This is a genomic window from Streptomyces sp. NPDC002306 (assembly GCF_053593435.1).
The window spans coordinates 173,015-288,357 of sequence record NZ_JBSFCK010000004.1 but is presented as its reverse complement, the minus strand read 5'-3'; the positions used below and the strand labels follow the sequence as shown (position 1 = coordinate 288,357).

Below are 115,343 nucleotides of genomic sequence, written 5' to 3'. Positions count from 1 at the left end.
CGGTGTCGACCTGCGCACCAAGCGCGGCCACCACCACAACGAACTGTCCCGGCACCGCTACGACGCCGTCCTCTACCGCGAGGGCGCCGAGCCCTTCGACCTCACCGACGCCCCGGAGCTGGCCTGGTCCCGCGAAGACCTCCGGGCCCGGCTGCGCGAGGAACGGCCGCCGCTGCTGCGTGTCACCTCGGTGCCCGACGCCCGCACCGCCGGCGAACTGGCCGCCCAGCGCGCGCTGGACGAGGGCCGGCCCGTCGGCGTGGAGGGCGGCACAGCCGACCGGACCGGTCGGCCGGACGTGCCCGGCGGGGGAGCGGACCCGGAGGAGCTGCACGCGCTCGGCGCCTCGCTCGGGTACCGCGTCCACACCACCTGGTCGCGCGAACTCGGCCACTACGAAGCCGTGTTCAGCCGCGCCGACCAGGAGCCCCGGGTGACCGCCGGTCTCTACCGGACCGGCGGCGGCGAACCCCCGTACGCCAACTCCCCGACGGCCGCCCGTGACGCGGACGCGCTGGTCCGCCGGGTACGCGAGGACCTCAAGACCCGGCTGCCCGACTACATGGTCCCGGCCGCCTTCGTCACCCTCGACCGGCTGCCCATGAACGACAACGGCAAGCTGGACGTCCGCGCACTGCCCGACGCCGAACCGGCCGTGGCGCTCGGCACCGGCCGGGGCCCGCGCACCCCCCAGGAAGAGGTGCTCTGCCGACTCTTCGCCGAGGTGCTGGGGCTGCCGGAGGCCGGTGCCGAGGACGGCTTCTTCGACCTGGGCGGACACTCCCTGCTCGCCACCCGGCTGATCAGCCGGGCCCGTACCGAACTGGGCGCCGAACTGGCGATCCGCGACCTCTTCGAGGCTCCCACCCCCGAACTGCTCGCGGCCCGCGCCGACGGCGGACGACCCGCCCGCCCCGCTGTGACCCCCTTCGGCGACCGGCCCGAGCGCATCCCGCTCTCCGCCGCCCAGCGCCGGCTGTGGCTGGTGGAGCGGATCACCGGCGGCGGGGTCGCCTACAACTTCCCGCTGGTCTTCCGGCTGAGCGGCGCACTGGACCCGGTCGCGCTGCGCACGGCCCTGCACGACGTCGTCGCGCGCCACGAGTCGCTGCGCACGGTCTTCGCGGAACAGGACGGTGAGCCCTACCAGCGCATCCTCCCCGTGCACGAGGCGGAGGTCCCGTTCACGGTGACCGACCGGACACGGGCGGAACTGCCCGCGCTGATCGAGGCCGCCCAGCGCCACCCGTTCGACCTGGCGCGTGAACTCCCCCTGCGTGTCGACGTGTTCCGGCTGGCGGCGGACGACTGGGTGGTGGCCCTGGTCCTGCATCACATCGTCACCGACGAGTGGTCCGACCGGCCGTTCCTGGCCGACCTGGACGCGGCGTACGCGGCCCGGATCTCCGGCACCGAGCCGGACCGCGCGCCGCTGCCCGTGCAGTACGCCGACTACACCCTCTGGCAGGCCCAACTCCTCGAACAGGTCGGCGAACAGCAGCTCGCCCACTGGACCGAGACCCTGCGCGGCCTGCCCGAGGAACTGGCGCTGCCCCTGGACCGGCCGCGTCCCGCTGTGCCCACCGGACAGGGCGCCGTCCTGCGCCGGGAGCTACCGGCCGAGGTGGGAGCGGCGCTGCGCGAGCTGTCCGGGGCGACCGGGACCAGCATGTTCATGCTGTTCCAGGCCGCCACGGCCGCGCTGCTGCACCGCCTCGGCGCGGGCGACGACATCCCGCTCGGCGCGCCCATCGCGGGCCGCACGGACAGCGCCCTCGACGAACTGGTCGGCTTCTTCGTCAACACCCTGGTGCTGCGCACCGACCTGTCGGGAGCGGACCTCACGTTCCGCGAGCTCCTGAGCCGGGTCAGGGAGTCCGACCTGGTGGCCTTCGAGCACCAGGACCTGCCCTTCGACGCGGTCGTCGAGGCGGTCAACCCGGCGCGCACGGCGGGCCGCAACCCCCTCTTCCAGGTCATGCTGGGCTACCACTACCGCCCCGACGGCGACCCGGACCTGCTGGGCCTGCCCACCGAGTGGTTCGACATGGACACCGGCCAGGCCAAGTTCGACCTCGACTTCACCTTCGTCGACCAGGGCGTCGGAGGCCGCGTCTCCCTGCTTCTGGAGTACGCCACCGACCTGCTGGACCCGGAGTCCGCCGCGCTCGTGGTCGAGCGGCTCCTGCTGCTGCTGCGGCGGGCCGCCGACGCCCCGGACCTGCCGCTCGCCGCCCTCGACCTGCTCACGGAGGCCGAGCGCGCGGCGGCCACCGGCGCCTGGAACGACACCGCCCACCCGGTGCAGACCCGGACGGTGCCCGAGCTCCTCGCCGCCACGGCCGCCACGCACCCGCGACGCACCGCCCTGGTCACCGCCGCCGGGAGCCTGACCTTCGCCGAACTGTCCGCCCGCGTCGACACCATCGCCGCCCTCCTGCTCGGACACGGCGCGGGCGAGGGCACGGTGGTGGCCCTGGCCCTGCCCCGGCAGGAGATGGTTCCCGCCCTGCTCGGCGTGCTCCGCGCGGGCGCCGCCTATCTGCCCCTCGACCTCGATCTTCCGGCCCAGCGCCTGGAGTTCATGCTCGCCGACGCGACACCGGTCTGCCTGCTCACCACCACCACGGCGGCCGGCCGGCTGCCCGCGTCGGCCGGCCTCGAACCGCTGCTCCTCGACGGACCGCTGCCGGCCCGGGACCGCCTGCCGTCGCGTACGTACCACCCCGAGGCCGCCGCCTACACCATCTACACCTCCGGCTCCACCGGCACCCCCAAGGGAGTGATCGGCACCCACCGCGGCCTGAGCAACCTCTTCGGCTCCCATCTGCGGGATCTGATCGGACCCGCCGTCGCGGACGCCGGGCGACCCGTCCTGCGCGCCGTCCACACCACCTCGTTCAGCTTCGACGGGTCCTGGGACCCGCTGCTGTGGCTGCTCGCCGGACACGAACTGCACATCGCCGACGAGGCCACCATGCTCGACCCGGCCGCGCTGCTCGCCCTCCTGGCCGACCGCGGCATCGACTACGTCGACCTCACCCCCACCTACCTGGGCGAACTCACCCACCACGGATTCCTCGCCCCCGGCGGCCCGGTCCCCGCCGTGATCACGGTGGGCGGCGAAGCCATCCCCGCCGCACTGTGGCAGCGGCTGACCGACCTGCCCGGCACGGCCGCGCACGACCTGTACGGGCCCACCGAGTGCGCCGTCGACGCGTACGGCCGGCACGACGGTGACACCGGACGCCCCGCCTGGGCCGCGCCCGTCGACAACATCCGCGTCCACGTCCTCGACGACCGGCTGCGGCCCACCCCCGTCGGCGTGCCCGGCGAGCTGTACCTCGCGGGCGAGGGACTGGCCCGCGGCTACCTGGGCCGCCCCGCGCTCACCGCCGAACGCTTCGTCGCCGACCCGTTCGGCGCCCCCGGCGAGCGCATGTACCGCACCGGCGACCTCGCCCGGCGCCGCGCCGACGGCACCCTGCACCTCCTCGGCCGCGCCGACGAACAGGTGAAACTGCGCGGCTTCCGCGTCGAACTCGGCGAGATCGAGGCCGCCGTCACCGCGCACCCGTCGGTCGCCACCGCGGCCGTCGTCGTGCGCGAGGACACCCCCGGCACACGCCGGCTCGTCGCGTACGCGGTTTCCGCCGGGTCCGCCACGATCGACCCGGCGTCGCTGCGGGCCCATCTCGCGGCCACGCTGCCCGAGCACATGCTGCCCGCCGCCTTCGTACCGCTCGACGCGCTGCCCCGCACGATCAACGGGAAGCTGGACCGCGCCGCGCTGCCCGCACCGGACCGGGCGGCCACCCCCGGCGGCCGCCCGCCGCGCACCCTCCACGAGGAGGTGCTGTGCGAGCAGTTCGCCGCCGTCCTGGGCGTCGACCGCGTCGGTGTCGACGACGACTTCTTCGCCCTCGGCGGCCACTCGCTGCTCGCGATGCGCCTGGTCAGCCGTATCCGTACCGCCCTGGACGCCGAGGTGACCCTGCGCGCGGTCTTCGACGCGCCGACCGTGGCCCGGCTCGCGGCCCGCCTGGGCGAGGCCCGCACGGCCGCCCGCCCCGCACTCACCGCCGACCGGACCCGGCCCGCCCGGCTGCCCCTGTCCTCCGCCCAGCGCCGGCTGTGGTTGCTCCACCAGGTCGAGGGACCCACCCCCGTCTACAACATTCCCGCCGCCTGGCGGCTCACCGGCACGCTCGACCGCGCCGCGCTGGAGGCCGCGGTGGGCGACCTGCTCACCCGGCACGCCACCCTGCGCACGGTCTTCCCCGCGGACGCCGACGGCCTGCCGTACCAGCACGTCCTGGCACCGGAGCAGGCCCGGGTCACGATCGCCACCGAACCCGCCGAGCGGCTGGCCGAGGCCGCCGCGCACGGCTTCGACCTGGCGAGCGAGATCCCCCTGCGGGTCACCCTGTTCGAGACCGGCCGCCCCGACGAACACATCCTGCTGCTCCTGCTCCACCACATCGCCACCGACGAGTGGTCCGACCGGCCGCTCCTCGCCGACCTGGGCACCGCCTACGCGGCCCGCGCGGCCGGCCGCGCCCCCGACTGGCGACCGCTGCCCGCGACCTACGCCGACTACACCCTGTGGCAGGACGAACTGCTGGCGGGGCGCGCCGACGAACTGCTCGCCCACTGGACCGAACGACTGCGCGGCCTCCCCGAGGAACTCACGCTGCCCACCGACCGGCCGCGTCCGCGCGAGTCCGGCCACGCGGGCGGCACCGTCGGCTTCACCGTCACCCCGGACCTGGAGAGAGCGCTGCGCGACCTGGCCCGCGACGAGGGCGCCAGCATGTTCATGGTGGCCCAGGCCGCCGTGGCCGCGCTGCTGCACCGGCTCGGCGCGGGCGACGACATCCCCCTCGGGGCGCCGGTCTCCGGACGCGGTGACGAGGGACTGGAGGACCTGGTCGGCTTCTTCGTCAACTCGCTGGTCCTGCGCACCGACCTGTCCGGCACCCCCGGCTTCACCGAACTCCTGCGCCGGGTCCGCGAGAGCGACCTCGCGGCCTACGACCACCAGGACCTGCCCTTCGAGCGGCTGGTCGAGGCCCTCAACCCGGAGCGCTCCCTCGCCCGCCACCCGCTGTTCCAGGTGATGGTCGTCCACCTCGGCGACCCCGGCGCCACCCCCGACCTCCCGGGCCTGACGGCACGGCGCGAGCCGCTCGGACAGCGCGGCGCCAAGTTCGACCTGAGCTTCGACTTCATCGAGCAGGGCGAAGGGCAGGGCATCCAGGGCTGGATCGAGTACAGCGCCGACCTCTTCGACCACGGCACGGCACAGCTGCTCGCCCGCCGGCTGGTGCGGCTGCTGGAACAGGTGGCGGGCGATCCGGCCCGCCCGGTGCGCGATCTCGACGTACTGGACGAGCCCGAGCGGCAGCTGGTCGTCGAGCGGTGGAACGACACCGCCCACGACGTGGTGCCGACCACGCTGCCGGAGCTGTTCCGGGCGCAGGTGGCGCGCACCCCCGACGCACCCGCCCTGGTCTTCGGCGAACAGTGGCTGACCTACGCGGAGTTGGACGAGCGGGTCGAGCACACGGCCCGGGTGCTGGCGGGCCTGGGCGCGGGCCCGGAGCGCACGGTGGCCGTCGCGCTGCCCCGCTCGACGGACCTCGTCGTCGCCCTGCTCGCGGTGCAGCGCGCCGGCGCCGCCTATCTGCCGCTGGACGCCGACTATCCGCCGGAACGCCTCGCGTCCATGCTGGCGGACGCCCAGCCGGTGTGTGTCGTCGAGGACGCGCTGCCGTCAGGCCCGGAGGACGAACCGCCCACCTCCTACGACCCGTCGAGCCCCGCCTACGTCATCTACACGTCGGGTTCGACCGGACGTCCCAAGGGTGTGGTGGTGCCGCACGAGGGCATCGTCAACCGGCTGCTGTGGATGCAGGACACGTACGGACTGGGCGCCGGGGAACGAGTGTTGCAGAAGACGCCGTCCAGCTTCGACGTGTCGGTGTGGGAGTTCTTCTGGCCGCTGATCACCGGGGCGACCCTGGTGATCGCCCGCCCCGAGGGGCACCGGGATCCGGCCTATCTGGCCGCGCTGATCCGGGAACAGGGCATCACCACGGCACACTTCGTCCCGTCGATGCTGCGCGCCTTCCTGGACGAGCCCTCGGCCGCGCGCTGCACCGAGCTGCGCCGCGTGCTGTGCAGCGGCGAGGCCCTGCCCGCCGACCTCGCGAGCCGCTTCCACGCGCTGCTGCCGGCCGAACTGCACAACCTGTACGGGCCGACGGAGGCGTCCGTCGACGTCACGGCGATCCGGGTGACGCCCGGCGTGGACACCGTCCCGATCGGCCGCCCGGTGTGGAACACCCGGCTGTACGTCCTGGACGGCGCGCTGCGGCCGGTTCCCCCGGGGGTGGCGGGAGAGCTCTACCTCGCGGGCGTCCAGCTCGCCCGGGGATACCTCGACCGGCCCGGGTTGTCGGCCGAGAGGTTCGTGGCGGACCCGTACGGCGCTCCCGGCTCACGGATGTACCGCACCGGCGACCTCGCCCGGTGGACCGGCGCCGGTGTGGTCGAGTATCTCGGCCGGACCGACGACCAGGTCAAGATCCGCGGCTTCCGCGTCGAACCCGGCGAGATCGAAACCGTCCTCGCCCGGCACGGGACGGTGGCCCACGTCTGCGTCGTCGCCCGCGCACAGCGGCTCGTCGCGTACGTCGTCCCCGCCCCCGGCGCGATGCCCGAGGCCGCCGCGCTGCGCGCCCACGCGGCGGCCGCACTGCCCGGACACATGGTCCCGGCCGCCTTCGTCACGCTCGACGCGCTGCCGCTCACCCCGAACGGCAAGCTCGACCGCAAGGCCCTGCCCGCCCCCGACTTCGCCGCCGAGACCACCGGCACCCTGCCCCGCACCGCGCGCGAGGAGGTGCTGTGCGGCCTGATCGCGGCCGTCCTGGGCCTGGAACGGGTCGGCGTCGAGGACGACTTCTTCACCCTCGGCGGCGACAGCATCGTCGCGATGCAACTCGTCGCCCGCACGCGGGCGGCCGGACTGGCGGTCAGCCCCCGCGACGTCTTCCGGCACAAGACGGCGGCCGGACTGGCGGCCGTCGCCGGTGACCTGGACGCACGCGCCGACACCTCGCCCGGCGCCGACCTGTTCGGCGCGCCGACCGACGAGGAGCGCGCCGAGCTCGCCGGCCTCGGCGCCGTCGACGTCCTGCCGCTGTCGCCGCTCCAGGCGGGACTGCTGTTCCACGCCTCGTTCGACTCCGGCGCCGACGGCCCGGACGTCTACACCGTGCAGGTGTCCTACGACCTCGACGGCCCGCTCGACAGCGGGCGGCTGCGCCGGGCCGGTCAGGCGCTGCTCGACCGGCACGGCAACCTCCGGGCCGCCTTCCGCTATCTCGCCTCGGGCCGGCCGGTCGCCGTGGTGCCGCGTACGGCCGTGCTGCCCTGGCGGCACGTCGACCTCTCGGACCTGGACGACACGGCCCGGGAAGAGCGGTGGACCCGCTGTCTGACCCAGGAACGGCGCCGGTTCGATCCGGCCGAGCCGCCGCTGCTGCGTCTGATGCTGGTCAAGGTCGGACCGGAACGGCACCGGCTGGTCCTCTCCCACCAGCACCTGCTGCTGGACGGCTGGTCGGTGCCGCGGCTGACCCGGGAGCTGTCCGAGCTGTACGCGGGCAGGGAACTCCCCGCCCCGGCGCCGTACCGCGACTACCTGGCCTGGCTCGGCCGCCAGGACGCCGAGGCCTCCGCCGCCGCCTGGGCGGGCGCGCTGGACGGCCTGGCGGAGCCCACGCACCTCGTGCCCGCCGACCCGGGCCGGACTCCGGCGGTGCCCGCGACCCGCACCACGCTGCTGACCCCGCTCCTCACCGAGGCGCTGACGGCCCTCGCGCGTGCGCGCGGCCTGACCGTCAACACCCTGGTCCAGGGCGCCTGGAGCATCGTGCTCGCCCGGCTCACCGGCCGCACCGACGTCGTCTTCGGCGCGACCGTCTCCGGACGGCCGCCGGAGCTGGACGGGGTCGAGTCGATGATCGGCCTGTTCATCAACACCGTGCCCGTACGCGTCCGGGTCGACGACCGGGAACCGCTGTCGGCGTTCCTCGACCGCCTCCAGGACGAGCAGTCCCAGCTGATCGCGCACCAGCATGTCGGACTGTCCGACATCCAACGGCAGGCCGGCCTGGGCGAGTTGTTCGACACGCTGATCGTGTTCGAGTCCTACCCCGACGCGGGCGGACCCGGCCTCGGAGCCGACGACGGGCTGCGCACCGAGGTGCGCGACCACCAGGACTCGACGCACTACCCGTTCACCTGGGCCGTCGAGCCCGCCGAGCGGCTGACGCTCACCGCCGAGTACCGCGAGGACCTGTTCGACCAGGACATGGTCGAGCGGATCTCCGCCGCGATGGTCCGGCTCTTCGAGGCGATGACCGCCGACGCCGGACAGCCGCTCGGCCGGGTCGACCTGCTCACCGCCGAGGACCGGCACACCGTCCTGGAGACCTGGAACGACACCGCCCTGCCCGCCGCCCCCGGCGCGCCGACGACCGTTCCGGCGCTCTTCGAGGCCCAGGTCGCCGAGGCCCCGGACGCGGTCGCCGTGGTCGCGGGACCCGTCGTCTGGACCTTCGCCGAGCTGAACGAGCGCGCCAACCGGCTCGCCGGGCTGCTCGTCGGGCATGGCGCGGGGCCCGAGACCGTCGTCGCCCTGTCGCTGCCGCGCACGGCGGACTTCATGCCGGCGATCCTCGCCGTGCTGAAGGCGGGTGCGGCCTATCTGCCCATCGACGCCGACCTGCCCGCCGAGCGCGTCCTCGCCATGCTCGACGACGCCCGGCCCCGGCTCGTCGTCACCACCGGGGCGCTCGCCGCGGACCTGCCCGACAGCGACGTACCGCGCCTGCTCCTGGACACCGACGAGACGGCCGTACGGCTGGCCGCCCAGCCCGCCGGGAACCCGGCCGCCGGACCCGACCCGTCCCACCCCGCGTACGTCATCTACACCTCCGGCTCCACCGGCCGCCCCAAGGGCGTGGTGGTCTGCCACCGCAGCGTGGTCAACCTCTTCCACAGCCACCGGCGCACGCTGCACGACCTCGCCAAGGAGACCACCGGAAGGCGCCGGCTGCGGGTCGGGCACGCCTGGTCCTTCTCCTTCGACGCCTCCTGGCAGCCACAGTTGTGGCTGCTCGACGGGCACGCCCTGCACATCCTGGACGACGAGACCCGGCGCGACCCGGAACTGACCGCCGAGGCGATCCGGCGCCAGGGGCTGGACTTCATCGAGGTCACGCCGTCCTTCCTGGCCCAGATGGCCGACACCGGCCTGATCAAGGACGGCAGCTGCCCGCTGGCGGTGGTCGGCGTCGGCGGCGAGGCCGTACCGGACGCCCTGTGGAGCGAACTGGCCGCGCTGGAGTCCACCGCCGCGTTCAACCTCTACGGCCCCACCGAGGCCACCGTCGACGCCCTGGCCGCCCGCGTCGGGGAGAGCGACCGCCCGCTGGTCGGCCGCCCGGTCGGCAACACCCGCGCCTACGTCCTGGACGCGGCCCTGCGGCCCGTACCGCCGGGCGTGACGGGCGAGTTGTACCTCGCGGGCGAGGGGCTGGCCCGCGGCTACCTCGGCCGGCCCGACCTCACCGCCGAGCGGTTCGTCGCCGACCCCTACGGCGCTCCCGGCACCCGCATGTACCGCACCGGCGACCTGGCCCGCTGGAGCGCGGACGGGCGGCTCGACTACCTCGGGCGCGCCGACGACCAGGTCAAGATCCGCGGCTTCCGGATCGAACTCGCCGAGATCGAGGCGGCGTTGGACCGGCACGAAGGGGTCGGCCAGGTCGTGGTGGTGGCGCGTGAGGACCGGCCCCGGCTCAAGCAGCTGGCCGCCTACGTCGTGCCCGCCGACCGGGCTCCGGCCCCGGACCCCGCCGAACTGCGCGCCTTCGTGGCCGCCGCGCTGCCGGACTACATGGTCCCGGCCGCCGTACTGGTCCTGGCGGAGCTGCCGCTGCTGCCCAACGGAAAGCTCGACCGCAAGGCGCTGCCGGTACCGGAGTTCACCCTCGCGGTGGGCGGCCGCGAGCCCGTCGGCGACCTGGAACGGGCGCTGTGCGCGCACTTCGCCGACGTGCTCGGCCTGCCCGAGATCGGCGCCGACGACGACTTCTTCACGCTCGGCGGCGACAGCATCGTCGCCATGCAGCTGGTCAGCCGGGCACGTGCCGCCGGACTGCGGGTCACCCCGCGCCAGGTCTTCCAGCACCGCACGGTCGCCGCCCTGGCCGCCGTCGCCGTCCAGCTGGACCCGGCCACGGGCGGCCCGACGCACGACGACGGCTCGGGGACCGTGCCGCTGACGCCGATCATGCACGCGCTGCGGGAGCTGGGCGGCCCGATCGCGGCCTACCACCAGGTCGCCTTCGTCCAGACGCCCGCGGCTCTCGACCCGGCCGGACTGCACGCCGTGCTCCAGGCGGTCACGGACCGGCACGATCTGCTGCGGGCGCGTCTGGCCCGGACCGGCCCCGCCGAGGGATGGTCGCTCCAGGTGCCCCCGCCGGGCCAGGTGGACGCGGCGTCCTGGCTGGTGCGGGTGGATGTGGCGGGCGCCGACGAGCCCGCGTTGCGGGCGGCGGTCGCCGAGCACGCCCGCGCCGCGCAGGACCGGCTCGACCCCGACGCCGGTCGGATGGTGCAGGGCGTCTGGTTCGACGCCGGCCGGGACGCGCCGGGGCGGCTGCTCCTGCTGGTCCACCACCTGGTCGTCGACGGTGTCTCCTGGCGCGTCCTGCTGCCCGACCTCGCCGCCGCCTGGCAGGACGTCGCCGCCGGCCGGCCCCCGGCCCTGGCCCCGGTCGACCTCTCGTTCCGCCGCTGGTCGCGCCTGCTCGCCGAGCGGGCCCAGGAACCGGCCCGCGAGGACGAACTGCCGCTGTGGACGGCGATCCTGGCCGACGCGCCCCCGCTCCCGGTGACCCGGCCGCTCGACCCGCGGCTCGACGTCACCGCCACCTCGCGCAGCCTGTCCCTGACCCTGCCCGCGGACCACACGGCGCCGCTGCTCAGCCGGGTGCCGAGCGCGTTCGGCGCGACCGTCAACGACGTGCTGCTGACCGCGCTGGCGCTGGCCGTCGCCGACTGGCGCGGACGGCGCACGGAGGGCGGCGAGGGCGGCGCGGTACTCGTGGACCTGGAGGGCCACGGCCGCGAGGAGGAACTCGCGGGCAACGCCGACCTGTCCCGCACGGTCGGCTGGTTCACCAGCGTCGTGCCGGTCCGGCTCGACCCCGGCGCCGTCGACCTGGCCGACGCCTTCGCGGGCGGACCCGCGCTCGACGAGGCGCTGGCACGCGTGCGGGAACACCTGGCCGCCCTCCCGACCGCGGGCGTCGGCCACGGTCTGCTGCGCCACCTCAACCCGGTCACCGGGCCCCGCCTCGCCCGGCTGGACAGCCCCCAGATCGAGTTCAACTACATGGGCCGCTTCGGGGTCCCCGAGGCCACCGACTGGTCGTACGCCCCCGAGGACGACGCCGCGGACCTGGACGGCGATCCGGACATGCCCCTGTCCCACGCCCTGACCGTGAACTCCCTCACCGAGGACCTCCCCGGAGGTCCCCGCCTCACCGCCCACTGGACCTTCGCCCCCGGAGTGCTTCCCGAGGAGTCGGTCCAGGACCTCGCGCAGACCTGGTTCCGCGCACTGCGGGCCCTCGTCGACCGGGCCGGGTCCACCCCGCGTCCGCACTGAGCCCGACCGATCCCGTCCACCCATCCAGAAAACGGAGCGGAACACCTGATGACGAACCCCTTCGAGAACCCCGACAGCCTCTACACCGTGCTCGTCAACGACGAGGGCCAGCACAGCCTGTGGCCCGACTTCGTCGACGTGCCGGCCGGCTGGGCCGTCGTGCACGGCCCCGCCGCGCGGCAGGACTGCCTGGAGCACATCGAGACCAACTGGACCGACATGCGCCCCAAGAGCCTGGTCGAGCGCATGGAACGGACGGGCTGACCCGCGCGATGCTGTGCACGAGACTGACCAACGCGCGCTTCGTCACCATGGACCCGGACCGTCCCGTCGCCCACGACCTCGGCATCTGGCAGGGCCGGATCGTGGGCCTGGACGAGGAGGCGACGTCCCTGCCCGCCCGCAGGGTGGTGGACCTGGAGGGCGCCACGGTGCTGCCCGGGTTCGTCGACGCGCACGTGCACCTGGCCTGGACCGGGTTCAAGGCGGCGAGGCCGAGCATCGCCGCGTGCGCCACCGTCGAGGAGGTGCTCGCGGTGGTGGCCGGGGCGGCGGCACGGACGCCCGACGGCGGCTGGGTGGACCTCGCGGGGTACGACCAGCGGGCGCTGGGCCGCCATCTGACCGCCGCCGAGCTGGACAAGGTGAGCGACGGGCGCAAGGTGTTCCTGATGCACGACTCCGGACACGGCTGCATGGTCAACACCGCCGTCCTGGAACTGCTGCCCGCCGGCATCGAGCACCGGAGCGGCTTCCTCGCCGAGGGCGCCATGGGCGTGGCGCGGGCGCTGCGGCTGCCGCACTCCCAGCAGGACCTGGCGCACGCGATCGGGCGGGCCGCCCGGGCCTGTCTCGCGGAGGGGGTGACGGCCTGCGCCGAGGCCGGCATCGGCGGTGCGCTGTTCGGCCACAGCCCGGTCGAGCTGGGCGCCTACCAACTAGCCCGGGAGCAAGGACAGTTGCCGCTACGGGTGCAGCTGATGGTGGCCGCCGACCGGCTGCGTCCGGTCGGCGCGCACCGGGCCGACGGCATTCCCCGCGCCCTCGCTCTCGGGCTGCGCACCGGGATCGGCGACGCGTGGCTGTCCGTGGGCGCGCTGAAGGTCTACACCGACGGCGGCATGATGGCCCGTACCGCCGCACTGAGCGGTCCCTACGAGGGGCTCGACCACGCCGGCCGGCTACAGGACGACCCCGAGGCGCTCACGGAGACGATCGTCGACGGCCATCTCGCCGGATGGCAGCTCGCCGTGCACGCCATCGGCGACCGCGCGGTCGATGTCGCCCTGGACGCGCTGGAGCGGGCCCAGCGCCTCCGGCCCCGTCCGGACGCACGGCATCGCGTCGAGCACGCGGGTCTCGTACGGCCCGACCAGCTGGACCGCTTCGCCCGGCTCGGGGTGCTCGCCGTGGTCCAGCCGAGCTTCCTGCGGTACTTCGGCGACGACTACGCCGCGATCATGGGTGCGGAGCGGGCGCCGTGGCTGTACCGGGGGAGGGGGTTCCTGGAGCACGGCATCACCCTGGTGGGCAGTTCCGACCGGCCGGTCACGGACGGATCCCCGCTACGGGCCGTCCAGTTCATGGTCGAGCGTACCTCCGCGTCGGGCCAGGTGATCGGGCCGGACGAGGGCATCACGGTCGACGCGGCCCTGCGCGCGTACACCGTGGCAGGAGCCTTCGCCTGTCACTGGGAGGACAACGTCGGCAGCCTCACGCCGGGCAAGCGCGCCGATCTGGTCGTCCTGGGAGACGACCCGAGGAGCGTCGAGACGTCGCGCATCGGTGACATCGAGGTGGTCGCGACGTACGTCGACGGCCGCAGGACCGACGACGAGGAGCCGGCGTTCGGGGCGGGCGTTCCGGCGAGGTGACGGGCGGGCCGGCCGTGGCGGGTGACCGTGACGCTCTCACAGGTGCCGCGCGCCACTGCCGTGCAGCAGCTCGCGCAGCAGCTGGTTGGTGGTGCACACGACGCCGGTGCGGGCCACCCAGCGCAGCGCCATGGAGTGGTCCTCGGCGCTGAAGTCGGCGACGGCGTCCGCGACCACGAAGGGCTGGATGTCGTGCATGAAGGCGTCCGCGGCGGTCAGCAGGATGCCGAGATGGGCCCGCACCCCGCACAGGATCAGCTGGTCCCGGCCCGCGGAGCGCAGCAGCCTGCCGAGATGACTGCGCAGGAAGGCGTTGTGGCGGAGGTTGACGAGCAGGTGTTCACCGGCGCGCGGGGTGAGCTCGGCGACGATGCCGGCGGCGTCGGGTTCGGGGCCGATCCCGGGTCCCCAGATGTCGGTCATCAGGCCCCGTCTGTCCGGGCGCTGGGCGGCCGGCTCGGCGCTGAAGACGACCGGAATGCCGAGGGTGTTCGCGAGTTCGCGCAGGGTGGTGATGTTGTCGATGAGCTCGTCGGTCCGGGGACGACACGACGGTGCCCCCGCCGCGCGTTCCGCGGCGGGGGCACCGTCCTGCTGACGAGCGGTCAGGGCTGTGCGGTGAGCGTGAAACTCTGCGCGGACGAGCCGTCGCAGGCGCGCTGGGTGAGCTGCACACTGTTCGTCGCCGCGCTCGCGGCGGTCAGGCACTTCCCGCTGTGCCGGGCCGTGAAGTGGTAGCGCCCGGTGCTCTCCTTGACGGGCAGCCACTGCTGGTTCTGCCCGCCGCCGTAACTCCACAGCTGCAGCGGTGCGTTGTCGGCGGTCGAGACATTGGTGACATCGATGACCTGTTGCGGGTTGCCGCGGATGCCCGCCTGCCGGTAGCCGCCGTCGGTCGAACGGAACTGGAACTGCTGCGCCTGCGTGCCGTTGCAGGCGTACTGCTGGATCGCGGTCCCGTTCGCCGTGGCGGCCGAACGGGCGTCCACACAGGTGCCGTTGCCGGCGTTGGTCAGCGAGTACCAGGCGGTCTCGGAGATCGAGTCCGTCGGCGGGGTCGTGTTGTCGGCCCCGCCCAGCGACTTCAGCCCGTCCAGCAGGAACCGGTTCTGGGTCTCACTCGCGAACGTCGACGACAGTCGCGTGTTCGTCGTGTAGTTCATCGCGTTGTGGCCGAAGTTCGCGTACAGCATCTTGTACTTCGTGTTGGTCCACAGGATCGGGTAGTAGCCGCTGTACCAGGTCTGGTTGGGATCCGTGCCCAGCGGGAAGCTGCTCGAGTCGACGGACGCCAGGATCTTGATGTCGGGGTTCTGCCGCAGGTCGTTGGACCAGCTGTACCACTCGCTGACCGCCGAGGTGAACGTGGCGGGCAGGTTCTTGGTCGCGGGCTGCGTCCGGTCCTCCACCTTCAGGACCGCGGTCGTCGGACCCCAGGTGTTGGACCGGAAGTTGCCGCTGCCGAGGAACTGGTTGTGGTACCACGGCCACTCCGCCGCGTTGGTGGTGAAGGCCGACACATGGAAGCCCATCCAGGCGCCGCCGCCCCGCATGTAGGCCTCGAAACCGCTGCGCTGGGCCGAGGTCTGCGGCAGGTCGTCCAGGAACAGCACGACCTGGTAGGCGTTGACGCCACCGTTGCTGAGCAGGTCCCAGTTGGTGCTGGCCGTGTAGGTGAAGCCGTTCGCCGCGGCCTGCCGCGGGAACCAGTCGTTCGCCTCCTTGTCGAAGTCGATGTGCGCCGCGTCCCAGGTGCCGCTGTAGAGCGCCAGCACCTTGAACGGCGCCGCCGCCGAACTCGCCCGGGCGGCGGGCGGTGCGGCCAGGGTGAGCAGCGTGGCCAGCAGCAGGAAGACCCGCAGGGCCGCGCGTGTCGTTCCGGATCGGTTCGTGTACATCGGCTGGTCCGTCCTCTCCGCGCGGATCACGGGTAGCTGACGAGGTTGGCGACGTTGGTGGCGGAGTTGGACGGGCCGCCCCGGTCGTTGACGACGTGCCGGATCGTGCCCGTGCCGCCGAGCGAGACCGTCACCATGTCCCTGAACCTCACGTTCGCGTTGTTCGGCGCCTCGATGGCGCGCTCGGCCGCGACACCGGGGTTGACGTTGAAGTAGCAGTAGCTGCCGAAGCCGTACACCTGATGGCTGGTCACGGAGTTCGCCACCTTGTAGGCCGCGTAACCCTGCGTCGAACCGTTCATCCAGGCCGCCTGGTTGGGCGGGTCGTACGGCATCTCGTTCTGGTAGAAGTACGTGCGCCCGCCGTTGCCGTTCCAGAGGGTCTGGTACTTCTGGTAGTGCTCGACGAACAGGCCGTACATCGTCACGTCGTCACCGTTGACGACGAGTCCCGTGTCGGCGGTGTTGCTGTTCCAGCCCACACCGCTGCCGTGGTCGGCGCGCCACAGCCACAGATGGTCGCCGATGACGTCGTCACTGTTGATCGTCAGGCTGGTGGTGGCCTTGCCGACACCCGCGCCGCCGATACGGAAGAACACGTCGTGCAGCGAGCTGGGGTCGGCGCTGTGGTCGGCGGAGGAGCCGCTCGGCCCCATCTCCATGAGCTGCGCGGAGTTGGTGGTCCCGGCGTCGATGAGCAGACCCGCGAGCTGGATGCCGTCCACGTCCGCGACGGTCATCGCGGTGATGCCGTTGTCGGGGATGAGCGTCGCGAGACCCAGACCCAGGACGACGGTGTCGGCCCTGGTGACCCGCAGTGTCTGGTCGAGGTGGTAGACCCCGGGCGTCACCAGGAGGTTCTTGCCCTGGGCCAGCGCGTCGTTCATCTGGGCTGCCGTCGCGCCCGGCTTCACGACGAAGAAGTCGGACAGGGGCAGGGACGCGCCGGCCGGGGTTCCCGCGCTCCACGTGGTGCCGCTGCTGTTGGTACGCGCCGAGGGCACGAACACCTTCCAGGCGCCGGCCGAGTCGACGTAGAGGAAGGGCTTCTCACGGGTGACCGGCGCCTGCGCCACCGTGGTGTACGGCGGGCTCGGGAAGGTGTTCGCCGGGGCGTTCTTGGACCCCACGAAGACCATGTTCCAGTTGGAACCGGTCCAGCTGCCCCACTCGGTGTTGCGCGACAGCCACTGCTGCTGCGAACCCGAGTTGACCTGACCGTCGATCTTCGTGTCGGCCATGTAGCCGCCACTCGACCAACCGCCGTCGTCCAGGGCGAGGTTGCCGCGCAGGTGCATGCGCCGGTACGGAGCCGCCTGCGACACCGCCCAGCGGTCCGAACCGCCTGTCGGCGTCACCGACAGGTTCTCCGCCGACCGCCAGAAGTTCTGCGTGGCGTTGCCCTGGAACCAGTCGGCCTCGGCGTGCACCGAGCCGCGGATGGTGACGTCGTCGGGGGAGAGGCCGAGGCCCGCGACCTGCGTGTAGAAGCCGACGTTCGCGTTGGCGTCGTAGGTGCCCGGCTTGAACAGGAAGGCCTTGCGAGCGGTGCCGAACTGGTTGGTCTCCTGCTGCGAGAACGCCGCGTTGAGGCTGCTCTGGATCGTCGCGGCGGGTGTCGACGGATCGAAGACGGTGACGTTCGGGCCGAGGTCCGGGGTCCCGGGCGGCGGCGTCGCGTCGACGGGATTGACACGGAAGGACTGGGCGGCCGTGCCGTTGCACGTGTACTGCTGGAGCTGCACGCTGTCCGCGGTCGAGGCGCTCGGCACATCGAGGCACTTGCCGCTGTTGCGGTTGACGAAGTGGTACGCGCCGTCGGCCTGCGCCACCGCCTGCCACTGCTGGTTGGTGCCACCGCCGTACGCCCACAGCTGCACCAGGGCGCTGTCCGCCGTCGACACGTCGGTGACGTCCCACGCCTTGGTGGCGTCGGCCCGGTTGTCGACCTGCGCGTATCCGCCGGACGTGGCCGCGAACTGCCACTGCTGGGCCTGGCTGCTGTTGCACGCGTACTGCTGGACCGCGGTGCCGTTCGCCGTCGAGGCGGCCCGGGCGTCGACGCACTTGCCGCTGCCCGCGTTGACGACGGTGGCCCAGCCGGTGGGCAGCGCGGCGGCCTGGGCGGCCGCCTTGTCCTGCGGGACCGCGTCGGCCTGCGCGGCGAACGCCACGCCGGACGCCGTGCTCGCCACGAGGGCGAACGCGGTCAGTGCTTTGGGTATCCGATGTCTGCCGGACTGTCCTGGGAATCGGGACATGGGGATTCTCCTGCGCTGGTGGGGGGTTGGGGGAAGGTCAGCCGGTGTACTGCGCGAAGACGCGCGTGTAGTCCCAGTTCTGCTGGCCCACTCCGGAGCAGGAGTCGGCCACGCCTCCCGTGCAGGGGCGGTCACGGTTGACCGACCAGAACGTCAGCCGTGCCAGGTGGTGCTGTTGCGCGTAACCGAGGATGGTCCGGAAGTCGGCCACGGTGACGGTCTCGTTCTGGTCGGTGATGCCGTTCATGGAGGAGATGCCCATGCCCCGGTACGCCTGGTCGTCGCTGTAGCCGTAGGCGTTCCTCAGCGCGGTCTTGAGGCCCTCCGCGGCCCGCAGGGTGAGCGTGCCCATGTTCTGGCCCGCGCCGCCGAAGTCGAACGGCATGATCGTCCAGCTGTCCACGCTCAGGCCGGACGCCGCGGCGCGGTTGATCAGGCTCGTGTCGGGGCCGTTCGTCCCGGTGCCTATGGTGACGAACACCTTGATGCCCGGGTTGTTGGCCTTGACCGTCTTGAGCGCGTCCACGGTGCGCTGCTGCACGGTCGGGTTGCTGTACGCGTCGGCCTCGATGTCGATGTCGATCGCCTTGAGCGCGTAGGCGTTGATGACCTTCTGGTACGCGGTCGCCAGCTCCCCGGCGCTGGAACAGGAACTCTCCAGCTTGTTGCCGCTGTAGCCACCGAACGACGGAATGATGTCGCCGCCGTTCGCCCGCACGGTGTTGACCGTCTGCTGGTCGACACCGCCGGTCAGCGGACGGCCGCCGTCCCACTGCGGGTTGCAGTAGCCGTTGCTGAGCACGAAGGCGAGCGTGAACCACTTGACGCCGGTGGCGTTCATGACGGTGGTGGGGCTCGGCGGGGCGCCCCAGCCGTTGTAGAGGTACGGGGCGACGGCCATCGGCCCGGTCGGTGTCGGGTTGCCGCCGGTGGGGGCGGTCCACTTCTGGTTGGCGGCGCCGGTACAGGTCCAGATCTGGATGGGGGTGGCGTTCGCCGAGGTGTTGCCGGTGACGTCGGCGCACTTGCCGGACTGCGGATTGACGAGATCGCGGGCGGCGGAGACCGTCCACTTCTGGTTGGCGCCGCCGGAGCAGTCCCACAGCTGGAGCTTGGCCCCGTTCGCGGTCGAATTGCCGGTGACGTCGAGGCACTTGCCGAGGGCCCGGATCGTGCCGTCGGTACCGACCGTCCACTGTTGGGCGGCGGTGCCGTTGCAGTCGTAGAGCTGTACGGCCGTGCCGTTGGCGGAGCTCGCGCCGGCCACGTCGAGGCACTTGCCGGCGAGGCCGGTGATCGTGCCGGTGGCGGCGGAGGCGGGGACGGCGCTCAGGGCACCCGCCGAGAGGGCGAGCAGTGCGGTCGTGAGGGTTCCGCGCAACACGGCGGAACGCGCGAAGGAAGGTCTGGTCATCAAGGGGATCACAGCCTTTCGTCCGAGGCTGATGGTGGGGGAGTGTTCACGTACATGAACGGTGAGTGCATTCATGGAACCGTGGCGATCGGGAACCTAAAGGTCTGCACCAAAGTCGTCAAGAGATGAAGCAAAGGAGGCTCTGAATTGGGTTGCTTTCACGAGGAGTTGAAGGCGCGAAGGGTGGCGAAGGGGTGGCGTCCCTGTTCAGCGTCTTGCCGTGGCCTCCGCCACCTGCTCTACTCCCGGTGATCCGGAACATGCGTTCGTCACTCGACCGCACGCGCGCTCCGCACGGCACGGCACAAGACCGAGGACGGGAACGGCGTGGAACCACTGGCTGGGCATGAGGACGTACGGGGCGCTCTGCCCCAGGGGCTCGGTACGGCCATCCGCGAAACCGCCGACGAGATCGCCGCGCTGTTGCGCAGGGGCGCCGACATGGACCGCGCGGTCCCCCGATCGGAGTGGAACGTCGGAGAGGCGGCGGCGCATCTGGCGCAGGCCAACGAACTGATGGCGGAGATCGCCGCCGGACACCCGCGGGGTCACGGGGACGGCACGCCCGGGAGCCTCGCCGCGGCCAACGAGCGCGCGCTCGCCGAGTTCGACGAGCGCGCGGCGGGTCCGCTCGCCGCGATGATCGTGGCCCAGGCCGACGCCTGTCTGAAGGCGCTGGAAGAGGGCGCCCCGGACGAGACGGTCGATACCCCGCTGGGCACGATGAGCCGGCGCGTTCTCGGCTCCTATCTCCTCACGCACATGCTCGGCCACGGTTACGACCTCGCCCGCGCGCTGGGCCGCCCCCACATGATCGACCGTGCCCGGGTCGAGCTGACGCTGCCGTTCATGACCATGGTCATGCCCCGGGTGACCGACCCCGCGCGCACGGCCGGACTGACGGCCCGCTATGCCATCCGGCTGTGGGGCGGCGCCCGGTTCGGCGTGACGCTGTCCGGCGGCGAGGTGTCCGTCGGCTCACAGACCCCGCCCCGCCCGGACTGCACCATCCTCATCGAACCGGTCACCTTCCTGCTGATGGCGCTCGGCCGCTGCGACCAGGCGAGCGCCATCGCCCGCGGCCGGATCCTCGTCTGGGGCCGCAAGCCGTGGCTGGCCCCGCGCTTCCCGGGACTGTTCACGGCGCCCTGAGCCGACGGGGTCGCGGCCCGGAGGACCACCCCGCCCAAGACGTCGCCACGGACGAGGTGGCGGTGATGCGGAGGCGGAACGACGGCCGGTACCACCGGGCCGACCTGAGGGGCCGACGCCGGCACCGCGCGAGCCGCCCGCCGGTCGACGGACGCCGTGCGGCAGGATGGGGCCATGAGCGTCGTGAAGATCAACGTACTGAGCGTTCCGGCCGAGCAGCGGGAGACGCTGGAGAAGCGCTTCGCCTCCCGCGCGCACGCCGTCGAGAGCTCCGACGGGTTCGAGTGGTTCGAACTCCTGCGCCCGGTCGAAGGCACCGACAGCTACCTCGTCTACACGCGGTGGCGGGACGAAGAGTCCTTCCAGGCATGGATGGAGGGCCCGATGAAGGCCGCCCACCAGGGCGGCGCCGCGGAGAGCGGCGAGCGCCCGAAGCCGGCCGCGAGCGGGTCCACGCTGTGGTCCTTCGAGGTCGTCCAGCAGGCCGCGCCCAAGACGGCCTAGAACGGGCCGGGCTCGCCGCGGGCTTCGGTTCTCGCGGCGGCCCGGTTGTCAGTGGTGATCGATAAGGTCGGCGCACCTGATCAGCTGAGGAGCGCCGACCATGAGATCTCCGGCCGAACTGGACAGCGTTCCGTGGCACACCCTGACGCATGCCTACGGATCCGCCGAGGACGTCCCCGATCTGATCAGGGCGTTGTACGAGGAGGACGAGGACACGGTCGAGGAGGCTCTCCGCGAGCTCTTCGGCACCATCCACCATCAGGGCACGATCTACCCGGCCTCCGCGCCCGCCGTCCCCTTCCTCGCCCACGCCGTGCGGCACGCCCCGGGCCGGCGCGACGAGTTGCTGATGCTGCTCGCCGTGCTCGCCGACCACGACCCGGACGACGTCGACTCGCCGCACTGGCCGGGCAGTCCGGTCGCCGCCGTGTGCGCCGAACTCTGCCGGGTGCTCCCGGAGTTGCTGCCCTGCATCGAGGACGACGAGCGCGGGGTGCGCCGGGCGGCGCTCCGGGTGGTCGCGGCCGTGGCCGAGCTCCTGCCCGCCGGGCTCCGCGCTCGCGCGCTGGCTCGGGTCGACGAGGTCTACGCCACCGATCCCGTCGCGGTGGTCCGGGCGGACGCCGTTGTCGTCCTGGCCCGGTTCGGCCGGGAGCAACTGCCGCTGGACAGCCCGTGGGCCGAGGTCAGGCTGGCGGCGGCCGTGCTCGCCGCCGAGGCGTCCGGGCCTCCGTACCCGGCCGAACTGGTGGAGATCATCGCCGAGGACGGCGCCGACCCCGACGCCGGGGACGACCACTTCCCCTGGGCGGGCACCACCACCCCGGACGGACACCTCACCCACCTGCTCACCCAGGATCCGGACGCCGCCCTCGGCGTGGCCGCCAGTTGGATCGCGGTGGGAGACCTCGGCTCGCGCGGATCCTGGCTGGTCCGGGAGATCGCCGAGACCTGGCGCGACCGGGAGCCCGAGGTCCTGGACCTCCTGTTCGCCGCCCTGCCCGAGCAGCGGGACGCCCGCGCCGCCGCCCACGTCCTGCGCACCATCGGCACCTGGATCGGGCATCTGCCGCAGCCGCGCGCCGAGTTCGGGGACACGCTGCACCGCTACGCCGTCAGCGGCGAGGAGACCGCGGAGCCCGCGCTCCTCGCCCTGGTCCGCTGCCGTGACCCCCGCTCCCTGGAACTGGTGTCGCGCCGTCCCGAAGCCCGCACGCTCGGAGCGGCGGCCCGGTCCTTCCCGGAAGCGGCCGACCGGCTGATGCCCGTGATCCGCCGTGAGCTGGCGGCGGGCGCGACCGGGAACGAGGCCATCGCCCTGGTCGAGGCCCTGCTGACGGCCCGCTACGACTGGACCCGGCTGGCGGCCGCCGAGGCCCACCACAGCATCACCGGGTCACCGGACCGCGCCGTCCCGGTCCTCGCCGAACTGGTCGGACCCAGCCCGGTCGGCCTCGGAGCGCTGAAGGCGCTGGCCGCCATCGGCGAGGTCCCCGAGGAACTCCGCCCCGCCCTGCGCTCCTGCGCCTTCTCCCCGCTGCGCCTGCTCGGCGAACAGGTCCTCTCCGCTCCGGGCCGGCACCCGGACGAGGAACTCCGCGCGCTGGCCTGGCGGTTGCTCGCCGCGCGGTAGCGAGTCCGTCGGGGCGCCCATGGAGACCCGATCGTTCGAGTGGCCTGGTCGTCGAGCGGGTCACCGGGCTGTGCGTCGCCGGGCCACGGTGGGCCGGGCGCGGGTGGGGTTCCGGCCCGCGGTGGGCACGGAACCCCGTGGTGCGATCGCGCCGGTCAGTAGGTGTGCAGGGTCAGCCCGTAGCGGTTGAGGATCTCGTTGACCGGCTGGAACCAGGTCTCGCCGCCGCTGGAGCAGTTGCCCCAGCCGCCGGAAGTGACCCCTTGCGCCTGGTCGCCGCTGATGAACGAGCCGCCGGAGTCGCCGGGTTCGGCGCAGACGCTGGTCTTCGTCATCTGGCGCACCGCGCCCTGGCTGTAGTTGACGGTCTCGTTCTTGGCCAGCACCGTGCCGCAGTGCCAATGCGTCGTCGACCCCGAACGGCAGACGGAGGCGCCCACCGGCGCTTCGGCCGAGCCGCGCACCAGTTGGTCGGGCACCGTGCCCCAGCCGAGCACGACCGGCACCGTCCACCAGCCGCTGCCCACGCTGACCCAGGCGTAGTCGTTGTCCGGGAACGAGGACCCCTGGAACGTGCCGATGTACGAGCGGTCCCAGCCGCTGACGCCCGCGCCGGGTTGGCCGCAGTGCCCGGCGGTGACGAACCCGCCGTAGACGGAGAAGCCGATGGAGCAGCGGACGTTGCCCGTGTAGTACGGGTCGCCGCCGACCGTGCCGGCGGCGAAGGTCCGCGGGGCCGTGGCGGAGGCCTCGACGGTGACGGGGCCGGCGTTCCGGGCCCGCGACAGGAAGCGCTGGACATCGTTGTCAGCGCGCTTGTTCCGGACCACGGTCACGACGACCGTGTTCGCCACCGGGTCGACGTGCCAGCTGCTCACCCCTGACGGGGCGGGGAGCCGGTCGATGCGTGCCTTCGTCGCGTCCAGCCGCCGCGCGGTGTGCTCGACGGTACGGACGCGGGCCCCCGCGGCGAGGATCTCCTCGCGGGTGCCCCGTGACGCGTCCGAGGTGACGGCCACGGTCAGCCGACCGCTGGCGGCGTCGAACCAGGAGCCTCCGTACGCGGCGCCCGCCGTGCGGCGCACCTCGGACTGGAGTCCGGCGGCGGTCCGCTCGGCCGTCAGGCGTGCCTGCGCCTGGTCCTCGGTCAGCCCGAACTCCTGCCGCATGGCGTCGAGCAGTCCGGCGGAGGCGGAGGGCTCGGCGGCCCGGGAGTCCGCTGTGGGGGTGGCGGCGGAGGCGGGGAGCGTGCCGGCTCCGCCGAGTCCCGCCAGCGTCAGGAGTGCGGCCAGCCCGATGTGCTTGAACCTGGTGCGTCTCATGGGAGTTGCCCTTCGTCGTTCCAGAGAGTGGGGGTGGAACAGCCGATGCCTGAGAGCGCTCTCATCTGTGGCGCGGCAGAGCCTAGTCCGCTCTGGAAGTCAGGTCCATGCCAATGCGGGGCCGATTTCCGCGGGCGCTCCGGGCCGGTGGAGCGGGCGTGGGGTCCGTGCCGCGTGCCACGGGTCGCGTGCCGCGTGCCGTGCGTCGCGTGCCACGAGTCGCGCGCGGAGTGCGGAATGGCGAGTGCGGCGATTCGTGAGTCGCGCTCCGGATCCGTACTGCCGGGGGTGGAGCGCGCGCGGTTCGGCGCAGGCTCGCGCTCACCCGCCGGACGCCGTCGACGGCGGCGAACTCGGCGACCGGGGGCGCGCGTCGGGCGAGAGGGTCGTGGGAGCCGCCCCCCCCGCGCCGACGCTCGCGGTGGCCGCGACCAGGGCGCCGATCGGTTTCGTTCCGTCGTCGGGGGAGGGGATGCCGGCCGGCGTCGGATGCCTGATGACCCTGGGGTCGGCGGGGTCGCGACGGCGATCACGGTGTCGGCCCACCGAAGGCCGACCGGCTGAGGATCGCGTCGCGTGCGACCGTCGCGAGCGGCCGTCCGGCGGGGCGACGAGGGCGACTCGCATGCAGGCGCTGCCGCCCCGGTGCGCGACGATGAAGAAGCGTGATGCCTGTCGACTGTCGATCGAAATCGATCGATAGTCAATGGGGAGATCCTTTGCGGAGTGGCGCTCCGGGGAGGGCCTCACGGGCCGGGACGCGGCCTGGGACACGAGCCGTGACGCGGGCTGGGGACAGGGGCCGGGACAGGGGCTCGGACAGAGGCCGGGGCCCGCCGCCCTCGGTGGCGGACCCGGGGGCGACTCGTACGGCGAAGGTCGGCGATGGCTCGTAAATTGGAGGAGTGGACATCCCGGCAGCCGAGAAGACGGAGGCGGCCACAGAAGAGGTTGATTACCGCGCCCTGTTCGCCGCCACACCCAGCCCCTACCTGGTGCTCACGCCGGAGCTGGTGATCGTCGGCGTCAACGAGGCGTACTGCCGGGCGACCCTGCGCACCCGTGACGACCTGATCGGCCGGTATCTGTTCGACGCCTTCCCGGACAACCCGGACGACCCGGAGGCGGACGGCGTGCGGAACCTGTCGGTCTCACTGGAGCGCGTGCTGACCACGAAACAGCCGGACGCGATGGCGGCGCAACGCTACGACATCCCCCTCGTGGCCCGGCCCGGACAGTTCGAGGAACGCTGGTGGTCACCGATCAACACGCCCGTGTTCGGACCTGACCAGAGACTGTCGTGGATCATCCACCGGGTGGAGGACGTGACCGCCTTCGTGCAGGGCCGCCGCCGGCGCGGCCGGCAGTCGGCCGGCTTCTCCAGCGAGCAGGAGGCCATGGAGGCCGAACTGTACGTCCGCACCAAGGAGCTGCAACGGCTGAACGAGGAGCTGCGCCGCGCCCATGCCCGCGAGCGTCAGGTGGCGATCGCCTTGCAGGAGGCGATGCTCCACTCCCCGGACCTGACCCGGCACCGGGACGTCGCGGTGCGCTACCTGCCCGCCATCGGCTCGCTGAACGTGTGCGGAGACTGGTACGACACCGTGGACCTGGCGAACGGCCGGTTCACCGTCGCGGTCGGTGACGTGGTCGGTCATGGCCTGGAGGCCGCCACGATCATGGGCATGCTCCGCAGTGCCCTCTCCGCGGCCAGCCGCGCGGTCGCCGGGCCCGCACAGGCCCTGGAGGTGCTCGGGCTGTACGCCCGTTCCGTGGAGGGAGCCTTGGCCGCCACGGCGGTGACCGCGCTGGTCGACACCCGGTCCCGCCTGATCATCTACTCCAGTGCCGGGCATCCCCCGCCGGTGCTCATGCAGCCGGACGGCGTCTGCGAACTGCTCGACCAGGCCACCGATCCGCCGCTCGGCGCCCGGCCCGAACACGTTCCGCGCCCCCAGGCGGGTACCGCCTACCGGTCAGGAGCCACGCTCGTCCTGTACACCGACGGGCTCATCGAGCGCCATGACGAGGACATCGACGTCGGTCTGACCCGCCTCACCGACACCCTCACGGAGCACTGCGCGGGGCTGGACCCGGAACAGCTCGCGGACACCCTGCTGGCCCGCCTGGAGGTCAGCCACGGGGCGCGGGACGACATCGCCCTTGTGGTCGTGGGCCTTTGACCGGTGGGACGTACCCGGGCGGAGGGCCGATGGCAGGTCCGGTCCGGTGGGTCGGGTCGACAGGGCGAAGCCGGCAGGACGAGGCCGCCAGGACGAAGCCGGCAGGTCGAAGCCGACAGGACTAGGCCGGCACAACCGGGCCGTCAGGTAAATCCGATGGTCAGGTCGCATGGGCAAGTCCGCCCGGGCGAGGCTGAATTCGCCTGCTCTAAAGGATGAATGACCCGGATGGCATGGCGTGTCGCGGACGTCGGCCCAGCACCCTTCGACTCCAGGGCAGTGCGGCGGAGCGGACGGCAGGGGGCGGATGTGGCAGGGCGGCAGCGGCTGACGTCGTGGGGGGACCGGGCACGCTACGTGTTCGACAGCACACTGGCCCGCAGTACGGGCGCGTTGCTGGGCTGGCTGACCGTCTGCTGTCTGGCGATCGTCGTGCCCGTCAGCGCCCTGCTGGTCTGGACGGACCCGCACGCCCCGCGGTCGCTGTCGGGCCGGCTCACGGTCGTGTGGCGCACCAGCGCGGAGACCCTGCGCCTGGGCGGGGTGTCGGGTGCGCCGCTGCGGATGCTGTTGTCCGCGCTGCTCGGCGCGATCGCGCTGCTGTGCGTGTCGACCCTGGTGGGTGTGATCACCACGGGACTCGGGGACCGGCTCACGGAGCTGCGACGGGGGCGTTCGACGGTGCTGGAGCGGGACCACGCCGTCGTGCTCGGCTGGTCGGACCAGGTGTTCACGGTGGTCTGTGAACTGATCGCAGCCCGGGCCGGCCGGGGGCGGGGCGTGGTCGCCGTGCTGGCCGACCGGGACACGGCCGAGATGGAGGAGGCGCTCAGGGCCTCGCTGAGCATCACCGGCAGGGCCAGGCTGGTGTGCCGTACCGGAGCCCCGGCGGACCCCCGGGCCCTCGCGCTGGTCGCGCCGACGACGGCCGGCTCGGTGCTGGTGCTGCCCACCGACGACACCGACGCGGACCTCCAGGTCCTGCGGGTCCTGCTGGCGCTGCGGACGCTGGTCGCCCCGCACGCGGCACCGACGGTGGTGGCCGCGGTGCGCGACGCGCGCTATCTCCCGACCGCGCGGCTGGCGGCCGGGCCCCGGGGCACGGTCCTGGAGACCGATCTGACCACGGCACGGCTGCTCGTGCAGGCGGCCCGGCGACCCGGGCTGCCGGCGGCACTGCGCGATCTCCTGGACTTCGCGGGGGCCGAGTTCCATGTGCGGGACGCGGGGGACCTGGCGGGGCTGACCTTCAAGGAGGTCGCGCTGCGCTTCGAGGAGTCCTGCGTCGTCGGTCTGCTGTCGGCCGACGGGCTGCCCCTGCTCACGCCGGGGCCGGAGACGGTCCTCGGCTCCACGGACCGGCTGGTCGTCGTCGCCCACGACGACACGGTCCCCCTGCCCGTCGACTGCCGGAAGCACGTCGACCCCGTGGTCGTCGCCGCCCCCGGACCGCGGCCCGACAGCCCGTCACGGATGCTGCTGCTGGGCTGGAACCGCCGTGCGCCGATGGTCGTCGAGACCCTGCGCCGGACCGTCCGGCCCGGATCCGTCCTCGACGTGCTGGCCGGTCCCGGTGCCGGTCCCGGTGCGGGCCCCGCTGCCGGTCCCGGTCCCGCGCCGACGCCGTCCGTCGGCGTCATCGCCCCCGGGCGGCTCGACGTCGTGTGGCACGCCGGGGACCCGGTGCGTCCCGAGGCGCTGCGCGCTCTCGACCTGTTCGGGTACGACAGCGTCATCGTGCTGGGGCCGGACGCGGGCGCCGGTCCCGAGCTGCCCGACGACCGGACCCTGCTGACCCTGCTGGTCCTGCGGTCGCTGGAGGAGGAGGCGGGCCGCGCGCTGCCGGTACTGGCCGAACTGTGCGACCACCGCAGCCGGGCCCTGGCCCCCTTGGGCCCGGCGGCCGACGCGGTGGTACGGGGAGAGCTCACCGGTCTGCTGATGGCGCAGATCTCCCACCACCCGTCGCTGGCCGCGGTGTTCGAAGAGATCTTCGTCGCCCGGGGCGGAGCGCTCGCCCTGCGTCCGGCCGCGGACTACGTGCTGCCCGGCAGTGAGACGTCCTTCGCGACGGTCGTGGCGGCGGCGCTGGAGCGCGGCCAGTGCGCGATCGGCTACCGCGCGCACGGTCCGGACACCGCGCGCCGCGACGACGGCTTCCGGCTCTGTCCCCGTAAGGCCGACCGGCGTGTGTGGAGCGCCGAGGACGAGGTACTCGTCCTGACCTCGACCCCCGACGGGCGTGACGTCCCGGGCGGAGAGGACAGCGGGCTGCCCGGGATGCGCCGGGAACTCGAAGGCGGCGGCTCGCCGACCGGTGTGCCGCTGGGGTGACCCGGGCCGGCGACCGCTCCCGGTGCGCGGCATGGCAGCCGACGGAGGGCGGGAGTGCCACCGCGCGCGGCTCTCACCGGGCCGCGGCGGACCACAGGACGTGTCCCCTGGGGCGCGTCACCCGGCTGGTACGCTGCCCGACGGCGTCCGGGGCCTCGCTGACCAGCATGTCCACGTGCCGATCACCTTTTCACCGGCCATCGCCTACGGGGCTGCGGGGCCACCCGCCGTCCCCGCACCGACTCCGCCGCACGGCGACCCATGGGAGCGTGGTGACATGGACGCCAAGTCCGAGAAGCGCGACCTCGGCACCCGGCCCGGACCGGTCCCGTTCGCGCCGGGCTCCCTCCTCTGGGACACGGTCGGCGACGTGCGGACCCTGCTCTCCCTGCCGGCCGCGCTGGTCCTCCAGGTCGCGCATCCCGCGGTCGGCGCCGGTGTGGACGACCACTCGGTGTTCCGTACCGACCCCTGGGGCCGCGCCCGACGCTCCCTGGAGTCCCTGCAACTGTGGGTCTACGGCGGTGAGGACGCGGTCGAGGAGGGCCGCAGACTCCGCCGGCTGCACAGCGCCATCAGCGGCACCGACACCCGTGGCCGCGCCTACCACGCGCTGACGCCCACCCATTACGCCTGGGTGCACGCCACCGCCTACCCGGTCATGCTGCGGGCCGCGCGGTATCTGTCCGACCCGCTCGACGAGCGCGACGAGCGCCGGCTCTACGACGAGTTGCTCCAGCTCGGCGACATCCTCGGCATCAACCGCCGGGACATGCCGCGAACCCCTGAGGCCTACTGGCCCTATTTCGAGACCGTGGTCCGCGAGGAACTGGAGAACACGGTCGTCGTGACGGAGCTTCTCGACCCGCGCCGGCCGATCCCGCTCCCGTCCGGCGCGCCCGCGCTGCTGCGTGGGCTCTGGCCGGTGCTCCGCCCGGCCCTGGCGCGGCTGCATGTCTTCGTGACGACCGGCTTGCTCCCGCCCGCCGTCCGCGAACAGCTCGGCCTGGCCTGGACGCCCCGCGACGAACGCCGGCTGCGGCGATTCGGCGCCGTCGTACGCCGTGTCGTCCCGCTGCTGCCGGAGCGTCTGCGTTATCTGCCCGTCGCCCGCGCGGCCCGCCGCTCCGCGGCCGGTTGACCGGCCGACGCCGACGCGACACCCGGCCTCGCCCTGGTGCACGGCAAGGCGTCGCGGACCCGGACCGTCGTCGGGGAAGTGTGGAAGACGGTCGCCGGTCATGACCCGCGCCGGATCGCCGCGGTGCTCACCGGGGACGCCGGGCGCCTCACACCGCCGGCGCCTCATGGCACCGAGCGGCTCACGACGCCGGGCGCCACGACCGCGACCGCGCCGGGCGTGCCCGGTCGTCCGGTCGGCGGGACGCTGACCGAGCGAGGTGACCGGCGACGGCCCGTCCTGGACGTCGTGTCCGGGACGGGCGCCGTCGGCACGGCCGGGGTGCGGCGGCCGTACGGACCCCGGGGCAGTGCTCAGGCCTCGGTGTCGTCCTCCGGAGCCAGCAGGACCGCCGCGCGGCTCGCGTGCGCGACGGCGTCGCTGACCCGCGGGTTGAACAACGCCTCGATGGATCCCCGGTGATGAGGGCTCAGGACGACGAGGTCGGCGCCGAACTCCACGGCCGCCTCGGAGATGGTCGCGGCGATCTGCGTGGTCAGTCCCTTGGCGAGAGCCGCCTCGGCCTTGACGCCCTTGTCGCTCAGGACGGCCAGGGCCTCGTCGACGATGGCCTTCGCCTCGGCGTCGTCCTCGAGCGGGACGACGGCGGCGAGCGTCGCGGCGGAGGCCACGACGTGCAGGACCCGGACCTCGGCGTCCGTCAGCCGGGCCAGATCGCCGGCCGCGCGTACTGCGGAGAGCCGGGAGGGGCTGGGATCGACGGCGACCAGGATGCGCTGGAACATGGGCTCTTCTTTCCCGTTCTGGAAAAAGCGAGGATCTTCACGGTGATCGGTGACGCCGGAGAACCGGTGTCCCAGTGATCAACGTCAGGCGCGGCCCCGGTCTTCCCGAGATCCGCGCCCTGATCGTTCCGTCCGCCCGCACGCCTGCTCCGTGCCCTGCCCGTGGGTGCCGGGACGGGCCCGTCCGGCGGGGCGAACGCCGACCCGGGCCAGGCCGTGGGCCGTTGCGTAAGGCCCCGGCGTCACCCGGACGTTCGGCCGGCCCTGGATTCCGCGCGGTCGGGGTGAGCGGGGGCGCGCCTGCCCGGCGGCCGCGTCCGCGGCCCGGAGTCGGCGGTCACGCGGCCTGACGGGCCTCGTGCTTCCAGAAGCCGGAGAAGAAGATGCGGTCCTTCGGCAGCCCCGCCTGGTGCAGATGCCGGCGGCCCTCGGTGGCCAGCGTCGACTCGCCGACGACGAAGGCGTATCCGGCCGCGTCGACCCGGGTGTGGCGGAGGAGTTCGCCGAGTGCGGCGGTGCCGGGCACGGACGTGGGGTCCTCGCGGACGATCCAGGTCACGCTCACTCCGGGCGGGGCGTCGACGACGCGCCGGTCGCCGGCGGTGGGCACTTCCTGGATGACTCGGCCCACGGTGTCACGCGGCAGGGAGCGCAGAATGTTGGTGGTCGCCGGCAGACCGGTCTCGTCGGCCACGACGAGCACCTCGGACGCGTCGGGCGGGCAGTCGAACAGCAGGCCCTGATCCAGCAGGGCGAGCGCGTCCCCGGGGCGGGCCCGGCAGGCCCAGACGGCCGCTCCGCCCTCGACCTCGCCGGTGGGTCCGCGGTGGACGACGAAGTCGATGTCCATCTCGGCGGCCTCGGGGCGGAAGTCGGCCACGGTGTAGTTCGCGCAGTGGGGCCGTTCCCGCTCGGGGATCGCAAGGTAGGGCTGCCACCAGCGGGACCCGGTGAACTCGGGCAGGCGCAGGCGCTGTTGGTGGGGAAGTCGCAGGAACAGGCGGAACCAGTGGTCGTAGCCCTGCCACGGGAACTCGGAGAGCTCCGGACCGGTGACGGTCACGCGGTGCAGCGAGGGGGAGACACGCTCGGTGCGCACGACCTCGGCGCGGAACATCCTGGGGTGTTGCGGCATCAGCCTGTGGATCTTCGCCATGAAGGAAGGTTAGCCTAACTTTAGTTCGACTCTCCGCGAGCTCCCTCTGATGGCTGGAAGTGTAGTTAGGTTAGGCTAACCTTCGTTCGTGAGTTCTGGTTCTGGTGAAGCAACAAGCGATCCCTCCCGTCGGCGCGGCCACGCGCTGACCGCACGGGACGTGACCGTGTCGTACGACGGAACGGACGTCGTGCACGGCGCGGCGATCACGCTCCGGCCCGCGCAGGTGACGGCCCTGGTGGGTCCGAACGGCAGCGGCAAGTCCACCCTGCTGCGCACCCTGGCCCGCCTCCAGCGGGCCCGCGCCGCCACCCTCACCCTGGGCACCGGCGACGGCGGCACGGCCGACGGACTCGCCCTGACCGCCCGGGCGTTCGCGCGCCGCGTGGCGCTGCTGACCCAGGGGCGCCCCACGCCGAGCGGTCTGACGGTGCGGGACGTCGTGGAGTTCGGCCGCTTCCCGTACCGCGGACGCTGGGGCGGAGCGGACCCCGACGGCGCGGCGGCCGTGCGCCGCGCACTGGCCATGACCGACCTCGAAGACCTCGCCGAACGCGGAGCCGAACACCTCTCGGGCGGTCAGCTCCAGCGGGTATGGCTCGCCGGCTGCCTCGCCCAGGACACCGGCGTCCTCCTCCTCGACGAACCCACGACCTATCTCGACCTCCGCTACCAGGTCGAACTGCTCGACCTCGTACGCGACCTCGCGGACGACCACGGCATCGCGGTCGGCGTCGTCCTGCACGACCTGGACCAGGCGGCCGCCGTCGCCGACCGGATCGCCCTGTTGCACGAGGGGCGCATCGTCGCCGACGGAACGCCCGAAGACGTCCTGACCGCCGAACGCCTGACCGACACGTACGGCATCCGCATCGACGTCGACACCGACCCCCGCACCGGCCGGCTGCGCACCCGCGCGATCGGCCGTCATCACGCACGTACCGAAAGGCTCAGCACCACCTCATGAGACGCCCCCTCCTCGCCCTCGCCGCCGCGTCCGCCGTCGTCGCCCTGGCCGGTTGCGGTACGACCGAGCCCGCCGCCACGTCCGAGCCGAACTCGAAGAGCATCACCCTGACCGATGCCGGCGGTGTGAAGGTCACGCTCGACGGGCCCGCCAAGAAGGTCGTCGGCACCGAGTGGAACGTCGTCGAGAGCCTCGTCTCGCTCGGCGTCGACCCGGTCGGCGTCGCCGACGTCAAGGGTTACCGGACCTGGGACACCGCGGCTCCGCTGACGAACACGCCCAAGGACATCGGTACCCGTGGCGAGCCCAGCATGGACACCATCGCCTCGCTCTCCCCGGACCTGATCGTCGCCACCACCGACCTGCCCGCCGCCGCCGTCAAGCAGCTGCGGAAGATCGCCCCCGTCCTGGAGGTCCGCTCCGCCAAGGCCGCCGACCAGATCGGGCAGATGGAGCAGAACCTCGACCTCATCGCCGAGGCGACCGGCACCACCGGCGAGGCGACGAAGGTGAAGAAGGCCTACGACGCCAAGGTCGCCGACGGCCGCAAGGCCCTCGCCGACGCCGGACTGGCCGGTCACGAGATCGCCTTCGCCGACGGGTGGGTCGCCTCCAACCAGGTCTCCGTACGCCCCTACACCGGCGGTTCGCTGATCGGCGACGTCAACGAGGCGATAGGCCTGAAGAACGCCTGGACCGTCAAGGGCGACGAGAGCTACGGCCTGGCCACCACCGACGTCGAGGGCCTGACGAGCCTGGGCGACGTCGAGTTCGCCTACATCGGCAGCGACAGCGAGTCCAGCGACCCCTTCGCGGACGACCTCGCGAAGAACGCGGTCTGGAAGGGACTGCCGTTCGTGAAGAAGGACAAGGTGCACCGGCTGCCCGACGGCATCTGGATGTTCGGCGGCCCGCGGTCGATGGAGGCGTACATCGACGCCGTCGTCGACGCCCTGACGAAGTAGCGCGCCATGGCCGTCACCGCAACCGTTCCCACCACCGGCTCACCGGCCGTCGCCGGCCGGACGGCCGCGATCGCGGTGACGGCCGCGCTCGTGCTCCTGGTCGCCGCCCTCGCGGTCGCCGACATCACCCAGGGCACGGCCGCCGTCGGCCCGTCCGAGGTGTGGAAGGCCCTCACCGGCAGTGCCGATCCCGGCGACGCGTCCGTCGTGATCGCCTCACGTCTGCCCCGCATGAGCGCCGGAGTCCTCGTCGGCGCCGCGCTCGGCATGGCGGGCGCGGCCCTCCAGGCCGTCAGCCGCAACGTGCTCGCCGCCCCCGACACCCTCGCCGTGAACGCCGGTTCCTACTTCGCCCTGGGACTGCTCACCGTCACCGGCGCCTCGCTTCCGCTGCTCGCCTCCTCCGGCGTGGCGTTCCTCGGCGGACTCGCCGCCGCGGCCGTCGTGTTGTCCCTGTCCGGCCTGGGCGCGGGGACCGTACGTCTCGTCCTCGCCGGGAGCGCCCTGACGCTCGGACTGTTCTCCGTCACCGAGGGACTGCTCCTGCTGTTCCCCGAGCGGACGCGGGGGCTCTACCAGTGGAGCCAGGGCAGCATCGGCCAGAACGGCTTCGACGGCGTGGCCCAGATGGCCCCCGTCGCGCTCGCCGGAGTCGTCGGGCTGCTGCTGGTGGCCCGGCGCGTGGACGCCCTGGCCCTCGGCGACGAAGCCGCCCGCGGACTCGGCGTCCCGGTCCGGGCCACCCGCGTCACGGTCGTGGTGCTCGCCTCCCTGCTGTCGGCGGCGGCGGTCACCCTCGCCGGACCCATCGGATTCGTCGGTCTGTGCGCACCGGCCCTGATACGGCCGCTCGGCCGCCGCGTCCGGCCGCTGGTGCGTCTCCGGCCGAGCCTGCCCGTGGCCGGACTGACCGGTGCCGGGCTGGTGCTCGGCGCGGACGTCCTGCTGCGTGCGACGGTGTCGGCGCAGTCGGCGGTGGCCGTGCCCACCGGCGTCGTCACCAGCATCCTCGGCGCCGTGTTCCTGGTCGCCATGGCCCTGCGGGTACGGGACACCACGACCGCGGGACCACCGGACCGGCTGCGCATCCCGACCCGGGCGGTGTTCCTGCTGACCGTGGCGGTACTCGTCGTCGTCCTGGTCGCGGTGGCCGTCGCCGCGGTGCTGCTGGGCGACACCAAGCTCCTGCTGGGCGATGTGGCGAACTGGGCCCAGGGCAGGGCCGGGCAGTCCGTCTCCTTCGTCCTGGACACCCGGGTGCCCCGCGTGCTGACGGCACTGCTCGCCGGTGCGGCGCTGGCCCTGTCCGGCACCCTGGTGCAGGCCGTCACCCGCAACCCGCTCGCCGAACCCGGCATCCTCGGGGTCTCCGGCGGCGCGGCGCTCGGCGCGGTCCTGTGCGTGACGTCGGTCCCGGCGGCCGGTTCCTGGGGCGTGGCCGGCGCGGCCTTCGCGGGTGCGGCGGTCACCGCCGCCGTCGTGTTCGGCCTGGCGGCACGCGGCGGGTTCGGACACCAGCGCCTGGTGCTCGCGGGCGTCGGCGTCTCCTCCGCGACGACCGCGCTCATCAGTCTGTTCATCGTCCTCACGGACCCGTTCAACGCCACGAAGGCGCTCACCTGGCTGTCCGGGTCCACCTACGGACGGACACCGCCCGACACGCTGCCGGTGGCGGGCGCCCTCCTGCTGGGCGTCGTGGTGGCCGTGGTGCGGCGCGCCGAACTCGACCTGGTGTCCCTCGACGACGACACGCCCGCGCTGCTCGGCCTGCGGCTGCCGCCCGCCCGGCTCGGCTTCCTGGCTCTCGGCGTGCTGCTGAGCGCCACGGCCGTGGCCGCCGCGGGCACGATCGGCTTCGTGGGCCTGGTCGCCCCGCACGCGGCGCGCGCCCTCGTCGGCCGCCGCCATGTACGGGTCGTACCGGTGGCGATCCTGCTGGGCGCCGTCCTCGTGTGCGCCGCCGACGTGCTGGGCCGCACCGTGATCGCGCCCGCCCAACTCGGCGCCGGACTGGTGACGGCGGTCATCGGCACGCCCTATTTCCTGTACCTGCTGGTCCGCACCCGGCGCTAGCCGCGCCGGCCGGGCGCGACGGCGTGTGCCTCGTTCCGGGGCGGCCGTCGGTCCGGCGAGGAGTGTCGCGATACGGATGTCGGGCAGTTCGTGCGTGCCCCGTCACGGCCCGCGGGGCCTCGAGCGGGTCAGCCGGCCTGGCCGCGCAGCCAGGCGCCGACGCCGCTGAGCGCGCCCGCCTTGTAGTCGGACTCCACGTCCCTCGCCAGGTCGGCGACGGTGACCGCCCCGAGGGCCGCACGGCGCGCGGTCTCGGCGGTGGCCATGGCGCGCGAGATCGCGCACGGCGTCACGCACGCCTCGGCCGGAGTGGCCAGCGGGCCGCGTCGGCGAATCTCCGTGCACACGAAGGCGGGGCTCGGGCCGTCCACGGCGTCCACCACGTCCAGGACGGTGATCCGGTCGGGCGACCGGGTGAGTGCGTAGCCCCCCGACTTGCCCTGCGTCGAATGGATCAGCCCGGCACGGGAGAGGGCCTGGAGCTGCTTGGCGAGGTAGGTGGGTGAGACGTCGTGCAGTTCGGCGAGCCGGGCGGCCGGCACCGGCTCACTCACCGACGTCAGGACGACACAGCAGTGCAGCGCCCACTCGACTCCGCCCGACATCTTCACGCCTCTCACCTTACCCAGCAGCTTGACTCGGACACTTTCTATCCGAGTATTATCCCGGACAGAAAGTGTCCGAGTTTGTGTTCGGCGCGCGCCGGTCGGGTGAGTTGCGCGAACATACGGTGTAAACGGGACGAAAGGAACAGCCATGAAGATCGCGGTTGTCGGCGGTACGGGACTGATCGGCTCGCAGGTGGTCGGCCGTCTGAAGGAGCAGGGGCACGAGGTGACGGCGCTCTCGCTGTCGACGGGGGTGAACGTCCTCACCGGAGCGGGTCTGGACGAGGCGCTGGCCGGCGCGGAGGTGGTCGTCAACCTGACGAACTCGCCCACGTTCGACGAGGCCTCGCTCGCGTTCTTCCAGACGTCGATGGACAACCTGCTGGAGGCGAGCCGCGCGGCGGACGTCGGGCACGTGGTCATCCTCTCCATCGTCGGTGTGGACGGCGTGCCCGAGCTGGACTACTACCGGGCGAAGACCCTCCAGGAGGACCTGCTCAAGGCCGGAGGCCTGCCGTACTCCGTCGTACGGGCCACCCAGTTCATGGAGTTCGTCGACGCGGTCATGTCCTGGACCACCGAAGGCGACACCGTCCGGCTGCCGAGCACCCCCTTGCAGCCGATCGCCGCCGCCGACGTCGCGGCCGCTGTCGCCGACGTCGCCGCGGGCGCCCCCCTCAACGGCACCCTGAACGTCGGTGGCCCCGATGTCTTCACCCTCGAAGAGCTGGGGCGCGTCACCATCGAGATCAAGGGCGACGGACGCCAGGTCGTCGTCGACGACACCGCCGGGATGTTCGCCGTACCCAAGGGCGACGTCCTGACCACGCCCGAGGGCTCCCGTATCGCTCCCACGCACTACCGCGACTGGCTCGCGTCCTGATCCGACCGGGCACCGGGTCCGGTGCAGGCGGACCTTGGCGGGTCACCGGCTCCTGCCCGGCGGCCCGCCACTCGTGTCGCAGCCCCGCTCCACGATCGCACCCTCCGACAAGGGGCGCGCAATGGCGAAGGCCGTGACGGAGCCCGAGGGTTGTCCCATAACTGCTGGTCACGGGTGACATGATCTTGCTGTGGCTGGTGTGATCACGGTGTCGGAGCCGTCGTGGACAGCCCCCCTCTCCGGGCTGGGCCCGCGTCAGTTCGGCAGGCTGATCAGCGCGTTGCGGCGTGAGGGCGCGGATCGGTCCGCATGGGCCGGCACTGCTGCCTGCCGCTGGAGGACCGAGTGCTCGTGGTCGCCGCGTACTGGCGGACGAACCTGACCTTGCGCCAACTGGCCCCATTGTTCGGGGTGTCGAAGCCGGGCGCCGACCGCATTGTCGACCATCTCGGGCCGCTTCTCGCGCTCCGGCAGTGCAAGCGGCTTCGGAAGGACGCCGTGCTGATCGCAGACGGGACCCTGGTCCCCAGCCGCGACCACGCATCGCCGGGCAGTCGGAGACTGGCCGGTACTCCACCAGCCACCAGGTCGTCATGGACAACGGCACCCGGCTCGTCGTTGTGGTCTGCCGGGCAGCGGCCGGCAGACCACAACAACTGCAAGGCGTGGGGCTGCCCGGGACTGCCCGGCGCAAAGGACGCCTTCGGCAGGACGACCGTGACCACTGATCGCGGCCACCGGGGTGCCGGCCCGGCTATTTCGCCCGGCGCGAGCGCGGCCACACCGAACTCCCGGACCGGAAGAGGAACACAACGCTTCCCATCCCAAGGTCCGCGCCCGCGTCGAGCATGGATCCGCCCGAATGAAGGGCTAGGAGATCCTTCGACTACCGTTTGCTCGGAATCGCCCGCCTGCACAACCTCGCCCTCGCCGAATAACGGGAGTCAGGCAGGTCATCCAGCACGCCGGAGATCATTTACGGACAACCGCTTATGAGTAGACGTGCCCACTGAAGCGAACTTGACACGTGTGGTCATTCCGGATCGGCGATCAGTTCGCCCAATTGAATGAAGTATTCAGCTGAGTTCCAATTCCCATAAATGCACACCAAATATTGGCGTTCGGAGTATCTGTATATCTCGCGACGAGTAACTTTAGTGATGCCGGGACTGTATGTACTTATGACTGCCTGGAGCTCCTTGAGGGCTTCCGCCTCATTTCCTTCGATATCCGAAACCTTGCGCATCGCGGGCGGTGGGTCAAACGTGTGTGCGGTGATTATCCACTTGGGCATGTTGGCCTTTCCTTGAGCGGGGAGGCTGGCAAATTGAGCGCATCCGAGGCGGCCGCCCAGGCTTCAGGGTGCGAGACGGGCAACAGTCGAAACTGCTGTACGTGCGTACTGTCGTAAGGGGCGGCAGCGGACTTCAGGGGAGTATCCCAGCCAAGCGTCTCGCGTAGGGACTGCTCTGGTGCCCTCGCCGCTCCGCCCGCCGTCGTAGAACCGGGGGCGCGGGCACGACGGCTGGGGCGACGCCCGGGGTCAGGCGGTGCTCGCGTACAGCTCTCGCAGTGGCTGTGCCGAGTCCGTACCGGAGTGGCCGAACGGCGCGTCGAAGCTCCAGACCATGAAGAGCAGGAAGACCACCAGGGCGCTGAACGCGGTGGCCAGCATCAGCTCGCGGGCGGAGCGGCGGATCTGGAGGGCGTAGAGCAGCCCGAGCGTGACGATCGCACCGGCGATCAGGCCGAACCAGACCACGCCGGGCAGCGTGGTGCCGGCGCTGTCGAGACGCTGGTGACGCGCGTCGTCGGCGGTGGCGACCTGGTCGAGCAGCGGTTGGTAGGCCTGGGCCTGCAGTTCGTCGGAGGGCCGGTGATGGGCGATGTCGCTGCGGATCCGGGCCAGCAGCTCGCCGCCGGTGGCATCGAGCGCCCTGTCGTCCTCCATGGCCGGCCACTCGGTGGTGACGGCGTGCCGGGCGTAGGCGTCGATGTGCTCCTGGACCTGGGTGTGGAAGGCGGCCGGGTAGACGTCCAGGCGCTGGTCGATCTCGTACAGCGCCTGGGCCTCGCGCTGGACGGTCCCCTCCGCGGCGCCGCGCGCCTCCCAGACGCCCGCGATCGCCAGGCCGAGGACGATGGCGTAGACGACGCCGACCATCATCACCATGTACTCCAGGACGTCCGGAGTCTGTGAGGTGTCCTCGTCGTCCGCGACGCGGCGATGGCGCATCACGGTGGCGGCGATGACGAAGGCGCAGACCAGCGCGCAGGCCAGGGTGTAGATCAGCCATTCCGGCACAGCAGGACTCCAGGACGAACGGGCGAACGGACGGGCGAACGGACGGGCAGAGGGCGAACGGGCGAGACGTGCGGCGGCCAGGGAACGGCTCAGCGGCTGCCGCGGCGGCGGGAGCCCGGGCGCAGTGCTGCGGCGGCCAGGATGGCCGGGGTGGTGACCACGAGCGTGGTCATCGTCGTGGACATGCGGGCCACCGCCGGACGCGCGGAGCGGCCGCCGTAGTGGAAGCGGGGGACCCACGTGAAGGCGGCGGTCCGCGGTACGGCGCGTGGTGCGCGGGATGGGGCCGCGGCGGCCTCCCGCGCGGGTACCGGCCGTTCGGCGGGCGTGGGCAGCGGGGCCGCCGACGGGACCGGAGCCGGCCGGCCGCGCACGCCGGAGGGTGCCGTCGCGAGCGGAGCGGGCCTGGCCGGGGACGCGACAGGGGGCGCGGCCGGCGGCCGCCACGCCTGCGGTGTCTCCCGCGGCGCGGCGGCGTCGGGCTCGGCCCAGTCGTCGGCCGCGCACACCAGCAGGTGTGCCGTGGCGGGGCCGGCCTCGACGGCGACGGCCGCTCCGGTCGGGCACGGCAGGGGGCAGAACGCGGCAGCGGCGCCCAGGCCGAGTGTGATCCAGCCGCTCACCAGTGGTGTTCCTCTCTGCTGATGGTCCGTCGAAGTCCGCTCACGGCTGCTCCGACGGTCCGCGCGCCTCGGTCCGCGGCACGGCCGGGCGGCGGACGCCGGCGCCGGCCTCGCGGCAGGGTGCGGCGCCGGGAGTAACGATCATGCTCGTCCCGGGGTCACGGCCCGGTGCGGATCTCCCGCGGGACGCGCGGGGCGGCGGTCGCGAGGGGCGGCCCTGGGACACGGCGGCACCGGTTCCGTACGGATGACGGAACCGGTCCTGTACGGATGACGAACCGGTCGGGCGTGGCCTCACCGGCTCCTGGAACGGGACGGTCCCACGAGGAGGACGCGTTCGATGGACTCGTAGCGCTCACGTTCCCGGGCGGCCGCGGCTCTGCCGGACAGGAGGGTGCCGAGCAGACCGCAGAGGAAGCCCACGGGCACGGAGACGAGAGCCGTGGTCGTGAAGGGGAACCAGTTGAAGTCGACCTCGGGGAAGGCCGATCGGGGGGATCCCGAGACGAGGTTGGTGCCGGTGATGAGGACGAGGACGCTGAGGGTGCCGCCGATGAGTGTGCACAGAAGGCCGGCCCGCGTGTAGCGCCGCCAGAAGAGGCTGTAGACGAGCGCGGGCGCGATGGCCGAGGCGCCCAGGCAGAAGGAGAGGGTGGCGAGCGGCTGAAGGCTGCGGTGCTGCGCGGTCACGGCGAGCAGGATCACGGGGATGCCCACGGCGAGGGCGGCCAGGCGGGCCAGGGTCGTCTCGCGCAGGGGGGACATGCCCGGGCGGGCGGCGACGTCGTGGGCCAGGGAGTTGGCGCAGGCCAGCGTCATGCTGGCCACGGAGGCCAGCAGCGTCAGGAAGATCGCCGTGGTCACGGTGGCGAACAGCAGACTCTCCGCGCGGGAGAGGTGCAGCCCGAACGCGGCTCGTGAGCCGAGGAGGTAGGCGGTGTTCCCGCGAGCATCCGCGCTGACGATGCCGGTGCGGCCGATGAGAGCCGTGGCGCCGACGCCGATGACGGTGATGACGGCGATGAAGAGGGCGACCGTCGAGACCGCCCAGGACATCGCTCGGCGTACCTGGCGCGCGTTGCCCGCGGTGTACATTCGCATGGTGACGTGCGGCAGGCAGGCGCCGCCCAGCACGATGGCGCACTGGGTGCTGACCATGTCGAGGCCGCGGTGCGGGCCGTCCGCGAACTGCAGGCCGTAGCGCAGGAAGCCGTCGCCGGTCCCGCTGTTTCGGGCGGCGGTCCGGAACAGGTTCTGCGGACTCCACCCGAAGGTGTGCAGGATCAGCCCGGAGATGACCAGCCCGGACCCGAGAAGGATGACCGTCTTGAGGATCTGGATCAGGGCCGTGCCCCGCATCCCCCCGATGGCGGCGTAACCGATCATCAGGGTTCCCGCCCCGACGACGCAGCCCGTCCGCATCGCGCTGTCGGAGAAGCCGAGGACGAACGCCAGCAACTGGCCCACGCCCGCGAGCTGTACGACCATCATCGGCACCAGCGCGGCCAGGGTGACGGCGCACGCGGTGATACGTACCGCACGGCCGGGCAGCCGGCGGCCGAGCACGTCGCCCATGGTGAACCGGCCGGTGTGATGCAGGGGTTCGGCCAGCAGGAACATCAGCAGCAGCAGGGACAGCAGGGTGCTCAGCGCCAGGACGACACCGTCGTAGCCGCACAGCGCGATGACACCGCCGATGGTGAGGACGGTGGCGGCGGAGATGTAGTCACCGGCGATGGCCAGGCCGTTGCGCAGGGGGGACAGGTACCGGTACCCGGTGTAGAACTCGTCGAGGTCGTCACGGTCGGGACCCGTGAGCACGCACAGCAGGAGCGTGAGACTCACGACGCTGCAGAACGCCACGAGGGACCAGGACTGCGCGGAGCCGTCGAAGTCCGTCACGGCTGCTGCTCCCCGTCGGCGCGGTAGGTCTGCCGGTGCACACGGCGGGCCAGGGGGTCCACGTACCGGCGTGCGGTGTACTCGTAGAGGATCACGGCCAGCCAGGTGACGGGGAGTTGTACCAGTGCCAGGACAAGACCGAGGGGAAGACCGCCGGGGGCGGGGCGGGTCATGATCGAGGGGGCTTCGACGGTGAGGGTGAGGAACGCGGCGAAGTAGCCGAGCGCGGCGAACGTGGCGACGCGCCGCTGCCAGCGACAGGCCCGGCGCAGGAGACGGAAGTCGCGGTGCCGGCTGGTCCACGAACGGGGCCGGACCGCCGGTGGGTCGCCGTCCCGCGCGGTCAGCGGGTCCGGGGCCCAGGCCGGGAAGGCGTGCCGTCCGGGCCGGTGCTGAGCCGGGTGTAACTCCGAGCTGTCGAAGGACATCCCAAGGTCTCCTGCCGGGTCGTGGGCCCCACGAGACGCGGACCGCGAGAACGTGGGGGGAGCGGTTCGGGTCTCCGCACGCTATGCGGGTGTCGGACCGTGCGCGCGGACTTCCGTCGAACTCCCTGGTGGGGGCCGCTCAGGCGTTCTGACCTCGGATGTTGTACGTGTGATGGGTGTGGCGGGGGCATACGGCAGTGCTCTGCGGGCCACGGCGGAGTCGAACCAATTCGCGCGGACGGCGCGGCACCGGAGGGTGCCGCGCCGCGCTGTGCCGTGGGGGTCTGGGAGTGCCGCGCCGCGCTGTGCGTCGGGGTCTCAGGGTGCCGGGACCTCGTCTACGAAGGTGGTTCCCGCCCCGCGGTAGGCGTTCACCTTGGCCGACACCTGGGCCGGGCTGAGCACCTGGTCCTTGACGTGGAGGACGTAGTCGACCTGTTCGTCGTAGGCGCGCGGTGTCGTCGAGGTCTGGCCGGCCAGGTCGATCAGCCACTGGTTGAAGTTGATCGACATGGGACGCTCGGGCAGGTACTGGGCGTCATGGGTCCCGAACAACTGTCCGTCGATGTAGTACTTGATGGCGGTGTTGTCGATCGTGAGGACCAGGTCGTGCCATCCGGCGTAACTCCGCCGGCTCTCGGTGTGCTGGTTGACCGCCTGCCAGGGGTCGGGGTTGTAGGTCTCCCAGGACGTGGTGTACAGGATGTCGCCGGCCTCGCCCCAGCCGCCGTTGGGCAGGTACTCGAAGTCGTACTCGGCGTAGTCGTCCGCCATCGGGGCCTTGAGGTCGTTGATGGTGAAGAAGGTCTGCACGAGGTGGTCGCCATCGGGTCCGGACCGGGGGGTGTCGGCGAACTTCACCCGGGCCGCGTAGGTGCCGTTCTTGAACTTCGTGCTCCGGGAGACGACTTCGGTCTGGACCGTGGACGCGGCGGTGCCCGCGGTGGAGGTCTGCAGGTTCATCACCGAGTTGCCGGCGGTGCTGGAGAAGGTGACCTTCGACGGGTCCCAGGTGGCGCCCGGCACCCCCGGACCACCGGAGTTGGAACGGACGTTCCAGCCGTGGGACGTGAGCGCGGGGTCGGTGTACGAGGTGTAGGTGAAGTCGTCGAACAGCGTCGCGCCGCCACCGGGCGGGTCGGTCGGGTCCGGCGGGTCGGTCGGGTCCGTGGGGGTGTTGCCCTCCGGGGGCGTGCCCCAGACGGTGGCTCCGGCGAGCTGCGCGGTGACCTTCGTCCAGTCGGCGTACGCGGTGGTGGACGCGTTGAAGGAGTAGTCGTCCGCCTGGTTCAGGGGCTGCCAGCTCGCCTGGTAGAAGCGCAGTTGGAGGTCGCCGGTGTCGGTGCCGGCGCTCAGGGTGCCGGCCGACGAGGTGAAGCCGATCTCCAGGTAACGGTCCGCGGTCGCGGTGGGACGGCTCAGGGTGCCGAACGTGCCGGTGACGTTGGCGCATCCCCTGACCGCCCAGGAACAGGCGAAGCGGTACGAGGCGCTCGGCGAGTCGGCCTTGAAGTAGTAGCGGATCCTGACCTGGCTCAACTGGACTGTCGTCGAACCGGTGTTGCGGACCTTGAACCAGGGCTCGCTCTGGTCCGCGGTGGCCCCGGTGGCACTGGTGCGGTACTGGACCGCGAGGGCGTCACCGGCGGCGGACGCGGTCATCGGGACGGCGGCCAGGGCGGAACCGGCCAGGAGCGCCGACAGGGCCAGGGCCACGCGGCGGCGGCCGACGAGAGGACGGGTGCTCATCAGGATTCCTTTCGGGTGGGGGGCTCCCGATTGGCATGGGAGGAGTGGGGGAGTGCGCTGCGCGAGACCTCGGCGGCGGTGGGCGGAGTGCGCGGACGGCGTGCGCGGGTCCGGGAGGCCGGGACGGACGCGCTTTACCAGTTGACCCACTGCCGGTTTACCAGTTGGTGTTGCCTGAAGGTGGCATAGACCAATCGAGGCGTCAAGACCCGCCGCAGGTAAGGGAATTGACCGACCGTCTCGCGACGTGACCGATGCCCGGACCACCGCCCGACCGGTTGAATGTGCTTTACCAGAGGACCAGTTAGGGTCAGACGCGTACCAGCGTCTCGTCCCGCCGACGAACGAGAGCCCGCATGGAGATCGACTCCGCCGCCACCCGCGCGGTACTCAAACGCGAGAGGGTTCGCGAGGCGATCCTCGAACTCATCGACGAGCGCGGCCCCGGCGACGCCATCCCCTCCGAACGAGCCCTCTGCGCCCGGCTCGGCGTGTCCCGCCCCACCCTGCGGGCCGGGATCGACCAGCTCGTCGTGGCGGGACTCCTCGTACGGGAGCACGGCCGGGGGATGTTCGTCGCCGCCGAGAAGATCACCCAGGAACTGGTGTCGGACCGGCGCAGCTTCAGTCTCCCGCGGGCCGCCGGCACCTGGACCAGCCGGCTCCTCGAACTCAGCACGCTGCCGGCCGGCGCCCGCGTCGGCCGCAAGCTGCGTCTCTCGCCGGCTGCCCCGATCCGCTACGCCGCCCGGCTGCGCCTCGTCGACGGCGCTCCCATGGCCATCGAGTACCTGCACGTGCCCGCGGACCTGGTGACGGACCTGACCAGCGACGAACTGGAGAACGGCGACCTGTACGAGCACCTGGGCGAACGGCACCGCGTCCAGGTCAGCGAGGCCGTCCAGTCGATCGAGCCCACTGTGGTGACCCGGGCCGAGGCGGAACTCCTGGCCGTGCCGGAGCTGTCACCGGCGCTCCTCTTCGAGCGGCTCACCTACGACACCGAGAACCGGCCGGTGGAATACGTCCACTCGCTCTACCGCGGCGACCGCTATCGCATCGTGTCCCGGCTGACACTCGGCCCGCGCACCGGAGCCCGCCCCGCACCGCAGGACGGCCACCATCCCGGCATCCCGCCGGGAGACCTGATGCCGGGCGCACCGGTCACGTTCTCCACCCGGGGCGTGGTGCAGGGCGACGCCTGACGCACCGACCGACCGCGCGTGGTGCGAGGAGGGTCGTGTCGTCGCCGACGGCGGTCCGCTCGTCGTGATCTCGTACGCCGCCGGCCGAGTGGTTCGTGAAGAATCCTGTCCCCGCCGCATCCGAACGCGTGGTTCGCCCGGAAGTCCCCCGTGATGGCGAACACTTCACCGGACGGGCACCACGCCTGCCTTCCGGGCTCTCACGGAAGGCGAGCGATGAGCGAGGAGGAGGGGCTCTCGACGCTGGGAGGCTCCGACGCGGTCGTACACACCCGGGCCGAGCGGGAGTTGGCCGTCTCGCACTGGCTCGTGTGTGCCGCGGACGATCTGCGGGCGGCCCAGGAGCAGTGGGAGGACCAGGGCGTCGCCCTGTTGCGCTGCGGAGGACTCTTCTCCGCCGTGCGCATCCCGGCGGCGATCGTCTTCGCGGCCGCCGGCACGGACGACCGCGACGGCGTCGACGCGTTCCTGGCCGACGCGCTGCACGGCGGTCCCGTCTTCGTCGACACCATCAGCGGCTGCTACTACTGCCTGGTGCCGGCGAGTGCCCAGCGGTGGTGGACGAGCGTCGACGCGGCCTGCCTCGGCCGCGAGTCCTACCTCGGCGTGCCGAACCCCTGCCTCGACGCTTCCAGCGCCGGCGCCCGCTCCTATTGGTGCGTGCCGATGGACGGTCCCGGCGACTTGTGCGTGGCGGCCACGGTACACAAACTCGTGCTCCTCGGACGGCACCGCAGGATTCGGGGAGACGTGATCCAGGGGGTCGCGTGGAACGGGTTACCCGCAGGGGGCGAGACGGCCGACGACGACTAGACGGCCGACGACGGCACAACGGCTCGACGCGGCCCGCGGGCGACTCCCGGCCGTGCCCGCCTCACCCCGCCGCACCCGCCTCCGTGCACCCCCGTCAGGTGTCGCGTCGCCGAGGGGTGGACGCGGCGAGGGCGCGGAACGCCTGCCACTGGACCCCGTTTCGACGAGGCGGAGGCGGGCTACGCCGAGGCCGACGGTCTGCTGCGACGCGCCGGGGCGCACCACGCCACGGGGCCGCGCACGCTGGGCCTGATCACCATCCGGCCGGCCCAGCGACAGACCGCCGACATCGAGGCCGTCGTCCGCGACCGGTGACCGACCACCTCTACGGGCTGGAGTTGGACTACCGCTGCGAACTCGCCGTCCTGCACCGGGACATGGACGCCGCGGCCGCGCTGGTCCAACACCTCCTGCCCGTACGGGAGCAGCTCGCCGGCGCGGCCTGCGCGAGCCGCCCCCTCGCCCACGGCCTCGGCGACCTGTACCGGCTCGTCGGCGCGGAACAGGCCGCGGCCGAGCACTACGCGCCGGCCGAACGGATCGCGCGCGCCTGGGACTCGCCGCATCTGGTGGCTGGCGCGCGCCGGGCGGCCGCGGACCTGGCGGCGACCCGCGCCCGACGCCGGACCGTCGTGACGTAGACGTAGACGTAGACGTAGACGGAGGCGGACGGACGTGGAGGTGGGCGGATGCAGTGGGACGTGGACGTAGGCGCGACCGGCGCGTGGGCGAAGGGGTCGGTCTGGGTGGCGGGTGCGTGAGGTGGTCGGGTGGCGACGCGGCCCGTGGGCCTGAAAGCGCGACGGGCTCAGCTGCGTACCCTGTCCCCGTGTCAGCCTCCCGTCTGCGGCGCGTCGCCGTTCTCGTGCTCGAAGGGGCGAAGCCGCTCGATGTGGGCATCCCCGCGCAGGTGTTCACCACGCGCGCGAGCATGCCGTACGAGGTGCGGCTGTGCGGTGCGGCACCCGGCCTCGTGACCGGCGGCGACGGCCTCTCGTACCACGTCGCCCACGGCCTCGACACGCTCGCCTGGGCCGACATCGTCTTCCTCCCCGGCTACCGCTTCCCCGACCGCGACGATCCGCCGCGGACCGTCATCGACGCGCTGATCGCCGCCCACAGCCGGGGCGCACGGCTCGCCGCCATCTCGACGGGTGCCTTCGCGCTGGCCGCCACGGGCCTGCTCGACGACAGGCGCGCCACGACGCACTGGCACTACACCCGGGCGCTGGCGGCGAAGCATCCGCTGGTTCGGGTCGACGAGAACGTGCTGTTCGTCGACGAGGGCAGCGTGCTGACCTCGGCGGGCGCCGCCTCCGGCATCGATCTGTGCCTGCACATCCTGCGCGGCGACCTCGGGGTGGCCGCGTCGAACCACGCGGCCCGGCGCCTGGTCGCGGCCCCCTACCGCAGCGGCGGTCAGGCGCAGTACGTGCCGCGCAGCGTGCCCGAACCGCTCGGCGAACGGTTCGCCGCCACCCGCGAGTGGGCGCTGCACCGGCTCGACGAGCCCCTCACCCTCGACGTCCTGGCCCGGCAGGCGGCGGTCTCGCCACGCACGTTCTCGCGGCGCTTCGTCGAGGAGACGGGGTACACGCCGATGCAGTGGGTCATGCGTGCCCGCATCGACAGGGCCCGCGAACTGCTGGAACGTTCGGAGCGCGGCGTGGAGCGGATCGCCGCGGACGTCGGTCTCGGTACCGGCGCGAATCTGCGACTGCACTTCCACCGCATCCTCGGCACCACACCGAGCGAGTACCGGCGCACCTTCGCCCAGGGCGAGTAGCCCCGCCGGTCCGATCCTGGCGCCTGGCGCGATCCTTTTGAACCATGGCGATCTCGCCACTGTCCCCGCCCCGTGCCGCGAGCGAGCCTGGTGGCGAACGGAAGGGACACCATTCATGACTCGCATCGCCATCAACGGATTCGGCCGTATCGGACGCAACGTGCTGCGCGCGCTGCTCGAACGCGACAGCTCACTGGAGATCGTCGCCGTCAACGACCTCACGGAGCCCACCACCCTCGCGCGGTTGCTCGCCTACGACTCCACGGCCGGCCGGCTCGGCCGCCCGGTCACCGCCGACGGGGACGCGCTGGTCGTGGACGGCCGCCGTATCACCGTGCTCGCCGAGCGTGAACCCGCCCAGCTGCCGTGGGCCGAACTCGGTGTCGACCTCGTCCTGGAGGCGACCGGACGCTTCACGTCGGCGAAGGCGGCCCGCGCCCACCTCGACGCGGGCGCCAAGAGGGTCCTCGTCAGCGCCCCGTCGGACGGCGCCGACGTCACGCTCGCCTTCGGCGTCAACACCGACAGCTACGACCCGGCCGTGCACACGATCGTCTCGAACGCCTCGTGCACGACCAACGCGCTCGCGCCGCTGGCCGCGGTGCTCGACGAGCTCGCCGGGATCGAGCACGGCTTCATGACGACGGTGCACGCCTACACCCAGGAGCAGAACCTCCAGGACGGGCCGCACCGTGACCCCCGCCGGGCCCGGGCCGCCGGCGTCAACATCGTGCCGACCACGACGGGCGCCGCGAAGGCCATCGGCCTGGTCCTGCCGAACCTGGAGGGCAAGCTGTCGGGCGACTCGATCCGGGTACCGGTTCCGGTGGGCTCGATCGTCGAGCTCAACACCACCGTCGCCCGGGACGTGACGCGCGAGGACGTCCTTGCGGCCTACCGGACTGCCGCGGAGGGGCCGCTGGCCGGCATCCTGGAGTACTCCGACTTCCCGCTCGTGTCCTCCGACATCACGGGCAACCCGGCCTCGTCGATCTTCGACTCGGCCCTCACCAGGGTCGACGGCCGGCACGTGAAGGTGGTCGCCTGGTACGACAACGAGTGGGGCTTCTCGAACCGCGTGATCGACACGCTCGAACTCCTCGCCGCCGGCTGACCTGTCGGCCTCCTCGGTCCCACGGCCGCGTGGCGGTGGGACCGGCATTTCCACCACCGCCACCACGGCCGACTCCGACCGCGCAAGTCCGACCGCCCCGCACCGGCCGCGCGCGGGGCCGACACCGGCGGCGGGTCCGCAGGATGATGGAGGGTGGAGGGCGGGACGAAACCGTCCCCCCCGCTCGGGGATCCGTCGAGCCCGACGGTACGGATCCGTCCCGGCTCGGAGTCCGTCCCGCCGCGGGACGTGCCCGAGACAGGAGGTCGCGCGCATGCTGTTCCGACAGCTGGAGTACTTCGTGGCGGTGGCCCGGGAGAAGCACTTCGCCCGGGCCGCGGAGGCCTGCTATGTGTCGCAACCTGCCCTGTCGGCCGCCATCGCCAAGCTGGAGCGGGAGCTGAACGTCACCCTGATCAACCGCGGCCACACCTACCAGGGCCTGACCCCCGAGGGTGAGCGGCTGGTGGTGTGGGCCAAGCGGATCCTGGCCGAGCACGACGCGTTCAAGGCCGAGGTGGCCGCGGTCCAGTCGGGCGTCACCGGCACACTGCGGCTCGGGACCGCGCCCACCGCGTCGACCACCGCGGCCCTGCCCGTGGCCGCCCTGTGCGCGCTGCACCCGCTGGCCAGGGTGCAGATCAGCACCCGGCTGCCGACGGCGGAGCTGGCCCGGCAGCTGCGCGAATTCGAGCTGGACGCGGCGATCGCCCCCTTCCCGGCGGAGGAGCGGGAGGGGCTGGAGACGGTGCCGCTGTACGAGGAGCACTACCTGCTGCTCGCCACCGGCGACCGGCTGACCTCCGACTCCGACACGATGACGTGGGCGGAGGCGGCACAGCTGCCGCTCGCGCTGCTGCCGCAGGACATGCAGATCCGGCAGGTCATCGACGACGCGTTCGCCGCCGCCGATGTGGTGCCGCACGCCCAGGTGGAAGCGGACTCCGTCGCCTCCCTCTACGCGCACGTGGGCGCCGGAGGGTGGGCGAGCATCGTGCCGCACACCTGGCTGCGCGCGATGCCGGTGATCGGCCGGATGAGAGCGGTACGGCTGGTCGATCCGGAGGCGAGCGCGCAGATGCTGGTGGGGATCAGCGCGGTGGCTCCAGGATCGCGCGTCGCCCGGGCGTTCGTGGAGGTGGCGACGGGCCTGTCGCTGGACGAGTTCTTCGGCCAGCCGCTGCCCACCGAGCACCCCGTCGGCTGACGCGGGCCGCACCGAGGGACGCCCCGCGTATGTGACGTGCCGATGTGTTCCGGTGTCGCGAGCAGGGCGGCACACCGTGTCACGTCCCTTGATAGCCGTCGTTTATCGGTCGGTCGCCGACAAGCCTTGGACGCGGTGGCGGCTGCCGTTCGACAGTGGGCGAGAAGGGTTCAGAACGGCATATATCCCCCAAAGGACTCCGTCGTGACCGCTTTTTCCCCACCGCGCAACCCGATCACCGCCCTGTCCTGCCGCGCCCGTCCGGCGGCGGCCCGGGCTTCCCGTCCGGAACGCGGCCGTGCCGGTGGTCCGCGAGGCGCGGACCGCCGTACCCGTGCTTCGCGCCTCGCGGCTGTCGACGCGGGTGACCCCGGGCGGGCCGTCGTCGCGGTGCTCGTGGGCTGTGTCGCGCTGATCGTGGCCAAGGAGCTGGAGACCACGGGCAGCGGACTCGTCAGGTGGTCCGACTACGCGGTTCTCACGCCATCGGACGCCGCGTCCCTGCTGCGGATGTGGCACGCCCCGCTCGTGGTCGCCCTCGCCGCGTCGGCAGTGGGGTTGTCGTGCTGTGCCGCCTCTGTGGCGGGCCGGGTCCGCGCGCACCGGGACAGGCAGCTGAGGCGGCTCGGGACCGCCGGGGACCGGCTGGCACTGCTGACCACGGCGAGCGAACGGGTGGGCACCACCCTGGAGATGACGCGGACCGCCGGGGAGCTGGCGGAGGCCGCCGTCCCCCGGTTCGCCGACGCCGTCACGGTCGACCTCTTCGACGCCGTTCTGGACGGCGCGGAACCCCCGGCCGGGCCTTTCACGGGCGCGGTCACCCTGCGCCGCGCCGCCCAGCGGCCCGTCCGTTCGCAGACGGCTCCCGCCGAGGCGCCGCGGACGAGGGACAGCGACGCCGGGGAGGCCGCGGAGAGGCACGACCGTGACGACCACCCTCGGGTGACGCTGCCGGCTCGGTGGCTGGGGACGGCCCGGCCCGGCGGGGCCGGGTACCCGGACGACGCCGACACGCAGGCCCGGCCGGCACGGGGCCGGTCCACGGCGTCGTACACCCACCACGGTCCCCGGGCGGCGATCCTCGCCCCGCTGTGCGCCCAGGGGGTCACCCTCGGCGTGGTGACGTTCCTGCGGGACCGGTGCCGCGCGCCGTACGACAGCGACGATCTCGTCGTCGCCGGAGCGTTCGCCGAGCGGGCCGCGGTGTCCCTGGACAACGCCCGGCGCCACAAGCGGGAGCACGAAACCGCGCTGCGTATGCGCGGCGGCCTGTGCCCCGGGCGGCTGCCCGAGCCGGCGGCGGTGGAGGTGGCCGGCCGCCATCTGCGCGCGGGCTCCCGGGCAGCCGTCGGCGGTGACTGGTTCGACGTGATCCCGCTCTCCGGCGCCCGGGTCGCGCTCGTCGTCGGCGAGGTGGCGGGCGACGGCCTCCACGCCTCGGCGACCATGACCCGGCTGCGCGCCGCCGTCCGCACCCTGTCCCACATCGACCTGCCCCCCGACGAGCTCCTCACCCACCTCGACGACGTGTTCGTCGGCACGCTCTCCGCCGACGGCGCGAACCGGGCGCCCACCGAAGCGGCCGACACCGCGGGCGAGGCGAGCGCCACCTGCCTGTACGCGGTCTACGATCCGATCGCCGGCCGCCTGACACTGGCCAGCGCCGGTCACCGACCGCCCGTCCTGGTGGCGGCCGACGGCGGCGCGCGGACCGTCGAACTGCCCGTCGGGCCCGCCCTGGGCGGGGGACACCTCCCCTTCGAGGCCACGGAGACGGACGTTCCGCGGGGGAGCCTGCTGGCCCTCTACACCGACGGTCTCGTCCGGTCCCGCCCGCGCGGTCCCGACGGCGGACCGCGGGAACTGCTGACGGCTCTGGCCGGTCCGGCCCGCGAGGAGCTCACCGCCGACGAGTACTGCGCCTCCGTCCTCGACACCCTGGGCGACGGCCGGCCCGAGGCCGACGCGGCCCTGCTCGTCGCCCGTACCCGCGTCCTGGACACGGATCACGTGGCCGTATGGGAACTCCCCCCGGAATCCGCCGCCGTGGCCGACGCCCGTGCGCGGGTGGCGGACCGCCTGGCCTCCTGGGGACTGGAGGACGCGATCTTCACCACCGAGCTGGTCGTCAGCGAACTGGTGACCAACGCGATCCGCTACGCGACCCCGCCGGTCCGGCTCCAGCTCATCCGGGAGAACGACAGCCTGATCTGCGAGGTCTCGGACGGCAGTTCCACCGCGCCTCACGCGCGGCGCGCGAGGATCATGGACGAGGGCGGCCGAGGGCTGCTGATCGTCGCTCAGCTCGTCGACCGCTGGGGCACCCGCCACGGCCGCGACGGCAAGACGATCTGGGCGCAGCAGGCCGTGAAGGGCGGCACGGGAGCCGCCGTGGCCGGGTGACGCCCCTTCGGCCGGCCCGTGTCGCCAGGGTGCCCTGATGGGGGGAACGAAGGGTGTCAGGGCGACGTGACGCAGTGCCCGCTGTGGTCGGTGGAGGAGTGCGGGTTGGCGGCCGGGCCCTCGGTGCTCAGCAGGACGACCACCGAGGTCGGGCCGAGCCCCAGGTCCGCCCGGCGCGCCTCGGCGTCCATGCCGGTGAGCGCCGCGCGCAGCCCGGCGAGCGCGGCGGCCCCGCAGGGACCCGAGGACACCCCCAGAGCCGCCAGGCGGGCGGCGGCGTGGCAGCCGTCGGTGTCGGAGACGGCGATCGCCGCGTCCAGCCCGCCGTGCAGGTAGGGCCAGGCGATGCTGGACGGAGTGCCGCAGTTCAGCCCGGCCATGACGGTGTCCCCGGTGATCACGGTGACGGGTTCGCCGAGCAGGACGCTCCGCAGGACGCAGGCGGCGGTCTCGGGTTCCACCGACAGCAGCGCCGGAGCCCGGCCCGACGGTCTGCTGCGGTAGTGGGTGACCACGGCCTGGGCCAGCGACCCCACACCCACCGGTATGGAGACGAGGTCCGGCCCCTCGACGACTCCCACGTCCGCCAGTTGCTCGTCGATCTCGGCGCAGAGGGTGGAGTAGCCCTCGACGATCCATCCCGGGATGCGCTCGTAGCCCGCCCAAGCGGTGTCCTGAATCAGGACGGCGTCCGGTTCGGCGGCCGCCTCGGCCGCACGGCGTACGGCCTCGTCGTAGGGCCCCGCGACCACGGTGACCTCGGTCCGCTCGGCGACGATGGCCGCCACGGCCCGCGGATGCACACCCCTCGGTACGAACACGTGGGCGCGCTGCCCCGCCAGCCGCGCCACGCGGGCCACCGCACGGCCGTGGTTGCCGTCGGTGGCGGTCACCAGGGTGACGGGGCCCGGCACTTCGCCGTTCACGGCCAGCTCGGCCAGGGCGCGATGCACCGCCCAGGACGCGCCCAGCGCCTTGAACGCGGGCAGTCCCAGACGGTACGACTCGTCCTTGACGAAGACTCGGCCCACTCCCAACTCAGCGGCCAGCGGCGGTAGTTCCGTCAGAGGAGTGGGGGAGTAGTCGGTCAGTGAGCTGTGGAAGGCCCGTACCTCGGCAGGCGCGGACGCACATCGCCAGGCGCGGGCGTGCGGCCGCACGGACCACGGCGGCGCGGCGGGGCCGGGTGCGGGGGTCTCGAACACCTGACCAGGGTCCGACGGCCTCCCGCGATCGGTCCAGCGGACGATTCCCGCCTGAACTCATCCAATTCCCACCCTGACCGTCTCATCCCACGTGACCTGTACGTCGTCGGCCGCCCGGTCCGTCACAACTGGAGCGGCAGATGGCGGGGGCCGCGCAGCATGGCGTTCTGCCGGTAGGGGGGCGGGTCCTGGACGAGCTGTGCCGTGCCGAGGTGGGGGATCAGCGCGCCGAGCGCTGCCTCGGCTTCGATCCGGGCGAGCGGCGCGCCGAAGCACAGATGGATACCGCTGCCGAATCCGACGTGCTGGTTGTCCGGGCGGGTGGGATCGAACCGGTCGGGTTCGTTGAACCGCATGGGGTCGCGGCTGCCCGAGGCCAGCGCGAGGATGACGGACGTGCCGCCGGGGATCGTGGTGCCGGCGACGTCGATGTCGACGAGCGGAACCCTCTCCCGCATGTGGACCGGGGGCTCGTAGCGCAGCAGTTCCTCCACCGCCTGGGGCAGCAGGCCCGGGTCGTCACGCAGGCGGTCCAGCTGGTCGGGCCGGCGCAGCAGGGTGAGGACGCCGTTGGCGATCAGGTTGACCGTGGTCTCGTGTCCGGCGATGAACAACAAGATGGTGGTGACCGCCAGTTCCTCCTCGGTGAGGCGCATGGCGGGGTCCGGTTCGTTGATGAAGTCGGAGAGCATGTCGCCGGTGGGCCGGCCACGGCGCTGTTCGGCGAGCTGGACCAGGTAGGTGCCCATCTCCTGCCGCGCCTGGCCGGCCGCCTGGTCCCGTTCGGTGGTGTCACCCTCGGGTCCGATGTCGGCGGACGCGACGAGCGTGTCGGTCCAGGCCTGGAACAACTGCTCGTCCTTGTCCGGGATGCCAAGCAGGCGGCAGATCACGGTCACGGGCAGGGGGTAGGCGAAGTCGTCGACGACGTCGATCTGCCTGCCCTCCTGGAACACTTCCGCCAGTTCCTTCGTCAGCTGGGCGATCTCGCCGCGCATCGAGTCGACCCGGCCGGGGCTGTGCGGCGGGCCGAACGGCCGCATGGCCGAGTTGCGCAGCCGGTGGTGCTCGGGGTCGTCGAGCCGCAGGAACGGCGGCTGTCGCGTCACCTCGTACGGAGCGGGAGCGGTGCGCGAGCGCGGATCGGCGCTCATCCGGGGATCGTGCAGCAGCGCGACGATCTCGTGGTAGGTGCCGATCAGGTAGCTGCCGTCCGCCTGCCGCACCGCGGGCCCCGCCTCGCGGAGTTCGGCGTACAGCGGGTACGGGTCGGGGCGGTTCGCGTAGTCGGTGATCCGGGCCAGCAGGGTGTCGGAGGCCATGGTGGCTCCTCGTCGTGGGGCGGGACGTGGGTCAGCCGGGCTGCACCAGCGTCAGCCGGCGGTCCGGCAGGTGACCGGTGAGCGCCACGGTGGGGCCGTGCGACAGCCCCTTCGGATCCGGTACGTCGGACGGGATCGGGATGACGGCCGCGAGCGCGCGGTCCGCCGCGCCGGGCGGGGGCGGGAACGGCGCGGCCGTCTCGATCAGGTGCGTGTAGTACTCGAGCGCCTTGGCCATGTCGACGGTGACCGCCGCGGTGACCCGCCCCTGGTAGCCGTAGACCATCGCCAGACGGCGTTCCTCCAGCGAGCCCTGGGCGATGACCACATGGTCGGAGTAGGTGGGCACGCCCACCGACTTGATGTTGAACCCGAACTGGCTCGACCAGAACGTGGGGAGCGTCAGGTGCGGGCGCCGCAGGGGCCCTGGATTGACCATGTTGTGCGCCGCGACCTCGGCCTGCGCGACCGCGTTGCCCCAGTGCTCCAGGGACAGCATCTGGTACCCGAACAGCGGGTGCGGGAACCGTGAGACGTCACCGGCCACGAAGACGTCGTCGGTGACGATGCCGTACATGTCGAAGGCCCGGCAGCCGGCGTCGCAGGCGATGCCGCGCGGGTCGGCCGCCAGCCCGGACCGCGCCAGCCACTCGACGTTGCGCACCGCCCCCAGCGCCACGACGCACACGTCCGCGTCGACGCGGCTGCCGTCGGACAGGTCCGCACCGGTGAACCGGCCGCTCCGGTCGGCGCGCAGGGCGACGACCGTCACCCCGCAGCGCAGGTCCACGCCATGGTTGCGCTGCATGGCGGCGGCGAGTTTCGACAGGGTCCCGCCGAGCGCGCCCACCAGGGGCGCGGGGCCGCGTTCGGCGACGGTGACCTCAAGTCCCCGTTCCCGGCAGGCCGAGGCGATCTCCGAGCCGGTGAAGCCACCGCCGATCACCAGCACCCGGCTCGGCCCTGCGGCCAGCCGCTCGGACAGGCCCGCGGCCTCGTCGCGGGTGCGCAGGGTGAACACCCCGTCCAGGGCCGCTTCCTGCGGGTGGGGCCAGGGCCGTGCCCGGGTCCCGGTCGCGATCAGCAGGCGGTCGAACGGCAGTGACTCGCCGTCGTCCAGCAGTACCCGCTTGCCGAGCGTGTCCAGGCCGACGGCGCGTACCCCGAGCCGCCACTCGGCGTCCGGGTCCCGGCGTGTCGGCAGCGCCGTGGAGTCCGCGGGTACCTTGCCGAGCAGCACCTGCTTGGACAGCGGGGGCCGGTCGTAGGGCGGATAGGGTTCGTCGCCCACGACGGTCAGCGAGCCGCGGAAACCTTCCTCGCGGAGCGATTCCGCGGCCCGCAGGCCGGCCAGCGAGGCGCCGACGACGACGATGCGGCCGTCCAGCAGATCACCGGGCACGCGCGGTCACCCCCTCGCCGATCAGGATGGCCTGGACCGGGCACGCGGCCGCGGCCTGACGCACGCGTTCGTCCTGGCCGTTCGGGACGGCCGGGGCGTAGAGCAACCCCTCCTGGCCGTGCAGCTCGAACACCTCTGGAGCGAGGAAGACGCACTGCGCGTAGCCCTGGCAGCGCGTGAGATCCACAACGACCTGCATGGCCAGTCACTCCCTGAGTCGTACCGGCGTCCCCCTCTCCTTTCTACGCCGGTGCGGCACCGGACGCTCGTTCACGCCGTCAGGCCACCGGTACGGCCGGGTCGGCCACGAGATCGGCGTCGCCGCCCCTGACGGCGTCGCGGACACCGGCGGTCGCCTCGTGCGGCACTCCGAGGGGGACCGAGCTGACCTCGGAGAGGCGGGCGAACTGCTCAGGGGTGAGCCGGACATCCAGGGCGCCCAGGTAGTCGTCGAGCTGGGTGAGACTGCGCGGGCCGATGATCGGGGTGAAGGAGGTCGACGCCCGAGCCCCGCGCTCCCGGAGCCAGGCGACCGACACCTGGGCGGGCGTCGCGCCGGTCTCCTCGGCGATTGCCAGGACGGCGTCGACGACCGCGGTCTTCTGGTCGGTGCTCTCCGTGTGCACGAGCGTCTTCAGATCGGACAGCCGTCCGTCGGTGCCGCGGCGGTACTTGCCGGTCAGGAGTCCGCCGCCGAGCGGTGACCACAGCGCGGCGCCGAGCCCGAGGCTCTCGGCCATCGGCAGCAGCTCGCGGTCGCCGGTCCTCTCGACGAGGCTGTACTCGATCTGGATCCCGGCGACGGGTGCCCAGTTCTTCAGGTCCGCGAGGGTCGCGGCCCGCGAGACGCGCCAGGCCGGGAAGTTCGACAGGCCGACGTGCAGGATCTTGCCGGACCGCACCAGGTCGTCAAGCCCGCGCAGGATCTCCTCCATCGGCGTGAGGTCGTCGGGGAAGTGCACCCAGTACAGGTCGACGTAGTCGGTGCCGAGGCGCTTGAGGCTCGCCTCCAGTGAGGCGACCATGTTCTTCCGGCTGTTGCCCGTACTGGAGACGCCGGGCCGCGGGCCGGCCCCGTTGGTGAACTTGGTGGCCAGGACGAAGTGGTCCCGGTCCGCGGCGATGAACTTGCCCACCAGCTCCTCCGACTCGCCGAACTGGTAGGTGTCGGCGGTGTCGACGAAGGTTCCGCCGGCCTCGGCGAACCGGTCGAACATCCGGCGCGACTCGTCCGGGTCGGCGCCGGCGCCCCAGCCGGTGCCGAAGTTCCCGGTGCCGAGCGCGTACGCGGATACGCGCAGTCCTGTCCGTCGTCCGAAGGTGGTGTAACGCATGGGATCTCCTTGGTGCCGATCGCGCATCGACGTTCGTGGGGGGAGGGGAGAGGGGGCGTCGGTATCGGCGCGTTTCGACGGACGGGTGTCGTGGCGTCGTCGCGAACCGCCCGCGGCCGGATGGGGCGACATCCCGGACCGCTAAAGTAAGACAATCGGTCTACTTAAGGGTCCACCGTAGCGGGTCGTCCGGCCTATGTAAAACGATCGGTATCCTAGAGCGGTGACCGAACCTGACCCCGTACGTCGACGTCGTGGGCGTGGCGCCCGGGAGCGGATCCTCGCGGCGGCGGCCGAGCTGTTCACGGCGCAGGGGATCAACGCGACCGGCATGGACCAGCTCTCGACCGTCGCCGGCGTGTCGAAACGCACCCTCTACGTGCACTTCCCCAGCAAGGACGAGCTGGTCCAGGCGTATCTCCGGTCGCTGGAGGGCGACCTGCTGCCCGTTCTCACGCCTGCTGGCCGACCGGCGCCGGACCCTCGCGAGCGGCTCCTCGCGATCTTCGACGGACAGCCGCCCGACCCGAGCGCTCCGCTTCGGGGCTGTCCGTTCCTGAACGTCAGTGTCGAGATGCCCGACCCCGACCACCCCGCCCACCGGCTGGCCGCGGAGTACAAGCGGGAGTTCGCCCGCCGCCTCGCGGCCGTCGCACGGCAGGCCGGGATCCCCGGCCCGGAAACCCTCGGCGAACAGCTCGCGCTGCTGTTCGACGGTGCGGCGGCCCGGGGTACGGCACTCGACAGCGCGCACACCGGCCCGTGCGCGCGCTCCATCGCGGAGACACTGATCGACGCGGCCCTCGCCCGACGCGGGCCCGGTACCGCCCCATGAGCGCGACACCGGGCTGACCCCGAAGGCAGGCCCTAGACCAGCGGGTGGGCCGACGCGAAGGATCCGTTGTGGTGGACGAGCGGCCTGGCCTCCTCCACGAGGGCGCCCGAGTCGATCTCGCCGACGACCAGGAGGTGGTCACCGACGGTCTGACGGAGCGTGACGCGGGCCGAGAGCCAGGCCGTCACCCCGTCGAGGATCGGCAGACCGTCCTGCTGAGGGTGCCACGCGACACCGGCGAAGCGGTCCACACCGCTGCGGGCGAACCGGCCGGCGAGACCCGCGTTGGGGGTGCCGAGGACATGGACGGCGAAGCGGTCCGCGCGGCGCGCGGCCGGGGTGCTGGACGCTTCGAGGCCGACGCAGAACGACACCAGGGCCGGCCGCAGGGAGACGGAGGTGAAGGAGGTCGCGGTGAAGCCGACGGGACCCGGGAAGGTGATCACCGTGACGCCGGCCGCGTGACGGCGCAGGGTATCGCGGAGGACGCCCGCACCGTCGGGGGCCGGGCGGGAGGGTGCCGGGTTCCGCTGGAGGGGAGCGGTCATGCCCTGTCCTTTCGAGAGCTTCTCGGCTGCTTCGAGCGGTGGAACCGGCTCACCAGGCACTCGACTCCACCGCGACGGCGGGTACCAGCGAGGTGCGCAGCGCTTCCAGGAACGTCACGACCTCGGCCGCCACCGAGCGGTGCTGCAGGTCGTTGAGGACGTCGTGGTGCGCGTCGCGGACCACCGCCAGACGGGAGCGGGGCAGTGACTTCGCGGTGGCGGCCAGGGCGTCGTGGTCCGCGAGCGGGTCCGCGTCGCCGGCCAGGATCAGGGTGGGGACCGTGATCGCACCGCGGTACGCCGCGTCGAGCAGCGCACCCGGCACGGCGACGTCGAGCGCACCGCGCTCGGCCCGGGAGTCGTCGGTCAGGACACCGCGGTGGGCCGGGCAGGAGGTGCGGATGTCGAGCTCGTCGTCCCACGAGCCGCCGGTGGCCGCGGACCGTCCCGGAAGCCCCGCGAGCACGACCGCGTCCGGCTGCCGGACGGCCGACGACCGCCCGACGAGCGCCGCGACGGCCGCGGCGCCGGTGTCGGCACCGATGAACACCACGGGGCCCACGACCGCGTCCCCGCTCACGGCGCCCCGCACGGCGGCGGTGAGCTGGTCGCCGAACCGGGCCAACGAACCGGTCACGTCGTCGGCGTCGATCCGCGGGGCGTCGACGACCCGGACACGGTAGGCGTCGGCGGCCAGCCGCTTGCCGAATCGGGCGTAGGCCGCCCGGCTCTCTCCGCGCCCCGGCACCACGACGACCGTGCCGCGGGTACGGAGCCCCTCGGGGCCGAAGTGGTCGGTGTACTCGGTCATGTCAGGCTCCTGCGGGTGCGGGTGCGGGTGCGGGTGCGGGTGCGGGTGCGGGGTGGCGTCCGCGTTCGGTGGCGGGCTGCCAGCCCAGGGCGGGCGCCACTTCCGTCGCGATGAGCTCCAGGGCCCGGATCGCGGCGTCGTGGTCGGGGACGGCGGGGTTGAACTGCGTGATGAGATCGGTCGCCACGGGCAGGACCTTCTCCCGGCCGAGCGCGGCGATCACGTCGTCGGGATGACCGTGGAACGAGTGGAAGCGGCGCAGTGCCTCGTCCACGTCCAGACCCTTCGGGAAGGCGCCGTTCTTCGCCATCCGGTGCGCCGCCCCGAGGACGTCGTCGCCGATCTGCCGGAGGGCCGTCCGCGTGTCCCTGGCCGGGAACACGAACCGCGACAGCCCGATACGTGGGCGGCGCGGCGCGTCCCAGGAGGCGAGGAACGCGTCCGCCCAGGGACGTTGGACCTCGTCGGTCGCGGCGTCGTGACCGTACGCCGCACGGTTGAGCAGCAGGTTCGACCCTCGGCCGGCGGCGTGCCGCGCGCCGGCCGCGCTGAAGACGCCCTGCCAGATCCGGTCGGTGAAGTCGCCGGCCGTCGGCTGGATGCGGAATCCCGGCGTTCGTACCTCCTCGCCGGCCAGGGCCTGGCGCAACACCGCGAGGTGCTCGGTGGTCAGCTCGCGTCTACGGGAGACGTCCTGGCCGAACGCCGCGTACTCCACCTCGCTCCCGCCACTGCCCACGCCGATCTCGACGCGGCCGCCGCTGAGGGTGTCGACGACGGCGATGTCCTCGGCGAGGCGGACCGGGTCCTCCAGCGGCAGGATCGTGATCGCGGTGCCGAGCCGGATCCGGGTGGTCCGCGCGGCGGCGTGGGCGAGGAACGTCCACGGGGAGGAGAGGCCGCCCCCGCCGAGGGAGACATGGTGCTGGGCCACCCAGCCGGTGTCGAAGCCGAGTTCGTCGGCCGCGACGAAGAGTTCCTGGGCGTTGCGGTACGTCCGGGCCAGGTCGGGGCCCCGGCCCTGGACATGGGTGAGGAAGCCGAGTCGGAAGCGTGGGATCGGTGCGGTGGTCATGCGATCACTGCCTTTCAGGGTTCACACGGTCCCGCCGTGCCCGCCGCGACGAGGGCGTCCCGTCCACGCGGTCGGCGCCGCCATGAGGATCGACGTGTCCGTGCCGGGTCCGGCCCTCAGTCGCTCACGAGCTGGGGCCTGCGGGTGTGACGGTTGGCCGGGACCGGCAGCCCGAGGTTGCCGCGCAGGGTGTCGGCCTCGTACTCGGTCCTGAACAGACCGCGCCGCTGGAGGAGCGGCACGACACCGTCGACGAAGAGTCCCAGGTCGTCGTTGTTGCGGAAGGCGAGGTTGATGCCGTCGAAGGTGCCGGCGTCGAACCACTCCTCGATGGTGTCGGCGACCGTCTTCGGCGACCCGACGAACGGCGAACGGCGGAAGTCACCGACAGAGTCGGCCACTTGCCGGAGCGTCAGTCCCTCGGCCTTGGCGCGCTCGATGAGCTTGGCCGCGCCGGTCCGGCCGCCCTTCTCGGCAAGGTGCGCGACATCCGGGAACGGGGCGTCCAGGTCGTGCACGCTGAAGTCGTACGCGCCGAAGGACCGGCCGAGGAGCGCGAGGTTGCGGCCGAAGTCGTTGTCCTCCTCGAAGATCTCCCGCTCGCGCCGCCTGGCCGCCTCGTCGGTGGCAGCGACCACCGGCCCGCCGTGGATGAAGATCTTGATGTGCTCGGGGTCGCGTCCGTAGGCCGCGGTGCGCTTCTTGATGTCGGTGTAGTACTCCCGCGCCTGCTGGAGTGAGCCGCCCGGCGCGTAGATGCCCTCGGCGACCTGCGCGGCGAGGTCACGGCCCTCCTCGGAGACCCCCGCCTGGAAGATCACCGGCTGGCCCTGTGCCGAGCGGGACAGGTTGAGCGGGCCGGCGACCTTGAAGTGTTCGCCGTCGTGCCGGAGTTCGTGCAGCTTCGCCGGGTCGAGGAAGACGTTCCGCGCCACGTCGGCCGGGAACGCGTCGTCCTCGTAGGAGTCCCACAGCCCGCGGGCCACCTGGACGAACTCCAGCGCGCGGCCGTAGCGGGTGGTGTAGTCGAGGTGTTCGTCGAGCCCGAAGTTCCTGGACGTGCCGGTGTCGAAGCTCGTGACCACGTTCCAGCCGGCGCGTCCACCGCTGATGTGGTCCAGGGAGGCGAAGCGCCGGGCGAGGTTGAACGGCGAGTTGTACGTCGAACTCGCCGTGCCGACCAGGCCGATGTGCCGGGTGTGGGTGGCGACCGCCGACAGCAGCGTGAGCGGCTCCAGCCGGTTGAGATAGTGCGCCGGGTAGGTGGCGTTGATGAACTGGCTGTCGACGATGAACAGGGCGTCGAAGAGCGCGTGTTCGGCGGCCTGGGCCTGCGCGATGTAGTAGTTGATGTCGATGCTGGCGTTCTTCGCGACGCGCGGGTCCTTCCACAGGCCGTGCTGGCCGGGGCCGCCGACGCCGTAGGGGTGCAGCGCGAGGTGGATCCTGCGGGACATGTGAGTTCCTTTCGAGGGGTTCAGGGGGTTCAGGGGGTTCAGGGGGTTCAGGGGGTTCAGGGGGTTCAGGGGGTTCGACGGGTTCGCGAGGCCGAGGCGCTTCGGAGGGGTGTGGTGACCTCAGGCGTCCAACAGCGCGCGCAGCGCCTCGCGTTCGGTCCGGTCGGCCGAAGCGCCGCGCAGCGTGGGCGCGGAGCTGACGAGCAGTCGGGTGTAGGCGTGCCGGGGCCGGGTGATGACGTCGCGTGCGGCGCCGACCTCGACGAGTTCGCCCTCGTAGAGCACCGCGATGCGATCGGCGATGCCGGCGACGGATCCGAGGTCGTGCGAGATGAAGACGAGGGCCACACCGGCGGCGCGGAGTTCCTTGAGGATCCGCAGGATCTGGACCCGGTTGGCCGAGTCCAGCGCGCTGACCGGCTCGTCGAGGATGACCAGTCGCGGCTCGGTGACCAGCGCCCGGGCCACCGCGACCCGCTGCCGCTGCCCGCCGGAGAGCTCCCCGGGCAGCCGGTCGAACAGTTCGTCGGTGAGGTGCACGCGGGCGAGGAACGCGCGGGCCCGGCCGGTGGCCTCCTCTCGTGGGACGCCCTGGACGAGCAACGGCTCGGTCAGGGACTCCGCCACGGTGAGGTCCGGGTCGAGGCTGCGCAGCGGGTCCTGGAAGACGTACTGCACCGTGCCGCGGCGGCGCAGGGCGCGCCACTGCCGCCGGCCGTGGTCGCTGACATCCTCGTCGCCGATGACGATCCGGCCCGCCGAGGCCCGTACCAGGCCCAGCACGGTACGGGCGAAGGTGGACTTGCCCGACCCGGTCTCGCCGATGATCCCGACCGTCTCGCCGGGCGCGACGCTCAGCGAGACGCCGTGCAGCGCGCGGCGGCGCCGTCGGCGGGGGCCGTAGTGCACATCCAGCCCGGTGACGTCCAGGACGGTACGCGCGGGAGCGGTGGTGTCCTGAGGGAACTCGGTGGTCACGACGCGTCCTCCCGCGAGGTGCGGAACTTCTCCAGGCCGTACTGTTCGTGCTCGGCGATGAGCAGCCGGGTGTACTCGTGACGCGGGTGCTGGAGCACCTGCCGCGTCGGACCGTGCTCCACGACCTCGCCCCGGCGCATGACGAGGACCTCGTCGCAGAGTTGCGCGACGACGGCCAGGTCGTGCGAGACGACCACGAGGGCCAGTCCGGCCCGCTCGCGCAGTTCGGCGAGCAGGTCGAGGATCTCGGCCTGCACGGTGACGTCGAGCGCCGTCGTCGCCTCGTCGGCGATGAGGATCTTCGGGTCGGCGGCGATCGCCGCCGCGATCAGGACGCGTTGGAGCATGCCGCCCGAGAGCTCATGGGTGTACTGGCGGTAGACCAGTTCCGGGTCGCGCAGTCGCATGGCCTGGAGCAACTCGACGGCGCGGTGCCGGGCTTCGCGGCGCTTCAGCCCCTTCTTGACCTGGATGACCTCGGTCAGTTGGCGGCCCACGCGGATCGAGGGGTTGAGGTAGGAGGCCGGGTCCTGGAAGACCGCGCTGATCGTGGCGCCCCGTAGAGCCGTCCACTGCTGAGGTGTCAGCGTCGCGATGTCGGTGCCGGTGATCTCGATCGAGCCGCCGGTGACCTCGAAGTGCGACGGCAGGATGCCCAGGGCGGCCCGGCAGGTGAGGGTCTTGCCGCTGCCGGACTCACCGACGATGCCGACCGTTTTGCCCGGGGTGAGTTCGAAGCTCACCCCGTGGACGATCTCCCGGTCGCCGGCGTGGTCGGTGACGCGGACCCCCCGCAGGGACAACACCGGTGAGGAGGTCGCCGAGGAAGCGGGGGGCGCGGTGGTCGCACCGGTGGGCGCGGGGGCCGAGTCGGCCGGGTCGGTGGCGGTTCCGGCGGCCGCACGGGCGGTGGTGTTCCGGCTTGTGTCGGGCGCGGCGTTCTTGGACAGTGTCGTCATCACGCACCTTTGGCGGTCACGGTGTCGGAGTGGTCGAGGCGGTTGGCGCGGGCCTTGCGGTTGTTGACGAAGGCTCGGCCCGCTTCGCCGGAGACATCGCGGATCGCGTCGGCGAGCAGGTTCGCCGCCCAGACGGTGATCATGATCAGCAGTGCCGGGGCGAGTGGCGCCCACGGCTGGTAGCCGAGGTAACCCAGGTCGGACGCCAGCAGGCCGCCCCAGGTGGGCGCGGGCGGCTGGACGCCGATGCCGAGGAACGTCAGGCTCGAGACGATGATGAAGCCGGTGCCGATGGTCTGGGCGAGTGCCACCGCGATCGGCGGGAGCACCTTGACCCAGACGTGACGGCGTACGACCCAGCCGACGGAGGCACCGGAGATGATCGCGGCCTCCACGTAGGGCGAGCGGGCGACCGCCAACGTGGCGGCGCGGGCCACCCGGTAGAACAGCGGGGAGACCAACGCGCCGGTGACGAGCATGGCTTGGGTGATGCCGTTGCCGAGCAGCGCGATCACGGCGACGGCGAACAGCAGGAACGGCAGGGCGACCAGGGTGTCGGCCAGACGCAGGGTGATCCATTCGAAGGTCCGGCCCAGGTAGACCGAGAGCATGCCGGGGATCGCGCCGACGACCAGCGCCATCAGGGCCACTTCGAGCGAGCCGAGCACGCTGACGCGCGAGCCGTCGAGCAGTCGGCTCAGTACGTCCCGGCCGAGGTGGTCCGTGCCCAGCCAGTGTGCGCTCGACGCCGCCGCGAGCGTGTTGTCGCTGGTGGCCAGGGGGTTCTGCGGGGCGAGCAAGGGACCGAACAACGCCAGTACGGCGATCACGGCGAGGACCGCGACGGCGACCCGGCCGGACACAAGGGTGAGCACGCGACGCACCATGGTCATACCCCCCGCTGCGATGCCGGCGTCACACGGGCCAGCACCAGGTTGACGATCAGGTTGAACAGGACGACCAGGACGATCGACACCACGAGCACTCCCTGCACGGCCGGCACATCACCGGCCTGCGCGGACTCGTTGGCGAATCTGCCGAAGCCCTGGAGGCCGAAGATCCACTCGGTCACGACGGAGGCGCCGACCAGGGCGGGGAACTTCAGGCCGAGGGTGGCGAGGGCCGGCCCGATGCCGTTGCGCAGGACGTGCACGAGGAAGATCCGACGGGGGCTCAGTCCACGCACCACCGCGCCCGTCACATAGTTCTCGCGGTAGGCCGCGATCAGGCTGCTGCGGAGCTGGCGGGCGACATCGGCGACGATGTCGAAGCTCAGCGCGATCGCCGGGAGTGTGATGTGCGCGAGCCACGGCCCGAACCCCTGCTCGGCCGGGATGTAACCGGCCGAGGGGAACAGATGGAGTCCGACGGCGAGGACGGCCACCAGCAGGATGCCGACGACGAAGGCCGGCATCACCGAGATCACGGTGACGAAGCCGGTGATCGCCCGGTCGATCCAGGTGGTGCGCCGCACCGCCGCCACCGTGCCCAGGGCGAAGCCGAGGACTACGCCGATGAGCAGCGCGAACGTGGCGACGGACAGGCTCACTCCGAGGCCGAGGCCGATGAGCGTGGAGATGTCGGCGCCGTTGGTCCAGCTCGCTCCGAGCTGACCGTGCAGGACGTCGGTGAACCAGTCCCCGTACTGGACCAGAAAGGGCCTGTCGAGCCCCCACTGGGCCTCGACCCGGTGGACCGCTTCGGGAGTCGCCTCCTCGCCCAGCTGGATCCGCGCCGGGCTGAGTCCGCTCAGCGACCGCAGCGCGAACGTCACGAACGTCGCGACCAGGAAGACCGGCACGAAGATCGTGATCGACCGGGCGAGGGTGACCAGCACGCGCGTCAGCGTGTGCCGCGCCCTGGTCACGGCGACCCCGCGACGGCGGGCGTGCTCGGCCGGTACCGCGGTTGTCGTCATGGGATTGCCCCCTCTCTGTGTGGTGGGCGGAGGTCAGTTGCCGCCGGAGACGGTCACGCCGGTCCAGTCGATGTGGGCCGGGTTCTTCGGCAGGCCGGAGATCGTCTTGCTCTTGGCGATGAGGTTGGGCTGCGAGTACGTGAAGATCAGCGCCCGGCTCTCCAGGCCGGCCCGGGTCGCCGCCTGGAGCACCCGCGGGTAGTCGGGTGCGTCCAGCGGGGTCCGGCGGACCTTGGCGATGGCCGCCTCGAATCCGGCCGGCTCGTAGGGGGAGCCGAGGTTCAGCGGGCCGTGCGGACCGAAGTGGGCGGTGAGGGTCTGTGCCGCGGAGTCACGGCCCGTGGTCCCGTAGAGGGAGAACGTCAGGTCCTTCGCGAAGAACGGGGTGGCCCAGTTCTTGTCGATCTTGATGGTGACCGTGATGCCGACCTTGGCCAGCTGCGACTGGACGATCTCGGCCTGCGGGTCCTCCGCCGGGATGACCAGGTCGAGCTTGATGGCTCCGGCCCGGTGGCCCGCCTCGGCGAGGAGCTTCTTCGACTTCGCCGGGTCGTAGGGATAGGTGTTCTCCGACTTCGGGTCGAAGGCCACGTACCCCTTGGGGAAGGGCTGGTTGGTCACCTCGCCGTAGCCGAAGGTCAGTTTGTCGACGAATTCCTGACGGTCGATCGCGTAGCGGACGGCGTCGACGACCCTGTCGTCGTCGAACGGTGCCTTGTTGACGTTGAGGCTGATGTTGGAGGCGTTGAAGCCCGGCTGTACGAAGACATCGAGACCCGCCTTCTTGGCGGCGGCGGCCTGACGTGGGTCGAGGTCGGCGAAGTTGTAGACGCCGGTCTGGAGTCCGGAGACGACCGTGGAGGCGTCGGGGGCCGAGGTCAGCTCGACGTTGTCGATGTGGATGTTCTTCGCGTCCCAGTAGTCCGGGTTCTTCTTCAGGACCGCCTTGGTGCCCGGGATCAGCTGCGTGACGATGAACGGGCCGGCGCCGACCGGGTTCTGGTCCAGTTTCTCGGGGTTCCTCGCCGCCTTGGGGCTGGCGATCTGCAGCACCCGCTCGCCGAGCAACTGGGGTATCTGGTAGTCGACCTGGGTGAGGTGCAGGACCGCGTCCAAGCCGTCCGCGTCGACCGACCCGATCGAGGTCAGGTCGCCGAAGAGCGCGGAGTTCTTCTGCTTCTGTGCCCGCTCGATGGCCGCCTTGACGGCGGACGCGTCGACCGGCTCGCCGTCGCTGAACTTCAGGCCGGGGCGCAGGTGAAAGGTGATCTCGTCGCCCTTCGCGTTGTACTTCCAGCTCTCGGCGAGATCGGGGACGGCCTTCCCGCTCTCGTCGGTACGGGTCAACGAGGCGTACGTCAGGGCGAGTTCCCGGAACTGGGCGCCGCTTCCGCCGACCACCGGGTCCCAGTGGGTCGGAAAGTACGAAGAGGTCCACTTCAGCGTGGCGTTGCCACTGGCGGCGGCGGTGTCACCGGCGCAGGCGCTCAGGGCCGGGGTGAGGAGGGCGGCGCAGGCGGCCGCAAGGGCCGCGGCGCGACGGCCGCCGGTGCGTCGGAGCGAGGGCAGGTCCGGTCCGGGGCGACGGGTGCTGAGTCGAGAGGGCATCTCAATCTTCCTGTGGTGGGCCCCGCACTGAGCCGCGACGACGGAACAGGGCGGGGGAGCGCGGCGGAGACATGAGGCGGGGGAGCGCGGCGAAGCGGCGCGGTGGAGCGCCGGCGGGGGCGGTGGGGCCGATGCGCGAGAAGGCGGGCAGGGCTGAGGTGTCGGGTGGCGGAGCCGTGCGTACCGACGCCTCCCCGGCGGCTCGGTCCGGTTCCGTGTCGTCGAGGTGCGTGAACGGGCAGCCGACCCCGGCCCCTGCCCGGCCCCTCCAGGAGGCGCGGCGCTCAGGGCGACGGGAGTTCGGCGGGTTCGACGGGAGGAGCCGGAAAGGCGCGGAGGAGTACGACGGGGCACCGGGAGAAGCGCCGGGACCGGACGCGGCTCGGGCCGGGCAGCGCTCGCTGCGGAGCAGCGGTCAGGCGCCTGCGGGCCGGGAGCGGCGGGAGGTCAGCGACAGAGTGCGCTGCTGGTGCGCCGCAGGTCCACGTAGCGGCACACCACGCCGGGGTGCGTCGTGAGCATGCTGCACATCCTGGGCGCTGTCGTCGACGGCTGTCAATGGACACCTGGAGGTGTCTCATTCGGCGGGACGGTGTCTGACCGCAGATCAGAGACCTGCAAGGGCAGGGGAGACGGCTCAGCGGGCCACGGCGGGGTGTGTGGCGGCCTCGTCGGGATGCAGCCAGAGAGGGCCGTTCCCGGTGTCCAGCCGGACGGCTCGCGAGGGCGGCCACGTGCCGTTCGTCAGCAGGAGCCGCTCCGGATCGGTCAGGCTCCGGTAGCGCTCCAGCGCCTGTGCCGGGTCGAGCCGCGCGGGGGGTGCCGACAGCCCGGGGCGGAGCCCCTCGACGGCTGCGACGTACTCCTCGAAGGGGCGCCAGCCGGGCACCGCCCGATGCCCCGAGACCGTGCGGACGAGCAGCGTCGGCAGCGCGTACCGGTGCCCGCCGTCGGCGGTCTCCTTGGCGGTGCCGGGGTGCGGCGGCCGCCCGCTCGCGCGGAACACCTCGGCGACCGGCCGGCGAGCCTCGTCACGATCGGTGCGCACCCGCTCCAGCACGGCCCGGGACGCGGAGTCGGCGGCCAGCCGGTCCGGGTCGAGACCCGGCGTCCCCCGTACCGCGGACAGCGCCAGCGCGAGGGTGTCCGCCGGTTCGCCGACGACGAACACGCTCTCCCGCAGCCGCCGTACGACCCGCTCGGTCACGTCGTTGCCCTGGAGTTCGGCGGCCTTGGCGACCAGGGAGGAGGGCCAGGAACTTGCCGGCATCCGGCTGAGCCGCGCAGCCCGGGGGGCCCGGCTGTGCGAGCTGATCTCCTCGACGTAGCGCGCGTACCAGGCGGTCTCGGCCACCGGGTCGGGCGCCGGGTCGTCGTCGTGGTCGAAGAGGATGGCGTAGGCCCGGCGCCAGCGGACCCGGTCCGACAGTGCGGCGCGCAGGGCGCGGAAGACGGGCTCCGACCCCCAGGCCCAGGGACACAACGGGTCGGTGTACTCCACCACTTCGACCTCCGGCCGCGGTCGTGGCCCCCCGGTCACGCGGCGTCCGTCCGGGCCGGCCCTTCAGCGGTCACCCCGGGCAGCAGCGCTGCCAGGGTCACCGCGCCCAGAACCGCCGCCGCGCCCGCCTCGACCTCTCGCCACACGCCCGGCAGTCCCGCCGCGGGACCGGGATAGTCCAGTCCGGCCAGTGACTCGCCGCGCAGCGTGATCAACTCGCCGTCGACGGCGCGCGCGACGTCCAGCAGGGTGATCTCCCCGGCGGGTCTGCCGAGCCAGTACCCGCCCTCGCAGCCGCGCTGACTGCGCACCAGGCCCGCTCTGCGCAACTCGCCGACCACGGACTTCAGGAAGCGGAACGGGATCCCTTGCGAGGAGGCGACGGCCTCGCAGGTGAGCGGGCGGGCCGGCTCCCGGGCGAGCTCCAACAGCGCCCGCATGGCGTAGTCCGCCTTCGCGGAAATATGCATGCGCACATCATGCCCGAGAACTCCGCCGTGACCAGGTTCCGGGCGGCCGGCCGCCTACATTGCGGGAACATTGCCGCAGGTGAAGGCCAAAGGACACCTCTTGACATCCTTTTCGCCCCGGCCCTAGCGTCCCCGCCATGAGCGAGCCGTCGACGACCCCCGGGCAAGGCTTCCACCCCCATCTCCACGACACCGCGGGGCACTCGGCCGCCCCCCTGCGCAGCCGCCTGCACCATGTCCGAGCCGGTTCCCTGGACGGCGACACCGCCCAGACCGGCGGCATGCGCAGGTTCGCCGCCGTCAGCGGAAAGAACGTCGGTTCCGAGAAACTGTGGATGGGCCAGACCCATGTGGCCCCCTCCACTTGTTCCTCCGACCATCACCACGGCGAGTCCGAGACGGCCATCTACGTGGTGAGCGGCCACCCCGAGTTCGTCTTCCTGGACGACTCGGGGGCGGAGCCGGAGGAAGTACGCCTGCGTACGTCCCCCGGCGACTACATCTTCGTCCCGCCCTTCGTGCCGCACCGGGAGGAGAACCCCGCCCCCGACGCGGAAGCCGTGGTCGTCATCGCCCGCAGCACGCAGGAGGCGATCGTGGTCAACCTTCCCCAGCTGTACGCCCTTTCGGCCGACGAGGCGTGAGTGCCTGGGCCGGTCGGCAGGCGGCCGGTCAGATGGTGTGGTGCAGCCAGCGCTGAAGGGTGGCGTTGATGCTGCCGGGCAGCGCGCTGAGTTGGTCGATGGCCTCCCGGTCGTCGGGCAGGGGCGGGATGCCGGCCGTGGTCAGGGCCGCCTGGAGTTCCAGCCGCCGGAGGTCGCGCGGATCGATCGTGATGGCGAGGCGCTGGGCCGGGTCGGGTGCGGGCAGGCGGCGGGCCGCCTCCCCCTCGCGCCGACCGGCCCGGTCCCACTTCGGGTGCGCGGTGTCGTCGACCGCGTAGGGGTCGACGTAGGCGCGGGACGATCCGTGTTCGTAAGCAGTGGCGGTCACGCAGATCTCCTTCTCGTGGGTGCCGGTTCTGCTGGACAGGAGTCGCCGGGCGCCCGCTCCGGTTGCGGTGGGCGCGAGACATCACGCCGATGGCGTCATCGGCACTTCATCGGTTGGTGTGCTCAGCAGTCGGGCGACCGGGGAGCACGCGGCCGTCGGCGGTCGAAGCCGCCGGAAGCCGAAGTCGCTAGAAGCCGAAGTCGCTCAGCCCGGGGTGGTCATCCGGACGGGGGCCGAGCGGCCAGTGGTACTTGCGGTCGGACTCCGCGATCGGGACGTCGTTGATGCTGGCGTGGCGCACCGCCATCAGACCGTCGTCCCTGAACTCCCAGTTCTCGTTGCCGTAGGAGCGGTACCAGTGGCCGCCGTCGTCGTGCCACTCATAGGCGAAGCGCACCGCGATGCGGTTGCCCTCGAACGCCCACAACTCCTTGATGAGCCGGTAGTCCAGTTCCCGGTTCCACTTGCGGGTCAGGAAGGCGACGATCTCGTCGCGGCCGGTGGCCCACTCGCTCCGGTTCCGCCAGCGTGAGTCCTCGGTGTAGGCGAGGGACACCTGGTGCGGGTCGCGGGAGTTCCAGCCGTTCTCGGCTTTGCGGACCTTCTCGACAGCGGACTCGCGGGTGAAGGGCGGCAGGGGAGGGGTGGGCATGGCTGCTCCTGACGACTGGGCCGATGCGCCGCGCGTACCGCCGAGTGCGAGGACACGGAGGGCGGCACATCTCGGCCGACGGACCTGGCCCCGCTGAGATGAAGCCGGTGTTCCTCCAGGGTATGACCGGCCGCCGCGGACCGCCCATCCGTTCGACAGGGCAGTGTGGTGCGCGACGAGTCGCGGCCGGTTCATGGCCGCCGCAGCCCGAGCAGGTCGGCCGCGTTGGTGTCGAGGATCATCGTGGCCTCCTCCTGGGGCAGCCCCGAGCCGGCGATGTAGTCCACCGCCCGCAGGAAGGCCTCACCGTCCTCGTACGGGAAGTCCGTGCCGAGCACGAGGCGGTCCGCGCCGAACGACGCCGCCGCGGCGAGCAGCGCAGGCGGGTGCACGTGGCTGACCGTGTCGTACCAGAAGCGGTTGACGGCCACGGACGGGAGCTCGGTCGTCTCGGGGGACTCGAAGGCGAGGTGCGCGTCGAGCCTGGGTGGCAGCAGCGGCAGCGCCCCGCCCAGGTGCGAGGCCAGGACACGCATCCGCGGATAGCGCGCGGGCAGGCCCGCGAGGACCAGATGCATGAGCGCCACCGTGTCCTCGACGGGCGCCCCGACCATCCACGTCATGTGGTGTTCGGTGATCAGCGGGCTGGCGGCGCCCTCGCCCGCCGGATGGATGTAGAGGACGGCGCCGCGTCGGTCGAGCTCCTCGTACAAGGGGTGGAAGAGCGGATCGGCGAGGGTGCGGCCGAGCACGGTCGTGGTGACGCCTGCACCGACCGCGCCGAGGTCGTCGAGGGCATGGGTGAGCTCGCGGAGGGCCGCGTCGATGTGGGGGAGGGGCAGTGCGGCGAAGGCGCGGAAACGTCCGGGGAAACGGGACACCAGCTCCGCGTACGACTCGTTCGCCGTGGCGGCCAGCGCCACGGCGTCGGATTCGTCCGCCAGATGCGGGGACTGCGGCGCGACCGACAGGACCTGAAGGTCGACGCCCGCTCGGTCCATCAGCGCGAAACGGCGGTCCAGCTCGGCGTCGGTCGCGTCCGCGCCGATGCCGCGCTGGGTGGCGGTGTCCGACTTCCCCGACCGCTCGATCCGGTCGAGGTACGCCGCACTCCAGAGGTGGGCGTGCACGTCGATACGCGAGGACACCACGTGTCCATGGAACCTCTCCCACGCGGTGCGGGCCAGTCGGCGGGACCGCGCCGAGCGGGACGGAACACGCGGACTCGCGTCGTGGAGCCGCGGACCGGCGACCGGAACCCGCTCGGGCTCGTCGGCCTCCACCGCGGGGGAGTTCACCGACGCGTCCGGGAAACCGCGCGGGTACGCGGGCGGTTCCCCGGACGGCAGGGTGGTCAGCCCTGGTGGACGACGTTTCTGCCGGGACCGCCGGAAAGCTTGTCCCTGCCGGGGCCGCCGTACAGCCTGTCGTTGCCGCTGTTGCCGTAGAGCGTGTCGTTTCCGCTGTTGCCGTACAGGACGTCGTTGCCCTTGCCGCCGTACAGCGTGTCGGCGGCGGGGCCGCCGTAGAGGGTGTCGTTGCCGTCGTCCCCGGTCAGGTCCTGGTGGTCCGCGCCGCCGTGGATGACGTCGTTGCCCTTGCCGCCCTGCGCGATGATGTAGTCGCCGGAGGCGTAGAGGGTGTCGTTGCCGTCGCCGCCGCCGACTATGGCCAACTTGCCCACGGATATCGTGTCGTTGCCCGGTCCGCCGCTGATGGCGTTGCCGTCGAGTCCGAGGTTGTCGGTCGCCTTGTCGTTGCCGGTGCCCAGGTCGATCCTGTTGTAGCTGTAGACCTGGCCGGTGTTGTTCTTGGAGGTGACGGTGTCGTTGCCGTCGCCGAGGGTCATCTGGAGGGCGATGTACGGGTCCTGGCTGTCCACCAGGGCGACCGTGCAGCGCACCCTCGTACGGTCGGCGGCGACCGGGTGGACGCAGCCGCTTCCCGCGCTGACCGGGAGGACGTCGTCGATCACATAGACGATCCCGGTCCTGTCGCCGGTGTACGACTCGGTGACGGCCACCTTGTTGGTCTGGCCGGCGGCGGCCGTGTAAGTGAGCTGCCAGCCGTATGCGTTGACAGCGGCGGTCGCCGACGGTGTCGTGGCGCCGGCCGTGCCCGCCAGGGCGATCGGGCCGGCCAGTCCTGTGCCGAATACCAGTGCCAGGGTCGAAGCGGCGCGTAAACCCCGGCGATGGATGAACTGAGAGGGCATTGCAGGGCCTCCAAGAGGCAAGTCGCGGTTCATTGGACGACACACAGGTGACCCGCGGTGCCTGGATTTGGTTGCCCTCTCGCCGCGCACGGGTGTCGGGGATCGGCGATCCCCGAAGTCGCCGCGTGCCGTTGAGCGTTCGACACCGCGCATCCCGCGCATCCGACGCGGACAACGGATGAACCGCCGCGCCCCGGTCGGACGAGGGCGCGGCACTCAGGCGAGCGGCAACTGCATGATCCGCAGGTCCAGCCAGCGGCCGAACTTCACGCCGACTTCCGGCACCGTGCCCGCGTGCCGGAATCCGAATCGCTCGTGCAGACGGATGGACGCGGTGTTCCCGGCCTCGATGCCCGCGATCATGACGTGATGACCGGCCTCGCGCGCCGAGGCGACCAGTGTGGTCATCAACGCCGTGCCGACACCGAGCCCGTGCCGCCCCTCGCGGGTGTAGACCGAGTTCTCCACGGTGTGGCGGTATCCGTCCAGTTCGCGCCACGGGCCGTAGACGGCGAAACCGGCGACCTCGCCCGCCAGGTCGGCCACGAACGCCGACCCGCGCGCCAGATGAGGGGCGAACCAGGCGGCTCCCTCGGCGGGTGTCTGCCGGGTCTGCGTCCACAGGGCCGTCGAGTGCTCGATCGCGTGGTTGCGGATGGCGAGGACGGCCTCCAGGTCGCCGGAGCACGCCGGCCGTACCGTGACCGTCCCGCTCTCGTATATTGGATTCATGTCCAACATAGTAGATCCCCTGGTCGGGCGGATCGCCGCCCGCGTCCGCAGCGAGCGGGAACGCCGTCGGTGGACGCTGGCGCGGCTCGCGGACGCCTCCGGTGTCTCCCCGGCCATGATCAGCCGGATCGAACGCGGTGAGAGCAGCCCCACCGCTGTCGTGCTGGGCAAGCTGTCCGCGGCCTTCCAGCTCAGCGTCTCCTCCCTGCTGGCCCTCGCCGAGGGGGCGTACGACAGCGGCGGGGACGAGACGGAAGGCGCGACCGGAGCCGATACCGACGGCGGGACCGTGGGTGGGACCGGTACCGAGGGCGGCGACCTCGGCGCGCAGGGAACCACCGTCGTGGGCCGCCTGGCCGACGCGGCCGAGTGGCGCGATCCCGCCACCGGCTACCGGCGCCGCCAGATCACCGGGCCGCGTTTTCCGGTGGAGATCGCCGAGGTCCGCCTGCCCGTCGGCGCCCGGGTGCCGTATCCGGCCGCGGCCTTCGCGTTCCTCCGGCAGGTCGTCTGGGTGCTCGACGGGCGTCTGACCTTCCACGAGGGGGAGACGGTGTACGAACTCGCCGCGGGCGACACCATCGAACTGGGCCGGCCCGCCCCTCGCACCTTCGTCAACGACAGCGACGCCGAGTGCCGCTACGCCGTCGTCCTGACCCGGGTGCCGCGGCCGTGACCCGTGCGACGCACCGAGGCGGCACGTTCCTTCTCGCCGCTGTCGCGGGTACGGCGACAGCGAACAACTACGCCCTCCAGCCCGCGCTCACCGACGTCGCCGCCCAGCTCGACGTGCCGCTCTCCGTGATCGGCCTCGTGCCGACCGCCGCTCTCATCGGCTGTGTGAGCGGATTCGCCCTGCTGCTTCCGCTGGCGGACCGCCTGGCCCCCCACCGCCTGATCGCCGCCCAGCTCACCGCTCTGGCCGCCGCCCTCGTCCTGGCCGCGTCAGCCCCCGGCGCGGGCGTGCTGCTGGTCGCCTATCTGCTCATCGGCGCGACGGCGAGTGTCGCGGCGCAGGCGGGCACTCTCGCCGGCCGCCACGCCCCGCCCGAACGCCGAGCCACCGCCGTGGCCACCGTGGCCGCCGGAATGTCGGCCGGCATCCTGCTGAGCCGGCTGGCCGGAGGCACCCTCGCCGACGCCCTCGGATGGCGGCGGATGCTGCTCGTCTTCGCCGCCCTCGCTCTGACCGGCGCGCTCGCGGCCGCGCTGCTGCTGCCCGTGCGACGGCCGGCGTCACACCCCGGCGGGTACCTCGCCGCCCTCGGCTCGCTCCCGCGCCTGCCGCGGCAGCACCCGGTGCTGCGCCGCGCGGTGGCCGTCGGCGGCCTGTGGTACTTCGCCTTCAGCCTTGTCTGGGTCGCCCTCACCCTCGCCCTGGGCCGGCCTCCGCACCTGCTCAGCCCGACCGCCATCGGCCTGTACAGCCTGGCGGGACTGCTCGGCTTCGCCGCTCTGCCGGTCACGGGGAGGCTCAGCGACCGGCACACTCCCGGCACCGTGATCACTGCCTGCATGCTGGTCGCCGCGGCCGGAACCGCGCTGCTCGCCACGGGCCTGGACACCCCGCCGGTCACGGCGCTGGGACTGGCCCTCTTCGATGCCGGCTGCTTCGCCGCCCAGGCCGCCAACCAGAGCCGGGTCATCGCCATCGCCCCCGACCGCGGCGGCAGCCTCAGCGGCGTGTACCTGGTGCTGTACTTCGTCGCCGGTGCCATCGGCACCGCGCTCGCCGCACCCCTGCTCGAAGCCGCCGGCTGGCGGGGCGTGTCCCTCACCGCCCTCGCGGCACTACTCGCGGCCGCCCTCCTCGGACGTACGGGTGTCCTCGCCGAGGGCGTCCGTGGCGTCCGCGGCCCGGGCGGCGTCCGTGCCTCGGGCGGCTTCCGTCGACCGGGCGGATTCGGCGGTCCACGTGATGGCCGGGGGCACGACCCGCGCGCACAGGGGCATGCCGCACCCGTCGGTCAGGCCGAGGCGGCCGACCAGTAGCCCCCCGCGCGCCGCGGCGTCGAGCACCCCGGCGGGGACGGCGTCGAGCAGAAGCTTGGCGCGGCGGAACATCGCGAAGACACCCGATTCGTCGACCGTTCCCCAGGTCAGGTAGACGAACCGCCCGCCCGGGCGGCCCTGTACGTAGGGACCCCGCACATCGATGCCGGTCGGCGTGGTGGTCGTCGTGCACTCCAGGGTCCAGGTCGCGGACGCGGCGTCGCCGGGACGCGGGTCCAGGAGCTCGTCCCGGCGGTCCCGGCGCTGTACGGCGACGTGGACGTTCCGGTAGCGGTCGGATCCGTCGGCGGGTGCGCCGGGCGGGCAGGTGAGACCGGGGAGGTCGACGGCGTCGATGCGGATACGCATGCCGGCCATCATCCCCCGCCGCACCCGGGAGGACCGGACGCGTCCGGGGCGCCGCCGGCTTGTGGTCGTGCGGCGGCTGTGACGCGGTGGAGCGGCTGAATCGGTGCATTGCCCGTGTGGTGGTCGTCGCCCAGGCTGCTTCCCGAGGACGACCACGGTCGTTTCACGGGAGGGGTTGGGTTTCGTGCTGCGTGTCCACTTCACCCCCGAGGACCTCGCTCGGGTCCGGGTGGCGAGCGCGCCCGACCCCCTCTGGGAGATCACCTGCAGCCTGCACCGCCTTCAGACCACGCGAGGGCGCTGGGCGTTCGCCGAGTGGCATCGCGAGACGCGGGCCGGTCTCGCGGGCACCCCCCTCGGGGACGCCGTACGCCGGCTGCTCGTCCCCGTCCTGCCCAGGGCGCCCTACCTCCCGGACTTCCTGACGCCGTCCGAGGCCTCCGACGGCCTGGAGCGGGGCTTCGCGGCGATCATCGACACCCCGCCCGCCCGGGTCGCCCACGAGATGAGGTTGCTGGACGAACTCAGCGGCGCCCCCGCCTGGGCGCCCCGGCTGGTGGAACGCGCGACCCGCGAGGAACTCGTCAAACTCCTGCGCGCCTACCACGAGACGGTCATCGCACCCCACCAGGACCGCATCTGGGCCGCCATCGCCGGAGAACGCGCCCTGCGCGCCCGCGAGAACCTCGACGCCGGCGTCGACGGTCTGCTCGCCGGGCTGTCCCCCGCCATGCGCTGGCGGCCGCCCGTCCTCCACGTCGACTACGTCGTGGACCGTGACCTGCATCTGAACGGACGCGGGCTGCGTCTGGTCCCCTCCTATTTCTGCTGGCACCAGCCGATCTCCCTGGCGGACGAGACCCTGCGACCGGTGCTGATCTATCCCGTGCACGGCACCCGGCTCCCGAGCCCGGCGGATCCCTCCGACCGTCCCCTCGCCGCCCTGCTGGGCCGCACCCGTGCCGCCGCGCTGCGCTCGCTCGCCCTCGGCGCGACCACCTCGGAACTGGCCCGCTCCCTGGGCGTCTCACCCGCCACCGTCACCCACCACACCGCCGTGCTGCGCGAGGCGGGCCTGATCGTCAGCAACCGGCGCCACAACACCGTGCTCCACACACTGACGCCGCTCGGCGCGGCGATGCTCCGGCGGAGGCCGTCGGCCGAGCGCGCCGAGCCGGTGGCCCGCGTCGAGTTCTAGTCAGGCGTCACGGTGTCGCGGCCACCCACAGGAGGCCCGCCACATCCCGTGCGTCCCGCCCGTCCTGCGCGTACCACCGGAGTAACCGCCTCCGGCCCTCGACCCGCGCCTTTCGAGGCCCGTCGAAGGTCGTGGTTCGCTCTGTCCGGCTCTGCGAGCGTGTGCGGCGAACGCACCGCCGGGTGGGGCGGTCCGCCCCACCCGCCACGACCGAAGCAGGGGGAACCATGAAGAGTGCCATCGCCGCGGGCATGCTCGCGCTCGTCTCCGCCGCGACCTGTCTCGTGCTCGCGCCCGCCGCGTCCGCGGCGCCGGCCGCCTGTGTGACGAGCACGCTCACCACCGGTGCCAGCGAGGGTGTGGGCACCCAGGTCAGGAAGTCGTCCACCAGCAGCTGCGGCGACCTCAACCTCACCTACAGCGACGACAAGACGCAGTACGCCAACGACGGTTACGCCGGCCGCCTCTACCACACCTCCAGCAGCAGCTGGGTCACCTGCACCGCGGGCTACGTCTGGGCCTTCGACGGCAGCCACAGCATCAACGACTCGAAGTACTGGCTGTGCACCGACGTCTCCGACAACACCCTGTTCACGGTGGCGAGCGCCGCGAACGGCGGCGACACCGTCCGCATCACGCACTGATCCCGAACCCGGCCCGCGGGGGTGCCGTGCGACCTGCGACGGCACCCCCGCGGGTCCTCGTGAGAGAGGAATGATCCGGATGAGCCGGGCCCGGTTCCTGGTACGTGCGGCGGTCGTGGCCGCCGTCCTGCTCGTCACCGCGTGCTCCGCCGATCCCGGCCGCTCGCCCGGCGCCCCGGCCCGGGCAGTGGCCCCCGCCCGTCTCGGCCACGCCCTGCCCGACGATCCCGTGCGCATGGTGCTGCCGGCGACGGGTGCCGAGACCCGGTGGACGCAGGGCCTGGACGTGTTCGGCCAGCAGGTCACGCGCGCCGCCGCCGCCGGCTGCGCCGACCAGGGCGGCTTCAGGCTCCCCCGGGAGCAGGTGCCGGTCGCGTTCATCCGGTTCTTCGAGCTCCCCGACCTGGACTTCATCGCCCGGCACGGGATGAGCGCCAGCGCCGAGGTCCCCGCCGTGAACGCCTCGGTCCCCACCGTGGTGAACTCGTCAGTCCCCACGGTCGTCAACTCCTCGGCCCCCACCGTCGCGAGCTCCTCGGGTGCCGTCCGGGCCGGTGGCGCGACGGAGGTCGGCCGCTGCCGCGCGGCGGGCACGACGGCCTCGGCCGCCCTGCGCGACCTCTATGTCCCCCTCCAGCAGAAGTGGTTCGGAGAAGTCGTCACCCTGCGCGAGGATCCCGCCGTGCTCCACGTCCTGCGCGGCCTGCCGGACTGCCTGGCCGAGCAGGGCGTCCCGGCGCGTGACGAGCAGGGTTTCATGGCCGCGGCCGACGCCCGCCAGCAGCGCGCGGCACCCGAGGATCTCCCCGCGACCGAGGCCGAGTTGGGCGCCACGTACGCCACCTGCATGCGGCCCGTCGAAGCCGTCCGCGAACCCGCCAGGCTGCGCCTGCGTGACCGGTTCCTCGCCGACCACGCCGATGAGATCCGCGAACTGCGCGAGGCCCTCGTCCCGGCCCTGCGCACCGCCGAGCGGCGCTACGGCGTCCCTCTGGTGTTCCCCGAACCCTGACCGACGCCGTCACGTGAGTCGTGTCCGAACCATTGACGCGCAAGCGCTTCGATCCTACGGTCGCGTTCGAAGTTGCGAGCGCAATTCGATATATCGAACCTAGCTCCTCGGATCAAGTTCTCTCGAACGTCTCGAACAGTTGGGGCAGGGCATGGGACGCAGTTGGGGCAGGGCATGGGACGACCTGACCTGAATCGCAGGCAACTCCTGTGCGGAGTCCGCGCATTGTGTGTCGCGGGCAGCTTCGGCTTCGCCGCGCTGGGCACCGGCGCCGACGCGCTGGCCGCCGGATCACAGACCCGCGTGCGGTACTGGAACCTCTTCAGCGGCGGCGACGGCTACAACATGACCGCGATGCTGGACGCCTTCCGCGGGGCCACCCCGGACATCGCGGTGAAGGACTCCACCCTCCAGTGGGGCAACCCGTACGACACGAAACGCGCCATGGCGGCGGCCGGCAGCCGGGCCCCCGACCTCAGTGTCAAGGCCCTCACCTCCGGGACGACCGACACCTGGAACGCCATCGACCCGGGGGTCATCCGGGCCGACGGCAGGCTCTGGATGGCCTTCGGGTCGTACTGGACCGGCGTCCGCATGGTCGAACTGGACCCGGCCACCGGCAAGTCCGTGCCCGGCGCGACCGTCCACCACCTGGCGACCCGGCCGGACGCCCCCTACGCGGTCGAAGGCCCGTACCTCCTGCGGCACAGCCACTGCTACTACCTCTTCGCCTCGTACGACGCGTGCTGCGCCGGCGTGAACTCCACGTACAAGATCAGGGTCGGCCGATCCGCGAACGTCACCGGGCCGTACGCCGACAGCGCGGGCACCCCACTGCTGGCGGGCGGTGGCGACCTGCTGCTGGCGGGACACGGACGCTACGTCGGTACCGGAGGCGAGTCGGTCTTCAGGGACCGGGGCCGGGACGTCCTCGCCTACCACTACTACGACGCCGAGGAGGCGGGCAGCCCGAAGCTGGGCCTGAACACCCTGCGCTGGACGTCGGACGGCCGGCCGGTCGTCCGCTGACCGTGCCCGGGCCGCGCCGGCGGCCCGGGCCACGCGCAACCGCCAACGAAGCCGAACCGCCCCCTGCGAAAGGCGACCATGCACACCGCCCGCTTCACCCTCGACCCCGCCTTCACCGTCGGTGAGGTCAACCCCCGGCTCTTCGGATCCTTCGTCGAACACCTCGGCCGCTGTGTTCACACCGGCATCTTCGAACCGGACCACCCCACCGCCGACGAGGCCGGGATCCGCACCGACGTCCTGGACCTGGTCCGTGAACTCGGCGTCACCGCCGTCCGCTATCCCGGCGGCAACTTCGTCTCCGGCTACCGGTGGGAGGACTCCGTCGGCCCGGTCGAGAACCGTCCGCGCCGCCTCGACCTGGCCTGGCACTCCACCGAGACCAACCGGTTCGGCCTCTCCGAGTACATCGCCTTCCTGCGCAAGATCGGGCCGCGGGCCGAGCCCATGATGGCCCTCAACCTCGGCACCCGCGGCGTCGCCGAGGCCCTCGAACTCCTGGAGTACGCCAACCACCCCGCCGGTACCGCCCTGTCGGACCTGCGGGCCGCGCACGGCGACAAGGACCCCTTCGGCATCCGGCTGTGGTGCCTGGGCAACGAGATGGACGGCCCCTGGCAGACCGGACACAAGACCGCCGAGGAGTACGGTCGCCTCGCCGCCGAGACCGCCCGCGCCATGCGCCAACTGGACCCCGCCGTCGAACTCGTCGCCTGCGGTTCCTCGGGACAGTCCATGCCCACCTTCGCCGACTGGGAGGCGACGGTGCTGGCGGAGACGTACGACCTCGTCGACCACGTCTCCCTGCACGCCTACTACGAGCCGGTCGACGGCGACGTGGACTCCTTCCTCGCCTCCGCCGTCGACATGGAGTCCTTCATCGAGAACGTGGTGGCGACCTGTGACCATGTCGGCGCGAAGCTCAAGTCCAAGAAGAGGATCGACCTTTCCTTCGACGAGTGGAACGTCTGGTACCTCTCCCGCTGGCAGGAGCGGGCCACGACGTTCGCGCCGGACGACTGGCCCGAGGCGCCCAGGCTGCTGGAGGACAACTACAGCGTCACCGACGCCGTCGTGTTCGGTTCGCTGCTCATCGCCCTGCTCCGGCACGCCGACCGCGTCACCGTCGCCTGCCTCGCCCAGCTCGTCAACGTCATCGCCCCGATCCTGACCGAGCCGGGCGGCCCGGCCTGGCGCCAGACGACGTTCTTCCCCTTCGCGCAGGCCTCGCGGTACGGCCGTGGACGGGTCCTCGACGTCCGCGTCGACTCACCGACGTACACGACGAGGAAATACGGCGAGGCCGACCTGCTGCACGCCACGGCGGTCCGCGCCGACGACGGCGCGGTCACCGTCTTCGCCGTCAACCGCGGTCGTACCGAAGCCCTTCCGCTCGAAGTCGCCCTGAGCGGGCTCGGCCTGAGCACGGTGGTGGAGCACAGCGCCCTCGCGGACGCCGACCCCGACGCCCGCAACACCCTCGACGAGCCGGAGCGGGTCACACCGCACCCGGTCCAGGGCGCGGCCCTCACGGACGGCACCCTGACCGCCGTACTGGAGCCGCTGTCCTGGAACGTGATCCGGCTGAGCTGAAGCCGCTGACCTGACCCGGCCTGAGCTGGTTCGGTGGCCGTCGGGACCCCCGTCACGGGCCGGTCCCGACGGTACGGGCCGCACAGGTGCCGGCCCCCGTGGCGGGACCGGCACCGGCCGGTCAGCCCAGCGTGAACCAGGTGCTGCGGGACTTCTGCCACTCGGTGTGGTCGAGGTCCTTCGCCTCGGACCCGTCGCCGTACAGGTCGGCGTCACCGTCGTCGGTGATCAGCTGCACCCGGGCGCCGGACTGGGTGAGGTCGGGGACCGACACGATCGACTCCCAGCCGCCCGCGTCCGTGGTCGGCAGGTCCAGGACCTTCACCGGCTGGTGCGCGGTGTTGCCGTCCCAGGAGTACAGCGCGTACGGGTCGGTGTTGTCGTCGGCCGCCCATGAACCGGCCAGGATCAGGAACTGTCCCTGCGAGTTGGCTCGGATGTCACGCACCGACAGGCCGCCGAGGTTCCACTGGATCGGGGTGCCGAAGGTGGCGTGGGTGCCCGCGGCGACCTTGTTCATGTTGGTCACCGGCACGACGAGCGCCTGGCCGCCGCTCTGCGGCGGTACCAGCGGGGCGCGGAAGCCGACGTAGGCCGTGGTGGTGCTGCCGGCGGCGAACTCCAGGCCCTCGACGTTGAATCCGTCGACGGCCTTGGGGATCGAACCGTCCTCGGTGCCGTCCGCGAAGCCGAAGCGGCCGCCGTTGGCCTCGTCCCACTTGACGAAGTCGTCGCGCAGGGTGTGACCCGCGGTGCCGAAGGTCAGCGCGGTGGAGGCGCCCGAGCCCGTCAGCTTGGTGGTGAAGACCGTGTTGCGGTCCTTCTTGTACTCGCCGTCCTTGTTGTTGCCGAGCGAGCCGGTCCAGTACACGGTGCCGCCGACGAGGGTGCCCCCTTCGATGTCCACCTCCTTGTCCGCGTCGAGCGCGTCGTCGAGGTCCCAGGTCTTCACGGGAGCCCCGGAGACGCTGCCGTTGTACAGCCGGAGGGTGTTGTCCTCGTCGTTGGCGACGAGCAGGTAGCCGCCGCCCACGGAGACCGCGGCGGAGGCGTCGCTGGCGCCGGTCAGGTAGCGGGCGTCGGCGGAGTGCTGGACGGCCGGCGACGCGGCGTAGTGCAGGGTCGTGGTCGCGGTCTTGCCGCCCAGACCGGTGACCTTCAGCGTGAGGTCGGTGTAGCCCTGGCCCCGGGCCGCCACGGTCAGCGAGCGGGTGCCCGCGGTGCCGGTGACCGTGACGTCGGTGGCCGCGGCGACGGCGGACTTGCTGGTCTTGGACACGGCCACGGTGAGGGCGGAGGCGTCGGCGCCGCTCTGGGCGACGGTCACGGTCACGGTCGGGTCGGCGGTCGCCCCGACGGCGCCGGAGAGGTAGGACGCGGAAAGCTTGATCGTCGGCGTGCCGTAGCTCGCCGCGTGCACGGGCGCGGCGGTTGCCGCCGCGGACATCAGCACGGTGGCGGTGGCGAGCGCCACCCTGCGGACGGACAGCGGAGAAGCAGGCGGTATCGAGCGCACGGTCGGTTCCCTTCGGTGACACGTCCTGACGCATCCGGCCACGGACGGCGGCGGATGCCGTCGAGCAGAGTTCAACGCGCCACTCAACAAAGGGCCGCGGTCATGGGTCGGGCAGACGAACAGCAGCCGACAGATGATCTTCGAGACCCGAAGGTGACAGTGAACGCCACCTGAGGTGAGGGGAGTTGAGGGGAGTAGGCGAACAGCCGTCCGCCGCCCGGCAGTCGCGACGACCGCCGGGCGCGCGGAGGGGCACAGGTCAGCCGACGAGCAGCTGTGCCTTGAGCCGGCGCACCTCGATCGGGTCGACGCCCAGGGCCTTCCTCTCGTACGAGGCGAAGGAGCCGTACGTGTCCTTGACCTCGGCGAAGCCCGAGTTGAGGTACTCGGCGCGTACGTCGAGCATCGGCTTGTAGACCGCGGCCTGCGCCGCGGGCATGGCCGCGAGGGCGGCGGCGTTGGCCGCGGCACGGTAGTCGTCGGAGGCCAGGTAGTCCCTCATCACCGTGTCGCGCGGCACGCCGAGAGCCGTGAGCAGGGCGGCACTCGCCCATCCCGTACGGTCCTTGCCGGCCGTGCAGTGGTAGAGGGAACCGTCGGCGTCCACGACGACTCCGGCGAAGACCTTGGAGTAGGCGGCCTTCGCCGTCTCACCGCTGACCATCGACTTCTCGCCGTCGACCATCATCTGCGCGGCGCCCTCGGCCGTGGTCGGCATCGAGAAGACGGGGGAGTCGTCACCGATCACGTTGGCGACGACATACCGCGCGCCGGAGGGAACCCGGTCCGGCGCGGCGGTGCGCTCGGCGGTGCTGCGCAGGTCGTAGTCGACGGAGATGCCGAGCCGCCTGAGCTTGGCCAGGTCGGCGCCGGTGAGCTTGTCGAGGGCGTCCGAGCGGTAGACGACGCCCATCTTCACCCAGCTGCCGTCGGCGGTGCGGTATCCGCCCGCGTCACGGAAGTTGACCGTGCCGTCCAGCTCGATCAGCCGGTCGGCGAGGTGGAGGCCGCGGCCCTGGGCGGGGACGAGGTCGAACCACTGCCGGTCCGTGGCCGGGAGTCCGGTCACCGTGACCGAGCCGGTGGAGCCGCCCGAGGCGACGGTGCGGCCGTTCGCGCGGACGGCCACGTGCCGGATCCCGGGCGCCGTCCAGGTGATCCGGTACGAGCCGTCGTTCCGCGCGGTCACCTCGGCCGCGGTGAACGGGATGTGCCGTGCGGCGTGGCTGCTCGGTCCGGCGTGGGCCGGCACCGCGCCGGCGGCCGTGGCCGTCAGGCAGGGGAGCAGCATGGCGGCCGAGAGGACGGATGCCGCCTTGACACGTGTCATGTGGGTCATGGCTGGAATCGTTTGCCGGTTTGAAGGGTGACGGTGCGACACGGGGTTAACCACGGTGGTCCGGAAGCCGGAATGATCTTCAGAATCCGGCGGAACTCCCGAAGTGTGCCAAAGGGGGTGAGGGGTGCTTCGGGAGCTGTGTGGCCGCCGACGCGCTTGTCGCCGGTCCGTGGTCCGGGGGTTGGAGTGGCACCGTGGTGAGCAAGGTAGGGAGTGTGGAGTGGACAGGCATCTTCAACACCGCGCTCGGTGCGCTGATCGCCTTGACCGCGTCCGCCTTCTTCGAGCGGCGCCGCTGGCTGCGGGAGAGCGCGCAGCGGGCGAGGGAGGACCGCCGGTCCGCCTACGTCGCGTTCCTCGCCGCCACGGCGGCGGCGAGCGAGACGCTGATCAACATAGCCCGGGGCCATGACGACGACGTGACCGCGTCCGCCCGAGCCGGCACGGTGCTGCGGGACAGCAGTGTGCTCTCCCGCCGGCTGGAACTCACCCTGGTCGCCGACGACTCGGTGCTGGACGAGGTCACCCGCATGATCGCTCTGCTGCGAACGTACCGTGATGTGGTCGCCCAGGGCCTGCTCATCGAGAACGAGCAGGTCCAGCAGGCCCGTGCCGCCTTCAACGAACAGCGGGAGAGGCTGGCACGGATGATGCGGGAGTCGTTGTAGTGGTCGTTGCGGAAAAGGGCACTTGCTGCCCGCGACGCGCGGGCAGGCCCCACAGGACGGCAGCCACCCCACTCTGCCCAAGTGCCGGTCGGCGGTGCTGCCGTCAGGCGGACTGTTCCTTGTCCTGGTCGGCCTGCGCGATCGGCTTCGGTGCTTCGGGTGCGGTGTAGAAGACGGACGTGCCCTGCTTGCTGCGGTGGGCCTGGTTCTTGGCGACGAGGCCTTCGAGCGTGGTGCGCACGACGGTCGCCTTGATGGAGCGCTCGGGGTGTGCCTTCCCCAGGGCGTTGGTGATCTCGGCCGCGGAGCGAGGTTCGCTCTGTGCGTTGAGGTGCTCGCGGACGATGTCGACGAGGGTGGGCCGCGCGGTCTGCGCGACCGCGGTCTCCGCCTCGGCCTCGGTCGTGGCCTCGGTCTTCTTGGCGCTCGGCTTGCTGTCGTCGGCGACGGTGGACTTCTTGGTCCGCGGTGTCTTGGCCGCGGGCGCCTTGGCCGTGGTGGTGGCCGTCTTGGTCGCGCTCGCCTTGGCCGCGGCCGTCTTGGTCGTGCCCGCCTTGGCCGTGCCTGCCTTGGTCGTGCCCGACTTGACCGTGGCCGACTTCGCGACGGTCTTCGTGCGGGGAGCGGGCACCGCGGCGGCGGGCTCGGACACCGGCTCCACGGCCGCCGCCGAGACACCCAGGGCCTGGCGGACGTTCACCAGGACGGAGTGATCCTGCTGAAGGGTGGTCAACTGCTCCTGCAGCGCGGCGATTTCACTTTCGACGCGCTCCTGCTCCTTGAGGTTGCGCTCAAGGTCACCTGCCACCTGAGTGGCGTACTGCGATGTCAATCCGGTGGTCCCGGCGCTGGTTTCGGACATGATGCTGATGATGCTCACAACCCTTCGTGTGCCTGGAGGCCGCGCGAGGCAGGCCCGCAGGCGTATGCGGAACCAAATGCGTGTGCCATCTCGGCTGGTGCGGTAAAGGCGGCAGCAATTACTGAAGCACAGCCGTGTTGTAGCGATACTACGGAAGACAGCTGTGTGTTGTTCGCTTTCGGCATGGCCGGGAAACAACTCGTCTCGTCGACGACGATTCCGGACCACAGCAGCGTCCCGCCGAAACACCACTTCGGGAAGAGCCGGCCGATGTCGCCAAAGGCGCGGATGGTGGTCTGGACCATAGCGTGCCGAGGTCAGTTCGCGGCGAGTGCCGGGCGTGATGTGCGTTCCGTCGGCACGCGAGTGTGTGGCATTCCCGGCTGGCGGCCATGAAGGCCGACAGGAGTGAAGATGGAAGAACACGGTTGTCTCGGCGGGGTGCCTCCGCGGTACCCGGAGGACCGGGTGACCAGCGACTATGCGGCCTCCTGGGCGGGTCACCGCCCCCGGACCCGGAGCGGAGGAGAGCCCTTATGAATGACTTCGTACGGCGACTGCGCGCCTCACCCGACGCGGCGGCCCGTGCTCCGACGCGGTCCACCGCCTTTGCCGCAGACTTCGGTCTGCTTCTCGTCCGACTCGCTTTCGGTCTGCTGATGGCAGGGCACGGCGCCCAGAAAGTCTTCGGTCTGTTCGGCGGCGACGGCCTCACCGCCACGGGCAAGGGCTTCGCCGCGCTGGGGTACCGGCCCGGCAAGGTCTATGCCGCCATCGGCGGGGCTTCCGAACTCCTGGGAGGTCTGGGCCTGGCTCTCGGACTGTTCACGCCGCTGGCGGCGGCCGCCTTGATCGGCGTGATGATCAATGCCATGGCGACCGTCACCGGGGCCCACGGATTGTGGGAAACCCAGGGAGGCATCGAGTACAACCTGTGCATCACCGTCGTCGCCTTCGCCATCGCCGCCATCGGCCCCGGAAGACTGGCCCTGGACCGCCCCTTCCGCTGGGGCAAGGGCGGCTGGCTCGAGGCCGCCGTGGCGCTGTTCCTCGGCGGTATCGGCGCGGCCGTCGTGCTGATCCTCTGACCTTGATGACCGCGGTCACCGATGGAGGTCACGGGCAGGGCGGTAGCGTGCTCCCATGGGATGGGGAGAGCTCATGACAGCCGTCGTGGGGGTGCTGGTGGGCGTCGCCGCGACGGAGGTCGTGCATGTCCGGCGCGCACGCATCGAGAATCCCGCGATCCGCCTCACGGTGCGTGCGGTCGGCCAGGAAGGGGGCTATCTGCTCAACAACCTCGGCTACGCCGGTGCTCACAAGGTGGGGGTGACCGTCGGTTGGGTCTCCCAGAGCGGGCGCTACCGCGTCACCCATCGCGCCAAGGCTTGGCCCGAGGTCCCGCCGGGCGCTGAACTGCGGTTCGCGGTACCCCCGGATGTCGTTCGGGCCGGCAACGCGGTGCTCATGGTGGCGTGGCACGAGAGTCCTGAACCCGCGTCGCGCCGCCGACAGCAGCAGTGGCCGACCGCATGACCGGCCACGCTCGGCAGTGAAGGTCGGCGACGACCGTCGTACGCGGGAGTGAGACCGGATCGTCGAAGGCCCACTGTTCACGTCGTGTGGTGCCGCGGGCGGGGCTCCGGATGGCCCAGGGCATGGGGCGCGCCGGTCACCGTCCGGCTGACCGCCGGGCGCGACGGTCTGGGGCGACCATGCTGACCAGGCCATTCACGGATGCCCCGCGCCGCCTGCGCTTAGGTCCCCGCCGCACGGGAGCCGGACACCGCCGGAGTGTGCGGACCCGTCGCCCCCGGCAGCGGCTCACACCGTCGCGAGGGCGACCTCGGTCGACTTCATCAGCGCGACGACCGAGGATCCGGCCCGGAGCCCGAGTTCGGTGACGGCCTCCATGGTGATCGCGGCGGTCAGCTCACCCCCGTCGACCGTGACCTTCACCGACGCCATGGCGCCGCCGGTGGAGACATCGGTGACCGTGCCGGGCAGCTGATTGCGGATGGACAGGCCCTGCACCGGGCCGGTGGCGAGGGCGACCTCGGTGGACTTCACCAGGGCACGCACGACGGAGCCCTCGACGAGACCCAACTCCGTCACGGACTCGAGCGTGACGGCCGCGGTGAGATCCTGACCGCCGTCGAGACGTACCTTGACCGTCGCCATGACCGCGCCGGGGTTGATCGCGGTGACGGTGCCGGGGATCTGGTTGCGGATGCTCAGGCTCATGTCGGCGCACCTCATGGATGTCGGGGGCGGGCGGCGGGCCGGTGACCTGCCGTCCGCTCAAGCTAACCGGACCGGGGGAGAACGGCGGGGAGCCCTTCGCATCCGCCGGCCACGTGTCCGACAGGTGCTCCCACAGCGGAGGCGTCCGCGCGTCCCGACGCGACCGGAGACACGCCGAACCCGGCCATGCGCCCGATCCGGAGACCTGTCGCCCAGCGCCTGCCGATCCCAGGTGCCTGCCGATCCCAGGCTCCCGGCGGTCCCAGGTGCGCGGCACCGGGACACATCACCCCCGCCATGTGCTCCCCGCCACGCGCTCCCGGCCACGCGCCCCAGCCATACGCCGCGCCCCGCACAGACGCGGCACACAGGGCATACATGGCACACGCGGCACGCTCCTGGCCTCCGTCACAGACCTCGCCACCGAGACAGTGCCTCGCCCCGAGGAACACATGTCCGCCCACGCGGCGGAACCGCGTCCGCATCGACGTCGGACCGTCACCGGTTCCGGTCGACGCGTTCGCCCGCGACAGTTAGTATCCGCCCCCAAGTACTGCTGAAGTGACGGCTGTTGCTTCATGGACTGACGGGCACCGTCCGTGGACGGCCGTGCCGGACCGCCCTGCGGGAGACCGCCGGGCGGCGCAGCGCACCGCACCGATCGCCGACCGCGCCACCCCCCACCCGCGCACCACCGCTCGCACGCAGAGGACCCATGCCGAACCATAGAATTGTTCAGTACCTGACAGGGGTGGCGTCGGCCGTGCTCCTGCTGGCCACGGCCCCCGGAGCGGTCGCCGCCGTCCCGGTCCCCGAGGCCCCCACCGCACGGACCACCGCCGCCGCCGCGGCGAACGCCGCCTGGCAGCCGCCACTGTCGACGCGCGGCCGGTACATCGTCGACGCGGCGGGCAACCGCTTCCGGCTGAAGTCGGCCAACTGGGACGGCGCGCAGGGCTCCTGGTCGGGCAGTGGCGACATCGCCGATCCCGCCAATCACCACGCCGGCCAGAACTCCTACGGTATACCCCTCGGCCTGGACCGAGTCCCCCTGGCCGGACTGCTCGCCGATTTCCACGCACTCGGCATCAACAGCATCCGCCTGCCGTTCTCCAACGAGATGATCCACACCACGGCCGTGGTGCCGGACGCCGCGGTGGCCGCCAACCCGCAGTTGCGCGGCAGGACGCCGTTGCAGGTCTTCGATTCCGTGGTGGCCGCTCTCACCCAGGACGGCTTCGCGGTCATCCTCAACAACCACACCAACACCTCACGGTGGTGCTGTGGCATCGACGGCAACGAGCGGTGGAACACCAGCCAGGACACGCAACGCTGGGCCGACGACTGGGTCTTCATGGCCCGCCGCTACGCCTCCGACCCCCGCGTGGTGGGCGCCGACCTCTACAACGAGGTGCGCCGGAACATCCTGGACGATCCCAACTGGGGCCTGGGCGACGCCCACGACTGGTACGCCGCCGCCCAACTCGCCGCCGACCGTATCCTCACCGAGGCCGACCCCGACCTGCTCATCGTCATCGAGGGCATCAACTGGACCGGCCTGCCCGTCGACGGTCTGCCGCACGGCCGGCCCACACTCACCCCCGCGCGTACGCTCTCGCACACGCTCGTCGCCTCCGGCAAGCTGGTGTATTCGGCCCACTTCTACGGCTACACCGGCCCCCGGCACAGCGGTGCGACCGGTATCGGCGAGACCCACGACGCCCGCTACCAGGACCTGAACCGCGACGAGCTGCACCAAGCCCTCTACGACGAGGCCTTCTTCGTCTCCGAGGAGACGGGCCGGCACTTCACCGCGCCGCTGTGGATCAGCGAGTTCGGCATCGGAGCCGGCGAGACCGGCAGCGCGGCCCGCACCTGGTTCGGCAACGCGACCGACTACTTCGCCGACCACGACGTGGACTTCGCCTACTGGCCGCTGGTCGGTTGGGAGGGCCACGACGACTGGGCCCTGCTGCGCTACGACACCGAGGGCCACCGACACGGTCTCCTCGACCAGACGGACTGGCGCAACGCCGGATGGACCCGCCTCATGACCTCCCCGACCCGCACCGGGTCCGTCGCCCCGGTGTCCACCTGGGACATGCTCGCCACCGACCACGGCGACCACGTCCAGTCGCTCCGGGTGCGGGCCCGCGGAGACTGGGACCAGGGTGCATCCAAGGCCGTCTGCCCCGACGGGGAGCGGCTGATCGGCCTCGGTCATTCGGCGAGCCGTGGACTGTGCACCGACGTCACCGCGGGTGACCTCCGCGCCGCGACCGACACCCAGACGGTCGTCACGGACGAGCGCCATGTCCCGCAGGGCGGCGACTGGGCCTCGGGCTACACCAAGTTCCAGTGCCCCTCCGACTCCTTCCTGATCGGCTACAGCCGCCGCGGTGGCCGTGTGTCGGCGGCCCTGTGCGCCCCGGCCCGCACCTCCCTCGGGGTCTCGGGACGGACCGTGTGGTTCGACCGCTCCGACAACCGGCCCTCCGGCGCCTCGGGCGGGGACTTCGCCTACGGCGACTACAAGGGCCAGTGCGCGGACGACGAGTTCGCCGCCGGGATCGCGTTCACCACACGGATAGGCAGCGCCGCGGGCCCCGCGGCACTCCTTTGCCGCCGCCTGTCCTGACGAGGACACCTCGGCCGGGGGAAGCCGGACCGGCTTCCCCTCGCCGAGCCGGACCCCCGCCCCGACAATGGGCGCATGGCACGTGAATCAGGCTCGCGGGTCCCTCAGGGATCCGTGAGCCCCGGACATTACGGCGAGCATCTGTTCCGCCCGCAGGACGAGGGCGAGGCGGAACGGATCGACCTCGGCGCGCTCGTCTACGACACCACGACGATCGCCCGGCTGCGCCTGCTGGGCGCCGGCCCCGGCTGGCGCTGCCTCGACGTGGGCGCCGGGACCGGTACGGTGGCGCGCTCGCTGCTGCGCGAAGCGCGCGTCACCGAGGTCGTGGCGGTGGACCGGGACATCCGTTTCCTCACGGGCGAGCCCGTCGAGGGGCTCACCGCGATCGAGGCGAATGTGACCTCCGACCGCATCGAGCAGGGTCCCTTCGATCTCGTGCACGCCAGGTTCGTGCTGATGCACCTGCCGTCCCCCGCGGCGATGGTGGAGCGGCTCGCCGGGCTGCTCGCGCCGGGAGGCGTCCTCGTGCTGAGCGACGCGGTCGACCTGACCGTGGAGGACGATGCTCCGGACTCGGCGTACACCCTGGCCATGCGGGCGATGTGGCGAGGGCTGCGTGCGTCGATCGGCACCGACGTCTCATGGGTCCCGAGCCTTCCCCGGTTCATGACGGCCGCCGGGCTGGACTCCGTGGCCGCCGAGATCCATGTGCCGCCCCTGACGCCCGGCAGTCCCATCAGCCGGTTCTGGGCCCGGACATGGGAACGCTCACGTGCCGCGATGCTGGCGACGGGCCTGGTGGACGACGCCGCGATCGACGAAGCGTTGCGCCGGCTGGACGCTCCGACGTACGTGGGACTGTCTCCCGGGATGCTGACCGCGTGGGGCTGGAAGCCCGCGGTGTAGCCCGTACCGGATCTCCCGCCGGCCGCCCTGCCGCCCGTGGCCCGTCGCCGCCCGCGGGCACCCGTGACCGGGTCCGGCCCCGACCCGGGCGGCGACATGTGTGCACTGGTGTGACCTTCCGCGCGGATCCTCCGCGGACGGGCCGGACTGGCCGGATGGGACGGAGCTGGGTCGTGGCGTTCGCCGAGTCGGCCGGAGACGAGAAGATGCCCCCTCCTGAGCCGACCGCGGACGTCCGGCGGCGGCGTTCCCTGGCGCCGCTGCTGGCGGTGTGCGCCGGGTATTTCATGGTGATCCTGGACGTGACGGTCATCAACGTCGCCGTGCCGGTGATGGGCCGGGACCTGTCCGCCTCGCTCACCGGCATCCAGTGGATCACGGACGGCTACACCATGGTCTTCGCCGGCCTGCTGATGACCGGGGGAGTGCTGGGCGACCGGCTGGGCAACCGCCGGGTCTTCTGCTGGGGCGTCCTGGTGTTCACCGTGGCCTCGGCCGCGTGCGCGTTCGCGCCGGGTACCGCGTTCCTGGTGGTGGCCCGGTTGGCGGAAGGGCTCGGCGCGGCACTGATCGTGCCCGGCTCGCTGGCCCTGCTCCAGCAGACCTACCCGACGCCGGCCGAACGGTCGCGGGCGTTCGGGCTGTGGGGCTCGATGGCGGGCGTCGCGGCCTCCGCCGGGCCGCTGCTGGGCGGACTGCTGGTCTCCACGGTGGGCTGGCGGTGGGTCTTCCTCATCAACCTTCCCGTCGGGGCGCTCTGTCTGCTGCTGACCCTGCGCCATGTGGCCCCCTCGCCCCGGCGCGGCGACCGGACGCCGGACTGGCCCGCTCAGTGCGCGATCGTGGCGGCGGTGGTCCTGTTGACCAGCGCGCTGAACGAGGCCGGGCGGCGTGGCTGGTCGGATCCGGCCGTCCTCGCCGGGCTGGGTCTTGCCGTGCTGGCCGCCACCGGGTTCGCGGTGCGCGAGCGGCTGGCCCGCTCCCCCGTCCTTCCGCCGCGCCTGCTGCGCTCGCGTGCGATGAGCGGCGCGGCTCTCATCGGTCTGCTGTTCAACTTCGGCTTCTACGGCATGGTGTTCACCGCCAGTCTGGAATTCCAGCACGAGCGCGGCTACAGCGCCCTCAAGACCGGCGTGGCACTGTTCCCGGCGGTGGCGATGACCATGTTCGCCTCGGTGCTGTCGGGGCGGCTGACCCGCCGTACCGGCGATCGTCCTCTGGTGGTGCTCGGCATGCTGGTGGCCGCGCTGGGGCTGGCGGGCTGGGCCGCGGCGGGAGCCGATCCCGACTACTGGCTGCTGGTGGTTCCGATGATGGCCGCGGGGTTCGGCACCTCGTTCGCCCTGACCGGTGCGACCGCCACCGCGATGGGGGCGGCGCCGCCGCGGTACTCGGGAGCCGCCTCCGCCCTCTTCAACACCACCCGCCAGATCGGCAGCGCCGCCGGCGTCGCGCTGGGAGGCAGCCTGCTCGCCACCGGAACCGACCACAGCACCGGGCTGCGTACCAGCATGGCCGTCGGCGCCCTCGCCTACCTGATCGCCGCGGGGTGCGCGGGGCTCTGTGTACCGGCGGAGCGCGAGAGGGCGTAGGGCGCTCGCTCCGGCGCTGGACGTGGTGTGCTCGCGGCGCGGGGCGCAACTCCGTTGTGGGGAAGGCAGGTTCACTCCCTCCGTCGGGCGGGGGACCCTACGTGAGCGGCGCTGGGGCGGACCGTGCGTACGACGGGCCGAGCCGTCGGCGGCGAGACGGTCCGGCTGCCACGGTCCGATATATGCACAGGTCCTCTGAACTGCGCATTCATGCTGTTTTGTCGCTCAAGGTGACGAGTGGCGGGTGCGGGATTAGGCTTTTCGAGTGAAAGCCGCGACGCGCGGTACGCCGGTCGACCAGATTCCACGACCACGCGGGACCCGGTCAGCGTCCATCCGCTAGACCTTGCGCCTGGGCCTGAGAGATTCGGCCGTCAGGGGCGTACGTCCGAGCGCGTCGCGGCGGGCCAAGACGCCGCTGTACGCCTTTCCGTTTGCGGTGGCGCCGTCCGCCTCGCGCATCCGTTCGATGCAGCGAGAGACGATGAGAGGTACTTCCCCATGCGATCACAACGCGCGAGGCGCGTCTTCGCGATGTCCGCCGCCGGCCTTCTCATGGCTGGTGGTGCCGCGATCGGCGCAGCGGGCACCGCTTCGGCGAGTCCGTCCAGCAACTACAGCTACAGCAGCAGCTACCACCACGACCGTGGAGGATCCGACTGGGACAATGACTACGGCTACGGCGGCGGCGGCCACGGCGGTGGCGGCCACGGCGGCGGCGGCGATCACGGTGGCGGCGGCCACGGTGGTGGCGGTCACGGTGGTGGCGGTCACGGTGGCGGCGGTGGCGGCCACGGCGGCGGCGGTGGCGGTCACGGCGGCGGCGGTGGCGGTCATGGCGGCGGCGGTGGCGGCGGCCACGGCGGCGGCGGGGGTGGCGGCGGTCGGTGACCGTAGCACCTGATCCCCGACCGGGGTGAGGGAAATCAGGCGACTCCGTCAGTGAGTCGCACCTGGGGTCGGTTCGTGGGCCCAGTGCCCCGGACCGGCCCTCCCTTGTCGTCGTCGGTCGAGGTGGTGCGGTCCGCTATCCCACTGTCTGAAGGTCGGTCATCAGAGCGCGCATGTCCTTGATCATGGCCTGCTGGTACGGGGACACATCGGGGACGTCCTGCCCGTCATCGGCCTGGGCGGCGGAGTCCTCGCTGTCGTAGTAGCGGTAGGCGGAGAGGGTCAGTGAGAGCACCGCTGCGCCGTCCAGGACGCGTAGCTCCGCGTTCCCGAGGTCCCGGGTGATCAGGTAGGCCTTGTCGCCGAGGTGGGGAACGGCTCTGACGTTGTCCTCCGGGACGACGCCGAGGTCGGTGACCCGTAGCCGCGCCTCGAACTCCGGCCCGGGGTCGGTCTTCCTGTGCAGTGCCACCGTGATGCCGACCGTGTAGTTCAGGAACGAGCCGGTCCCGGAGCGCTCGGCCCCGGGCCGCGACCGAAGGGGTATGAAGCACTGGACCTGATCGAGGGCAGGGTGACTCACCAGCCCCGAATCGTTCATGTCGGCGGACTCCCTCGGCGAGATCGCCGACCCGATCGCCGGCAGTTGCACCGACGGACAGAGGTCCTGCGCGAGCCGGTACCCCCGGGTGTCCGGCGTACGGTCACCCAGCCCGTAGAGGAAGACCGCGGCCGCCCAGAGGGCCGACGCGGTCACCATCCCGCCGAGCGCCCACAGCCACGGCCTTCCCGGCCGGTGCCGGCCGACGGGCTCCCGCTCCCAATCGCCCACGATCTCGCGGGTTGTCATCGCGCCGAACTCCCCCACCATCTCGGGTTCGGAAATCATGACGCTCCCCTTCGACCGTGCCCGTGTGTGTCCGGGTGATCGTAGAGCCGATCCCCACCCTGGCGAGCAGGAGGGCGGAGGGAGCCCCGCGGTCCGCCCGGGCGGCCGGTTGATCAGCCACTGACCAGGGCCTCACTTCGGAGGGTGGGGGCCTTCAGACCCGTTCGCCAGGAGGATGATCATGGACATCAAAGGTTCGGTAGCCCTGGTCACCGGTGCCAACCGCGGCATCGGGCTGGCCTTCGCGCAGGCGCTGCTCGATCACGGCGCCGTCAAGGTGTACGCCGGTGTCCGGGATCCGGAGACGATCCGGGACTCGGGGCTCGTCGCGCTGCGCCTGGACGTCACCGACGAGGAGCAGGTCGCCGCGGCCGCGGCCGCCGCCGGTGATGTCAGCATCGTCGTCAACAACGCCGGGGTCGCCGGTGGTCCGTCCCTCCTCGAGGGGTCGTTCGACGGTGCCAGGCGCGAGATGGAGGTCAACTATTTCGGCACCTGGGCCGTCTCACGGGCGTTCGCGCCCGTCCTGGCCGCCAACGGCGGCGGAGCGCTGGTCACCATGCTGTCCGTGGCCTCGTGGGTGACGAACAGGGGGCTTCCGAGCTACGCGGCCTCCAAGTCCGCCCAGTGGTCACTGACGAACGCCTTCCGGCTGGCGCTGCGCGAGCAGGGCACGCTGGTGGTCGGTGTGCACGCCGGCTACGTCGACACCGATCTGACGGTGGGCATCGACTCGCCGAAGGTCCTCGCGGCCGACGTGGCCGAGCAGACCATGGCCGCGCTGCTCGCCGACGAACCAGAGGTGCTGGTCGACGAGGGCACCCGCCGGGTCCGCGCCGCGCTCTCGGGCGACCTGGAGACTCTGTACGCCGATCGGTGACAGCCCGGTCGGTGACAGCCCGGTCGGTGACTGTCCCGCACGGTGCTACGCCGCTCGTGTCGTGCGCCCCGCCCGCACAGCGGGTCGGGGCTCGGGTGCCCGACCCGCCCGGTGCTACGGCGCGCTCGGGTGCCCGGGCCCGCGCGGCGCGTACCGGGCCGGCGGTGCTCAGGGGGCCGTGCTGTCCATCCGGGCGCGCTCCTTCGCCGCGTGCACGGCGGAGGTCAGACTGTCGATGTCGTACGCGCCGTGGTGGCGGCGCCCGTTGACGAAGAACGTCGGCGTACCCGAGACCGCGCTCAGGTCGGCGGACTCGACGTCCTCGGCGACCCGCGCGGCCGCCGCGTGCGTGCGCATCGCCCGGTGGAAGCGGTCGGTGTCGAGGCCGAGTCGCTGGGCGTACCGCACCAGGTCGGTCGCTCGGAGCGCGCCCTGATGGTCGAGCAGGAGATCGTGCATCTCCCAGAACGCGCCCTGTTCGGCGGCCGCCTCGGCCGCCTCGGCTGCGAGGCGGGCGTGCGGGTGCACGTCGTCGAGGGGGAGATGGCGCCAGACGTAACGGACATCGCCGAAGTCGGCGAGCAGCTCACGGATGATGGATTCCGCCTGACCGCAGTAGGGGCATTCGAAGTCGGCGAACTCCACGACCGTGACCGGCGCGTCCTGGGGGCCCCGGACATGGTCGCGGTGGACGTCGACCGGTGGGACCAGGTCGACGATGGTCGCCCCGGTGCCGAGCAGGGCGCGGGTGCGCGCCTGTCCCGGGAGGTGCCCGACGACCCAGGTGACCAGCCAGGTCAGGGCGAAGGCGCAGACGACCGCGCTCAGCACACCGATCTTGGCCTGGGTGAGCTGTTCGCCGGAGAAGGCGAGGGTCGCGATCAGCAGGGAGACGGTGAAGCCGACCCCCGCGATGGCGCCTCCGGCGGTGGTCGCGCCCCAGCCGACCGCCGGCCGCAGGCGCCCGCGGCTGAGACGGGAGACCAGCCACGAGACACTGACGATGCCGACGGGCTTGCCCAGCACGTACCCGAGCAGGATCCCCAGGGTGATCGGGGAGGTGAACGCGTCGGCCAACTGGCCGCCCCTGATGGTGATCCCGGCGTTGGCGAGGGCGAACACCGGCACGATCACATAGCTGGTCCACGGGTGGAACATCCGCTGGAGCCGCTCGTTCGGCGAGAGCGCCGAGGCGAGTCCGGCGCGCACCGACCGTTCCAGCTCGGGTGTCGGCTGCTCGCGGAACAGCCGGAACAGCCCGCTGGCGCGCTCCAGGTCGCTGCGACTGGCCGGGTACGCGTAGGTCAGCAGCCCCATGGCGAGTCCGACGACGACGGGGTCGACGCCGGACGCCTCCACGGTCACCCAGGTCGCGGCGCCCATCACCGCGTACACCACGCTCCGCCGCAGTCGCGCGGCCCGTAGCCCGAGGATGACGGCGAACAGGGCGACGGCCGTGCCCAGGAAGGGCCAGTCGATGGGGCCGCTGTAGGCGACGGCGATGACGACCAGGGCCACGAAGTCGTCGACGACGGAGACCGTGAGGATGAAGACCCGCAGCCCCGCGGGCAGCCGTCCGCCGAGCAGCGCCAGCATCCCGAGCGCGAAGGCCGTGTCGGTCGACATGGCCACGCCCCAGCCGCGCGCCGCGGGGCTCCCCGCGGTGAAGGCCAGGTAGATGAGGACCGGAACGACCATGCCGGCCAGTCCGGCGATCACCGGCAGGGTGACTCTTCTGCGCTCGCGCAGTTCCCCCATGTCGAATTCGCGTCGTGCCTCGAGCCCGACGACGAAGAAGAACAGGGCCATCAGGCCGCTGTTCACCCACTCGCGCAGACCCAGCGACATCTCGCTCGTACCGAGGCGGACGGAGAGCCGCGTCTCCCAGAACTCCTCGTAGGCACCAGGAGCGATGTTCGCCCAGGCCAGCGCGAGGAGCGTGGCGGTGAGCAGCACGGAGGCGCTGCCGGTCTCCGTCCGGAGGAAGTCACGCAGGGGGGTGCGCAGGGCCGGGCCGCACTCTGTCTGCCCGTTGATCCGGGGCGCCGGCGGCGGCATGCTCATCCTCTGTTCCTCCCGCTCGCGTGCCTGCGGCCGGACCGGCGTGGTCGGGACCCGGCGCGGATGCGAAGGGGACGCATCGCGACATCCTTGCCCGTCCCGGAACACCGGTGATCCACCGATCAAGGTAACCGCCCCGGAGGGCGCAGGCCATTTGAACTCGAATGCACGTTCGTTCCACGTCGTCGCAGTCGCGTGGGGCCGCTCCGTGATCACAGCGTGACGCGTCCGGCGACGCGGTGGACGGTCTCGTGGGCGAGCGTGGAGGGCGGTCTCGTGGGCGGCACGGAAGGCGGGGCTGTCGAGGGGAGATGGTCTATACCTATTGACGGGTGGGAGTCCAGCCGGTCCCATAGGGAAGGTCCGTCACATCTCGCGGGAGGGACCGCTAGTGAGACAGCGTCACAGAACGACCCGGCTGCTCGGTTCGCTGTTGCTGGTCGCCGCCGTCGGCGTATCCGTCAGTGGGGCGGCTCCGGCGGGCGGGGCGGCTCCGGCAGCCGCGGTGAACGGCCCGACCCCGCTCGGCCGGGTGGTCCCGGCTCCGGCCTCGGTGGCCCCGGCCGGCTCCCCGTTCCGGATCACCTCCGGGACGCGTATCCAGGTGGACCGCGGATCCGAGCGGATCGGGGCGTATCTGGCCGGAATCCTGCGACCCTCGACCGGGTACCGGCTGCCGGTCAGCTCACGCGCCGGAGGCGAGACCATCCGGCTGCGCCTCGGCTCCCGCGACAAGAGCCTCGGCGACGAGGGGTACCGCCTCGACAGCGGGCGACACGGCGTCACCATCACGGCCAGGGCGTCCGCCGGCCTCTTCCACGGTGTGCAGACCCTGCGTCAGCTCCTGCCCGCCACCGTCGAGAAGCGGAGCGTGCAGCCCGGGCCCTGGCTGGTCGCGGGCGGCACCGTCAAGGACGCCCCGCGCTATGCCTACCGCAGCGCCATGCTCGACGTCTCCCGTCACTTCTTCTCCGTGGACCAGGTCAAGCGCTACATCGACAACCTGGCGCTGTACAAGGTCAACACACTGCACCTGCACCTCTCCGACGACCAGGGCTGGCGCATCGCCATCGCCTCCTGGCCGCGGCTGACGACCTACGGCGGTTCGACGGCGGTCGGTGGCGGCGCCGGTGGCTACTACACCAAGGCGCAGTACAAGGACATCGTCCGGTACGCCGCCTCGCGCTATCTGGAGGTCGTCCCGGAGATCGACATGCCGGGCCACACCAACGCGGCGCTCGCCTCGTACGCCGAACTGAACTGCGACGGCGTCGCGCCCCCGCTCTACACCGGCACCGACGTCGGCTTCAGTTCGCTGTGCGTCGGGAAGGAAGCCACCTACGACTTCGTGGACGACGTGATCCGCGAGCTCGCCGCGATCACCCCGGGCAGGTATCTCCACATCGGCGGCGACGAGGCGCACTCCACCAGCCATGAGGACTACGTGACCTTCATGGACCGCGTGCAGCCCATCGTCGCCAAGTACGGCAAGACGGTGGTCGGTTGGCACCAGGTGACCGGGGCGACACCCGCCAGGGGTGCGCTGGCCCAGTACTGGGGGCTCGACGACACCGACCCCGCCGAGAAGGCGCAGGTCGTCCGAGCCGCGCGGAACGGGACCGGTCTGGTGCTCTCGCCCGCCGACCGGACCTACCTCGACATGAAGTACACCGAGGACACCCCGCTCGGGCAGGACTGGGCCGGTCTGGTGGAGGTCCGGCGGTCCTACGACTGGGATCCCGCCCACTACCTCGCGGGGGCGCCGGCCTCGGCCGTCAGGGGTGTCGAAGCACCCCTGTGGACCGAGACCCTCGTCAGCGACGCCGACATCGACGTGATGGTCTTCCCGCGACTGCCGGGCGTGGCCGAACTGGGCTGGTCCTCCGCCGCGACCCACGACTGGGACACGTACAAGGTCCGGCTCGCGGCACAGGCACCCCGGTGGGACGCGCTGGGCATCACCTACTACCGCTCACCCCAGGTCCCCTGGTCCTCGTGACCGAGGGAGCCGACGGGGCCGGGCGAGCGGCGGAGCCCCGGCGGCGGAGGGCGTGAGGAACGCCCATCGGGACAGCGCGGGGGCTGTGGAGAGCCACATTCCACAGCCCCCGTGTCGACCCCCCTCCGCGCGCGAAGGGGGGTCGTCGCCTCGGCGCGCCGCGGCCGCGAGGCGCGGGTGTCGGCCGGGTCGGCCACGCGAGCTTCCTCGGAGGGGACGTCCGCTCCGACGGCGTCGCCGCGGCCCGTCACCTGACCGGGCGCGCGCTGCGGGACACCGGTCTGCCGCACACCGTGCTGCGCCATCCTTTCCGCACGGAGGCGCACGGAGGCGCACGGAGGCGTTCGTCCACTTGAGGCTCCGGACTGCCGCGGCCGCCGTCCTCGCCGGCATCGAACACACCAGCCGGGCCTACGACTTCACCGGACACCGGTGGACCTTCGCCGACCTGGCCGACGCCGTGGGCCGGGTCTCCGGCCGCCCGGTCGAGGTGGCCGAGCGAGGCGAGCGGGCGGCGGGCGCGCGGGGCCGGCTGGAGGAGGAGGTGCGCGCGGGCGCGCCGGAACGGCAGACCGGCGACCTGCGGAAGATGCTCGGACGGCCGCCCAGGTCGCTGTCCACGGCTGTCGCCGAGGTCCTGGCGCCGACGCGCGGAGCCTGACGGGTCCCGGACGGATGGCCGTCCCTGCCCGGCTTCGTCCGAGGGCGCCGGCGCTCTCCCCGGCACGCCCGGAGTGCCTCCCCGTCGAGGCGACAGCGACGCGACCCGGCGAGCAATAGCGCAAAAGAGGGTAAAAAGGGTGAATGGTGCGATTGCCTCGCCGGTCGAGGCCCTCGGTCGGCGCTCAGCACTCGGATGAGTTCCCGGGCGGTGAGCGGCGCGGCCTGCGGTCGCTGCTGAGCGTACGCAGCGTGGTCGGCCAGATGTTCATGCTTCAGGTCGCCATGGTGCTGCTGCTGGCCGTCGTGGCCGTGGTCCTGCTGGTGCTGACGGTCCAGCGTGAGGCCACCCGCTCCGCGACCGACCGCTCCTTCGCCGTCGCGGAGGGGATCGTCCGCGCCCCGGGCGTCGTGGCCGGCCTGAAGTCGCCCGATCCGGCGTCGGTGCTGCAACCGCAGGCCGAGGCGGTCAGAAAGGCCGCGGATCTCGACTTCGTCGTCGTGGTCGGCAAGGACGGGATCAGGTACGCCCACCCGGATCCGAGCAAGATCGGCCTCCGCATCCCCTTCGAGGAGGACCTGGAGGCGTTGCGCACCGGGCGCACGATCACGGGGTGGCAGGAGGGCGGCTCCTCCACCGCGATCCGCACCTTCATCCCCGTCAAGGACACCGACGGTTCGGTGATCGGCGGGGTCGCGGTCGGCGTCCGGGTGACAAGCATCAGCGCCGACGCGATGCGGCAGTTGCCGGTCCTGCTGGGCGTCACGGCCGCCGCCGTGGCCGTCAGCACGATCGGCGCGGTGCTGGTCGGCAGACGCCTGCTGCGCCAGACCCACGGCCTCGGACCGACCGAGATCACCCGGCTGTACAAACACCACGACGCGGTCCTGCGGGCCGCGAAGGAGGGCGTCGTCATCCTCGACGCGGACCACCGGCTGCTCCTGATCAACGAGGAGGCGCGGCGGCTGCTGGAACTGACCGCGCGCACGCAGGGGCTCCGGGTGGACGAACTGGACCTCGCGCCGTCGGTCGCCGAGCTGCTGGCCTCGGGGCGTGAGGCGACCGACGAGGTGCATCTGTCCGGGGACCGGGTGCTGGCGGTCAACCAGCGACCCCTGGAGCGGTACGGGGGCGCCTCCGGCAGCGTCGTGACCCTGCGGGACTCGACCGAGCTGCGGGTGCTGTCGGGCCGCGCGGAGGCGGCGCGGGAACACCTGAGAGTGCTGTACGACGCCGGTATCGCCATCGGTACCACCTTGGACGTGACCCGGACGGCCGAGGAGCTGGCCGAAGCGGCGGTGCCGAGGTTCACCGACTACGTGACCGTCGACGTCGCCGAGGCGGTACTGCGCGGCGACGAACCGACCGGTACCGAGCGCTCGCTCCGCCGGGTCGCCACCGCCGGGGTCCGCGCGGACGCTCCGTTCACTCCGGTGGGGGAACGCGTCGCCTTCGCGCCACCGGCGTCCCGGGTGGCGGACCTGACCGCGGGACGCGGGGTGATCGATCCCGACCTGCGCGTCGCCCCCATGCCCGGCTACATCCCCGGCTACGGCCCCCGGGACACCGAGAGCATCCGGAGCATCGTCGACCACGGCATCCACTCGCTCATCACGGTCCCGCTGCGCGCGCGTGGCGTGGTCCTGGGCATGGCGGGCTTCTGGCGCTCCGGAAATCCCGAGCCCTTCCAGGACGACGACCTCGCCCTGGCCGAGGAGATGGCCACGCGGGCCGCGGTCGCCATCGACAACGCCCGCCGGTACACCCGCGAGCACGCCATGGCCGTGACGTTGCAGCGCAGCCTCCTGCCCGACTCCCTGCCCACGCCCAGTGGCCTGGAGGTCGCCCACCGGTATCTGCCCGCCGAGTCCGACGACGTGGGCGGCGACTGGTTCGACGTCATCCCGCTGCCCGGAGCGCGGGTGGCGCTGGTGGTCGGGGACGTCGTCGGACACGGTCTGCACGCGGCGGCGACGATGGGCCGGCTGCGTACCGCCGTGCACAACTTCTCGGCCCTCGACCTGGCCCCCGACGACCTCATGGCCCATCTGGACGAGCTCGTCATCCGTATCGACTCGGAGGAGGCGGGCGGCGACGACGGCCACGGCGTCACCGGAACCACCTGCCTCTACGCCATCTACGACCCCGCCTCCGGACAGGTCACCGTGGCGCGGGCCGGTCATCCGGGGCTGGTCCTGGTCCGCCCCGACGGCACGGTGCGGTTCCCCGAGGTGCCCGCCTCCCCGCCGCTCGGCCTGGGCGGCGGGGAACCCTTCGAGACGGCAGAACTGCGACTGGCCGAGGGGAGCCTGCTGGTGCTGTACACCGACGGGCTGATCAAGGACCGCGGCCGGGACGTCGACGTCGGCCTCGCGCTCCTGCGCGACGCGCTCGCCGGTCATCCGGAGCGGACCTGCCAAGCCGTCTGTGACGCCGTGCTTCCCGCCGTCCCACGGGACGACGTCGCCGTGCTGGTGGCCCGCACCCGGCTGCTGGAGCGGGACCGGATCGCCCGCTGGCGGCTCGACCCCGACCCGGCGGCGGTGGCACCGGTCCGCGCCGCCTGCCGACGGCGGCTGCGGGAGTGGGGTCTGGACGACATCGCCTACGCCACCGAGCTGATCCTCTCCGAACTCGCCACCAACGCCGTCCGCTACGGCGCGGCGCCGATCACCGTCCGACTGCTCTACGACCGGACCCTGATCTGCGAAGTCTCCGACGCCAGCAGCACATCGCCCCATCTGCGGCGCGCCGCGGCCACCGACGAGGGCGGCCGCGGGCTGTACCTCGTCGCCCGGTTCGCGCAGCGCTGGGGGACCCGATACACCCCGCGCGGCAAGGTGATCTGGACCGAGCAGGCCCTCCACGACGAGACCACCGCGGAGCCAGGCGACGACACGACCGACTCCCTACTGGACCAGTGGAGCGACGACGACGCCCCATGACCCGCTCGGGCAGGGCCCACGCGCCACCCCGCCGTTCGCCCGCCGGGGGTCACTCGCGGGCGAGCCACAGCCGGCCCAGGGCCCGGCCCGCGCGCAGGGCGACGACACAGGTGCCGAGGTACGCGGCGATGATCGTGGCGAAGACCAGATGCCAGGCGAACCCCTCCCCGGCCGAGTAGGTGCCCGTCCCCAGCCAGGCGAAGCCGCCCAGGATGACCTCGAACACCGTGAGCACGGCGATCGAGAACCCCCAGGGCATCGTCGGAATGCCGATCAGGAAGGCCAGGAAGCGCGTGTTCGGGGCCCCGCGGCTGACGACGGCGATCAGCAGCACGGCCAGGGCCGCGATCAGGTAGGCCTTGGTGAACGTGTTCCACTGCAACCAGTCGACGAGCGAGGCCGCGTCCCGCGTCTGCAGTTCCAGGAAGTCGTGTCCGGACTGCCGGTAGGCGAAGGAGATCAGGTTGCCGATGACGAGCACGCCGACGAGCCAGCCGCACAGCACGAGCGCCAACAGGGCCGACAGGCCCAGCGCGGCGGTGATCTGGGTCGCGGACATCTCCACCAGCCGCACGCGCGCGTCACGTGCCACGCCGCCCAGCCAGCGCGCCAGCGCGACGGTGGACCTGAGGGTGCCCAGCCACGCGGTCACGAGAACGTAGAGGAGATACGCGGCCAGCGCGATGCCCGGGCCGAAGAGGGCGTTGAGGACGAACTTCCACAAGTCCTCGGGCTGGGGGACGCCTTGCAGGAATTCGTCCATGAGCACCCCACCCCCCGCCGCCCCACCCGAGGCGCGCTGCGCCAACCCTGGCACGAACGAGGCGCGAAAGAGGCGGGAATGGGCCGGAAAGCGAACATCGCCCAGCCGGCCGCGCCGTGTTGTCTAGGCTGACCGGCATGCACGCCACCATCACAGGGGCACTTCGGGTCTCGGGCGTTCTCGCCGCGCTGGCCGTTCTGGCGACCGGGTGCGGCGAGGACTCGCACCCCGGCTCCGCCGACAAGCCGTCGGCCGGGTCGCGGTCCCCGTCGTCGGCGCACCGCGGGCTGGGTGACATCCTCGTCGGCGGGAAGGCCGTCACGGGTTCCAGGCCCACGGGCGACAGCAAGGTCCCGTACCGGCGCACCTATTCCGACGGAAGCCTCTACGCTCCGGTCACCGGATACCGGTCGATGCTGTACGGCCGGACCGGACTGGAGGCCCTGTACGACGACGTCCTGGCCGCCGGCGGCGCGTCGGGTGACGTCGTGACGACGATCGACCCCGCCGCCCAGAAGGCCGCGTTCGACGCGCTGGGCGACCGGCGGGGTGCGGCGGTGGCCCTCGACGCGGAGTCGGGCAGGCTCCTCGCGGTGGTCAGCACACCCTCGTACGATCCGGCGGCGTTCAGCGGACGGGGACCCGAGGACGTACGGGCGTGGAAGACGGCCAACGGTGACACGGACACGCCCATGCTCGACCGGGCGTTGCGGCAGGCCGAGGCCCCGGGTGCCACCTTCAGCGTCGTCGTCGCGGCCGCGGCCCTGGAGCAGGGGCTCTACTCGACGGTGGACGAGGCCACGAGCAGCCCGCTCGGCTACGTGCTCCCCCTCACTCGGACGCGGGTGACGGGCGCGTCCCCGCAGTGCGAGAACGCGTCGATCAGGGTGGCTCTGCGCCGTTCCTGCGACAACGTGTTCACCAAGATGGCCGCCGACCTGGGCGCGGACCGACTTCGTTCCACGGCGGAGGAGTTCGGCTTCGACGACGACGCGTTGGCGGTGCCCCTGCGGGTCTCCGAGAGTACCTATCCCGCGGCGGGGTCGACGGCCTCCCAGACGGCGCTGTCGGGGATCGGTGCGGGTGAGGTCGCGGCAACTCCCCTTCAGATGGCACGGGTTGCGGCATCCGTCGTCAACGGGGGGCGGTTGCTGAACCCGTCGCTGGTGTCACATGTGACGAAGGCCGTCGGCGGTACCCGGCAGCCCGGCGCCGCCGCGGGCCCCGCCGGGCAGGTGATGTCCCGCCGTACGGCGGACGCACTGCGGTCGGTCCTCGACCCCGCGAAGGACAGCGGGACCGGCGGACGGGCGGCCGGGATCACGGACGGCCGGGGTGGCTCGGCCGCCGCCTGGTTCATCGGGTACACCGATCGGGGTGCCGGACGACGGATCGCCGTGGCCGTCCGCGTCGGCGGTCTCGCCTCATCCGCCGGTGAGGGTGAGGAGGCGGCCCAGGTCGCCGAACGGATCCTCGCGAGCGTGTCCTGACGCTCACGCACGGGCGCCGCCCGCGCGAAGGCGTTGCCCGGAGTCGGCCCGGGTCCTGGTGCGGTCGGTCGGCCCGCTACCGTGAGGAGGGGACGCGAACGGGAGGCGGACATGGCCGGGCACAGGGGAGCGGACGCGGCCGTCGAGGACGTGACGCTCACCCGGGCCGCCCAGGCCGGTCATGTCCCCGCGCTGGAACTGTTGCTGGAGCGGCACCGGGCGGGCATGCGGGCCGTGGCCGTGAGCATTCTGGGCCCCGGCCCGGACGCGGACGACGTGATGCAGGACGCGGCGCTCGTCGCGCTGTCCCGGATCGCGGACGTACGCGATCCGCAGGCGGTCGGCCCCTGGCTGCGGATGATCGTGCGCAACCGGTGCCGGAGCCTGCTGCGCGAGTCCCGGCAGGTGGAGCCCCGCGCCGCGCCCCCGCTGCCGGACGTCGACGCCGGGCCGGAGCGGTTGCTGGAGCGCCACGCGATGCGGGACTGGGTGTGGGAGGCCGTGGAGGCGCTGCCGCCCGCCTTGCGACTGCCGCTGGTGCTGCGTCACTTCACCGAGGGCGTCACCGCGTACGAGCGTATCGCCGATGTGTGCGGGGTGCCGGTGGGGACGGTCCGCAGCCGGCTGAGTCAGGCCCGGGCCAAGCTCGTCGAAGCCCTGGCCGGTACGGCCGACGGAGCGCACAGCGATACCCGCGGCCGCACCGCGACGAGTTGGGAGGAGGCCCGCGACACGCTGGCCGCCGCCGAGGCCGGACGGTTCGGCACGGTTCTCGCCCGACGCTGGTCCCCCGACGTCGCCTTGATGAACGGCCGCGCACGGGTGGGAGGCGGCGCGCTGCTGGAGCGCGCGATGGCCGACGACATGGCGGCCGGGGTACGTCAACGGCCGGTGCACGTCGTCGCCGGACGATCCCTCGCCGTATGGGAGATGGACATCGTCAACCCCGCTGACGCCCCGGACCACTGCCCGCCCGCGGTGGCGTGGATCCTGGCCCTCAGGGACGGCCGCGTGGCCGAACTCCGGCTGTTCCACCCGGTCCCGCTGAAGCACCACCGCGTGCCGGAGCCTCCGGCCGGCTGACCCGGGCCACCCGCATCCTTCGCGGATGTGGCCCACGTCACGCACGCCGGATCGAACTTCCGCCCCGCCTCCGCATCTTGTCGGTGTCGTCGAAACACCTTCAAGAGCGGGAGTACCGATGGTTCCACCTGTCGACGGGCGGCCGGCCCACGGCGTCCACACCCTCGAAGTCGAGGGCAGCACCCTGCGCTACCACGTCCACGGCACCGGACCGGTGTGCGTGGCGCACCCGGGCGGCCCCGGCATCGCGTGGGAGTACCTGCGCGCACCGGCGTTGGAGAAGTTCCTGACCATGGTCTACGTCGAGCCGGTCGGCACCGGCGGCTCGGACCGGCTGGTCACCCACCCCCACGGCTACACCAGGGCGCGTTACAGCCGGCATCTGGCCGCCCTGATCGACCACCTCCCGGTGTCCCGGGTGTATCTGCTGGGCCACTCTCACGGCGGTTTCGTCGCCCAGTACCACGCGCTGCACCGTCCCGACCAGATCGCCGGGATCGTCCTGTACGACAGCGCGCCGGTCACCGGGCCCGAGCACGCGGCTGAGGCGATGGAGGCGGTGCGGGAGTTCGCCACCCGGCACGCGGGTCACCCCGAACTGCCCGCCGTGCTGGAGGCGTTCGCCGCGATCCCGGCCATCGCGGACGACGAGGCCATGGTGACGGTGGCCCGAGCCATCGTGCCGGCCTACGTCGCCCACTACTGGGCCGACGCGGGCCGCTGGGCCCCGCTCCAGGACTCCCTGCGGGCGACCTACATCTCGGGGCTGGACGAGGACGGCGCACCCGACCTGATCGACGACCGTGAGCCGCTGGCCACACTGACCGTGCCGGCGCTGGTCGTGGCCGGACGCCATGACGTCATCTGCGGGGTGCGCTGGGCCGAGGAACTCCACCGGCTGATACCCGCCTCGCGGTTGCTGATCCTGGAGGACAGCGGACACTTCGGCCACCTGGAGGAGCCCGAGCGCTTCGCCGCCGAGGTCGCCTCCTTCGTGGCCACCGGACACGCCTGACCGGCGCAGTCAGCCGCCGTAGCACCTCCGCCGCCGTAGCCCTCCGCAGCCGCCGGAGGAGTCCACCGTCGCGGGGAGTCGCGGGAGTCGCGGCCCGCCGCGGAGGCCGCCGTCCATTGATCTTCCAGGGAGTCGGAATGACGACAGAGGAGACCGACATCGTGGCCGTCGGCCGGTTCCACGTCCGGCCGCGGCCCGGTGGCGAGCCTGCGGCTCCGGTCCACGGCACGCGCGTGAGGGGGCAGCGGCAACCGCGGGGGCGGAAGGGTACGCGTCATGCGTCACGGCAGGGATGACGACATCCAGTCGGAAGGGCGGGCCGACCCCCAGGTGCGTGAAAGCCCGGAGCCGGAGCCGCTGGTCAGCCGGCAGGCGGAGCTGGACCGGATCGGCCTGTTCCTGGCACGCCTGGCGCGGGCCGGCGGCCCCCTGCTGCTCCTGGGGGAACCCGGCGTCGGCAAGACCGCGCTGCTGACCTTTGCCGCCTCCCGGGCCGAGGACCTCGGCATGTACGTCCTGCCCACCGCCGGCGTGGAGTACAAGGCGCGGCTGAGTTACAGCGGTCTCGGTCAGCTGCTGCTCGCGGCTGCCGCCCAGCACCCGTCGATCGACCTGGGCGCCACCCTCGCCGTGGTCCTGGAGCGTGCGGACGGCCCGGCACCCGCGCACGAGACGGTCGCCGACGCCGCGCTGTCCGTGGTCAGCCGACTCGCGCGCCACCGGCCCACGTTGATCGTCGTGGACGACGTCGAATGGCTGGATCCGGCCAGCGCCATGGTCCTGGGCAGCGTCGCACGCCGGCTGTCCGGCAGCGGCGTGGGCATGCTGTGCGCGGCCCGGCCGGGCGCGCGGAGCTACTTCGACCACAGCGGACTCCCCGTCCACGACGTGCGCCCCCTCGACGCGGCGGCGTCCGAGGATCTGCTGGTGCACCGCTTCCCGGCGCTCGCGCCACGGGTGCGGCGGCGCCTGATGGCCGAGGCGCAGGGCAACCCGCTGGCGCTGCTGGAGCTGCCGGTCGCGCTCAGCGACTCGCAGCGCGCGGCCGCCGAGGCCCTGCCCGAGCGGCTGCCGCTCAGCCGCAGACTGCAAACGGCGTTCGCCTCCCGTGTCACGGGCCTGCCCGCGGCCACGCGCTACCTGTTGCTGCTGGCCGCCCTGGACGGCACCGGCGACCTCCAGGCACTGCGGCGCGCCACCGCCGGGCGATGCGACCTCAAGCACCTCGGGCCCGCCGAGCGTGCCCAGCTCATCCGCGTCGACGACCCGTCCGGTCTGAGGTTCCGGCACTCACTGACGCGTTCGGCGGTGATGGAACTGTCGACCGGCGACCAGCGTCGCAGCGCCCACCGTGCGCTGGCCGACGCCTGGGAGGGAGTCGCGGAACGGCAGGCCTGGCATCTGGCCCAGGCCGTCGACACGCCCGACGAGCGGGTCGCCGCGCTACTGGAACGGGTGGCCGCGGTGATCGGGCGCCGTGGCGACGGCCCCGCCGCGGTGGCGGCGCTGCTGCGCGCCGCCGAGCTGAGCCCCGCGGATCCCGACCGGGCGCGCCGGCTCGCCCAGGCGGCGTACACCGGCGCGAACGTCACCGGAGACCTGCGTGATGTGCCGCGCCTCCTGGACGACGCCCGCCGTTCGGCGCCCGGGCAGGGGTCGTTGCCCACGGCGATGGCCGGGTCGGCGTACCTGCTCAACGGCTCCGGGGACATCGACACCGCCTCCAGCCTGCTGTGCGGCGCCATCGCCCTCCAGCCCGAACCGTACGATCCCGCCGACTCCACCCTGACGGAGGCGCTGCACACCCTGCTCCAGATGTGCTTCTTCGGCGGTCGGCCCGACCTGTGGTCGCAGTTCGACGCGACGGTCGCCAAGTACACGCTCGCGCCTGACCTGTTGGCGACGACACGCGCCACGTCGGGCGATCCCGCGCGGGCGAGCGCCTCCGAACTGGCGAGGCTCGACACGGCCGTCGCGGATCTGGCGCTCGCGTCGGATCCGCTGCACATCGTCCGGGTGGCCCTGGCCGGGGCGTACGTGGACCGCCTGGGGGGCTGTGTGGAAGGGTTGCATCGCGTCGTGGCCCGAGGGCGCCGGGGCGAGACCGTCACCCCGGCCATCCAGGCTCTGTTCCTGCTGGGCAACCACGCCTGGCTGACCGGGCAGTGGGCGGATCTGCGACAGGTCACCCGGGAAGGGCTCGACCTGTGCGACCAGTACCAGTACCCCCTGTTCGGCTGGTCGGGGAAGTACCTGCTGGCCTGCGTGGCCGCGGCGAGCGGCGACCACGCGGTGACCCGGGCGCTGACCGACCAGATGGATCAGTGGGCCGGACCCCGGCGCGTCAACGCCGTGCGTGTCTACGCCGCTCACGCCAGGGCTCTGTCCGCGCTGGGGAGCGGCGACTTCGAAGAGGCCTATCGGCAGGCGACGTTCGTGGCACCGGCCGGGACGCTGCCGAGGTTCGGCCCGCACGCGCTGTGGACGGTCCTGGACCTCGTGGACGCGGCCGTACGGACAGGGCGGCGCGAGGCCGCGCTCGCCCATGTCGCCGCGGCCCGCGAGGCCGGCCTGGACGCCGTCTCCCCGCGACTGCGGATGCTGCTGCACGCCTGCGTGGCGCTGGCGGAGGACGACGACCGGGCCTTCCACGAGGCGCTCGCCGTGGAGGGGGCCGAGCGGTGGCCCTTCGACCTCGCGCGGATCCGCTTGTACCGCGGCGAGTGGCTTCGGCGCGGCAAGGCCCCGGCGAGGGCGCGCCCGCACCTGGGCGCCGCGACGGAGGTCTTCCGGCGGCTCGGCGCGGCCCCCTGGGCCGAACGGGCGAGCCTGGAACTGCGTGCCTGCGGCAGCCCCCGGCGCGGAGCGTCCCCGGCCGAGGCGGCCGAACTCACCCCGCAGCAGCGGGAGATCGCGGGCCTGGCCGCCGGTGGTCTGTCCAACAAACAGATCGCCGAGAAGCTGTTCCTGTCCCCGCGGACCGTCTCCACTCACCTCTACCAGCTGTTCCCCAAGTTGGGCGTGACCTCCCGGGCCGCCTTGCGCGACGCGCTGGCCCAGCTGCACCAGCGGTGAACCGACGGCCGTGGGGCGGCCGTCCGACGGTTGTCCAACGGCTGTCCGACGGCCGTGCGGGACTACGTCACAGGACTACGTCACATGACGGAAGCGGTGAATTCCGCCGCATTCCTAGTGTTCTCGGCACGGGCCACGCGTTCGGGTCCGAAGAGCGCTGGAGGAATGATGAACGACAACGTACCGAGCGGAACTGTCGTGCTGGTCCACGGAGGATTCGTGGACGGCTCCGGCTGGCAGGGTGTCTACGACGCCCTCAAGGCCGACGGCCACGACGTGACCGTCGTGCAGCACCCCACGCTGTCGCTGGAGGGCGACGTGGCCGCCACGCGTCAGGTGATCGACGGGCTGTCGGGTCCGGTGACCCTGGTCGGCCACTCCTACGGCGGTGCCGTGATCACCGAGGCGGGAAACCACGACAAGGTGACGTCGCTGGTGTACGTCGCCGCGTTCGCCCCCGACAAGGGGGAGTCGGTGAGCACTCTGATCGCCGACCCGCCGCCGGGAGCTCCGGTGCCGCCGATCCTGCCGCCGAACCAGGGTTTCCTGTTCCTGGACCGCGACAGGTTCGCGGACTCCTTCGCCGGTGACCTTCCCCGCGCTCAGGCCGAGTTCATGGCCGACTCGCAGGTGCCCTGGGGCGTGGAGGCCCTCAACGGCACGGTGTCGCAGCCGGCTTGGCGGACCAAGCCGGCCTGGTACCTGGTCGCCGCCGACGACCGCATGATCCCGCCGTCGGCCCAGCGCGCCATGGCCGAGCGGATCGGAGCCCGGACGGCCGAAGTGCCGGGCAGCCACTCCGTCTACGTCTCGCAGCCCGCCGCCGTCGCCGACGTGATCAGGCAGGCCGCCCGCGCCCGCGCCTGACCGTGCCGCCCCGAACCGGCCCACCGGAACACGGTCCGTCGGCCCGGGGCACCCGCCGACCACCCCCGTACAGGAGCACCGTATGAAGTTCACACGCAGACGCCGGGCCTACGTCCTCGGTGCCGCCGCGGCGGCAGCGCTGGCCGGCGCCGCGGCCCTCACCACCCTGACCCCCGCGGCGTCGGCGACCGAAGCCCGCGGTCACAGCACGCCGGCGGTCAAGCCCACCGTCGTCCTGGTCCACGGCGGCTTCGCCGACGCCTCCAACTGGAACGGGGTGATCAAGGGGCTGCAGAAGCACGGCTTCCCGGTCATCGCCCCGGCCAACCCGCTGCGCGGCCTGCCCACCGACGCCCCCTACATCTCCAGCGTCCTGAAGTCGGTCAAGGGCCCGATCGTCCTCGTCGGCCACTCCTACGGCGGCGCCGTGATCACCAACGCCGCGGCCGGGAACCCGAACGTCAAGGCCCTGGTCTACGTCGCCGCGTTCGTCCCCGACACCGGTGAGCGACTGGGCGACCTCATCCAGCGCTACCCGGGCAGCGAGATCCAGGCCGCCCTGAACCAGGTGCCGTTCACCAACGCCGACGGCAGTACCGGAACGGACCTGTATCTCCAGGCCGACCGGCTGCGCGCGGTCTTCGCCGCCGACCTGCCGCAGAAGGAGACCAGGCTGATGGCGGCCGAGCAGCGGCCGTTCAGCGCCTCCTCCTTCACCGACGTGACCACCGCGGCCGCCTGGCACACCATCCCCTCCTGGGGCGTGGTCGCCGGTGCCGACAAGTCGATCCCGCCGGCCCTGGAGCGGTTCGAGTACCAGCGGGCGCACGCGCGTGTCGTCGAGGTGCCGGGAGCGTCCCACGTCGTCATGATCAGCCACCCGGGCGTCGTCACGAAGACGATCGAGGAGGCCGCGGCCGCCACCGGTTGACGTCACGACCGGGGACGCTGATCCCCCCGACCGCATCCCCCGGCCGGCCGGAACGGAACCCCCGTTCCGGCCGGTCCCGCTGTCCGCGGAAAGACATGTGACGCGCGCCACACGTCGATCGTCGAACTTCGGCCCGCGTCCCGCATCTAGTGGGTGTCCGTCACCGAGCGGCCGCGGAAGGACGTCTTTCCGCGACCGCCCGGCCGTCCGATTCATCCACCTCATGCACCGAGGAACACTCAATGGGTTATCTGCGCGGCTTCATCCCCTGGATCGTCTCCGGGGTCGTCTCGTCCTTCGACTGGCGCTGGGGCGCGCTGGGTGGACTCGTCACCGGGCTGCTGCTCCTGTCGCAGGACCGTCGTCGCGGGGTCGGCCTGGACGCGTTGATCCTGGAGATCAGCACCGTCCTGTACTTCGTCGTGGTCGGTGCCGTCGCCGCCGTCGAGCCGGACTCGGCACTGGCGGACCACACCGACGTCGTCTCCTTCGCCTGGCTGGCAGCCACCGCCTGGGGAACCCTGGCGATCCGGCGTCCCTTCACCCTGGGCATCGCCCGGCGCCAGACGCCTCGCGAGTACTGGGACATGCCGGAGTTCATCCAGGTCAACAACCACATCACCATCGCCTGGGGTGCCGGTTTCACCTTCATCGGCGTCAGCCTGGCCGTGTGCGGCGCGCTGGACGCCCCGGCCTGGGTGGGCATCGCCGCCCATGTCGCCGGCCTCGTCGGTCCCGCCGTCTTCACGAAGGTCCACCCCGCGCGTGCCCAGGCCCGCCTCCTGGCCCAGGCGCCGGCCACGACGTCTCCCTGACCGGCCTCGGCCGGCGCGCGACCCGTGCGGCGGCCACGTTCCGGCCTCGCGCGAGGCGGCAACCCGCCGCACGCGATCGCCTCAGGCGTTCGACAAGGAAGGCAGCATGACCGACCGGACAGCTCTTCCCCACTATCTCCGGGGCCGTTTCGCCCCGGTCCCCGAGGAGCACAGCGCGGCCGATCTCACCGTGCGCGGCTCCCTGCCTCCCGACCTGGACGGCCGGTATCTGCGCAACGGCCCCAACCCGCTGCCCGGCGAGGACAAGGGGCACTGGTTCACCGGCCCCGGCATGCTCCACGGGCTCAGGCTGCGCGACGGGCGCGCCGAGTGGTACCGCAACCGGTGGATCCGCACCCGCGAACTGGAGGGACATCCCTTCATCCGCGACGACTTCACCATCGATCTGACCGCGACGCCCGCCAACACCCATGTGATCCGGCACGCGGACACCGTGCTCGCCCTGTGCGAGGCCGGTCTTCCCTACTGGGTCACGCCCTCCCTGGAGACCGTCGGACCGTACGACTTCGGCGGGCGGCTGACCACCGCGATGACCGCCCACCCGAAGACGGACCCCGTCACCGGCGAACTGCACCTGTTCGGGACCGCGTTCGCCCCGCCCTACCTCACCTACCACCGGGTCACCGCGGACGGACGACTGCTCGACAGCAGGGCCGTCGACGTCCCGGGACCGACGATGATGCACGACTTCGCGATCACCGAGCACCACATCGTCTGGATGGACCTGCCGGTCGTCCTCGACTTCGACCTCGCCGGACACGGCGGCATGCCCTACCGGTGGGACGAGGAGTACGGCGCGCGGCTCGGAGTCATGTCCCGTACGCCCGGCAGCACTTACGTGCGGTGGTACGACATCGACCCCTGCTACGTCTTCCACGTCGGCAACGCCTA

Annotated in this window: 91 protein-coding genes and 2 pseudogenes (2 of these 93 running past the window's edge); 49 read left to right on the top strand and 44 right to left on the bottom strand. The window is 72.3% G+C overall.

Going from position 1 to position 115,343, the window contains the following annotated elements; genetic code table 11:
• The 3 genes in view from ACWCQK_RS11420 to ACWCQK_RS11410 are tightly spaced (at most 48 nt apart) and all read left to right on the top strand, a layout consistent with a single transcriptional unit that may run on beyond the window.
• Positions 1–11,755, top strand: partial view of a non-ribosomal peptide synthase/polyketide synthase gene (locus ACWCQK_RS11420; protein WP_451154395.1) — the 3' portion only. 10,295 nt of this gene lie to the left of the window's left edge; only the last 11,755 of its 22,050 coding nucleotides appear in the window; its start codon lies beyond the left edge, outside the window; the stop codon is at positions 11,753–11,755.
• A 48-nt stretch (positions 11,756–11,803) separates the two neighbouring features.
• Entirely contained in the window at positions 11,804–12,019 is a 216-nt protein-coding gene (locus ACWCQK_RS11415; RefSeq protein ID WP_451154393.1) for an MbtH family protein, read from the top strand.
• Between the two features lie 8 nt (positions 12,020–12,027).
• On the top strand, positions 12,028–13,629 hold the full coding sequence (locus tag ACWCQK_RS11410) for an amidohydrolase (RefSeq protein WP_451154391.1): 1,602 nt from the start codon (positions 12,028–12,030) through the stop codon (positions 13,627–13,629).
• A gap of 36 nt (positions 13,630–13,665) precedes the next feature.
• Here the strand turns inward: ACWCQK_RS11410 and ACWCQK_RS11405 are convergent, their stop codons facing one another.
• From ACWCQK_RS11405 to ACWCQK_RS11390, 4 genes are read right to left on the bottom strand one after another with little or no spacing between them, the layout of a single operon-like run.
• Entirely contained in the window at positions 13,666–14,337 is a 672-nt protein-coding gene (locus ACWCQK_RS11405) for an isochorismatase family protein (RefSeq protein ID WP_451154389.1), read from the bottom strand.
• Complete coding sequence (locus ACWCQK_RS11400) at positions 14,235–15,527, bottom strand: RICIN domain-containing protein (RefSeq protein WP_451154387.1); 1,293 nt, start codon at positions 15,525–15,527, stop codon at positions 14,235–14,237. The genes ACWCQK_RS11405 and ACWCQK_RS11400 overlap by 103 nt, the downstream gene beginning before the upstream one ends.
• 26 nt (positions 15,528–15,553) lie before the next feature.
• Positions 15,554–17,788, bottom strand: coding sequence for an RICIN domain-containing protein (locus ACWCQK_RS11395; protein WP_451154385.1), 2,235 nt, complete (start codon positions 17,786–17,788; stop codon positions 15,554–15,556).
• Positions 17,789–17,825: 37 nt separating this feature from the next.
• Entirely contained in the window at positions 17,826–19,202 is a 1,377-nt protein-coding gene (locus ACWCQK_RS11390; RefSeq protein WP_451154383.1) for a ricin-type beta-trefoil lectin domain protein, read from the bottom strand.
• A gap of 327 nt (positions 19,203–19,529) precedes the next feature.
• Between ACWCQK_RS11390 and ACWCQK_RS11385 the strand changes: the two genes are divergently transcribed.
• From ACWCQK_RS11385 to ACWCQK_RS11375, 3 genes are all read left to right on the top strand, one after another.
• On the top strand, positions 19,530–20,354 hold the full coding sequence (locus ACWCQK_RS11385) for a maleylpyruvate isomerase family mycothiol-dependent enzyme (protein ID WP_451154381.1): 825 nt from the start codon (positions 19,530–19,532) through the stop codon (positions 20,352–20,354).
• 174 nt (positions 20,355–20,528) lie between these two features.
• Positions 20,529–20,858 carry an antibiotic biosynthesis monooxygenase family protein gene (locus ACWCQK_RS11380; protein ID WP_451154379.1) on the top strand — a complete coding sequence of 110 codons (330 nt, stop codon included), beginning with the start codon at positions 20,529–20,531 and terminating at the stop codon, positions 20,856–20,858.
• A gap of 100 nt (positions 20,859–20,958) precedes the next feature.
• Complete coding sequence (locus ACWCQK_RS11375) at positions 20,959–22,491, top strand: hypothetical protein (protein ID WP_451154377.1); 1,533 nt, start codon at positions 20,959–20,961, stop codon at positions 22,489–22,491.
• Between the two features lie 155 nt (positions 22,492–22,646).
• Here the strand turns inward: ACWCQK_RS11375 and ACWCQK_RS11370 are convergent, their stop codons facing one another.
• A complete protein-coding gene (locus tag ACWCQK_RS11370; RefSeq protein WP_451154375.1) occupies positions 22,647–23,813 on the bottom strand; it encodes a S1 family peptidase in 1,167 nt (388 codons plus the stop codon).
• A gap of 905 nt (positions 23,814–24,718) precedes the next feature.
• On the opposite strand from ACWCQK_RS11370, the gene ACWCQK_RS11365 reads away from it, so the two are divergent.
• The 3 genes from ACWCQK_RS11365 (at position 24,719) to ACWCQK_RS11355 (ending at position 29,471) form a co-directional block, all read left to right on the top strand.
• A complete protein-coding gene (locus ACWCQK_RS11365; RefSeq protein ID WP_451154373.1) occupies positions 24,719–25,996 on the top strand; it encodes a PP2C family protein-serine/threonine phosphatase in 1,278 nt (425 codons plus the stop codon).
• Positions 25,997–26,353: 357 nt separating this feature from the next.
• Positions 26,354–28,330, top strand: coding sequence for a CASTOR/POLLUX-related putative ion channel (locus ACWCQK_RS11360; protein WP_451154371.1), 1,977 nt, complete (start codon positions 26,354–26,356; stop codon positions 28,328–28,330).
• A 277-nt stretch (positions 28,331–28,607) separates the two neighbouring features.
• Positions 28,608–29,471: an oxygenase MpaB family protein gene (locus ACWCQK_RS11355; protein WP_451154369.1), complete on the top strand. Its 864-nt coding sequence runs from the start codon at positions 28,608–28,610 to the stop codon at positions 29,469–29,471.
• A gap of 353 nt (positions 29,472–29,824) precedes the next feature.
• Here ACWCQK_RS11355 and ACWCQK_RS11350 read toward each other — a convergent pair whose 3' ends face one another.
• Entirely contained in the window at positions 29,825–30,256 is a 432-nt protein-coding gene (locus ACWCQK_RS11350) for a universal stress protein (RefSeq protein WP_451154367.1), read from the bottom strand.
• A gap of 337 nt (positions 30,257–30,593) precedes the next feature.
• A complete protein-coding gene (locus tag ACWCQK_RS11345) occupies positions 30,594–31,412 on the bottom strand; it encodes a siderophore-interacting protein (protein WP_451154365.1) in 819 nt (272 codons plus the stop codon).
• Between the two features lie 88 nt (positions 31,413–31,500).
• Between ACWCQK_RS11345 and ACWCQK_RS11340 the strand changes: the two genes are divergently transcribed.
• Genes ACWCQK_RS11340 through ACWCQK_RS11330 form a run of 3 tightly spaced genes read left to right on the top strand, consistent with a single transcriptional unit; the run spans position 31,501 to position 35,417 of the window.
• On the top strand, positions 31,501–32,379 hold the full coding sequence (locus ACWCQK_RS11340) for an ABC transporter ATP-binding protein (RefSeq protein WP_451154363.1): 879 nt from the start codon (positions 31,501–31,503) through the stop codon (positions 32,377–32,379).
• Positions 32,376–33,344 (top strand): ABC transporter substrate-binding protein, encoded by a 969-nt coding sequence (locus tag ACWCQK_RS11335; RefSeq protein ID WP_451154361.1) that lies wholly within the window; start codon positions 32,376–32,378, stop codon positions 33,342–33,344. The genes ACWCQK_RS11340 and ACWCQK_RS11335 overlap by 4 nt, the downstream gene beginning before the upstream one ends.
• 6 nt (positions 33,345–33,350) lie before the next feature.
• Complete coding sequence (locus ACWCQK_RS11330; protein ID WP_451154359.1) at positions 33,351–35,417, top strand: iron ABC transporter permease; 2,067 nt, start codon at positions 33,351–33,353, stop codon at positions 35,415–35,417.
• Positions 35,418–35,545: 128 nt separating this feature from the next.
• Here ACWCQK_RS11330 and ACWCQK_RS11325 read toward each other — a convergent pair whose 3' ends face one another.
• Positions 35,546–36,022 (bottom strand): RrF2 family transcriptional regulator, encoded by a 477-nt coding sequence (locus ACWCQK_RS11325; RefSeq protein ID WP_451154630.1) that lies wholly within the window; start codon positions 36,020–36,022, stop codon positions 35,546–35,548.
• A gap of 151 nt (positions 36,023–36,173) precedes the next feature.
• Here ACWCQK_RS11325 and ACWCQK_RS11320 point away from each other — a divergent pair, with 151 nt between their 5' ends.
• Positions 36,174–36,908: an SDR family oxidoreductase gene (locus ACWCQK_RS11320; protein WP_451154357.1), complete on the top strand. Its 735-nt coding sequence runs from the start codon at positions 36,174–36,176 to the stop codon at positions 36,906–36,908.
• Positions 36,909–37,098: 190 nt separating this feature from the next.
• A pseudogene (locus tag ACWCQK_RS11315) lies at positions 37,099–37,846 on the top strand (transposase family protein).
• 95 nt (positions 37,847–37,941) lie between these two features.
• On the opposite strand, the gene ACWCQK_RS11310 reads toward ACWCQK_RS11315, so the two are convergent.
• The 6 genes from ACWCQK_RS11310 to ACWCQK_RS11285 all read right to left on the bottom strand — a co-directional run bounded on the left by ACWCQK_RS11310 (position 37,942) and on the right by ACWCQK_RS11285 (position 43,915).
• The gene (locus ACWCQK_RS11310; protein ID WP_451154355.1) at positions 37,942–38,202 is read right to left on the bottom strand and encodes a hypothetical protein; all 261 of its coding nucleotides are present in this window, start codon (positions 38,200–38,202) and stop codon (positions 37,942–37,944) included.
• Positions 38,203–38,451: 249 nt separating this feature from the next.
• Positions 38,452–39,213 carry a bestrophin-like domain gene (locus tag ACWCQK_RS11305; RefSeq protein ID WP_451154353.1) on the bottom strand — a complete coding sequence of 254 codons (762 nt, stop codon included), beginning with the start codon at positions 39,211–39,213 and terminating at the stop codon, positions 38,452–38,454.
• A gap of 89 nt (positions 39,214–39,302) precedes the next feature.
• The gene (locus tag ACWCQK_RS11300) at positions 39,303–39,836 is read right to left on the bottom strand and encodes a hypothetical protein (RefSeq protein ID WP_451154351.1); all 534 of its coding nucleotides are present in this window, start codon (positions 39,834–39,836) and stop codon (positions 39,303–39,305) included.
• 294 nt (positions 39,837–40,130) lie between these two features.
• On the bottom strand, positions 40,131–41,738 hold the full coding sequence (locus ACWCQK_RS11295; protein ID WP_451154349.1) for a sodium/solute symporter: 1,608 nt from the start codon (positions 41,736–41,738) through the stop codon (positions 40,131–40,133).
• A complete protein-coding gene (locus tag ACWCQK_RS11290) occupies positions 41,735–42,166 on the bottom strand; it encodes a DUF485 domain-containing protein (RefSeq protein ID WP_451154347.1) in 432 nt (143 codons plus the stop codon). Before ACWCQK_RS11290 ends, ACWCQK_RS11295 begins: the two co-directional genes overlap by 4 nt.
• Positions 42,167–42,484: 318 nt before the next feature.
• Complete coding sequence (locus ACWCQK_RS11285) at positions 42,485–43,915, bottom strand: cellulose binding domain-containing protein (protein WP_451154345.1); 1,431 nt, start codon at positions 43,913–43,915, stop codon at positions 42,485–42,487.
• A 356-nt stretch (positions 43,916–44,271) separates the two neighbouring features.
• Here ACWCQK_RS11285 and ACWCQK_RS11280 point away from each other — a divergent pair, with 356 nt between their 5' ends.
• The 7 genes from ACWCQK_RS11280 (at position 44,272) to ACWCQK_RS11250 (ending at position 52,446) form a co-directional block, all read left to right on the top strand.
• The gene (locus ACWCQK_RS11280; RefSeq protein WP_451154343.1) at positions 44,272–45,120 is read left to right on the top strand and encodes a GntR family transcriptional regulator; all 849 of its coding nucleotides are present in this window, start codon (positions 44,272–44,274) and stop codon (positions 45,118–45,120) included.
• Between the two features lie 216 nt (positions 45,121–45,336).
• A complete protein-coding gene (locus ACWCQK_RS11275; protein ID WP_451154341.1) occupies positions 45,337–45,933 on the top strand; it encodes a hypothetical protein in 597 nt (198 codons plus the stop codon).
• Between the two features lie 311 nt (positions 45,934–46,244).
• Positions 46,245–46,574 carry a hypothetical protein gene (locus tag ACWCQK_RS11270; protein ID WP_451154339.1) on the top strand — a complete coding sequence of 110 codons (330 nt, stop codon included), beginning with the start codon at positions 46,245–46,247 and terminating at the stop codon, positions 46,572–46,574.
• A gap of 188 nt (positions 46,575–46,762) precedes the next feature.
• Positions 46,763–47,719 carry a GlxA family transcriptional regulator gene (locus ACWCQK_RS11265; RefSeq protein ID WP_451154337.1) on the top strand — a complete coding sequence of 319 codons (957 nt, stop codon included), beginning with the start codon at positions 46,763–46,765 and terminating at the stop codon, positions 47,717–47,719.
• 115 nt (positions 47,720–47,834) lie between these two features.
• The gene (gap, locus tag ACWCQK_RS11260) at positions 47,835–48,833 is read left to right on the top strand and encodes a type I glyceraldehyde-3-phosphate dehydrogenase (RefSeq protein ID WP_451154335.1); all 999 of its coding nucleotides are present in this window, start codon (positions 47,835–47,837) and stop codon (positions 48,831–48,833) included.
• Positions 48,834–49,107: 274 nt separating this feature from the next.
• On the top strand, positions 49,108–50,040 hold the full coding sequence (locus tag ACWCQK_RS11255) for a LysR family transcriptional regulator (RefSeq protein WP_451154333.1): 933 nt from the start codon (positions 49,108–49,110) through the stop codon (positions 50,038–50,040).
• 204 nt (positions 50,041–50,244) lie between these two features.
• The gene (locus ACWCQK_RS11250) at positions 50,245–52,446 is read left to right on the top strand and encodes a SpoIIE family protein phosphatase (RefSeq protein WP_451154331.1); all 2,202 of its coding nucleotides are present in this window, start codon (positions 50,245–50,247) and stop codon (positions 52,444–52,446) included.
• Between the two features lie 56 nt (positions 52,447–52,502).
• Here the strand turns inward: ACWCQK_RS11250 and ACWCQK_RS11245 are convergent, their stop codons facing one another.
• The 5 genes from ACWCQK_RS11245 to ACWCQK_RS11225 form a co-directional block, all read right to left on the bottom strand.
• A complete protein-coding gene (locus tag ACWCQK_RS11245) occupies positions 52,503–53,651 on the bottom strand; it encodes a diaminopropionate ammonia-lyase (protein WP_451154329.1) in 1,149 nt (382 codons plus the stop codon).
• Positions 53,652–53,773: 122 nt separating this feature from the next.
• Positions 53,774–54,973 (bottom strand): cytochrome P450, encoded by a 1,200-nt coding sequence (locus ACWCQK_RS11240; protein WP_451154327.1) that lies wholly within the window; start codon positions 54,971–54,973, stop codon positions 53,774–53,776.
• A gap of 31 nt (positions 54,974–55,004) precedes the next feature.
• The gene (locus tag ACWCQK_RS11235; RefSeq protein WP_451154325.1) at positions 55,005–56,375 is read right to left on the bottom strand and encodes an NAD(P)/FAD-dependent oxidoreductase; all 1,371 of its coding nucleotides are present in this window, start codon (positions 56,373–56,375) and stop codon (positions 55,005–55,007) included.
• The gene (locus ACWCQK_RS11230) at positions 56,365–56,574 is read right to left on the bottom strand and encodes a ferredoxin (RefSeq protein ID WP_451154323.1); all 210 of its coding nucleotides are present in this window, start codon (positions 56,572–56,574) and stop codon (positions 56,365–56,367) included. The genes ACWCQK_RS11235 and ACWCQK_RS11230 overlap by 11 nt, the downstream gene beginning before the upstream one ends.
• A gap of 79 nt (positions 56,575–56,653) precedes the next feature.
• Entirely contained in the window at positions 56,654–57,709 is a 1,056-nt protein-coding gene (locus ACWCQK_RS11225; protein WP_451154321.1) for an aldo/keto reductase, read from the bottom strand.
• A gap of 223 nt (positions 57,710–57,932) precedes the next feature.
• On the opposite strand from ACWCQK_RS11225, the gene ACWCQK_RS11220 reads away from it, so the two are divergent.
• Positions 57,933–58,544, top strand: a complete 612-nt coding sequence (locus tag ACWCQK_RS11220) for a TetR/AcrR family transcriptional regulator (RefSeq protein ID WP_451154319.1) — start codon at positions 57,933–57,935, stop codon at positions 58,542–58,544.
• Positions 58,545–58,576: 32 nt separating this feature from the next.
• On the opposite strand, the gene ACWCQK_RS11215 is transcribed toward ACWCQK_RS11220, so the two are convergent.
• The 11 genes from ACWCQK_RS11215 to ACWCQK_RS11165 form a co-directional block, all read right to left on the bottom strand.
• Complete coding sequence (locus ACWCQK_RS11215; RefSeq protein WP_451154317.1) at positions 58,577–59,092, bottom strand: flavin reductase family protein; 516 nt, start codon at positions 59,090–59,092, stop codon at positions 58,577–58,579.
• Between the two features lie 49 nt (positions 59,093–59,141).
• A complete protein-coding gene (locus ACWCQK_RS11210; RefSeq protein WP_451154316.1) occupies positions 59,142–59,903 on the bottom strand; it encodes an alpha/beta hydrolase in 762 nt (253 codons plus the stop codon).
• A gap of 1 nt (position 59,904) precedes the next feature.
• Complete coding sequence (locus tag ACWCQK_RS11205; RefSeq protein WP_451154314.1) at positions 59,905–60,978, bottom strand: LLM class flavin-dependent oxidoreductase; 1,074 nt, start codon at positions 60,976–60,978, stop codon at positions 59,905–59,907.
• Positions 60,979–61,094: 116 nt separating this feature from the next.
• Positions 61,095–62,435: an NtaA/DmoA family FMN-dependent monooxygenase gene (locus tag ACWCQK_RS11200; protein WP_451154312.1), complete on the bottom strand. Its 1,341-nt coding sequence runs from the start codon at positions 62,433–62,435 to the stop codon at positions 61,095–61,097.
• A gap of 120 nt (positions 62,436–62,555) precedes the next feature.
• Positions 62,556–63,413, bottom strand: coding sequence for an ABC transporter ATP-binding protein (locus ACWCQK_RS11195; protein WP_451154310.1), 858 nt, complete (start codon positions 63,411–63,413; stop codon positions 62,556–62,558).
• Positions 63,410–64,372 carry an ABC transporter ATP-binding protein gene (locus tag ACWCQK_RS11190; protein ID WP_451154308.1) on the bottom strand — a complete coding sequence of 321 codons (963 nt, stop codon included), beginning with the start codon at positions 64,370–64,372 and terminating at the stop codon, positions 63,410–63,412. The genes ACWCQK_RS11195 and ACWCQK_RS11190 overlap by 4 nt, the downstream gene beginning before the upstream one ends.
• Positions 64,372–65,259 (bottom strand): ABC transporter permease, encoded by an 888-nt coding sequence (locus tag ACWCQK_RS11185; RefSeq protein ID WP_451154306.1) that lies wholly within the window; start codon positions 65,257–65,259, stop codon positions 64,372–64,374. The genes ACWCQK_RS11190 and ACWCQK_RS11185 overlap by 1 nt, the downstream gene beginning before the upstream one ends.
• A 2-nt stretch (positions 65,260–65,261) precedes the next feature.
• Positions 65,262–66,290 (bottom strand): ABC transporter permease, encoded by a 1,029-nt coding sequence (locus ACWCQK_RS11180; RefSeq protein ID WP_451154304.1) that lies wholly within the window; start codon positions 66,288–66,290, stop codon positions 65,262–65,264.
• 33 nt (positions 66,291–66,323) lie between these two features.
• Positions 66,324–67,898 carry an ABC transporter substrate-binding protein gene (locus ACWCQK_RS11175; protein ID WP_451154302.1) on the bottom strand — a complete coding sequence of 525 codons (1,575 nt, stop codon included), beginning with the start codon at positions 67,896–67,898 and terminating at the stop codon, positions 66,324–66,326.
• 637 nt (positions 67,899–68,535) lie between these two features.
• The gene (locus tag ACWCQK_RS11170) at positions 68,536–69,402 is read right to left on the bottom strand and encodes a DsbA family oxidoreductase (protein WP_451154300.1); all 867 of its coding nucleotides are present in this window, start codon (positions 69,400–69,402) and stop codon (positions 68,536–68,538) included.
• Positions 69,403–69,434: 32 nt separating this feature from the next.
• Positions 69,435–69,869, bottom strand: coding sequence for an RrF2 family transcriptional regulator (locus ACWCQK_RS11165; protein WP_451154298.1), 435 nt, complete (start codon positions 69,867–69,869; stop codon positions 69,435–69,437).
• A 137-nt stretch (positions 69,870–70,006) separates the two neighbouring features.
• Here ACWCQK_RS11165 and ACWCQK_RS11160 point away from each other — a divergent pair, with 137 nt between their 5' ends.
• Complete coding sequence (locus tag ACWCQK_RS11160) at positions 70,007–70,513, top strand: cupin domain-containing protein (protein WP_451154296.1); 507 nt, start codon at positions 70,007–70,009, stop codon at positions 70,511–70,513.
• A gap of 28 nt (positions 70,514–70,541) precedes the next feature.
• Here ACWCQK_RS11160 and ACWCQK_RS11155 read toward each other — a convergent pair whose 3' ends face one another.
• The 5 genes from ACWCQK_RS11155 to ACWCQK_RS11135 all read right to left on the bottom strand — a co-directional run bounded on the left by ACWCQK_RS11155 (position 70,542) and on the right by ACWCQK_RS11135 (position 74,461).
• The gene (locus ACWCQK_RS11155) at positions 70,542–70,862 is read right to left on the bottom strand and encodes a hypothetical protein (RefSeq protein WP_451154294.1); all 321 of its coding nucleotides are present in this window, start codon (positions 70,860–70,862) and stop codon (positions 70,542–70,544) included.
• Positions 70,863–71,049: 187 nt separating this feature from the next.
• Positions 71,050–71,514, bottom strand: coding sequence for a nuclear transport factor 2 family protein (locus tag ACWCQK_RS11150; RefSeq protein WP_451154292.1), 465 nt, complete (start codon positions 71,512–71,514; stop codon positions 71,050–71,052).
• Positions 71,515–71,705: 191 nt separating this feature from the next.
• Entirely contained in the window at positions 71,706–72,665 is a 960-nt protein-coding gene (locus tag ACWCQK_RS11145; protein ID WP_451154290.1) for an amidohydrolase family protein, read from the bottom strand.
• Positions 72,666–72,868: 203 nt separating this feature from the next.
• Positions 72,869–73,729: a calcium-binding protein gene (locus ACWCQK_RS11140; protein ID WP_451154288.1), complete on the bottom strand. Its 861-nt coding sequence runs from the start codon at positions 73,727–73,729 to the stop codon at positions 72,869–72,871.
• A 216-nt stretch (positions 73,730–73,945) separates the two neighbouring features.
• On the bottom strand, positions 73,946–74,461 hold the full coding sequence (locus ACWCQK_RS11135) for an N-acetyltransferase family protein (RefSeq protein WP_451154286.1): 516 nt from the start codon (positions 74,459–74,461) through the stop codon (positions 73,946–73,948).
• Between ACWCQK_RS11135 and ACWCQK_RS11130 the strand changes: the two genes are divergently transcribed.
• Both ACWCQK_RS11130 and ACWCQK_RS11125 read left to right on the top strand, forming a co-directional pair.
• Positions 74,460–75,137 carry a helix-turn-helix domain-containing protein gene (locus tag ACWCQK_RS11130; RefSeq protein WP_451154284.1) on the top strand — a complete coding sequence of 226 codons (678 nt, stop codon included), beginning with the start codon at positions 74,460–74,462 and terminating at the stop codon, positions 75,135–75,137. The genes ACWCQK_RS11135 and ACWCQK_RS11130 overlap by 2 nt on opposite strands.
• Positions 75,095–76,213: pseudogene (locus tag ACWCQK_RS11125) on the top strand (MFS transporter); the annotation flags it as partial. The gene ACWCQK_RS11130 and the pseudogene ACWCQK_RS11125, both read left to right, overlap by 43 nt.
• A gap of 39 nt (positions 76,214–76,252) precedes the next feature.
• Here the strand turns inward: ACWCQK_RS11125 and ACWCQK_RS11120 are convergent.
• Complete coding sequence (locus ACWCQK_RS11120; RefSeq protein ID WP_451154282.1) at positions 76,253–76,834, bottom strand: DUF5990 family protein; 582 nt, start codon at positions 76,832–76,834, stop codon at positions 76,253–76,255.
• Positions 76,835–77,006: 172 nt separating this feature from the next.
• Between ACWCQK_RS11120 and ACWCQK_RS11115 the strand changes: the two genes are divergently transcribed.
• From ACWCQK_RS11115 to arfA, 5 genes are all read left to right on the top strand, one after another.
• Positions 77,007–78,020 (top strand): ArsR family transcriptional regulator, encoded by a 1,014-nt coding sequence (locus ACWCQK_RS11115; protein ID WP_451154280.1) that lies wholly within the window; start codon positions 77,007–77,009, stop codon positions 78,018–78,020.
• Between the two features lie 227 nt (positions 78,021–78,247).
• Positions 78,248–78,664: a hypothetical protein gene (locus ACWCQK_RS11110; protein ID WP_451154278.1), complete on the top strand. Its 417-nt coding sequence runs from the start codon at positions 78,248–78,250 to the stop codon at positions 78,662–78,664.
• Positions 78,665–78,743: 79 nt separating this feature from the next.
• Complete coding sequence (locus ACWCQK_RS11105; protein WP_451154276.1) at positions 78,744–79,676, top strand: hypothetical protein; 933 nt, start codon at positions 78,744–78,746, stop codon at positions 79,674–79,676.
• A gap of 174 nt (positions 79,677–79,850) precedes the next feature.
• On the top strand, positions 79,851–80,705 hold the full coding sequence (locus tag ACWCQK_RS11100; protein ID WP_451154274.1) for a family 43 glycosylhydrolase: 855 nt from the start codon (positions 79,851–79,853) through the stop codon (positions 80,703–80,705).
• A 78-nt stretch (positions 80,706–80,783) separates the two neighbouring features.
• On the top strand, positions 80,784–82,298 hold the full coding sequence (gene arfA, locus ACWCQK_RS11095; protein WP_451154272.1) for an arabinosylfuranosidase ArfA: 1,515 nt from the start codon (positions 80,784–80,786) through the stop codon (positions 82,296–82,298).
• 121 nt (positions 82,299–82,419) lie between these two features.
• Here the strand turns inward: arfA and ACWCQK_RS11090 are convergent, their stop codons facing one another.
• Both ACWCQK_RS11090 and ACWCQK_RS11085 read right to left on the bottom strand, forming a co-directional pair.
• A complete protein-coding gene (locus ACWCQK_RS11090; protein WP_451154628.1) occupies positions 82,420–83,745 on the bottom strand; it encodes a hypothetical protein in 1,326 nt (441 codons plus the stop codon).
• A 328-nt stretch (positions 83,746–84,073) separates the two neighbouring features.
• The gene (locus tag ACWCQK_RS11085) at positions 84,074–85,153 is read right to left on the bottom strand and encodes a tyrosine-protein phosphatase (RefSeq protein WP_451154270.1); all 1,080 of its coding nucleotides are present in this window, start codon (positions 85,151–85,153) and stop codon (positions 84,074–84,076) included.
• 215 nt (positions 85,154–85,368) lie between these two features.
• Here ACWCQK_RS11085 and ACWCQK_RS11080 point away from each other — a divergent pair, with 215 nt between their 5' ends.
• Positions 85,369–85,821 (top strand): hypothetical protein, encoded by a 453-nt coding sequence (locus ACWCQK_RS11080; protein WP_451154268.1) that lies wholly within the window; start codon positions 85,369–85,371, stop codon positions 85,819–85,821.
• 103 nt (positions 85,822–85,924) lie between these two features.
• Here the strand turns inward: ACWCQK_RS11080 and ACWCQK_RS11075 are convergent, their stop codons facing one another.
• Together ACWCQK_RS11075 and ACWCQK_RS11070 are read right to left on the bottom strand one after the other, a co-directional pair.
• On the bottom strand, positions 85,925–86,683 hold the full coding sequence (locus ACWCQK_RS11075) for a hypothetical protein (protein WP_451154266.1): 759 nt from the start codon (positions 86,681–86,683) through the stop codon (positions 85,925–85,927).
• A 14-nt stretch (positions 86,684–86,697) separates the two neighbouring features.
• Positions 86,698–86,988 carry a hypothetical protein gene (locus tag ACWCQK_RS11070; protein WP_451154264.1) on the bottom strand — a complete coding sequence of 97 codons (291 nt, stop codon included), beginning with the start codon at positions 86,986–86,988 and terminating at the stop codon, positions 86,698–86,700.
• A gap of 231 nt (positions 86,989–87,219) precedes the next feature.
• Here ACWCQK_RS11070 and ACWCQK_RS11065 point away from each other — a divergent pair, with 231 nt between their 5' ends.
• Both ACWCQK_RS11065 and ACWCQK_RS11060 read left to right on the top strand, forming a co-directional pair.
• Positions 87,220–87,771 (top strand): DoxX family protein, encoded by a 552-nt coding sequence (locus ACWCQK_RS11065; protein WP_451154262.1) that lies wholly within the window; start codon positions 87,220–87,222, stop codon positions 87,769–87,771.
• Positions 87,772–87,844: 73 nt separating this feature from the next.
• Positions 87,845–88,219: a hypothetical protein gene (locus tag ACWCQK_RS11060; RefSeq protein WP_451154260.1), complete on the top strand. Its 375-nt coding sequence runs from the start codon at positions 87,845–87,847 to the stop codon at positions 88,217–88,219.
• Between the two features lie 288 nt (positions 88,220–88,507).
• Here ACWCQK_RS11060 and ACWCQK_RS11055 read toward each other — a convergent pair whose 3' ends face one another.
• Complete coding sequence (locus tag ACWCQK_RS11055) at positions 88,508–88,927, bottom strand: TOBE domain-containing protein (protein WP_451154258.1); 420 nt, start codon at positions 88,925–88,927, stop codon at positions 88,508–88,510.
• A 715-nt stretch (positions 88,928–89,642) separates the two neighbouring features.
• Between ACWCQK_RS11055 and ACWCQK_RS11050 the strand changes: the two genes are divergently transcribed.
• The 4 genes from ACWCQK_RS11050 to ACWCQK_RS11035 all read left to right on the top strand — a co-directional run bounded on the left by ACWCQK_RS11050 (position 89,643) and on the right by ACWCQK_RS11035 (position 94,970).
• Positions 89,643–91,565 carry a glycoside hydrolase family 5 protein gene (locus tag ACWCQK_RS11050; protein ID WP_451154256.1) on the top strand — a complete coding sequence of 641 codons (1,923 nt, stop codon included), beginning with the start codon at positions 89,643–89,645 and terminating at the stop codon, positions 91,563–91,565.
• A gap of 75 nt (positions 91,566–91,640) precedes the next feature.
• Positions 91,641–92,474 (top strand): class I SAM-dependent methyltransferase, encoded by an 834-nt coding sequence (locus ACWCQK_RS11045; RefSeq protein WP_451154254.1) that lies wholly within the window; start codon positions 91,641–91,643, stop codon positions 92,472–92,474.
• A 206-nt stretch (positions 92,475–92,680) separates the two neighbouring features.
• Positions 92,681–94,066, top strand: coding sequence for an MFS transporter (locus tag ACWCQK_RS11040; RefSeq protein WP_451154626.1), 1,386 nt, complete (start codon positions 92,681–92,683; stop codon positions 94,064–94,066).
• A gap of 667 nt (positions 94,067–94,733) precedes the next feature.
• Positions 94,734–94,970 carry a hypothetical protein gene (locus ACWCQK_RS11035; RefSeq protein ID WP_451154252.1) on the top strand — a complete coding sequence of 79 codons (237 nt, stop codon included), beginning with the start codon at positions 94,734–94,736 and terminating at the stop codon, positions 94,968–94,970.
• A 123-nt stretch (positions 94,971–95,093) separates the two neighbouring features.
• Here the strand turns inward: ACWCQK_RS11035 and ACWCQK_RS11030 are convergent, their stop codons facing one another.
• Positions 95,094–95,846 carry a hypothetical protein gene (locus ACWCQK_RS11030; protein WP_451154250.1) on the bottom strand — a complete coding sequence of 251 codons (753 nt, stop codon included), beginning with the start codon at positions 95,844–95,846 and terminating at the stop codon, positions 95,094–95,096.
• 181 nt (positions 95,847–96,027) lie between these two features.
• Here ACWCQK_RS11030 and ACWCQK_RS11025 point away from each other — a divergent pair, with 181 nt between their 5' ends.
• Positions 96,028–96,726, top strand: coding sequence for an SDR family oxidoreductase (locus ACWCQK_RS11025; protein ID WP_451154248.1), 699 nt, complete (start codon positions 96,028–96,030; stop codon positions 96,724–96,726).
• Between the two features lie 168 nt (positions 96,727–96,894).
• Here the strand turns inward: ACWCQK_RS11025 and nhaA are convergent, their stop codons facing one another.
• Positions 96,895–98,790 (bottom strand): Na+/H+ antiporter NhaA, encoded by a 1,896-nt coding sequence (gene nhaA, locus ACWCQK_RS11020; RefSeq protein WP_451154246.1) that lies wholly within the window; start codon positions 98,788–98,790, stop codon positions 96,895–96,897.
• Between the two features lie 388 nt (positions 98,791–99,178).
• On the opposite strand from nhaA, the gene ACWCQK_RS11015 reads away from it, so the two are divergent.
• From ACWCQK_RS11015 to ACWCQK_RS11005, 3 genes are all read left to right on the top strand, one after another.
• Positions 99,179–100,786, top strand: coding sequence for a beta-N-acetylhexosaminidase (locus ACWCQK_RS11015; RefSeq protein WP_451154244.1), 1,608 nt, complete (start codon positions 99,179–99,181; stop codon positions 100,784–100,786).
• Between the two features lie 352 nt (positions 100,787–101,138).
• Positions 101,139–101,447 carry a hypothetical protein gene (locus ACWCQK_RS11010; protein ID WP_451154242.1) on the top strand — a complete coding sequence of 103 codons (309 nt, stop codon included), beginning with the start codon at positions 101,139–101,141 and terminating at the stop codon, positions 101,445–101,447.
• A gap of 143 nt (positions 101,448–101,590) precedes the next feature.
• Complete coding sequence (locus ACWCQK_RS11005) at positions 101,591–104,392, top strand: SpoIIE family protein phosphatase (RefSeq protein ID WP_451154240.1); 2,802 nt, start codon at positions 101,591–101,593, stop codon at positions 104,390–104,392.
• A gap of 49 nt (positions 104,393–104,441) precedes the next feature.
• Here ACWCQK_RS11005 and ACWCQK_RS11000 read toward each other — a convergent pair whose 3' ends face one another.
• Positions 104,442–105,155, bottom strand: coding sequence for a hypothetical protein (locus ACWCQK_RS11000; protein ID WP_451154238.1), 714 nt, complete (start codon positions 105,153–105,155; stop codon positions 104,442–104,444).
• 137 nt (positions 105,156–105,292) lie between these two features.
• Between ACWCQK_RS11000 and ACWCQK_RS10995 the strand changes: the two genes are divergently transcribed.
• From ACWCQK_RS10995 to ACWCQK_RS10960, 8 genes are all read left to right on the top strand, one after another.
• Positions 105,293–106,645, top strand: coding sequence for a penicillin-binding transpeptidase domain-containing protein (locus ACWCQK_RS10995; protein ID WP_451154236.1), 1,353 nt, complete (start codon positions 105,293–105,295; stop codon positions 106,643–106,645).
• A gap of 111 nt (positions 106,646–106,756) precedes the next feature.
• Positions 106,757–107,728 carry an RNA polymerase sigma factor gene (locus ACWCQK_RS10990; protein WP_451154234.1) on the top strand — a complete coding sequence of 324 codons (972 nt, stop codon included), beginning with the start codon at positions 106,757–106,759 and terminating at the stop codon, positions 107,726–107,728.
• A 118-nt stretch (positions 107,729–107,846) separates the two neighbouring features.
• Positions 107,847–108,743 carry an alpha/beta fold hydrolase gene (locus ACWCQK_RS10985; RefSeq protein WP_451154232.1) on the top strand — a complete coding sequence of 299 codons (897 nt, stop codon included), beginning with the start codon at positions 107,847–107,849 and terminating at the stop codon, positions 108,741–108,743.
• A 276-nt stretch (positions 108,744–109,019) separates the two neighbouring features.
• Entirely contained in the window at positions 109,020–111,818 is a 2,799-nt protein-coding gene (locus tag ACWCQK_RS10980; RefSeq protein ID WP_451154230.1) for an AAA family ATPase, read from the top strand.
• A 168-nt stretch (positions 111,819–111,986) separates the two neighbouring features.
• Positions 111,987–112,685 (top strand): alpha/beta fold hydrolase, encoded by a 699-nt coding sequence (locus tag ACWCQK_RS10975; protein WP_451154228.1) that lies wholly within the window; start codon positions 111,987–111,989, stop codon positions 112,683–112,685.
• 82 nt (positions 112,686–112,767) lie between these two features.
• Entirely contained in the window at positions 112,768–113,616 is an 849-nt protein-coding gene (locus ACWCQK_RS10970) for an alpha/beta fold hydrolase (protein ID WP_451154226.1), read from the top strand.
• 242 nt (positions 113,617–113,858) lie between these two features.
• Positions 113,859–114,431, top strand: coding sequence for a hypothetical protein (locus ACWCQK_RS10965; RefSeq protein WP_451154224.1), 573 nt, complete (start codon positions 113,859–113,861; stop codon positions 114,429–114,431).
• Positions 114,432–114,537: 106 nt separating this feature from the next.
• Positions 114,538–115,343 carry the 5' portion of a carotenoid oxygenase family protein gene (locus ACWCQK_RS10960; protein WP_451154222.1) on the top strand. Its footprint extends 592 nt past the window's final position, so 806 of the gene's 1,398 nt are visible here — the first part of the coding sequence; the start codon lies at positions 114,538–114,540; its stop codon lies beyond the right edge, outside the window.

Excerpts from the sequence above, each read along its gene's own strand:
- ACWCQK_RS11070 (WP_451154264.1), bottom strand. The coding sequence starts at position 86,988 with ATGGTCCAGACCACCATCCGCGCCTTTGGCGACATCGGCCGGCTCTTC.
- ACWCQK_RS11280 (WP_451154343.1), top strand. The coding sequence starts at position 44,272 with ATGGAGATCGACTCCGCCGCCACCCGCGCGGTACTCAAACGCGAGAGG.
- ACWCQK_RS11285 (WP_451154345.1), bottom strand. The coding sequence starts at position 43,915 with ATGAGCACCCGTCCTCTCGTCGGCCGCCGCCGCGTGGCCCTGGCCCTG.
- ACWCQK_RS11025 (WP_451154248.1), top strand. The coding sequence starts at position 96,028 with ATGGACATCAAAGGTTCGGTAGCCCTGGTCACCGGTGCCAACCGCGGC.
- ACWCQK_RS11240 (WP_451154327.1), bottom strand. The coding sequence starts at position 54,973 with ATGGCCTCCGACACCCTGCTGGCCCGGATCACCGACTACGCGAACCGC.
- ACWCQK_RS11230 (WP_451154323.1), bottom strand. The coding sequence starts at position 56,574 with ATGCAGGTCGTTGTGGATCTCACGCGCTGCCAGGGCTACGCGCAGTGC.
- ACWCQK_RS11190 (WP_451154308.1), bottom strand. The coding sequence starts at position 64,372 with ATGACGACACTGTCCAAGAACGCCGCGCCCGACACAAGCCGGAACACC.
- ACWCQK_RS11390 (WP_451154383.1), bottom strand. The coding sequence starts at position 19,202 with ATGACCAGACCTTCCTTCGCGCGTTCCGCCGTGTTGCGCGGAACCCTC.
- ACWCQK_RS11320 (WP_451154357.1), top strand. The coding sequence starts at position 36,174 with ATGAAGATCGCGGTTGTCGGCGGTACGGGACTGATCGGCTCGCAGGTG.
- ACWCQK_RS11105 (WP_451154276.1), top strand. The coding sequence starts at position 78,744 with ATGAGCCGGGCCCGGTTCCTGGTACGTGCGGCGGTCGTGGCCGCCGTC.
- ACWCQK_RS11310 (WP_451154355.1), bottom strand. The coding sequence starts at position 38,202 with ATGCCCAAGTGGATAATCACCGCACACACGTTTGACCCACCGCCCGCG.
- ACWCQK_RS11330 (WP_451154359.1), top strand. The coding sequence starts at position 33,351 with ATGGCCGTCACCGCAACCGTTCCCACCACCGGCTCACCGGCCGTCGCC.
- ACWCQK_RS11370 (WP_451154375.1), bottom strand. The coding sequence starts at position 23,813 with ATGAGACGCACCAGGTTCAAGCACATCGGGCTGGCCGCACTCCTGACG.
- ACWCQK_RS11110 (WP_451154278.1), top strand. The coding sequence starts at position 78,248 with ATGAAGAGTGCCATCGCCGCGGGCATGCTCGCGCTCGTCTCCGCCGCG.
- ACWCQK_RS10990 (WP_451154234.1), top strand. The coding sequence starts at position 106,757 with ATGGCCGGGCACAGGGGAGCGGACGCGGCCGTCGAGGACGTGACGCTC.
- ACWCQK_RS11255 (WP_451154333.1), top strand. The coding sequence starts at position 49,108 with ATGCTGTTCCGACAGCTGGAGTACTTCGTGGCGGTGGCCCGGGAGAAG.
- ACWCQK_RS11130 (WP_451154284.1), top strand. The coding sequence starts at position 74,460 with ATGTCCAACATAGTAGATCCCCTGGTCGGGCGGATCGCCGCCCGCGTC.
- ACWCQK_RS11395 (WP_451154385.1), bottom strand. The coding sequence starts at position 17,788 with ATGTCCCGATTCCCAGGACAGTCCGGCAGACATCGGATACCCAAAGCA.
- ACWCQK_RS11150 (WP_451154292.1), bottom strand. The coding sequence starts at position 71,514 with ATGCCCACCCCTCCCCTGCCGCCCTTCACCCGCGAGTCCGCTGTCGAG.
- ACWCQK_RS11085 (WP_451154270.1), bottom strand. The coding sequence starts at position 85,153 with ATGACCCACATGACACGTGTCAAGGCGGCATCCGTCCTCTCGGCCGCC.
- ACWCQK_RS11055 (WP_451154258.1), bottom strand. The coding sequence starts at position 88,927 with ATGAGCCTGAGCATCCGCAACCAGATCCCCGGCACCGTCACCGCGATC.
- ACWCQK_RS11205 (WP_451154314.1), bottom strand. The coding sequence starts at position 60,978 with ATGACCACCGCACCGATCCCACGCTTCCGACTCGGCTTCCTCACCCAT.
- ACWCQK_RS10985 (WP_451154232.1), top strand. The coding sequence starts at position 107,847 with ATGGTTCCACCTGTCGACGGGCGGCCGGCCCACGGCGTCCACACCCTC.
- ACWCQK_RS11050 (WP_451154256.1), top strand. The coding sequence starts at position 89,643 with ATGCCGAACCATAGAATTGTTCAGTACCTGACAGGGGTGGCGTCGGCC.
- ACWCQK_RS11040 (WP_451154626.1), top strand. The coding sequence starts at position 92,681 with ATGCCCCCTCCTGAGCCGACCGCGGACGTCCGGCGGCGGCGTTCCCTG.
- ACWCQK_RS11005 (WP_451154240.1), top strand. The coding sequence starts at position 101,591 with ATGGTGCGATTGCCTCGCCGGTCGAGGCCCTCGGTCGGCGCTCAGCAC.
- ACWCQK_RS11225 (WP_451154321.1), bottom strand. The coding sequence starts at position 57,709 with ATGCGTTACACCACCTTCGGACGACGGACAGGACTGCGCGTATCCGCG.
- ACWCQK_RS11380 (WP_451154379.1), top strand. The coding sequence starts at position 20,529 with ATGAGCGTCGTGAAGATCAACGTACTGAGCGTTCCGGCCGAGCAGCGG.
- ACWCQK_RS11215 (WP_451154317.1), bottom strand. The coding sequence starts at position 59,092 with ATGACCGCTCCCCTCCAGCGGAACCCGGCACCCTCCCGCCCGGCCCCC.
- nhaA (WP_451154246.1), bottom strand. The coding sequence starts at position 98,790 with ATGAGCATGCCGCCGCCGGCGCCCCGGATCAACGGGCAGACAGAGTGC.
- ACWCQK_RS11030 (WP_451154250.1), bottom strand. The coding sequence starts at position 95,846 with ATGATTTCCGAACCCGAGATGGTGGGGGAGTTCGGCGCGATGACAACC.
- ACWCQK_RS11210 (WP_451154316.1), bottom strand. The coding sequence starts at position 59,903 with ATGACCGAGTACACCGACCACTTCGGCCCCGAGGGGCTCCGTACCCGC.
- ACWCQK_RS11045 (WP_451154254.1), top strand. The coding sequence starts at position 91,641 with ATGGCACGTGAATCAGGCTCGCGGGTCCCTCAGGGATCCGTGAGCCCC.
- ACWCQK_RS11410 (WP_451154391.1), top strand. The coding sequence starts at position 12,028 with ATGCTGTGCACGAGACTGACCAACGCGCGCTTCGTCACCATGGACCCG.
- ACWCQK_RS11345 (WP_451154365.1), bottom strand. The coding sequence starts at position 31,412 with ATGGCGAAGATCCACAGGCTGATGCCGCAACACCCCAGGATGTTCCGC.
- ACWCQK_RS11290 (WP_451154347.1), bottom strand. The coding sequence starts at position 42,166 with ATGTCCTTCGACAGCTCGGAGTTACACCCGGCTCAGCACCGGCCCGGA.
- gap (WP_451154335.1), top strand. The coding sequence starts at position 47,835 with ATGACTCGCATCGCCATCAACGGATTCGGCCGTATCGGACGCAACGTG.
- ACWCQK_RS11325 (WP_451154630.1), bottom strand. The coding sequence starts at position 36,022 with ATGTCGGGCGGAGTCGAGTGGGCGCTGCACTGCTGTGTCGTCCTGACG.
- ACWCQK_RS11415 (WP_451154393.1), top strand. The coding sequence starts at position 11,804 with ATGACGAACCCCTTCGAGAACCCCGACAGCCTCTACACCGTGCTCGTC.
- ACWCQK_RS11035 (WP_451154252.1), top strand. The coding sequence starts at position 94,734 with ATGACTACGGCTACGGCGGCGGCGGCCACGGCGGTGGCGGCCACGGCG.
- ACWCQK_RS10975 (WP_451154228.1), top strand. The coding sequence starts at position 111,987 with ATGAACGACAACGTACCGAGCGGAACTGTCGTGCTGGTCCACGGAGGA.
- ACWCQK_RS11400 (WP_451154387.1), bottom strand. The coding sequence starts at position 15,527 with ATGTACACGAACCGATCCGGAACGACACGCGCGGCCCTGCGGGTCTTC.
- ACWCQK_RS11160 (WP_451154296.1), top strand. The coding sequence starts at position 70,007 with ATGAGCGAGCCGTCGACGACCCCCGGGCAAGGCTTCCACCCCCATCTC.
- ACWCQK_RS11090 (WP_451154628.1), bottom strand. The coding sequence starts at position 83,745 with ATGTCCGCGGCGGCAACCGCCGCGCCCGTGCACGCGGCGAGCTACGGC.
- ACWCQK_RS11140 (WP_451154288.1), bottom strand. The coding sequence starts at position 73,729 with ATGCCCTCTCAGTTCATCCATCGCCGGGGTTTACGCGCCGCTTCGACC.
- ACWCQK_RS11200 (WP_451154312.1), bottom strand. The coding sequence starts at position 62,435 with ATGTCCCGCAGGATCCACCTCGCGCTGCACCCCTACGGCGTCGGCGGC.
- ACWCQK_RS10995 (WP_451154236.1), top strand. The coding sequence starts at position 105,293 with ATGCACGCCACCATCACAGGGGCACTTCGGGTCTCGGGCGTTCTCGCC.
- ACWCQK_RS11075 (WP_451154266.1), bottom strand. The coding sequence starts at position 86,683 with ATGTCCGAAACCAGCGCCGGGACCACCGGATTGACATCGCAGTACGCC.
- ACWCQK_RS11135 (WP_451154286.1), bottom strand. The coding sequence starts at position 74,461 with ATGAATCCAATATACGAGAGCGGGACGGTCACGGTACGGCCGGCGTGC.
- ACWCQK_RS11100 (WP_451154274.1), top strand. The coding sequence starts at position 79,851 with ATGGGACGACCTGACCTGAATCGCAGGCAACTCCTGTGCGGAGTCCGC.
- ACWCQK_RS10980 (WP_451154230.1), top strand. The coding sequence starts at position 109,020 with ATGCGTCACGGCAGGGATGACGACATCCAGTCGGAAGGGCGGGCCGAC.
- ACWCQK_RS11185 (WP_451154306.1), bottom strand. The coding sequence starts at position 65,259 with ATGGTGCGTCGCGTGCTCACCCTTGTGTCCGGCCGGGTCGCCGTCGCG.
- ACWCQK_RS11060 (WP_451154260.1), top strand. The coding sequence starts at position 87,845 with ATGACAGCCGTCGTGGGGGTGCTGGTGGGCGTCGCCGCGACGGAGGTC.
- ACWCQK_RS11375 (WP_451154377.1), top strand. The coding sequence starts at position 20,959 with ATGAGATCTCCGGCCGAACTGGACAGCGTTCCGTGGCACACCCTGACG.
- ACWCQK_RS11275 (WP_451154341.1), top strand. The coding sequence starts at position 45,337 with ATGAGCGAGGAGGAGGGGCTCTCGACGCTGGGAGGCTCCGACGCGGTC.
- ACWCQK_RS11165 (WP_451154298.1), bottom strand. The coding sequence starts at position 69,869 with ATGCATATTTCCGCGAAGGCGGACTACGCCATGCGGGCGCTGTTGGAG.
- arfA (WP_451154272.1), top strand. The coding sequence starts at position 80,784 with ATGCACACCGCCCGCTTCACCCTCGACCCCGCCTTCACCGTCGGTGAG.
- ACWCQK_RS11120 (WP_451154282.1), bottom strand. The coding sequence starts at position 76,834 with ATGATGGCCGGCATGCGTATCCGCATCGACGCCGTCGACCTCCCCGGT.
- ACWCQK_RS11000 (WP_451154238.1), bottom strand. The coding sequence starts at position 105,155 with ATGGACGAATTCCTGCAAGGCGTCCCCCAGCCCGAGGACTTGTGGAAG.
- ACWCQK_RS11180 (WP_451154304.1), bottom strand. The coding sequence starts at position 66,290 with ATGACGACAACCGCGGTACCGGCCGAGCACGCCCGCCGTCGCGGGGTC.
- ACWCQK_RS10970 (WP_451154226.1), top strand. The coding sequence starts at position 112,768 with ATGAAGTTCACACGCAGACGCCGGGCCTACGTCCTCGGTGCCGCCGCG.
- ACWCQK_RS11065 (WP_451154262.1), top strand. The coding sequence starts at position 87,220 with ATGAATGACTTCGTACGGCGACTGCGCGCCTCACCCGACGCGGCGGCC.
- ACWCQK_RS11335 (WP_451154361.1), top strand. The coding sequence starts at position 32,376 with ATGAGACGCCCCCTCCTCGCCCTCGCCGCCGCGTCCGCCGTCGTCGCC.
- ACWCQK_RS10965 (WP_451154224.1), top strand. The coding sequence starts at position 113,859 with ATGGGTTATCTGCGCGGCTTCATCCCCTGGATCGTCTCCGGGGTCGTC.
- ACWCQK_RS11355 (WP_451154369.1), top strand. The coding sequence starts at position 28,608 with ATGGACGCCAAGTCCGAGAAGCGCGACCTCGGCACCCGGCCCGGACCG.
- ACWCQK_RS11350 (WP_451154367.1), bottom strand. The coding sequence starts at position 30,256 with ATGTTCCAGCGCATCCTGGTCGCCGTCGATCCCAGCCCCTCCCGGCTC.
- ACWCQK_RS11175 (WP_451154302.1), bottom strand. The coding sequence starts at position 67,898 with ATGCCCTCTCGACTCAGCACCCGTCGCCCCGGACCGGACCTGCCCTCG.